The organism is Ulvibacterium marinum, assembly GCF_003626755.1.
GTDB lineage: Bacteria > Bacteroidota > Bacteroidia > Flavobacteriales > Flavobacteriaceae > Ulvibacterium > Ulvibacterium marinum.
In genome coordinates, this window is the sequence record NZ_RBCJ01000006.1 from 57,672 (window position 1) to 173,014 (window position 115,343).

Consider the following 115,343-nt stretch of genomic DNA (forward strand, 5'->3'; position numbering starts at 1 on the left):
AAGCGGAAGTGGAGACACCACACGCCATTTTAGGGATGCAATGGGCCGATAAATTTGGCGAAAAGCCAGATGTTTGCAACGCTATAGGCGCCCACCATGACGAGATTGAAATGAAAACCCTTATTTCTCCTATAGTTCAGGTCTGCGATGCCATTAGTGGAGCAAGGCCTGGTGCACGTAGGCAAGTATTGGATTCTTATATACAGCGACTCAAGGATTTGGAAGACATTGCCTTCGGTTTTGGAGGTGTCCAAAAAGCCTATGCCATACAAGCAGGTAGAGAGCTTCGTGTAATCGTGGAAAGTGAAAAGGTGAGTGATGACAAAGCGGCACAGTTGTCTTTTGAGATTTCGCAAAAAATTCAAACGGATATGACTTATCCAGGACAAGTGAAGATAACCGTAATTCGGGAAACCCGATCCGTAAACGTTGCCAAATAAGATTTACAGCCTATAATTAAGGAAAGCCCCGGGAAAAGTGTCTTTTCCTTCCTTACCGGACGCTAATTCGAAAAAGTAAGTACTGGTTGAATTTGCCAACAGAAACCTTTTGTAACTTTTCCAAGGGCATATTACTTCTAATTTCCTTTTTTATGGTGTTGGGATACGCTTGAAACTTTGCAAAAATATTGTTTCGCTCCTCGATGGTCAATGACTTTTATCATACTTTTTAGGGGTTTTGAATTCTATCTTTAAAATGATTTTTAAACCCGAAAAGATGAAAAAGCAAACACCCGTATCGGTAATAATGACCAGGAACGTTATTACACTGAACAATGCAGATAATTTGGAAACTGCGGAACTTCTTTTCAAAAAGCACCGTATTCGACATATTCCAGTAGTTTCTGGAGAAAAGATTATAGGAATGTTAAGCTATACCGACCTTTTACGGATTAGCTTCGCCGATGCCGTAGATGAGGATGAGGAATCCGTAGAAACCATGGTTTACAACATGTTTACAATTGGGCAGGTAATGGCCAAAACCTTGATCAGTGTTCCGTCTACGGCTTCCGTACAGGAGGTTGCGGAAATCCTATCGGATAGGGAATTTCATGCGATTCCCGTGGTGGATGATGGAAAATTGGTGGGAATAGTTACAACCACGGATTTGATCAATTATTTGCTTGAGCAATTTTAGGGGACCCTTGAAAATTTTTGGTGAACATTGGATGAATGAAGTATCCTTGCGAAACTATATTCTTTTGTGACATCACCACTATGGACTTCCAACATGTATTTTCGCATTTGATTATCCTAAACTAAAAGGAAATACTCGAAAAGTAATCGGATTTTACCTTTGGAATCCTTCCTGGATATTTTTCTATAACTTTATGGGGTACACTACATATTGCTTATTAGAATTCTATCCTAAGATATAATGGACATTAAAAAACTACTCTGGGTTCCGATTATAGTTTTTGTCTTCGGAACACATTCTTCATGTCAAAACAAAAAACCGAGTATCGATTTTGACAATCTTTCGGAAAGTGAAAAACGGAAATCGGAAAATGCCATGTCCTCAATGAAAGTGGCAGAGGGCCTCCAACTGGAATTATTTGCTTCGGAACCTATGGTAACGAACCCCACGAATTTAGCCATTGATGCCAGGGGTAGAATATGGCTTTGTGAGGGTAGAAACTATAGATTGTTCGCCAACCCGGATAACACCTATGATGATAAGGGTGATCGTATCTTAATTTTGGAGGATACGGATGGAGACGGGGCGGCCGATACGTCCAAGGTTTTTTACCAGGGGGAGGACGTTAATTCAGCCTTGGGTATAGCCGTACTGGGAAACAAGGTAATTGTTTCCAAAAGCCCCAACGTTCTTGTCTTTACGGATGAGGACGGTGATGATAAACCTGATTCCAAGGAGATACTTTTTACCGGGATGGAGGGAGAAGATCATGACCATGGCGTACATGCATTTGTTTTTGGACCTGATGGTAGATTGTATTTTAACTTTGGAAACAATGGTAAACAATTACTGGACAAAAACGGAAATCCCCTTAAGGACATTTATGGAAATACCATTGACAATTCCGGAAGTCCGTATCGGGAAGGTATGGCATTTCGATGTGAATTGGATGGTTCCAATATAGAAGTATTGGGGCATAACTTTAGAAATCCATATGAGGTTACCGTTGATTCCTATGGAGGTCTATGGCAGTCCGATAACGATGACGATGGCAATAGGGGTACCCGTATCAACTATCTTATGGAGTATGGAAATTACGGGTTTAAAGATCTTCTGACCGGTGAAAATTGGCGAGAACGCAGAACGGGTTGGCATGATGAGGTTCCGAAACGGCATTGGCATTTGAACGATCCGGGCTCTGTTCCTAATATGCTGCAAACAGGTTCGGGTTCTCCTTGTGGCATTCTGGTTTATGAGGATACGCTCCTACCCGAAAAATATCACCATCAATTAATACATGCCGAACCGGGTCATAATGTGGTCAGGTCTTACATCGTGGAGGAAAAGGGAGCTGGGTACAGCGCTAAGATTCATGAGTTAGTAAAGAGTGAGGATGATTGGTTTAGACCGGACGATGTTGCCGTTGCTCCGGATGGATCACTTTTTATTTCAGATTGGTATGATGGTGGTGTGGGAGGCCATAAGGCGGAAGATATTGCCCAAGGCAGGGTTTATCATCTTTCTGTTAAAGATGGATATGAACCTCCTAAATTCGATTTTAAAACGGCAAAAGGCGCAAAAGCCGCGTTGCTCTCGGATAACATGGACGTATTTTATCAAGGATGGCAAAAGTTGCATTCCATGCAAGAGGAGGCCGAACCCATTTTAGGGGAACTTATTGCCCAAGGAGGTATTGCAAAGGCAAGGGCATTATGGCTTGGTGCCCAAATCAATTCCAAGACCGGTGATTATGTAGAATTAGCACTGGCGGACACGGATTCCAAATACAGAGTACAGGGTATCCGTATGGCACGGTATCTCCTAAAAAATAAATTGGAGACCTATCTAAGCCAAATGGTGAACGATGCTTCCATGCAGGTTAGGAGGGAGGTCACCATTGCATTGCGGCATTTGGGAACTCCAAAAGCAGCTGAGCTTTGGGCGGAACTTGCGAAAAAATATCAAGGTGGGGACCGCTGGTATTTGGAAGCCTTGGGAATTGGTTCGGACGTCTATCCCAATCTGTACTTCAATGCTTGGAAATCTGCTATAAGAGCAGATTGGAAAAATCTTGCAGGCCATGAAATCGTATGGCGTACAAGAGCGGATGCCTCCGTTCCGATGCTTTCGGAGATGATTCAGGACAAGGAGGTCTCCAAGGAAATTCTACCTTCTTATTTCCGGGCATTCGCCTTTAAGGAACATCCCCAAAAGAACCATTTAATATTGGATCTCTTGAGAACCGAGCATCCGTTAAACAATCAAATTAGCGCATTGGCCATTGGACAGCTTGATGAAGACTTTGTCAATAGTTCTAGAAAAAACATAGGAATCGTCAAAAGTGTTTTGCCCAAAATTGAAGGTACGGCAGAGTGGTTAATGGCCGTTAAAAACCTAGGCCTAAAAGATCAAAATGAACCTTTGTTACGTTTGGTGTCCAATACGGAGGCGGATGGAGATTTGCGGAAGGAGGCGGCCGGAGTGTTGTTTGGATATGGGGGTAAGGAATTAGTAATGAGTCATTTGAAATCCGGTATAGAAGAATCAAAAAAGATGGAGCTTCTAGGTATAATTGGAAATATCAACGATTCTTCGGCAATTACAATGCTGGTGGAAAGTCTGGATGAGGAAGAATTTGACGGGCCTCTAAAAAAAAGAGTGGTAGAAGGTTTGGGAAATACATGGGACGGACGACATAGGTTATATGAAATGCTCCAGAACGATGACTTGGCCGAGGAATATAAAACAACCGCCGTGCTAAAACTGATGAACAGTTGGGACGCTGAAATTCGTGCCAATGCACCAAAGTATTTAACTGGGAGCGAAACGGCCGAATGGAATATCGAAACGTTGATCGAACAAAAAGGAGATGCATTGGCGGGCAAAGAAGTTTACGATACCTATTGTAGTTCATGTCATAGGGCCGGTACCACGGGAATAGAATTTGGACCTGCCTTGACGGACATAGGAAACAAACTTTCCAAGCAATCCTTATACTCCAGTATTATTTATCCAAGTGCTGGAATTAATTTTGGATATGAAGGGTATACGGTTAAAATGAAAGATGGTAAGACCTATGTTGGATATATCCTAAGCCAGACGGAAGACGAACTTGCCTTAAAAATGATGGGAGGGACCCAGACCACAATTCAATTGACTAATATCGAAAAATTGGAAGCCATGAATCAATCTCTAATGACACAGGGGCTACACAAAGTAATGTCCCAAGGGGATTTAATAAATCTTGTTGAATATTTAACAACGCTAAAAGTCGAGGAAGAAATTGTGGCATCTAATTAATACGATGCCCTGCCCTAAGCAAATGTAGAGAAGAAATCTTTCAGGAATGTGTTATGATTCCTTTGTTTCGCCCCGAAATCAATGAAGATTATACATGTATAGGATTCAGTTTTTCATTTTCTTTTTTAGCGTAATGGGGATATCCTTTGCTCCAGCATAAAAGACGATAATCTCGGCAGGTTCTGTGCCTTCGTTTTCCCCATAGTGAATGGTATTGACCAACTCCACAATAGGATCACCAGCTTTTAGATATAGTTTGTTGTTGTTTTCGTCCACCACGGTTAGTTCTCCGCTAAGCAATACGCCTGCGTTAATAACAAGATGTTCGTGAGGGGGAAGTTTGGTTTTTGGAGGAATGGTGAATTTCAATATTTTTACATTGGGTTGGCCTTCTGGGTATTTGGGAAGTTTATTTCCATCCCAACTCTTGGTGGTATCCACCAAAGTAAGCACTTCAATTTCCCCTAGGTTTTTTTCACGACAGGAAGTCATTACGATACCTGTAAAAAGTAAAAAAATTAAAGCTTTTTTCATATCGAATCAAAATTTATAAAGTGCTATACTCTGGTAAACCTGGATATGATTTCACTGTGTTGTGGAAATTGAGATAGTAGCGTTTGTCGATTCCCAAGGATAAAATCCTTAAAATCGAATCCTGGGGAAACGGTACACCCCACTAACGAGTATGCTCCTTTGCTTAAAGTCTCCGCTGCAAACCAATATCCTCCGGGCACAACGAACTGAGGTAGCTCTCCTTTGTTAAAACTATTGCCAATTCTTACTTTAGAGTAATCACCGTTTGGTGAAATCATATGCAATTCTATTGGAGAGCCCTTGTAAAAATGCCAAATTTCATCCTGCCGTATTTTGTGAAAAGCAGAAAACGCCTTGGAAGTAAGAAGAAAATAAATACAAGTAGCTTGATTCCGTAAACCCGAATAGGCATCACCTAAGCTCTTTTGGTCTATGGTACCAGCACTTCTATAGGTTTCTCTAAAATATCCACCCTCTGGATGAGGTTTCAACTCTAAATTTTGAATGATTTCTTCAATATCTTTCATTCTAGTGAACTATTGTTGCTATCCGATGGAGTAAAAATATGTGAATTTTTTAATACCCATTTTTATGGGCTTTATGTTTTATAATCAATTGCCTAACAAAGCAACAATTCGTAATGGAGCACCACTTCCCTGCTTTATTTTCATCGGCAATGCAATTACCTTAAACCCTGTTTCTGGAAGCTTATCCAAATTCGTCAGGTTCTCAAAAGCGGGAATGTTTTGGCCAAGAAGGATCACGTGAGTCTCGAAGTATTGGGACTGACCATAATCAATACTGGGCGTATCGATTCCGATCGATTTTATTTTACGATGATCTACCAACCATTGTGCCGCTTTGGGGGACAGTCCTGGAAAGTGAAGTAATTGAACGGCCTTCTCACCACGCTGATCCGTCCCGAGGTATTTTATTTTATCAGGATAAAATTTTGAGAAACCTGTTTCAAGCAAGATGATGCTACCATCCGGAATTTGGGTACCCTTTTCCTTTTCCCAATTCATGAAGTCTTCAGTGCTTATTTGATAATCGGGATTGCCCAAAGCCTTTGCGGAAATATTGATCTTAATGGCCTCACCCATTAAATTGTGAAGCGGGATTTCATCCACGGTCTGCCCTTTTTCCGAAAAATGAATGGGAGCATCAATATGGGTCCCGCCATGCTCTGCAGTTGCAAAGTTGTTCGCGGAGTAATAATACCCCTTATCCGTTTCTCCCTGGGCTACGATATCAAATTCAAATTCCTTGGCAGTCACCCAATATACGGTCTCTTCAGAAAAGACATGGGTCAAATCTACAATTTGATCAAACGAAACTTGTTGGTCATCCGCAATGGAAAGCACTTTTTCAGGATGGGGTTGATCCTTGCAACTTAAAAGTATACTTATACCAACCAAGAAATACACAAAGGTAGTTTTCATGACATGTTATGTATTTTGTTCTATTTTGTGGGTATCCCCTCTTTCTTCATAAGTTCAAGCCCATAATTCCGTATGGTTTCTATAATGGGAATGGCCGTTTTGCCCTTTGGCGTTATCGAATACTCCACCTTGGGAGGGACTACAGGATAAACTTCTCGATGTATAAAACCCTCGGCCTCCAATTGTCGTAATTGGGAGGTCAACATTTTGTCCGTTATATGGGGAATATCCTTGCGCAATTCACCAAATCGCATAACCCTATTCTTTAACCTCCATAAAATTGGCATCTTCCATGTACCTCCAATTCTATCCATGGCAAACTCCACAGGGTTGTAATACAGTTTGTTGTTATACAGAAATTCTGGCATAATCCAATTTTATTAATACTTTCCAAAAAGTTAGTACCTCTCTCTTTGGTAAGTATATTGCCAAAGGTAAGTATAACTTCTAAATTTGGATAATCAAAAAATAAAAAAATGGCAAGTTCAATCAAAGAGGCGCAAGCCTATGTACATTCACATGGCATGCAGATCAAAGGCAAAATTTTGATGGTGGTCAGTAGCCCTACCATTTCAAAACAGACGGGGTGGCCTATTGGTTTTTGGGCAGCCGAGTTGACACATCCACTTCATGTTTTTCAGGAAGCCGGATATGAGGTAGATTTGGCTTCTACGGAAGGTGGTAAAATAGAAATGGACGCTTACTCGGATCCGACTGATTCAAGTGGTTATTCCGCTCACGATATCATTTCCTTGGGGTACATGCAATTGGATTGGTTCAATACAATGTTGGGAAATACCAAAAAATTGTCCGAAGTCAATTCGGATGATTATATGGCTATTTTCCTTGTAGGTGGCCAGGGACCCATGTATACTTATAAAGGAAACAAGGCATTGGAAAACCTTTTTGTGAGATTTTATGAAACCGGAAAGCCGAGTGCGGTAGTTTGCCATGCCACCACGTTATTGTTGGAAGCCAAAACCAGTACCGGAAACCTTGTTGTAGATGATAAAACCTGGACTGGATTTTCCGATGCTGAGGAAGACTATGCCGATAATGCCGTGGGTCAAAAAATACAACCCTACCGCATAGAGGAGGAGGCCAGAAAAATGCCAAATACCCGCTTTAAGGTAGCAGTTCCCTTTTCTTCCTATGCCATAGCAGACGGGAATTTAATAACCGGGCAGCAGCAAAATTCTGGTGCAGCGGCGGCAAGACTCGTTGTAGAACAATTGGATGGATAGTAATACATAATTTTAGGGTAGCAGCGTCATCGTTCCAAGTAGGACAATTTTATAAATTTACTGCCTCACCCGAGTCATTATAAAACAAGAGCATATGAAACTGGCATTTATTGGAATCGGTAATGTGGGATTTGCATTAGCCAATAACCTGCAAAAAAAGGGACATGAAATTATCATTGCCCACAACGATGTAAAAAGCTCAAGTGTACAGGCGACGAAAGAGAAAAACCCAAATTTTTCAGTTTTACCTGTTCAAGCAGCTGTGGGCGAATCCGATATTGTTTTTTTAGCTACACCTTTTGGGATCAACCATTCTATCTTGGAACCTATTCGGTTTCATGGAAAAACATTGATAGACTGCACCAATCCTGTTGGAGCGGGAATTTCCCATGGATTGGAAAGCAAAATATCGGGTGCCGAGAAAGTACAGGAATGGGCTCCGGATGCCAAAGTTGTAAAGTCCTATACTATCTATGGCTACGAGAACCTGATGAATACTGATTTTCCGAATTACGATGTGAAACCCGTAATGCTTATAGCTGGCAACGATGTCGAGGCCAAAAATCAAGTTTCCTTGTTAAATACCGATATGGGGTTTGAAACATTGGATGTTGGCAATTTGCCACAAGCCTTACATTTGGAACATATGACCCTCCTTTGGGTCAAGATGGTCCGGGCCAACGGGCACCATCCGAACTTCACTTGGGCCTATTTGGAGCGATAGCCTGGAAAAAAAGAAAATATCGTATAAACAGGAAGCTGTATTAAAACTTTAAATGTAATATACCCCCACCATAAGTGGCATAGATAGGATATTTTCCTTTACTTACTCAACTACGGAATTACTGATAAAGGCTATGTATTTCCCATCTGGTGACCAACTTGGGACATTTATGGTTCCCTGTCCACCATAGAGATAGGCTATTACTTTGGCCTCTCCACCGCCAACCGGGATTCTTCTCAGATATACATGTTTGTAAAAGGGATGGTCAGCGGCATCCACTTCTGGCAGATATGATAAGAAAACAATCCATTTACCATTTGGCGAAATATGGGGAAACCAATTTTGAAGGTCATCATTGGTCAGTTGTTCTTGATGACTCCCATCAGGATGCATGCGCCATAATTCCATGGTACCCGTTCTAGCAGAATTAAAATAGATATATTTCCCATCCGGACTATATTCGGACCCATCATCCAGAGTCGGTTTGTCCGTCAATTTGATTTCTGGGCCGCTTCCGTCAGATGGGATTTTATAAATGTTGTAAATGTCGTTCCTTCCCGCGGTATAGGTAAGCCATTTTCCATCTGGCGACCAACCATGCAAATAGCTCGGACCTTTGGCCGTTATCCTTTTCGGAACCCCGCCCGAGACTGGAACCGTATAGATTAACGAACCATCTTCAAGCTCGCCACTGGAACTGCTCAATCCGAGCATTTTACCGTCAAAGGATAAAACATGATCATTATTGTTTTTCGCTACAAAATCAGTGTGGAGTACCGAAGATTTGTCGGTTGCCAAATCGTACCGATATAGTAAACCTTCACTATTGTAGATCAAGGCCTTATTGTCGGAGGTCCAATTGGGTGCTTGAATGGAGTTTTTTACGGAATATATAATTTTTCTCTTTCCGGTTTCTACTTCCATTAACTCCAAGTGACTGCCGATGTAATCTGTATAGGGAACAAAATCTGTAGGAGCAGGAAGAACAATTCGAACATTTTCAAATTCAGCTTTCTCCACAACATCAGCATTATGCGAGCAAATAAACAATCCTGCAAGCATTTCCTCGGGAAAATCAAAATCGGGAACTTCTACCGTCCAAAAAGGCTCACCATACTTGGCAACACTAAAGAAAAAACTCCGCCCGCGCCGTTCCAATTGAATAATATCCGGCATTTTAATGGGCGATTTCACCTCCTCCACATTCATCCCATCTTTTTTTCGATATTGAATGGCCGTTAAACCGTCTCCATGAACCGTCCCACAGACCATGGCAGAGCCAGTTTTTAATCCCGTTCGTACCATCCATCCCAATTTACGATGGGGGTCTACTCCTTCTCCCAATAATTTGCCCCGGGTCCGTAAAATAAAATCTCCATTCAACTTTTTGTGGGCAAAATGAAATTCATCTTTTTCAAACCAGATATTGGTACCCGAACCGGACAGCGTATACGTCTGGGTGTTCATATCGTAATCCGTGTTACCTTTATGTTTAACTGCCCCAACGTCCGTAGTGTTTTCAAAAATACCTTGTGTATTTTGAGCGGTCATTGGGAGGATGGTAGCGCAAAAAAAGAGTATGGAAAAAAAGAGGTTGTTTTTCATGTTTTATTTTCCTTAGGTTTTGGAAGACGGATTGCGATTCCTGTTTTTGATAATAAAGACCAAAACGAATGGCCTGTTAGGAGCTTATTATTTTTTCAATTTCGCTCAACTCACCTTCCGAAAACAACAAATTCTCTGTGGTCTTTACGTTATCCAACATTTGTTTAGAACTACTAACACCTACCAAGACGGAGGTTATCCGTTCATCCTTCAATAACCAGGCAATTGCCATTTGAGCCATACTTTGTCCTCTTTCTTTGGCAATTGCATTCAAGCGCTGTACTTTATCCACTAATTCCGCAGTTATTTTTTCTTTCTGAAGATATCTCCCATCCTTGACGGCCCGGGATTCTTCTGGAATTCCTTTTAGATATTTATTCGTTAGAATACCCTGTTCCAATGGGGAAAAAGCTATTGCTCCGGTTCCCTGTCTACCGAGTTCATCCATTAACCCATCTTCAACCCACCTATCCATCATACTATAGCGGGGCTGGTGAATACAAAGTTTTGTACCCATCTGTTGAAGAATTTCAGCGGCCTGACGCGTTAGTTCAGCTGGATATTGGGAAATGCCCACATAGAGCGCCTTGCCTTGTTGAACAATCTGGTGTAATGCCCCCATAGTTTCCTCCAAAGGGGTATCAGGGTCTGGCCGATGATGATAAAAAATGTCAACATAATCCAGTCCCATTCGTTGTAAACTTTGATCCAGGCTAGCGATGAGATATTTTTTGGAACCGAAGTTTCCATAAGGCCCCGGCCACATGTCCCAGCCCGCTTTGCTGGAAATAATCAATTCATCGCGATATGGCCGAAAATCCTTTTCAAAGATCCGTCCAAAATTTTCTTCTGCGGCACCATATGGAGGCCCATAGTTATTGGCCAAATCGAAATGCGTTACCCCGGTATCAAAAGCAGTCCTCAAAATTTCCCGAGCGTTGGTAAAGTCGTCCGAATGCCCAAAATTATGCCATAAACCTACGGAAATAGCCGGCAATAGTAGCCCACTTCTTCCGCAACGTCGATAGGGCATGGTGTCATAGCGATTCTCCTCAGCTTCATAATTTCCGATTGATTGATTATCAAAACCCATTAATTGATATGTTTAAAATGATTTCCATTAAAATTTAAAAGTAAAAAACGCTTCTTGGATAATGCATACTATCCCCAGAGCTCCCTTAGTATTTATTTTGTTTTCTCTGCTTCTTAACCTGTTTAACTAGCTTTCCAAAGCTTTTATCTTTCTTTTTCTTTTCCAAAACACTTGATTCAAAATGTAGCTTTTCCCGTTCTATTTTTTGAAAATTGGCATAGGAATTACTGTCGATGTTTCCATTTTCAACGGCTTCCAACACCGCACAACCTTTTTCCTGAGTATGTGTACAGTCCTTAAACTTACAATTCTGGGTGTATTCAAGGATGGTTTCAAAGGTAATTTCCAATCCGTCCGAAAGATCGGAAATTCCGACTTCCCTCATTCCCGGATTGTCGATCAATATACCGCCATTTTCCATTACGACCAGTTCCCGGTGACTGGTTACATGCCTCCCTTTATTTACACTGGTACTTATATGGCCGGTTTTCATCAAAGATTTTCCCGAAATACTATTTAGCAATGTTGATTTGCCGACTCCCGAAGAGCCGAGAAGGCAATATGTTTTCCCTTTTTTGATAATCTGATTCAGATTGTCGTATCCTTCAGCTATTTGGTTACTTACGGTAAGTATTGTGACGTCTTTGATTCGTTGTTTTATTTGATGTATAATATTCTCCAAATCGGATTCACCGAGCAAATCGATTTTGCTTAAAACAATAATCGGCTCAACTTTTGAAGCGTTACAGATCGTTAAATAACGTTCCAATCGGTTTATGTTGAAATCCCTATCAACGGCCTGTACAATCAATCCAAAATCAATATTTGTGGCAATTATCTGGATTTGTCCTTTTTTTCCAACGGCTTGTCTTTCCATAATAGAAATTCTTGGGTAGACCGCATGGATTATGGCCTTGTTATTGTCATATTCGGAAAAAGCGACCCAATCCCCGACAGCAGGTAGATCATATCTACTCTCCGCGGTAAATCTTAAATTACCCAAAAGTTCGGCATCGAATTCCGTTTTTGGAGTTTTTACAACATAGCGTTCTTTATGTTCGGAGATTACCCTACCAATTTCAAGCGAATCTAAATTTTGTTCGATTTTAAATTGTTCCAAAAGGTTACTATATCCTAAATCCTGAAGTGTCATTGTATTTTTATATTAAGCAAAACAGCCTACTCATGCTTTTCTACGAGAAATTCAACAGAGTTTAAGGTAACGAATAGAGCAGGTTCAAAGTTAAGATTTTTGAGGTAGGGGATTACGCCAAAACTTTTTGATGGAATTGGATTTTGTACATCGTTTTATTCGGTCAGCTCAATATGATTTCCTTCCGGGTCAGAAATAACACTTTCGTAATAGCCATCACCAGTGGTTCTCGGTTCCCCGATTATCTCAAATCCATCATTTCTTAACAATTCGGTGAGCTGATTGACTTTATCTTTACTTCCAACAGAAACCGCGAAATGTGCAATTCCGTTCATTTGTCCTTTATTACCTATCTCTTGTGAAATATCAGGTCGGTGCATTAATTCAATTCTTGCTTCACCATCAAAAGAAAGAAAATATGATGAAAACTTCTTTTTATCATTTACATATTTTGTATTGGGTTTCATGTTGAAATAGGTAACATAAAAATCCTTCATCAATTCCAAATTTTGGACCCATAGGGCTAAGTGCTCTATTTTCATTTCAATTTCTGTATACATCCAATGCCTGATTCATAATCAGATCAATATTGAGAATTGGTAAATCCTTCTTTGGGTCTACCCTGAAAATTTTCATCCGTGATCGACTACCGGTTTCCAGTTCAGGATGATGCAAGCGCTTTCCTTCTACCATAAGAAAATAAGGTTCATTACTTTTTTTATCCACCCATAGATAGCAGAAAGCCTTTCCTTTATAACAAAAACAGGGCATTCCATATTTCTGGGTCTCGGTAATTTGGCCATCCATGTGAAGGACAATATCTCGCATGGCCAACAAACAGCTCTTGTTGGGTTCGGGTTGGATTAGGTAGAAATTATCCTTTTCGTCAGTCACTTTTATCCATGTATAGGGAGAACGTAGTGAATAAATCGACACTTTGAATTAAGTGAAATCCTTGGATGGTTTCTTTGGTCCTTTTTATTCTGAAAATCGATTTAAAGGTACCTTGGCCGGATTGAAATTGATTCCCAATTCCTTTCTGGCAAGGTCGTTTCTATAAACTATAATCGGTTTGCCCTCTGGTTCCTTATTGTTTAGCATTAGGTTAATGTCGGATACTTTGTAGCTTTCACTTGAAATTAAATAGTTTTTGCCGTGAATACCATTTGTTGTTGCCGCCTTATATACGCAAACGGCAACATCTTCCACATCCACAATCGCAAAGTAAATGTCATTATCAAAAAACATTTGAATAAAAGGGTTTGGCGCTATTTTGTTCTTAAACAAAAATTGCAACCCCATAGACGTTGAATCCTCTCTTTTGGAAAGAGCCTTACCCATAACTCCTACTGGTGAAACGGTTGTAATTTCAAAATCTAAATTCGGATGGTCCATTATGAATTTTTCAACAGTTTGGTTGGCGATAAATTTTGCCTGGGCATAAGGATGACCTTCTTCACTCATAAATGGAGGATCTTCCTCAGAAATTTGGTCGCCTTCACTTTTGTGGGGAGGGAGGAGAGGAAAACTGGTATTACATGCGGCAACCGAGGCTATAAAAACAACTTTTTCAAGTCCAGATGTTTTTTGAACCAGCTCCAAAAAGTTTTCAGTACCCTTGATGGTCGGATCAAATAATTCGGTTTTTGGATCTTTTACGTCAAGTTGAAATGGAGTTCCACCATGTACTACGATAGAGCAACCTTCTAAAAAGTTTTCAAGCTGTGGTTTGTTTTCTACATCCAACTCAAAAATCACTAAATTTTCAGAGTTAGGCAATTGGTTTAAGTGATTATACTTGTCTTTTTTGGAAAGATCCGTGGTAGATACTTTTACTTTATAGCCTTCTTCCAAGAATTTCTTTACGTTGTAGCTTCCTATAAAACCGGAACCTCCAATAATACCTGCTATTTTCATAATGAAATGGTTTGGTAATGGTTAAAGGTCTATCCTAATTTAATTTAAGTATGACCTTGTTCGTAAAACTATCAGCTATGCTATCTCAATTATCGTATGGGCGATATAAGAGGGGAAGTGGAGGCACGGCCAATATTATGGAAATATAGCAAAATTATACCAATAGAACCAATAAGCCATAACTTTTCAATTATGGCTTATCGCAATTTTTTCAAAGGTGAGAATGTTTAAAATGCTTGGGTCGTTTATTGACAGTAAGTTAGGCCTTTAGCGAACTTGGTAGGAGGTCAATGCGGTACTTCCCGAGCGGTAATACACCTGACCTGTTATGTCATCTACGGCATAAATAGGCTCTCGATCCTTGCCCAGATTTATTTCGCCATCAATTTTGCCCGTCATTTTACTTACTTTCAAAAGGACAATATTTTTTTCTTTTTTAGACATGATAAACATAAAGTCCCGTCCTGTTTTGGTGGCCTTAAGCCTAGCGCTGGCCCTATTAAAAGCCGCTCCGGCATAACTGGACGCCGCATCGCCCAATTGTCCGTAGGCATTGCCCATTTGGCCGACGATTTCCCCGGCCAATGCGTCTTCCCTACGTACCTCATCTTCCGCTGCAGCCATAGCACCTGAAACATAGTAAGAAACAGCACCGATATATGCTGCTCTGACGGACTCCGCGTATAACAGGGCACGTTTCCATCCAGGTTCCCTAGGTGCGGCATAATATTCCTGAAAGCTGAGGGTTCCATCAAAATTGAATTTGGCCACATTCTGATCGGAATGAATAAAAATACCATCTTCCATTATTTCAAGTTGCCTTGGGGATTCCTTGCCCTCAAATTTGAGTTCAGTTTGTGACAAATCTCGGATTTGTTCAGTAGACTTATCTACGACCTTTATCAAGCCCGATTTGTAGTCAAATGCATAAATGGCACCATTGTGCTCGGCGGTTAGGCTAGGGCTGGTCTGTATACTTTTTTTCCATTTGAGTGTGCCCGTGTGTTGATCCAGGATATTCATCGAATTTGTGGTAATATATAGAATGGAATTGGCAAGTGGCACAATTCCCACCACGGTTCCGTCTACCTTTACAGGCTTCTCAAATGTTATGTTACCCGCAATCGGATCAAGAAAATTTAGAAAATCGTTATTGCTGGTCCGAGACACTAACAATATCCCGTCTCCGGAATCCAAGTAATCATAAACTCCTCCTTTAATGCCAATACCACGTCCTTTCTTTCCCCAAAGCCCTTCTTGAGTTTGGTAGTCGAATAGGTTAATTTTAGTGCGATTACCATTATCAGGTAGTACAAGTAGGCCTTGATCCAAGAAAGCAACTTGTCCCAGGGCTCCGTTTGTCTTTAAACCTTCTTCCCAAACCAGGCTTCCGTCCTTGATATTGTAAGCATTGTAGTGGTTTGTATAACTCACGGAATTGTTCCCTGAAGAGGTGGTCATTGCGGATTGCCGCTCTTGCTGTGATGCTAAATAGAAAACATCTCTGTCCTCGGGCTTATAGAAACGAAGTTCTATATCAGTATCTTTAACCATGTTTTCGGCAGCAGTTTTTAATAAAGCTCCAAATGCTCCCATTTTATCTATCTGGGTGGCCTCTTTGGAATTTACTTCTTTCCATATAATGTCTCCCGTGCCAGCATTGAGTTTATAATTATGGAATAATGTTACGATAAGAAGTTCTTTGTTTCCAAGTTCGTTCGCCGCGATAATACGCCCAAATTTTTCATTCATGGACCAAGATAGGCTACCATCCGACATTTTAACGGAAACCATCAATGGTTCTCCATCTCGGTCGGTTCCGGCGACAAGAATAGCATCTGAATTATATAACAAAAAATAGTTTGCAATTTCCTGCAACCCTACACTTGCAGAATTAAAAACCTCATTTCCGGTGAACTGGTCTATCAGATAGAAAGTGTTGTCAACGGTAACTGTAAAAAAAGGACTGTTGGGCAACTCTTCGTAGGAATTCCTGTTGAGATTGCCATGGGCACGACTGCTCCAAGAGATATCACCAGTTTCTGTATCCACACCGATGAGACCCTCTCGTGAGCTTACGATTAAGTTGCCCAAGGCGGTAACCTCTTGCCATAGAATGTCCGTTGGTAATTGTTTGTCCCATTTAACCTCCACTTGTGCGAAGTGCATTAGCGGACATAGTAGGGCGAATATCAAAAATGATTTAAAAGGGGTCATAGGTAGGTTTTTTATGTAGGTAGAACGCTGATTAAGCATTTTTAGTGTTGATGTATACAGAATTATAAGTATACAAATCCTTTGTTTTCAGTAGTATAGCTTAATAGGGGTGAGATACTTTAGATGTTGCTATTCACTCATTTAAAACACTTAACATTTCTCTTTTCATAATATTACGGGGCCTACGACACAATATTGAAATCTTTTAAATGGATTATCAGTACAACCTTGGGATTTCACTAAACAATCGTAATTGGCTACCTTTTTCAATCTTAAATAGGCGACTTGAGGGAGGACACCCAGCCCCAATCTATGTTATTTGGGTTAAACCGTAGAGTTGATAACAGACATTTTAGAATTGCCTTCTTCTACCATGATAGTGAAGTCGTTGCCATCGGTTAAATACCTGATTATAATTTGAGTGAAGGAAACCGCTATGGAAATATATTCAGTTTCGGTCAGTTAGTTCACCGTATACACTCATTTTAACAACTTCGTATTGCTTTTCCACAACGAATTGATTATGACCATGACCCGCGTTGGGTACTAAAAAGTAGACTTTGTCCGGAGCAACTATTTTATCAAAATAAGGTCTATTGACCTCCTTTGCTGTTAGTATATCATTTTCCCCTTGAATAAGGTACACTGGAGTTTTAAACTCCGTTCCAGTCATATTAAAATCAATATCAGACACCATAGATTTTATTCCCAGTTTGCCATGACCAACAAAATGAACAAATGAATAATCATCTCCATCATATCTGTGTTTGCTATCTTTTTCATTGTCATATTCAAGAGCTAGCTTAAACCATGTGGTTGGAGCAGGGGTTGAATTCTTTCGTTCATATTTTTTAACGACCCGCAACAGTTGTCCATAGCTTTTAGCATTGGCATACGGAGGTTTTCCGAGAGACTCAAGTATTTTTATTGCATTTACATCATTCGATTTTTTTACCATTTCCAACACCGTTTGGTACGCATAGTTGATATTCTCCGAGAAATTCACAAACTGCGCATTTCCCACATACGCATGAAAAAGTTCTGGATTGCTCAGAGCCATTTCGGTACCGAGAATGGATCCCCATGATGTGCCTACAAGTATTATTTTCTCCTGGTTTAAATATTGAATTAGGTATTGGGCAAGTTCAATGCCATCTTTGGTCATTTGTTTTACGGTCAAAGGGTTTTCTATCCAATACGCCTCATCTACCGTTGCCGGTACATTTCGTCCATATGTCCTTCCCGCGCCCCTTTGATCCCAATTTACCAAGACAAAATCATTTTTCCATTCCCCATACATGGTGTTATCATACTGGCTCATGGTGCTGCCAGGCCCACCATGGATAAAAAGGACCACAGGTTTGGATCGGTCTTTTCCCTGAATGGTAATCCACTGTTCTATTCCACCGATCGATATAAATTTTGATTCGTTTATGGGTATATTTTGAGCAATTGAAACCGTTGTGGATAGTAATAAAAGTAGAATGATATAGGCCTCATTTTTCATTTGGCAAAATAGGGTATAATTTAAGCATAGGACGGTTACTTACCTGAATTGTTACAAGCGTTTTAATACAGGTGGTTGTTCAAAGGTCAAAAAGATACCGACAGGAACTGAAGAGATTAACAAACTTGATTTTATCAAATTTAGTAAAACCTAATAAGTAACACTATTCCTCTTCCGTAGAATTGTCCTGTTCATCAACACCTCGGTTCAGGTTATTTTCCATGATGTTCAGTTTTTTTAGCTTGGCTTTCCAAGTGACCAGGGCCTCTTTTTGGTGCTCTACTTTTTTAATGACTTCTTGAACGACCGGACTGTCTCCCGACGCATTGGAAAAGAACAAAAGGTTATTTTCCAATTGGCGTATCTCGTTTTTGCTATCGTCAATTTTTTTACGGATAAAGGAACGTTCGTTGGAAATGGCACGCCCATCGTCCCTGTGGGCCAATTGCTGTATCTTGTTGCCATATTTCAGAAGTTCCGCTTCTTGGCGACTTACATCCATTTTCCTTAGAATAGCATCCAATATCTTATTGAATCGTTGGTTTATGTTCTTTTTATTGAAGGGTACCCGACCATAGGATTTCCATTCATTGATAAAGGACTTTAACGTACTAAGATTTTCTTCTTTATTCTTGGTAAGTTCAAAAGTTCTTAAGCGTTCGATACAGTCTTCCTTTTTGGACAGATTTTCAACTTCGTCTTTGTGGGCCTTGTTTTTTAGGGCGTGAAGACGATCAAAATAATGGTTACAGGCATTTTTAAAGTCTTTCCAGATTTTATCGGAATACTTTCGGGGTACATGCCCAATTTTTTTCCACTCGCTCTGTATACGCTTCATTTCCTGAGTGGTGGTATCCCAGTCCTCGCTGTCCTTTAACGACAGGGCCAATTCCAGTAGTTTTCGTTTTTTTTCCAGATTTTCGTGCTGGTCTTTTTTGAGATTCTTATAGAAGGCATTTTTATTTCTATTGAATTGCCGTACGGCATCCTTAAAGGAGGCCCAGGTTTCCTCATTGACCTGTTGTGGTACTTTGCCCGCCTTAAAAAAATCCTCCCGTAAATCCTCTATTTGCCGTATCTGCTGCTGTAAGGCTTTGTGGTTATTGGCTACATGCGCGCTTAGGGCCAATATGGAAGCGATTATCTCGTTTTTTTTCTCTAGGTTTTTTTCATACTGCTTGTCCAGTTCCTTGTAGTGTTCCTGTCTCCTTTGGTGCAGTACCTTTGTAGCATTACTAAATCGTTCCCAGATTTCTTCCCGGTGTTCCTTACCTACCGGACCGATATCTTCCTTCCATATTTTATGGAGTGTCTGTAGTTCCTGAAAAGCCTTCCCCAGATCTTCTTCCTGTGCCAAGGCCTCCGCACGTTCTGCAATTTTTTGCTTCTCCTCCAGATTATGCTTAAAATCAAGATCCCGTAATTCCCGATTCAAATGCAGAAAATCATAGAAAATTTCCAAGTGGTGGTGATAGGTACGCCAGACATCGTTATAATGAGTGCGGGGGATAGCCCCTGCATTACGCCATTGTTCCTGGATAAGCTTAAAGGTCTTATAGGTGGTATTCATATCTTCTTCCACGTTCATAAGGCCTTTAAGCTCTTCTATTATCCCCAAACGTGTTGCCAGATTATCCTTTAGATTCTTTTCAAGGTTCTTGTAATAAAGGTTTCTTTTCTCTCGGTAATCCGCATAGACCTCATTGAACTGCCTTTTGGTTACGGAATTGTACCTGAAATCTATTTCGTTTCCGCCGTTGGCGATAAACTCTTCTTTTTTGTGCTCAAGAAATTCTTGAAATTTTAGATCAAATTCATATTTAATACCATCAACATGTTTTTTTATGGCCTGTACCTTCTCATTACGAATTAGTCTTTGTAGTTCACCTACCAGGTTTTCCATGGACATGGAATGATAGTCCAATAGGGGAATGTGATGCCGATGATGATTGTCCTTGTCCTCTGCATCCTCCGCATTGGACTCTTCAATCTCTTCCAGAACATCTTCGTCCTTGGGTTTCTTTGATTCGGACGGTTCCGATGCTCCGGTTTCCGAATCGGTATCTTCCTTGGATTCGGCCTGGGTAATTGCATCCGCATTGGACTCTTCAATTTCTTCCAGAACGTCTTCGTCCTTGGGATTCTTTGATTCGGACGGTTCCGATGCTACGGTTTCCGAATCGGTATCTTCCTTGGATTCGGCCTGGGTAATTGCATCCGCATTGGACTCTTCAATTTCTTCCAGAACATCTTCATCGGACTTCTCCGATTCGGACGGTTCCGACTTTACGATTTTCGAATTCGTATCTTCTTCGGATTTGGTCTCAGTGCTTTTCTCCGGATCGGATGCTGTTCCGGTAGTTTCTGAGAAATCTTCCCCTACATTTTCCTGTAGTTCCTGGTCATTCCCTTCCAACATGGTCATTAGTTTTGGGTTCTGCAAACAGTTGCTAAGGTTAAGATACTAACAACCTGTATAACCGCAAAAATTATAGAGGGTTTCTTTAGCGTGACGAACCCGGAAATCGGCTTAACCCTGGGTGACAGGCCGATTTGACAGTTTTTCCATTATATTCCTGTTTTCTTCACGATCTTTATTATGGGCCATTATGTGATTGCAAGGAAACAAATTGGTAAAACGGGCTGTATTAAAGGAATGGCACCAACGTTAGCTATTCCAAATATCCCAGGCCTTTTCCGCCTGTAGTTCCAACATACGCAGACCGTTACATATTGTAGCACCATGTGATTCCCCTTCCAACAAAAATGCGGTCTTGGACGGATTATAGATAAGGTCGTATAATAAATGTTCTTTATTGAGAAAGGGGTAGGGTAGTGCCGGTTTTTTTGCTACATCGGGAAAAGTACCCAATGGAGTGCAGTTTATGATAATTTGATATTGCTGTACGGTTTCCGCATTTACATCCGTATACCTGATTTGGTCATGAGTGGGGTTTCGGGATACAAAGCGGTAGGTTATTCCCAATTGCCTCAATACAAAGGCAACTGCTTTCGAAGCTCCCCCTGTACCCAATATTAAGGCATCTGTATGGTGTTTTGCCAAAAAGGGCTCCAAGGATTTTTGGAATCCGAATGCATCCGTATTGTACCCGATCAATTCTTTTCCCCTCGGTTTAATGGTATTAACTGCACCGATTTGCTCTACGGTTTTATCCATTTCGGTCAAAAAGGGGAGTACCTCTTCCTTATAGGGAATGGTTACGTTCAAACCCTTTAGTCCTTGGGTATTGCGGACAAGTTCACGAAACTCATTAATATGTTGAAGATCAAAATTTTCATAGGAATGCTCGCTCAACCCCATGTCGGCGAACTTTTGGGTAAAGTATCCCTTGGAGAACGAGTAGGAAATGTTTTTTCCCACCAAACCATATCTATTTTTCTTGTTTCCTGTATTCACCATACCATTCTAGTCCCAATAAAACAAAAATTCCTACCATCACAAAAAAAAGGGCCCACCAAGTTTCCGGATTTTCAAAATCCGGAAAATACCGCTCATAGTTCACAATAATCGGCTTTCCGTTAGAATCCAAAAACATTTCTCCCATGGCATCCGTCTTAAAGATGGTTTTCTTCCAGGGCCATACTACTCCAAGGGAACCCGTGATAAAACCGATAATGACCGCGGTGGTTATATGCTTGTAGTGTTTAAGTACATAACTAAGGATATGGGAGAGGGTTACCAATCCTGCTGCGGAGCCTGTGGTAAAAACAGCCAAAATGGTAAGCGTTTTTAGCCGCTCATCGTTTTTCATAAAGCTAAAGTCACCCTTAAACACTTCGGCAAACGTATCATAAAGGGCATTTACCGAATCCACAAGCAACAGCACATAGTTTCCAAGTAATATCAGTATAAACGAACCCGAAAGTCCGGGCAAGGTCATTCCGGAAACACTGATCATTCCGCAGAGAAAAATGAAGATTAAGTTGTCATTTTCCCTGGCAGGGCTCAAAAAACTAATAGAAATACCTACCAGGAGTCCCAATACGCCGGCAGGGATGGTTCGTTTGTTCCAGTGGCCGAAATCCTTGGAAATATAGTAGATGGATCCCAAGATCATTCCAAAAAAAGCGGCCCAGACAAACAATTCCTTACGTTCCAAAAAATAATCCAGCAATTTAGAAACGCTAAAGTAGCTGACTAACATTCCAAATATGAGGAGGGATAGAAACTGCCCGTTTACATATTGATAAAAACTTTTAAATCTACCATTGAACAAGAGTTTAAAAGCCTTTCCGTTAATTTTCTGAAGTGAATAGATGAACTCTTCATAGAATCCCCCAACAAAGGCTACAATTCCCCCAGAAACCCCGGGCACTTTATTTGCAGCACCCATAAAAAGCCCTTTCAGCACCAGAAATACCTTATCCATAAATGTTCTTGGGTTGTACATAAGGAATGTGGCTTTATTTTTTCGAGGCCGTTTTTTCTAAGATAAAAATAAGGGAAAAACCAACGATCGCGGCAATTACGGCAGGTATAATTTGATTGTCCCCTTCAAACAAAAATGGAGAAATATTTTCATCAAGGGTTATGGTCTTACTACCTATCTGTTTTGTTTCCAAAACTTTTTTCCATGGCCATATTTTGTTTAAAGAGCCTAAGATAAAACCTGTTAAAATAGCCAAGGTTATGTTCTTGTAATGGTCGAACATCCATTTTAAAAGTCTGGCAAAGCTCAAAAGCCCGAAGATTACGCCCAAGGTGACCGTTATAAGGATTTTGAAATTCTTATCGTCCACTGCATCCAAAACGGTCTTATAGGAACCTAAAAGCACCAAAATAAAAGAACCCGAAATACCAGGTAATATCATGGCGCAAACCGCCAATGCTCCGGAAAAAAATAAATAGGGAAGGCTATCCGAGTTTTGCGAAGGTGGAAGGGTAGTTACAAAATAGGCCACAATGGCGCCAAATACCAATAATAAAACGGTAACTGCCCCCCATTTTTTTATAGCTTTTGCCACAAACAGAACACTTGCCAATACCAGTCCAAAGAAGAAGGACCACAAGGGAATAGGTTTGTTTTCCAATAACCAAGTAATCAATTTGGAGAATGAAAAAATGCTTATCAACATTCCCAAAAACAGCGCGATTAAAAAGTTACCGTTCAATTTTTGCCAAAAAGCCTTGAAACCTTCTTTTCGCCAAACGCCGATTAGGCTAGGGTGTACATTGTTGATAGAAGTGATAAGTTCCTCGTAAATACCGGCAACAAAAGCTATGGTTCCCCCTGAAACTCCAGGGACAAGTTCGGCCACACCCATGGCCATTCCTTTAAGTACGATGATCAGGTGTTGGAAGGGGTTTCTATTTTCCATAGGGATAAAAAAGGCAAAAATAGCTTTTTTATCTCGAAGCCTTTTTACAGTTGGAGATTATAGCATGTATCCATTCCAAATGTTGGAATTGTGTAAATTCCTTTTCGAACAGGTGCAATTTTTCAAAATCCGTATTTAATGCGTCCATTAGACAGATACGGGCATTTACAGTGTCCTTGGCAGACAAGTATAACCCCACCATTTTGTATTGGATTTCCGCACTTTCCGGATAAAACTCCTTTCCTTGTGACAAAATCTGTATTCCGGCCGGGATGTCATCGTTTTTCAACAATACATCCGCCCATTGCAACCAAGTCTCCAACTCATAATTACCCAGCTCTACGGTTTGCTTAAAGGCAAAATCCGCTTGTTCATAGTTTTTAAGACAAGCATTGATCAGGGCACATTTTTTCCAATAGTGTGGGTTTTCCCCATCAATATTCAAGGCTTTGTTAATGTAGTATAAGGCCTTTTTGTAATTGTGTTGTTTTCTATAGAAATCTGTAATGGCCAACCAACCCTTATCCAACAATGGGTCTTCATGGACAGTCTGGTAATAATAGTATTTTGCCATTTCGTCATTACCCAGTTTTTCATGACATTTGCCTATACGCAAATAAGCATGGGAGGTTGGATCTTCAATTTTTACGGTCGTCTCGTAATTTTCAATGGCCTCTTTATACTTACCCAATTTTTCCAATACCTTGCCCTTTTCAAAATAGGCTCCTATGAACGAATCGTCCGAAATTATGGCAAAATCGAATGCCGATAATGCTTCAGGATACATTTCCTTGGTAAAATACTGTTTTCCAAGCTGATGCCAAGCCACTTCGCAATAGGGATTGCGTTCTAGATAATCGTTAAGATAATATATAGCACCATCGTAATCTTCCAAAAACTCAAAACAATAGATAACGTTGTACAGGGAGGAATAGTCCTGTTCATCAAAATTAACGCATTTCATAAAGCTTTTCTGTGCCAATTTAAAATCATCCATAAAAAGATACTCCATGCCCAGAAGCGAATGGATATCAAAACTATTTTCGGCCAACTCCAAGGCCTTCTGCAGCAATAATACAGCTGCTTCGTGGTTGTCATTTTTGGAATGGATATTGGCCCTTTGGATATAGATTTCCTCGTTGTGGGCATCCAAGAGCTGAAGTTCGTCCAAAAGCTGTTCCGCCACTTCCAAATGGTTTTCAAACACAAGAACCTCTACTTCCAATAGTTTCAATTCAATGCTTCCCGGGTGCTGTCGCAGGCCTATTTTTATGGCCTTTTTGGCCAAGGCTATTTTGCCGTGGTTGAGATAGTGGTGTATAATTTCCTCAAAATCTTCCGCGTCAAAGAAGTAGATATCATCCGTTTTGAGCATGGACTCGAACTTGGCCACGGATTGGCCCGGTCTTTCGTTAGAATCTAACGCCATAGGAACGTTTTGGTTAAACTATGGAATTAAAAGTAATCTTTTGGAGATACTTTTCATTCTTCATTTGGGCTATATTATTAACAAATTAGTTAACAAATTATTGCTCGTATGCTGTCAAAACTTCGAGAATAACAGCACATCCTTTCTGTATTTCTTGCTCGGATATGGTCAGGGGAGGTGAGATTCTGACTGCTTTTGGCTCGAACAAAAGCCAAAAAAGAATCAACCCTTTTTTAGCACATTCCAGTACAACATAATTGGCCAATTCCCCACTTTCCATAATAAGGGCCAATAATAATCCTTTTCCTCTAACCTCTTGTATAAGACGATGTTTTAAGAGTTTTCTGAACAATTTTTCCTTTGCCAAAGTATCTTGCATCAATGTACTTCCGGTAATTTCTTGGAGTGTCGCCAAACAGGCCGAGGCAATTACGGCATTTCCTCCAAAGGTGGTGATATGCCCCAGTTTGGGACTGTTCTGTAATGTGGCCATCATTTCCCTTGACGCCGTAAAGCCCCCAACAGGTAATCCGGAGGCCATGGCCTTGCCCATTACTAAAATATCAGGGCTACAATTATAATGCTCAAAAGCAAACAACTTCCCCGTTCTTCCAAACCCGGGCTGTATCTCGTCCAATATCAATACGCTACCTGTTTGATTACAACGTTCCCTTACTTTTTGCAGATAACCATCCTTCGGAACAATGAATCCCGCTCCACCCTGTATCGTCTCCAAAACCACCGCAGCGGTCTTTTCGGTAATTTTTTGGACATCGGGCAAGGAGTTAAAATGTATAAAACGAATATCGCTCAACAAGGGTCTAAAGACACTTTTTCTATCCTCATAACCCATTATGCTTAAACTCCCCATGGTATTTCCGTGGTAGGCTCCATGAGCCGCCACAATTTGTGTTCTCCCCGTAAAACGTCTTGCCAGCTTCAAGGCTCCTTCCATGGCTTCAGTTCCGGAATTTACCATATAGGTGGTTTCTAATGGAGCTGGAAGTAACGAAGCGAGTAATTTGGTATAGGCCACCACCGGTTTTTGGATATACTCTCCATAGACCATAACATGCATATACTTTTCTACCTGTTCCCGTACGGCATCAACTATTTTAGGGTGACAGTGCCCCAGTCCACAAGCGGATACCCCTGCCACAAAATCCAAATGGGCATTGCCCTGGGAATCATAAATATAGCTTCCCTTGGCATGTGATACTTCTAAACCTAAAGGGTTTGGGGTGGTCTGCGCTTGATATTTTAGAAAATCTTCTTTCATGCTTCGCCATAGAACCTGTCCGGTTTTCAAAACCTTATTGGGGCTATATGATGTGTTAATTCACCTTTACTTTTTGGACTTTTGGCCGTGTGGTGGGTTCCGGGGCCTGATCATTTTGGCTGGGCGGAATCTCATTTATTGGGTCTCCGGCATTTTTGGTACGGTTTTCCTCCTCCGCATCAATATCAATTGGGTTGTTAACGCCTTGAATAGTTACCAATTGAATATTGTTATCATCCTCGTCAAAGATATCGTCCTTGGTCATGATACGTTCATCACCGCGCCAAATAAATCCTTTTAGCTTTCTACTTTCCTTGGGCAGATCTTTTTCCGGAAAAATATCCCCATCCGGGTTCACAAAAAAAGTAAGATCTTCCACATCGTTATTGACCATGGTCATCCGTATGGCGCTACATATGGTCTTGTCGATTCCCAAGAGCTCATCATCATCATTGTACATATAGTAAATTACCTCGGTATTTTTTATTAAGTCAATGATTTTGAGTTCATTATCCTCGAACTGTCCGAATAAATCCTTCCCCTTGGCCTGATTGTACCCTTCCATACTAATGCTGTCCAAGGAAATGATAAAGGCATTGTTAATTACTTTTAGGGAATCCAATTTTTCGGTCTCCAAATCCGATATGAGATGAATGCTATCCCCGGTCATCTGGTTTTCACCATTCCAGATAATGGGATTGCGGATAAGCTGGGTAAGTCCCGTTCTTTCCTCGGTATGAATGGAATCGCATTTTCCGCTCATATCGGTCTTATAGAATCTTGCATTTCGAAATGCCCTTGAAATACGATTTTCAGGTTTACCCGTTACCATTAAGGTATCACCATGAACATATAGGGAATCTTGTTCCAATAAAGAAATATATACCGCCCGCTTGGTGGCAAAAACGGAATCCTTGGCCTTGAATACCTCCGCATAATGCGCCCTAATGATACCATTGTTTACTGTGTCCGTTACTTTGATGTTGTTGGTAGCAGAAGCAAATTCCGTGGCTTTGTCAAAGAACACGCTATCTCCTTCAATGATGCGATTGTTGTAATCTATCCTCGTGTTTTTAATTCCGTAGCCGCTCTCGACCTTCGTATCATAGAATCCCCTTTCACAATAGATTTTGTATTCCTCGCCCGTGATGGTAGAGGGGCCGTACATGTAGGCATTTTTTGTGGTTTCGTAATAATCCAGCCGTTCAGAATCCATTATGTATTGGGGATTCTTAATATGTACGCTATCCAGGAACTGGTATTTTTTTAGTTCCATAAAATAGCGACCTATTTCACTGGTCAAGGTGTTGGCCGAATCCACCACGGTACCAAAACTATCATAATAGGATTCCTGTTTTTCCCGATCAAAATATAGGGTGTCCGTCCGTAGTGTGGTTTGCTGATTTTCCTGTTTGTTTTCTAGGATGACGTTTTCCCATGCCTTGGCCAATTTGTTTTCACCGTCATAGTCTATTTTTCCACTGGTCAATAATACCGAATCCCCTTGTTGTAAGCGGATATTGCCTATGGCCTTTAATCTGTTTTCTTTTTGGTAGTGGATGGCAATATCACACCATAGGTCGGCACCTTCATGTTCAAACTGGACTTGCCTGTCGTCCTTGCTAAAAATAAAGGCACCAGGAAACTGCTCTTCATCCTTAGTGAAGTTAGCTCCATAAATGATGTTGATTTGTTTACTTTCAACTGAATCGCCTTGTTGCTCCTTTATCGCGGTTTGTGATAAGCCGATCGCAGTCCAAATAGAGAATAGACCAAAAAAGAAGTATTTTTTCAATCGTAAGATTTTGCCCCAAAAATAGGATTTTTTCAACGAGGACACCTAGGGATTAGGATAGATTTAATACGATTCAATTTTAAGCAATAAGGCGTAGGTCCAACGATCAGAGTAGGACCCATACACGTTCTTACGGAGTAATACTTAAAAATCCCTATAGGCCGATTCCAAATACTGGTTCGCTTCCTCTTCCGAGAATCTTGCCGTCTTGGCATCCCAATGTAGGGTCTTGTTCGGAAAACGTCCGGCGATTACCCCTAGGAGTATAGTTTCAGTCAATCGGGAGGCGTATGAAAACGGTGCACTACAGTCTCCTGTTCCCAAACAGGCATCCACAAATTGGTGGTAGTGTTTTTTGCCTTCGGATTCGTAATCCCTTACAGGGGCTCCTAGATTAAAGGATTCAATGTCCATTTCTTTGTACTGGCCATCAACTATTAATTGGGGAAGCTTCTGAAAATGGGGAAGATACAATCTTCCTTTTTCTCCCATAAACATTGCCCCTTGGTCGTGAAGTTGCTCACCATTGGGCAATTCTAGGTCTTTATGTTTTTCAGGCGCTCCGGGGCCATCATACCAAACCCATTTTAGCGTCTTGTCCGTGTGTTTGGTTCCCGGAAATTCATAGGTAACCACGTTATTCTGAGGGTAGGCGAATCCATTGGGTTTTCTACATTTATTTTTTATGGTTTTGGGTACATCCAATTCCAAGGCATTGTACGGGGTATCAAAAATATGCACGCCCATATCACCCAATGTACCGCAACCATAATCCATTAGTTTTCTCCAATTGCCTGGATGATAAATATCTTTCTTATAGGGTCTTTCCGCAGAAGTTCCCAACCATAGATTCCAATCCAAGTTTTCCGGAATTGGGTCTTCACCTTGGGGCGCGGGGCCATCATATCCCCAGTTTTTAGGAGACCATGCCCTTACGGTATGCACTTTTCCAATAATTCCGGACTGAATTAACAAGGTCGCCAATTTGTAATCATAAAAAGAATGCACCTGAATGCCCATTTGGGTCACCAGATTCTTTTCTTTGGCCAACTTTTTCATAGCTCTGGCCTCGGAAACATGATGCGTTAACGGCTTTTGGCAATATACGGGCTTGTCCATACTCATGGCCAACATGGAAGCGGGTGCATGTGTATGGTCCGGAGTGGAAACGATTACGGCATCAATATCATTTGCCATTTCCCGGAGCATAAGCCTATAGTCAGAGTACGTCTTTGCATTGGGGTGCAGTTTAAGGGCAGCGGCCAATCGTGTAGCGTCCACATCACATAAAGCGGTAACATCCACCAGCTTATGGGAAGATATGGCCTTTAGGTCTTCCATACCCATACCACCAACCCCAATGTGCGCGGTTCGTAAACGTCCATTCCTTCCAATTTTTCCAAGAAGGGAGGGGGCCAATGCCACACCCAAAACCCCTAAGCCGCTCTTCTTTACAAATTCTCTTCTATTCGTTTTATTGCCCATAATGCCTTCAAGTTTGGTTCTCTTCCTTTATTTTTTGGTTAGATCTTTTATGCGGATGTTTCGGAAACGTACAACATCGCCATGTCCCAAAAAGCCGATATGCCCCTTGTTTCGCTCTAATCCAGGGTGCTCTTTTTTATCCATTGTTCCATCTTTACTTGCTTCAAGAAAATCGGAATCGACAATGGTGGTTCCGTTCAAATTGATTTTTATAGAAGAACCCCGGACGATTACCTCCTGTTCGTTCCACTCACCCACGGGCCTTAAAAAACCTTTTTTAGCTGGTATAATACCATACACCGATCCATGATATTGATAGGGTTGGAGTTCTGCATATTTTTTTGCCGTATTATCCAATATTTGCAGTTCCTTGCCCACATAGGCCGCATCCCCTTCCAATGGCGCATGGATACCCAATCCGTTATTAGCTCCCGGAGTCAGTTGAAATTCAAACCGAAAGTTAAAATCACTATACTCGTCTTTAGTAAACAAATTTCCGCCGCTACCACCGCCATTCGGATCTACAATGATCATACCGTCCTGGGCCCTATAGGATTCTTTGTTCCCGACCCAACCATCCAGGTTTTTGCCATTAAAAAGTTTAGTAAATCCCGCATCCATTGGTTTTTGACCACTACCGGGAAGAAAAACAAAAATGCAGATTACCAAGACAATTCCGGAAATATTGATTTTTTTCATAAAATGGGATTAAGCCTATTTATATTTATCTAGCGATGTATGGTTTGCGTCCTATCCGGCCCAACGGAAACAATTTTTATGGGTACTTGTAACTCTTCCTCCAAAAAGTCAATATACTTATGCAAGGTTTTAGGAAGTTGCTCGGCCTTTTCCATTTGGGTCAAATCTTTTTCCCAGCCTTCCATTTCCATATAGATCGGCGTTACGTTTTCGCTTTCAATATTATAGGGTAAATGTTCAATTTCCTTGCCCTTGTAGTTGTAGGCCGTACAGACTTTTATGTTCTTAAAACCACTTAGTACATCGGCTTTCATCATCATCAATTCGGTTACACCATTTATTCGGACTGCATATTTAAGGGCTACGAGATCTAGCCAGCCACATCTTCTCGGCCTTCCCGTTGTAGCACCAAACTCATTGCCTACGCGCCCCATGGTCTCACCGTCCCCATCAAATAGTTCAGTAGGGAAGGGACCACTTCCCACCCTTGTGGTATAAGCTTTAAAAATGCCCTTTACATCGCCTATCTTATTTGGGGAAACACCCAATCCCGTGCAGGCACCGGCCGCAGTGGTGTTGGAAGAGGTGACATAGGGATAGGTCCCAAAATCAATATCCAACAAGGACCCCTGGGCACCCTCGGCCAATATTTTTTTTCCTTGGGTTTGTGCCTGGAATAGATATTCCTCGCTATCTATAAATTGTAGTTGTTTTAATGTCTCAACGGCATTTAGGAATTCGGTTTCAAGTTCTTTTAGATCATACTGGATTTCTACGTTGTAAAAATCGATCATGGCCTCGTGCTTATCTGCCAAGGCTCTGTATTTTTCTTTCCAGCCATCCAGTTCCAAATCTCCAACACGCATACCGTTACGCCCGGTCTTGTCCATATAGGTAGGGCCGATTCCCTTCAAAGTTGAACCGATTTTGGCCTTTCCCTTGGCGGCTTCGGAAGCGGCGTCCAAAAGTCTATGGGTGGGTAAAATGAGGTGCGCTTTTCGGGAAATCAAAAGTTTTGATTGGAAATCTATATTAAATTTCCCGAGTGCGTCCAATTCCTTTTTGAAGATTACAGGGTCTATGACAACACCATTACCAACGATATTAATGGCGTTTTTGTGAAAAATCCCAGATGGAATGGTGTGAAGTACATGTTTTATCCCATCAAATTCCAGTGTATGTCCTGCGTTTGGCCCTCCTTGAAAGCGGGCTATGATATCATAATTTTTGGTCAGTACGTCTACAATTTTTCCTTTTCCTTCGTCACCCCACTGCAGGCCTAACAATAAATCTACCGCCATGTATACTTTTGGTTAGTTATTTGACTTTTCTTCTTGGTTTTTTGTGCCGTAAAAGTAAAGTGAATGCGTATTTATCTTGATATCGAAAACCTCTTCAATGGTTTTTTTGATAGATTGGATCCTGGGATCGCAGAATTCCATAACCTCACCCGTGTCCGTTAGGATAACATGGTCATGTTGTCGATCAAAATAGGATTTCTCATATTGGGCCTGATTTTTTCCAAATTGATGTTTCCGCACCAATTTGCATTCTAACAGAAGTTCAATAGTATTGTATAAAGTGGCCCGGCTTACCCTATATTTTTTGTTCTTCATGTTGATGTAGAGGGATTCTATATCAAAATGATCATCACTATCATAAATTTCTTGAAGTATGGCATATCTTTCGGGTGTCTTCCGATGTCCATTTTCCTCTAGAAAAGTGGTAAAAACGCTTTTTACTATTTCTTGGTTCTTATTGGCACTCATTACATTTTTCCAACAATGCTAAACCACAAAGGTACGGTTAAAATTTAAATTCGGGATACTTTGTCAATGCCTTCTATACGCTTTAAATTGGCAATCAATTTTTTAAGGATACCATTGTTTTTTACCACTACGGTAATCCTTCCTGTAAATGTACCGCCTTCTGTACTAAAGTTAAGATTACGCATATTTACATGCATATCGTCGGAGATTACATCTGTAATATCACTTACAAGCCCTAGGTTGTCGATGCCGGTAAGCTGAATTTCCGATTTGAACTCTTCTTGCGTAGAATCTATCCATTTGGCACTTATGATGCGATAGGCGTAATTGGATTGAAGTGATATGGCATTGGGACAGTTTTTCTTATGGACTTTTATGCCTTCGTTCACACTGATAAAACCAAAGACATCGTCCCCGGGTATGGGATTACAGCATTTGGATAATTTATAATCCAACTTCTCTTCGTCCTTGCCAAATACGAGCATATCGTATTTGGAGGTTATCTCATCCTTGTCAATATCCTCAGGGACGGAGTGCCTACGAATTTTGTTTTTAAAGAAACTGATAAAGGCATTACTATAGGAAGAAGCAAATTCCTTGATTTTTTGGTTATCTATGGCCCCGATTCCCACTCGATAAAACAAATCCAGACTGGTCTTGAGCTTAAAATAAATGACCATTTTGTTTACCACATCCTCGCTAAGAGTAACCTTTTGGGATTTCAACTTTCTTCGCAGTACTTCCTTACCTTCCTGGGCAATGGTTTTCTTTTCCTCCCGTAGGGATGATTTTATTTTGGCCCTTGCCCTCGCTGTAGTGGCATAGTCCAACCAATTCTGATTGGGTTTGGCTTGGTCCGAGGTAATTATTTCAACTTGATCTCCACTGTTTAAGGTGGTGTTTAGCGGAACTAATTTACCATTTACCTTGGCACCTCGGGTGCGCATCCCTACTTCGGTATGGATATTAAAGGCAAAATCTAGAGGTGTGGCTCCTTTGGGAAGCGATTTAAGTTCACCCTTTGGGGTAAAGACAAAAATTTCCTTAGAGTAAAGGTTCAATTTAAATTCCTCTACAAAATCTACGGCACTACCGTTGGAATTTTCCAACGCCTCCTGAAGACGGTTTAGCCAAACCTCTATACCCTGTTCCTTTTGCTCCCCATGCTTGTACTTAAAATGGGCAGCATATCCCTTTTCCGCAATTTCATGCATGCGTTCACTGCGTATCTGTACCTCTACCCAATTTCCCTTCGGCCCCATAACCGTTATATGAAGCGCCTCATAACCCGTAGATTTTGGTGAGGAGATCCAGTCGCGCAGTCGAACCGGATTGGGTGTAAAATGATCCGTTACAATAGAGTATATTTTCCAGGCCAGAAATTTTTCGTTCTGCTTATCGGATTTATAAATGATTCGGATGGCAAACTTGTCATAGATTTCGTCGAAGGAGACACTTTGCGTCTTCATCTTTTTCCGAATGGAAAAGATAGATTTCATCCTACCTTTTATGTAATAGTTGAGACCTTCCTTTTTAAGTGACTTGTCAATGATGCTGGAAAAGGCATCTATATAATCCTGTTGTTCAACTTTGGAATCCTCTATTTTCCCCGAAATATCTTTATAGACTTCCGGTTCCGTATATTTTAGGCTAAGGTCTTCCAGCTCGGTCTTGATGTTATAAAGTCCGATACGATGGGCCAAAGGTGCATAAATATAAAGAGTCTCGGACGCCATTTTCACCTGCTTATGCTCTGGCATGGCATCCAGGGTGAGCATATTATGATATCGGTCCGCAATTTTTATAATGATTACCCGTACATCATCATGCAGGGTCAATAGCATTTTTCTGAAGTTCTCCGCCTGTTGGGAGATGTTCATGTCTTTTTTAAGGTGTGCTATTTTTGTTAGGCCATCCACAATACGGGCCACGGTCTCCCCGAACATACGTTCTATATCGTCCAATGTATACTCGGTATCCTCAACAACGTCATGCAATAGGGCAGAGGCTATGGAAACCGCATCCAGACCTATTTCCGAGGCCACGATCTTCGCTACGGCAATGGGATGAAAGATATACGCTTCGCCAGATTTTCTTCGTTGATTTTTATGGGCGTCTACCGCTACCTCAAAAGCAGATCGTATCAGTTTCTTGTCATCACTGGACAAGGTCTGATAGCTTATGCGTAGCAACTCCTTGTATTGCTTGGCAATCTGTTTGTTCTCCTTTTCTATGGTAGCCTGAGTCATACTATATTAAAATTACCACAATCCTAACCAATACACAACAAAAACTATGCCTTTAAGTTGCGGATTCGGGCTATTAAAGGCGGATGGGAATAGTGAACAAAAACATACGCGGAGTGCGGAGTAAGGTTACTCAAGCTTTTCTTGGACAACTTTTTAAGGGAGCTGATCAGCGGCATAGCGGCGAAGGTGTTTTTGGCATAATCATCCGCCTGAAACTCGAACTTTCTGGATAGATAGTTCATGACCAGGCCCGTAATTTCAGAAATGGGACTGTACAGAATCCCAAATCCTATCAAGGCAGCATGAAAACTAGGTTTGGAAACACCGATGGCCAGAGACATATTGGGATTATTAATAAAAAGCGAAAGGATGAACAAAGTAAGGCCGGTCAAAAGTACCGAGGCTATAAGATTGAAGATAATATGCTTACGTTTATAGTGTCCTACCTCATGGGCCAGGACTGCCACAATTTCATCTTCCTCCAGGTCATTGATCAAAGTGTCGTATAGGGTGACCCTTTTTTCCCTTCCAAATCCTGAAAAGTATGCATTTGCTTTGGTGGAACGCTTGGAGCCATCGATTACAAAAATGTTTTTAAGCTCAAAACCCACTTTCTGTGCATAGGATTCTATCTTTTCCTTAAGGCTTCCTTGCGCCAAAAGCGTCTGTTTGTTGAACAAGGGAACGATCAATTTACTGTAAAAGAGGTTCATGAAAACTGTAAAAACCGCAATCACTACCCATGCATAAACCCAAAAATCCGTACCTGCCCATTGAAAGAACCAAATTACCATAGCTAGAATCCCCCCGCCTAAAAGGGCCAAGATCAACCACCCTTTTAGTTTATCCAGGATGAATGTTTTTTTGGTGGTCTTATTGAATCCAAATTTTTCCTCTATAACAAAAGTTTGGTAAAAGGAAAAAGGGGTAGTAATCAAATCACTGCCTATAAGAATTATACCAAAAAATAAAAGGGCCTGGAACATGCTATTATCGGTCAAGGACCGCGTAATGGAATCGATCCATTCAAATCCCCCGAACAGTAAAAAGCCCAACGTAAGTACAAGGGAAAAAGTGGAAGTCAGCAATCCAAAGGAATAATTGGTCTTTTTATAATCTTGGGATTTTTGATATTCTTCCGCATCAAACAGATTGTCCAGTTCTTTTGGAACCGGATCGCCATATTTTTTGGCATTTAGGTAATCCAAGATCGTCTCAACGGAATATTGAACAATTAAGATGCCAATGATAATGTAGAAAAGTATATTCATATTGGTTTGGTATTCTTTGTATTCAGGCTTTGGTGTTTATTTAAGCTACAGGACGTAAACCTCAAAGACCTCTTTGCCTCAAACCTTCAAAGATAAGTATTGCTGCGGACACCGAAACATTAAGGGAATCGATTTGCCCGGCCATGGGGATCACGATATTTTGTTGGGAGTGCTCCAACCATTTCTCGGAAAGTCCCGTAGCCTCGGTTCCTACAACCAGTGCCGAGGGTTTGTTGAAATCTATGTGGGTATATATTTTAGAGGCGGTAAGGGCTGCGCAAAGGATAGATATATTCTTTTTCCTTAAGAAAGCAATGGTATCCGAAGTGCTGGCCATGGCAATTTGGTTGGTAAAAATAGTCCCGACGCTAGAACGGATGATATTGGGATTATAGAGATCGGTCTTTGGATCGGCTATAATCAAGGCATCCAAGTTGGCCGCATCCGCGGTACGCAGCATGGCACCGATATTACCCGGTTTCTCTGGAGCTTCGGCTATGAGGATAAATGGGTTTTCGGTACGTAAAACAATGTCCTCCAACCTATGGGATTTAGCTTTGGCAATAGCCAAAATGCCTTCTGTGGTCTCTCGATAGGCCAGCTTTTTATAGATTTCATTGGAAACGTGGATAAATTCCGGTCGAGGTCTTAGATTCTCCAAGGATTTCAAGAAGTCCTTATCGTCACATACCTCAGGATAGATCAATAAGGTCTCCAGTTCAAATTTTCCTTTTATTGCGAGTTGAACCTCTTGCTGGCCCTCCAATACAAAAAGTCCTGTTTTCCTTCGTTCACGGGATTTGTCCTTAAGGGCCAAAACCTTTTTAACAAGTGGGTTCTGAAGACTATGTATTTGTTTAACCTGGTCCATCGACATAAATGTAATGCAATCCAGGTTACCAATTCATAGGCTAATCATAAATGTCATTAATCAGGTCCTAAAAGGGAGCGGAAAGAGTAGGACCTTTAACATAAAAAAAGGTTAAAAATCCTTGTGGTAAAATTGACCTCGCCATATTTTGTTTAATTTAGGCCATAATGTATTTTAAAGGGATTCCTCCTCATCCCGGATACCATAACGGATTTTCAACCCAATACGAACAACATGCCAACGTACACCCTAAAAATTAACGGTGAAGACAGGTCCGTGGATGTTTCCTCGGACACTCCATTATTATGGGCTTTACGAGATCATATAGGTCTTGTGGGCACCAAATATGGTTGTGGAATAGGCCAATGTGGAGCCTGTAATGTCCATGTGGACGGAAACGCTATTCAAAGCTGCTTGGTACCTGTAGCACAAATGGAAGGAAAGGAAATTACTACCATTGAGGGTCTTTCAGAGGATGGAACCCATCCTGTCCAAGAAGCCTGGAAAGAAGTAGATGTGCCACAATGTGGTTATTGCCAAGCCGGGCAAATAATGACGGCTTCCTCTTTTTTGGATAAGAATCCAAACCCTACCGAGGATGAAATAAAAAGTGCCATGCATGGCAATATTTGTCGCTGCGCGGCTTACAACCGTATACAAAAAGCGGTTGCCCTGGCTGCGGAAAAAATAGCCAAGTAACCTTAAATCAAAACAATATGTCAACCACAATATCCAACTCATTTAGTAGAAGGGCCTTTTTACGAACCTCTTCCCTGGCGGGAGGTGGAATGCTTATAGGGTTCAATCTCTTTACCGCTTGTAAGAACGAAGCGAAAATGCCCGTGGACATTGCCAGTCTAAATTTCAACGATTTTAATGCCTTTATCAAAATTGCGGATAATGGAATGGTTACGATTTACTCGCCTAATCCAGAAATTGGACAGGGGGTAAAGACCTCCATGCCCATGATTATTGCCGAAGAGCTCGATGTCCCATGGGACGAGGTTCATGTAGAACAGGGTATATTGAGTACGAAGGATTATACACGCCAAGTGGCCGGTGGAAGCCAGTCCATTCGTCATGGATGGGACGCCCTACGGCAAACCGGTGCTACTGCCAAGCAGATGCTGATTAATGCCGCTGCCGCAAAATGGGGTGTGGATGCCTCGGAATGTACGGCCAGTGGCGGAGTAATAACAAATGCCAAGGGGGAAACCCTGGGCTACGGGGATGTAGTAAAGGAAGCCGCCATTTTGGAAATTCCAGATGAGGTTGCGCTTAAAGACCCCAAAGACTACACAATAATAGGTACTGACGCCGGTAACGTGGATATTGAAAAGATAGTGACGGGAAAACCGTTATTTGGGCTGGATTATAAAACCGAAGGCATGGTAATTGCCTCCGTCTTGCGACCTCCGTCTTTTGGGAAAAAACTGGAATCTTTCGATGATAGCTCGGTCAGAAAAATGGAGGGCGTAATCGACGTAATACGATTTGGAGATTTCAAAGGTGGAGGCGATAAAATAGCCGTTTTAGCGAACACTACTTGGCAAGCTATGAAGGCCAAGGAAGCTTTAAGCGCTGAATGGAGTGATGGTACCCCGATGGAAAGTACATCAAATCACGATAAATTATTGACCGACTTACTCGATGGGACTTCATTTAATACACTTCGAAAAGACGGGGATGTGGAAAAAGCCTTTAGAAATGCGGACCAAGTAGTGGAGCGTACCTATGGGTCTCCCTTCTTGCCCCATAATTGTATGGAGCCCATGAATTTTTATGCCGATGTCTCCGCTAACAAGATTCATTTAGTAGGTCCGATACAGACTCCTGAGCGAACAGCAGCACGCGTGGCGGAGCTTCTAGAAAGAAATAGTGAGGAGGTTCATCTGGAGATGACACGTATGGGCGGTGGTTTTGGAAGAAGGTTATATGGGGACTTTGTGATGGAGGCCGCTGAAATATCTCACTTGGCAAAAAAGCCGGTTAAAGTCGTCTATTCTAGAGAGGATGATATGTCCGCAGGAATTTATCGTCCGGCCATAAAGTATCGTATCAAAGCGGCCTTAAAGGATGGCAAGATTTCAGGTTACCATTTAAAGGAAGCCTCCATAAATAGTAATATGTACGGTCTGATCCCGAACTTTTTCCCGGCAGGGGCCTTGGAGAATTATCAAGTGGACGTGGCCAAATACGATAGCAACATAACCACTGGTGCCTGGCGTGCGCCTTACACCAATTTCCTTTCCTTTGCCGAGCAAAGTTTTTTTGACGAGATTGCCGAAACATTGGAAATAGACCCGGTACAGATGCGTTTGGATATGCTACAAAAGGTGAAGGGTACCACGGATGAGCGCATCCAATATTCTGCTGAGCGCATGGAGGATGTAATTAACTTGGCCGTAGAGAAATCCGGATATGGTAACCCAAAGGATGGTGTCTATCAGGGCTTCTGCGCGTATTATTGTCACAATACGCACGTAGCCGAGGTTGCGGACGTATTAATTGAAAACAATGAGCCAGTCGTTAAGAAAGTGATTGTTGCCGTAGATTGTGGTATAGTGGTCAATCCGCTAGGTGCGTTGAACCAAATTGAAGGCGGTGTCGTTGACGGAGTAGGGCATGCCATGTATGGTAATTTTACTTTTAAGGACGGTGCTCCGGAGATGAATAACTATGACAGGTATCGCCTCATTCGCATGAAGGAAGCTCCCAAGGTGGAGACACATTTTGTAAAAAACACCTTGAGCCCTACAGGGCTTGGGGAACCAACATTGCCCCCGGCTGGGGCCGCGGTTTCCATTGCTATGAAAAAGGCAACGGGCAACCGTATGTATAGGCAACCTTTTGTGGAAAATATGGTGGAAAAGGAAATTATAGGATAGTATTGGATGGAAGTATTGCTTTTTGGAATTGCCAAGGACATTGTGGGAAGCACACAAATGGATCTATCCGAATGGAAACACCCACCTTCATCGGTAGGTGAGCTTAAGGACTTTTTGTGTAGCTCTTTTCCTGAATTCGGTAAATTGTCCTCGTTGGCGGTAGCCGTAAATAGCGAATATGCCCAAGATGCTGTTATTTTGGAAGCCGGCGACGAAATAGCTATAATTCCGCCGGTAAGTGGAGGTTGATGGAGAAGCCGATTATTGAAATCGTTGATATAATAGATACCTCGCAGGTGTATGGGGAACTTGCCCATGCCGGTAGCGGAGGTATCTGTGTTTTTGTAGGTTCTGTTCGGGAATTTACCAATAACGAGGAAGTGGTTTCCCTGGAATTTGAAACCTATGCGAAGATGGCGATTAAAGAGATGGAAAAAATTGCTATTGAAGCCTCAAATAAATGGGTATTGAATAAAATTGTAGTTCGGCATGCCGTGGGTGTCAAAAATGTTCAGGAGCCCGTGGTGGTAGTCGGAGCATCGTCGGCCCATAGGAACGATTGTTTTGAGGCCTGTCGTTTTTTAATCGACACTTTAAAAGAAAGAGTACCCATCTGGAAAAAGGAAATATTCAAAAATAAATCCGTTTGGGTTTCCGCACATCCATAATAGGGGTTGTGTCCAAACCATAAGTTGTATAGGAACTTGGTAGGTTAGGGGTATTGGAAATCTGGTTTTGCTATGGATATCAAACTAAATATGGAGCCATAAACTTTCAAAACTTTTAAACGGGTAAACATATCAATTTTTTATAGCTTAAATTTGGATTTGAACTTGAATGGATAATGCTCGTAGACAATCACAATAGACGAATAAACTATTTGCGACTGGCGGTTACCGATCGGTGCAATCTGCGCTGCAATTATTGCATGCCGTCAGAAGGCATCAACTTTGCAAAAAACGACAAACTGTTTACGCTGGAGGAATTGGCGCGCCTAGCCTCTATTTTGGTCTCGCAGGGTATCGATAAGATTCGCATTACCGGCGGGGAACCCTTTGTACGTAAAGATCTTATGGTGCTTTTACGCCACTTGGCGGTCTTAGAGGGATTGAATGAAATTTCGGTGACCACTAACGCTACACTTATAGGACCATACATAGATGAACTCAAGCAATTGGGGATTACCAATATAAACGTGAGTTTGGATGCCATTAATAGAGATACCTTTGAGCGGATCACCCGTAGAAATCAATATGATGTGGTACATGATAATATGCTTAGACTGATTACCGAAGGTTTTAATGTTCGCATCAATTTCATTGCTTTGGACGGTCAGAATACCCAGGATATCCTGCCTATTTTAGAACTTACCAAACATTTTAATGTTGCCGTACGGTTTTTGGAAGAAATGCCATTTAACGGAGGAAGTCGCTCTTTTGACACGATTTCCTGGGATTACAAGCGTATCCTGGCCTACATAAAGGAGGCCTATCCAGAGTATTATCAATTGGAATCGCCAAGCACATCAACCTCAATTAACTATAAAATCCCAGGTTTTAAAGGAACCTTTGGGGTGATACCGTCATTTAGCCGTACGTTCTGTGGAACCTGTAATCGGCTTCGGATTTCGGCTACTGGTGATGTTATCACTTGCCTTTATGGTAAACCTAAAATGAACCTTAGGGATATTCTCCGTGGAGAGAATTCCGGGGAAAGGGTAAAGGAACATATCCGGTCTGCTATAGGGAGCAGGGCAAAAACCGGTTTTGAAGCACAGCAGGAAAATAGAGGAGTCTTTAAAAGTTCAATGACTTCAATAGGTGGATAATGAAAGGGAAACTCTCACATGTGGACGATACCGGAAAGGCCAAGATGGTAGATGTATCCAAGAAGGATGCTTCGGTACGATCAGCGACGGCTTCTGGAAAAGTAGAATTTCCTCCTGAGGTTTTTGAGATTTTATCAGGGAAGGATTTTTTAAGTAAGAAGGGTAGCATTATACAAACTGCGGTGATAGCAGGAATCCAGGCGGTAAAGAAGACCTGGGAACTTATTCCGTTATGTCATCAGTTGAACCTTTCCACGATAGACATTACCATTGTGCCTATTGAAAATGCCTTACAAATCAATTGTAAAGTGAAATGTACCGAACGTACCGGAGTGGAAATGGAGGCTTTGACCGGAGTTTCGGTTAGCGCGTTGACCATTTATGATATGTGCAAGGCGTTGTCCCATGACATCAGAATTACGGATGTGCGGTTGAATGAAAAAACAGGTGGAAAACATGATTTTAAAAGATAAACTCTATGGATTGGTCCTTTCCGGTGGAAAAAGTACGCGGATGGGAAAGGACAAAGGGCAAATTACCTATCATGGAATTCCCCAACGTGAATACCTGTATCATTTATTGGATGGGGTCTGTGAGAGGACTTACATAAGTATCCGAAAGGAACAGGAAGGAGAAATTAAGGCGGAATTTAAAAGTATTCCAGATCAAGATAAATATAGAGGCCCTTTTAACGGTTTGTTATCGGCCCATAGCCAATTTCCTGACGTGGCCTGGCTCGTTTTGGCCTGTGATCTGCCCTTGATGGATGAGGTTTCATTACGACAATTAGTTTTGGCAAGAGATCCGGACAAAATGGGGACAGCCTTTGCACAAGAAGAAGACCCCTTGCCCGAACCACTTTGTGCTATTTGGGAGCCAGAGGCGCTTCGTTCTTCCATCGCATACTTAGCACAAGGTAATGGAACCTGTCCCCGTAAATTTTTGATAAACAACGAAGTTAAGTTGGTATTTCCAACGAATCCCGATGTACTACTTAATGCAAATTCCGAAGAGGAGTATAAGGAGGCCCTTGGGAAATTGGAGACTACATGAACGGAGAACGCTACATACGGCAGACCATTTTAAAGGATTTTGGTCCAAAGGCACAAGAACGCTTGTACAAATCCAAAGTTCTTGTAGTTGGGGCCGGAGGCCTGGGCATCCCGGTATTGACTTACCTTAACGCCATGGGCATTGGCACTTTGGGTATTGTGGATGGTGATAGCGTTTCGGGTTCCAATCTACATCGGCAGGTGTTGTATGATGAAACGGATATTGGCCAATCCAAGGTTCAGGTCGCTATCCGAAAATTGAGAGCTCAAAATTCGAGCACTCAATTGATTTCCTTTGAACAGTTTTTGACCGTGGAAAATGCGCTGAGAGTCATTGCCGATTATGATCTTGTTGTGGATGCCTCGGATAATTTTCCCACCCGGTATTTGGTAAACGATGCCTGTGTTCTTTTGGGAAAGCCTTTTATTTATGGCGCACTACATGGGTTTGAAGGTCAGGTGAGCGTTTTTAACCATAATAATGGACCTACGTATCGATGTCTGTTTCCGAATATGCCTGGACCGGATGAGGTTCCGGATTGTAATGCAAATGGCGTTTTGGGGGTAATCCCAGGGATAGTTGGAAACCTTCAGGCCTTAGAGGCGGTAAAAGTATTGACCGGAGTAGGAGAGGTGCTTTCCGGAAAGCTATTGCTTTTTGATGGACTTTCCCAAAACTTTCAAAATATCAAGTTTTCGTTAGTTCCCGATAATCAGAAAATCAATGAACTTAAACCAGCATACGATTTTGAATGTACCACGGAGATAAAATCCATTCAAACTTCGGAATTGGAACAACTTCTTGAGATGAATTCTGTTCAGTTAATCGATGTACGTACGCCAAAAGAGTTTCAAGGATACCACTTGGAAAAGGCGCATCATATTCCGTTATCCGAGTTGGAAGAACGTAAATCGGAAATTGATTTTGGGAGACCGGCCTACTTCATTTGTCAATCCGGTATAAGAAGTCGGAAAGCCATTGAGAAACTTCAGGAATTGAATACAGAGGCGGAATTGATCAATGTCAAAGGGGGGATGAACAATCTAAAGGCGTATGTTGCTAAGTATTGAGAGCTTGGTGCTACTTTGCTTGGGTTTTTTTGTAATCGCCACCTTGTATTCCTCCGTTGGATTTGGAGGCGGATCTAGCTATTTGGCGCTGTTGACCCTTTTTTTTGTTAGTTTCTTTGCCATTCGTTCCATAGCCCTTATCTGTAACCTGGTCGTAGTTTCGGGAAGTACCTATCTCTATTTTAAAAATGACCATATTCGTTTAAGGAAGTTTATTCCATTTGTCATCACCAGTATTCCAATGGCCTTTTTGGGGGCCTCCTTCCGGTTAAAGGAGCAGGTGTTCTTCATAATTTTGGGATGTTCATTAATTGTTTCCGCTATATTTTTGGCCTGGCAGACGTATACCATTGTAAACGATACGGATAGAGTAAAAAACTATCCCGGCTATTTGGACTATATTATTGGTGGTGCCATCGGGTTTTTATCCGGTCTGGTGGGTATTGGAGGAGGTATTTTCTTGGCACCTGTACTCAACCACATGCGATGGGACGTTCCTATAAAAATTGCTGCTTTGGCCAGTTTTTTTATTTTGGTGAATTCAATTTCTGGGATAGGGGGGCTCGCATTGGCCCACACCTTGGAACTTCCTTTAAGGGAGACCTTGATCCTCACGGGAACTGTACTTTTAGGGGGACAATTGGGCATTCGAATAAGCTTAAAAAAGATGTCGCCTAAAGGCATAAAGCGCGTTACCGCGATTTTGGTTTTTGTTGTTGGGGTTCGGGTATTGTTAAAAAATGGATTGGAACTGATATGATTTCATTTGATGAAGCCTTTGAGAAAGTAATGCAGCATACCCAAAATTGGGCTGTGCAGACTGTGGACTTACTGGAAAGTACCGGCCGTGTTTTGGCCGAACCTGTTCTGGCGGATCGGGATTTTCCTCCTTTTGACCGTTCGACCAAGGATGGAATAGCCATACATTTTTCGGCTATTGAAAAAGGGAGGTCCACTTTTCAAATTGAAGGGGTATTGAGTGCGGGGATGCCGCAACAATCACTGAGTTCAGCAGATCATTGTTTTGAAATCATGACAGGAGCCGTTGTTCCTCAAAATACGGATACCGTTATCATGTACGAACAAGTAACCCTTGAAAATGGAAGCGCTACTATACAATCCATTCCCAAAAAAGGACAGAATGTCCATAAAAAGGGCAGTGATGCGATTACCGGAAAGGTTTTACTGCAGCCGGACTGTCGTATCACAGGAGCAGAAATTGGTATTTTGGCCACAGTAGGAAAATCCCACGTATCCGTGAAAAAGTTGCCTAAGGTTTGTGTTATTTCCACAGGCAACGAATTGGTGGACGTTTCAGAAATTCCGCTTCCCCATCAGATTCGAAAATCGAATACCTTATCCCTGTATGCCGCCCTGTCCAAGGAAAATATAATACCTGAACTTTTGCATTTGACCGATGACAAAAAAGTAATACAAGAAAATATTGCCAGGGTATTACAAGAAAATGATGTAATCCTATTGAGTGGCGGAGTCTCCAAGGGAAAGTTCGATTTTATCCCGGAGGTTATGGAATCCTTGGGTGTTGAAAAGGTCTTTCACCGCGTAGCTCAGCGCCCGGGCAAACCATTTTGGTTCGGGACGCAAAAAGAATGCAGCACGGTAGTGTTTTCTTTTCCTGGAAATCCGGTTTCTACCTTTGCCAACTACCATATCTACTTTGCGCCCTGGTTTTATGGTTGTATGGGATTGCCTTATCCAAAAAAAGAAGTGGTTTTGGATCAACCTATCCGTAATGATTTGCCATTGACCCGTTTCGTTCAGGTCAAGACCTATGCTGAAAAGGGAAGACTATTTGCCTCGCCTATAAAAGATGGGGGTTCCGGGGATTTGGCCAGTCTCTCCAAATCCGATGGATTTATCTGCTTAAGGCCTAGGGAACATACATATGAAAAAGGGGAGTTGGTTCCTGTATATGATACCTAATCTGTACTAGTATTGGACCTTAAATTCAAGAAATTCCTCAATGGAGCGGCCAGTGAGGCATTAATAGTGGGTATCAAGAAATTTTTATGCTCAAAAATCCACCACGGTAAAAAACCAATCGCCCTCCATTGCTATACCGTCGTTATCGTAGATTTGAACCGTAAAGCCCCCGACCGTTTGAGAAATGACTTCAATGGAAGCGGCACCGGTGTTCAGCAAGCTTAGTTGTACCACATAGTCTTCGGAACTGGCATTGGCCGTAAAAAAGATTCGATATTCACCAATACCCATGGAATTTGTTGTCAGCACATTGGCCCCGTTGACAATAACACTTTCGTTCATTTTTCCGAGTGCATGAAATGGGCCGGTAGATACAATAGGCGAAACCCAATCTGTACCTGTATTTGTGGCACTAAGGAGCTGGCCCGGAGTACCACCGTCCCCATCTGAATCCAAAAGTTGGCCATCTATGCGCAGATTGCCACCAATATGTAGTTTTGCCTGTGGTAAGGCCACGTTTACCCCTAGGTTTCCCGCTCCGGAAAACACCAAATTTTGATTGTTCAGGTCATAGGTGCGGTTACCTCCGGTTTGGGTCAAATCGGTATTGGACAGGTTGTTAAAGTCGGTCAGGGGTACGCTTAAAGTTCCTGCATCGTCCGTGATGTTGAGGTTGCCGCCATTGACCTCAAAAGTGGAGTTATCTCCGTTCGCCAAATTGCTAACATCTATGATTACTTGGTTCCCCGTCCCCTCATTGATGATCAAATCGTTACCTATGACGGTACCGTCAACAATTAATTCGTCGCTTGGGTCTCCACTTCCCAAAATAGGAGCCAGGTCTATGGTATTGCCTCCCGTCAAAGGATTGGTCAGCATTAACCGGGTTCCCGATAATTCCAAATCGGTAAGTTCGTTTTGGGCATTGGTATCGCCGTCATCATAAAAGGCACCGCCATTATCGGTAATAACATTTCCGGGGGCCGTACTTACGCCACCCGCCCCGCCCTGGGTACAAAGGTTGATCCATACCGCACCGTCATAAGCATACACACAACCTACCTCGGCATTATAGACCAAAGCCCCGGCCATAGGTGACAAACGGTTCATTTGTTGGGTAGTTACACGGGTGATGACCAGTGCCAGTTCGTTGCTTTCCAGTTCTAAGAGCGAGCCGCTATCAATGTTTTGTGGATTGTCCCCTATTTTTATCTGTGAAAACAGTTCCGTACCTGACCAAAAGGTCAAGCATATTAAAAGGGGTAAAACCCTTAAAATAGGTATGTTGGAATGCCGGGGGAACATATAGACAAAAATAGAATTATCTCCATATAATCCTAAGGAATTTGGGATGAAAATCAGTGGCATTCTGTAGAAATCGCTAGTCTTTTGTTCCTATGGTAACATTCTATTGAAATCAGGAGCAAAAGCATGCTTTTTTTCTTAAAACCTAAAAAGAACAGCACCCTACCTGAATTGTTTGGACGGGGTGTGTCCGTGACACTTATGGTCTACACCAATCTGATGCAGCAGAGACCTCGATTATTGTGGCAATCCACAGGGTGGCGGCTTTATTTACCATAAAACTTTGCATAGTGGGCAGCGAGGACTAAAACGGCCATAAAGTACCACTACCTATTTTGGATACTAAAACATTTTCTTTTGCGTTAAGGAAGTAGTAAAAGATCCCCCTCTTATGAACATTCTTATTCCCCCGATCAAGCCTGTCTTGTCTATTTTTATTATATGCTGTTTGTGTTCCTGTGGCGCCTTGGTAAAGGCAAAGGTCAACAGATATGCCACTGTTGAAAAAGGGGCAATTCCCAAAGATTTTGGTAAGGATAGTACCACCCTACTTTGTGTTGTCCATAAAAATAGCTACAACAAATACCTGAAAAAGAATATTAAAAAATTCTACCAAGGTCCATATGCTTTGGTGGACATAAGCGAACTTAAGTCCAGCAAATACCAGGACACCCTGCAATACCGTTATGTCCATGATTTTACGTACAAGAGCTATCGGTACTGGAGCAGCAATGAAACTATTTATGGCCCGGGAGGAGGCTATGGTACTGGCCATAAAAAATGCTTCTTTGTGTATGACAGGGTTGAAGGTAAGGAATACCCGCTACAAGTAGCATCCAGCTTTTGGAGTAAACTCCAAAAAGTATACCTTAAAAATTTAGAAGCACAACGGGTTAAAAACCAAGGTAGTGTTACCATACACTAAAGCTTTTTATTCTTAGCTAGGTCCCGGATCTCCGCCAAAAACTCGCTGCCGGGTTTGATATGGAAGTTGGGTCTAAGTGTCAAGTCAAGCATAATCTTACGCCCGAAGCCTTGTTCTTTTCCGGTTTTACATCATTATAAAAAACGCACGTAGCTACGGCTATGCTTGTTTTTTTTAATTTCCTAAAACACGAAAAATTACATCGGCTTAACCGAAATCTTATGCTTGAATCGACACTAGGGTAATCTCATTTCCTGCGGTAAGGCGGAGGTTGCCGTTGGGTTCCACCACGTTCTCGTTTACGGTATTGGCCACGCTGATATAGTCATAGGCCTCAAAGGCGATCTCCCGATCGATCAGCATGGTACCGAAGTCCCAGAAGTCCTGTAGGTTCCTATCGCGGTCCACGGGATCCACGGTGCCGTCGGAGCTGTTCTCGTATACGGCCAGGACATTGCCCTGGGCATCGCGTACACAACATCAATAAAATTTTTAATGCACTTATACATGATACTAAGACCAAAAAAGAGTATGTGCCTTAAAAAAAGAGGGCGACCGATCGGCGGCCGTGGCTTTTCCCTTCATTTTTTCTTAATCTATGTCATGAATTGTACAACTTGCGTTAGCGAAGCAACTCTCCGCAAATCTATCGTACATCCTTGATACTAAGCCCGATTTTTTGACAGTAGCTTATCAATTCAGTTAAATCCGAACCAACTAGCTCGTCAAGTTCTTCATCTTTCTTAGTAATCAAACTCAGTTCATATGTAAAGCTCATCAACAATTCTGTTCCTGTAAATGAACTCTTTTTAATCTCAATCAACTCATTAGCCTTTTCCGAACTAACTGAATTAACCTTAATAATAATCTTATCTATTTTATCTAAATAATTCAAAGTCACTTCTTTTTTATAACATGAAAACTTTGTAATTCAACTGCTCCAGAAGGTGTAACAACTTCGATTCCACCTCCAGAATTTGTAGCACTGCCAGGGGCTGCTGGTGCAGGTCTCGTAATAAAATTATTACCTTTATTCAAAGTTCCTATTTCTATGAAATCCGCATTTTCAATATTCTCAATTGGTATGCCATATTTCTTCGAAAATGCCTGTGGATTTTCCAATGGATTTTCTAATGCCCAAAATTGTGCCTCAGCAGCGTGACTTTTACCCAAGGTGCCTATTCTATAAAGACTTCCTCCATTTTCAACTATTACCCGAGCTTCTTGAGCCGATTTCGTTGAAGATTGAATAGCTGCACCATAGGGAGTATCAATGGAATTTACCTTTGTTAAATTCTTTAGCCGATTTACTTTTGCTACCTGAGCTGCACCATATGCCTCTAAAAGTGGTCCTCCAACTTCTAAGGCATCTTTAGAGATTCTATTAAATGCTGTAGAGTTATCCTCGGCATGAGTGTCTCTTCTATGAATTGCCCATAGTAATCCGAGCTTATGCAAAGGATCAAATCCTCTTTCTTCCATTTTTGCTGCCAGCCATGCCTCATCATCTGATTTTCTCTGCTTAATCGATTCAGGATCTACATAACTAACTATAATTTGCTGCTGTTTTGAGACCACTTAAATGACCGTCATTATATGCTCTAGCCTGCGAGTATTTTTGTTTATTGATAAAGGTATTGTCCTTTACTTTATAATTGTAAACTTCAACAACAAAATCGCCTTCTCCATCATCAGATACTGCAGATATACTCCTCGAAACATACCAATCCCCATTCTGATGTTGATCCCAATAGTTTATAACTGTCTTAGCTTCTAATCCTTCTAGCTCGGCACCATCAATGACCCTATTTGAACTAAACACATATGGCGAGTTCCAGGCATAACTATCTTCTAACGGATCTCTTGCAAAGAACCTTCCCACCCTTGGGTCATGCATGCGGTACTTATAATTTATAGAGTTACCCTCGCCCTTGACCTCGTTGTCCATTTCCTGTCCCTGAAAGCCATAACGGTAGTCCCCACTGTTGCCGTGCCTATTCGGCAGCAGCATACCAAAGGGATAATAGTCATTGTAAGCAACAACATCGGGGCCAAAGCTCCCATCCGCGTTGCTCACCTTCCTATCGGTAATGACTGAGAGTACGTTCCCCAGATGGTTGCTGAGTTCATAGCGTTTGTCGCTTACCTTGTTTTCAAAGAACGTCCTTTCCAAGATAGGCTCTTCCTCCAGGATTTCCAAATTTTTCCGTTCCATTCCCAGGCGGGAACTACCATAGATATGGTGCTCGGTGAGGAAGAGGCCCTCCCGGCCGCCATTGCTCTCGCCCAGGTCCCGGATCTCTGCCAAAAACTCCGAGCCGGGCTTTATATGGAAATTGGGTCTAAGTGTCAAGTCAAGCATAATCTTGCGCCCGAAGCCTTGTTCCTTTCCGGTTTTACATCATTATAAAAAACGCACGTAGCTACGGCTATGCTTGTTTTTTTCAATTTCCTAAAACACGAAAAATGACATCGGCTTAACCGAAATCTTATACTTGAATCGACACTAGGGTAATCTCGTTTCCGGCGGTAAGGCGGAGGTTGCCATTGGGCTCCACCACGTTCCCGTTTACGGTATTGGCCACGCTAATATAGTCATAGGCCTCAAAGGCGATCTCCCGATCGATCAGCATGGTACCGAAGTCCCAGAAGTCCTGTAGGTTCCTATCGGGGTCCACGGGGTCCACGGTGCCGTCGGAGCTGTTCTCGTATACGCGCCAGTCCAGGGATAGGCCCTCGGCATGGTCCGACCAGTATAGTGCTAGTCACAAACGAGCACTGGCGCTCACTCGGGCGCCAGCGGGGAGACATATACAAGAAAACTATTCTCCAGTATCTTTAGCTAGCCGACCAACCAAAGTAACTATACCTATTATGCCGATGACAAGTGGAATATATCTGACAAGATAAAATACAATTATAAAAGCACCTAAATATTCCTTGTTAGAACCATGCCCAAGTATATAAAGTGGTAAAAATTCCAAATAGCTATCAACAAAAAAAAGAAAAGACACCAAGGTTATCGACAACAATAATTCATTTCCGACTATTATGCCTGTCCCATTGAGATGGGTTGTCTTTTTTAGTATAAAAGTGATAGCAAAGGCATATATAAAAAAGTTCAATATGTAGCTAAAAAAGAACGCCATGTTATTCGTTTTCCAACATTTTTTCATAATAGCCTTTCTCATCTTCGTCCTCTCCTCCAAAAATATAGTTCAGTAACCGTTTGCCTCTACCATTATACTGTTCTATAGTGACTTGCTTCATATGCTCGGCATTATTAACATCCAATTTTTGGTCTGTCATTTCTGCTCTTTTCCATTTTTTGTACTCTACGATCATCCCAAAAAGTTTTTGTGCGTGACGTGAGGTCATTTTGGCTTCTTCACTAATCTGTCTGGTTGTTATTGGGTCTATCAGGTTGGGGTTCTTGGTCAAGGCATTCTGCAAGGAAACATTCCTGAGAAGAAGTATGATATCACCTTCATAGATTTGATCCCTCACGTCCTCAAGCGGATTCAGGTAATCATCAAAACCATCTTGGGAAATATCATGCTCCTTCGCAAAAGCATCTTGAATGTCATTTGGCCTTTCCTCAAAATTGTAGCCAGCATCGACTAAAGGTCCACCAACAGTAATACTGCCTCTTCCAGAATATATTCCGTTTCGACCAATTCTAGCTACAAAATCATTCGCTGGCTGTGCAACCTCCCATAATTGTACCCCTGTGGAATTAAATGACCCATCATCCTGTCTTACAAAGTATTCATATTTGACCCCTCTTCCTTCCGGGCCAAAAGATTGGGAATACTCTTTATAAAATTCGTCTGCTGAAACATGATGATATTTTTTGATGAAGTAATCATCAAGATTCCTAAAATCTTGTGCTATGACCTGTTGAATGAAATTCCCATCCCTATCCAAATAAACATTGACTTTGAAGTATTCAAGACCTTCCAGTTCTATCCCGTCAATGACCCTGTTCTCCGAAAACGCATAGGGACTGTTCCAAGGATAGCTTGGGCTTAGAGGATCCACGGCAAAAAACCTACCCACCCTTGGATCATGCATCCTGAACTTGTAGTTTATGGAGTTACCCTCCCCCTTGATCTCATTGTCGAGTTCCTGTCCCTGGAAACCGTACCTGTAATCACTGGTATTGGCATGCCTGTTCGGTAGAAGTTGCCCGAAGGGATAATAGTCATTGTAAGCGACAACATCGGGGCTAAAACTACCCTCGTTATTGGCGACCTTGCGGTCCGTAACGACGGAGAGTACGTTTCCCAGATGGTTGCTTAGTTCATAGCGTTTGTCGCCTACCTTGTTTTCAAAGAACGTCCTCTCCAAGATAGGGCCTTCTTCCAGGATTTCCAAATTTTTTCGTTCCATCCCTAGGCGGGAACTACCATAAATATTGTGCTCAAAAAGGATTGAATAAAAATTAAAGTGGTCCGCCGTCAAAATATTCAACTATTAGATTATTAGAGGAATCAAGAGAAAGATAATAGGAACCCTCAATTCCCTTTAATCCAAATAAATGATAAACTTTATCTCTTTCAAATTTAAAAGGCATTCTATCGAAATCTTCAGATTGATTATTTTGGTCTATAATTTCAAGTTTTTCCTTAACTGTCAAATTCTTCAATGAATCCTTTTCCACATAATCGAAAATCACATGGCACTTTTCCCAACTATAGCCATCATTGATGTTATTAAATACTACTTGTTTTGAAGGTTTTCCAGTCCCTGTAAATGAGCAACAATACCTATCCAGTTCAAAATAGTTATTTGGTTTTATACTATCCCGTGAGTGTATAGCAATTGAAAAAGAATCAATTCTCTCACCTTTTTCACTTATAATTTTTGTCTTAGTAATTTGATATTGATTTTGGGGATTTATAAAATCAAACGCCTTGTATGTAAAAAGAAAAATACATGAAATTGTTGTCAAAATGACTATTATTAAAATTCCAACTCTTTTAGATTCTCTTTCGATTTCCATTTAATCCTATTTGTCTTTGAATTTGGCATTATCAGAAGGTTCCGGCAAAGGAGCATCTTTCACAATTTTATTGTTTTTGAAAAGGTACATCTGTTTATTATATTCCTGTTCGGATATTTTTCCAGACTCAAGCATATTTCCTAACTCTCCTACTTTTATAGTGATAATACTGGAAAATAAATACATTGCATCACCTACAAAATCCTTGGTTTCTTGGCTTACCGGTCTATTCGTAAACGGAGAATTTACTACCAGCCTTTAATCTGTTCAACTGATAGGTAGCCATAGTTGTCCATCTGTATTACAACGGACTTTTCATCAGTATCCAACAGGCTCGTCATCATCAGTCGATAAACGTGGTTGTACTATCCGGCTTAGGGTAAAACTCTACAAAATGGTAGATTTCATTGATTTTCTTAAAGCCCTCCTTGGGCCGATGTGAACGTTTGGAACCTGTGATTACAAAAGTGGTATCATTCAAAATTACTCCTAAACTTGTATAAGCATAATTCTTTCCTCCATGATACCACTGCTCAAAAATTATGCTATCACCTAAAATTTGGTATAGCCCCCAGTTAAACTTGATTTTGTGAACTTTGTTAAAGTATGACTGATTCAATTTTTTGTTGATATTAGAAGTGCCATTTTCATCAAATGTTCCACTCCAAAGTGTTATTCCACTTTCGAAAAGAAATAACGTTTGATAATTGCAAAGGGCTTTTGAATCGTTACATATTGAACGGATATAATACCCATCCAATCTTAGTTTCTTGGAGCTATTTATCTTTCTATCCATGGTCAATTCCTCATCCTTGCCCGTAACCAGAAAACAAGATACAAGACTCAATAAAAACAATAAACAGAATGAAGTAGTAAGCCGATGTATCATAAAATTACTCATTGGAGATTTCAATAAATGATTTTGATTCTTTGTCAATTACCTTGAAGCGCGGGCTTTTGCTTATCCTATCATGAACAATTTTGTTCTGTATCAAATCCCTGAGCTTTTCAGAGTCAGTGCCCACTTTGAAGGGGCCTATACCGAAATATCCGATTCCTAAGCGTATATTGTCAGGGTTATCGCCAGTGTCTGGATTTAACCTATAGGTGCCAAAAGGACCACTATCTGGAGACTCGAAATCTATATTTTTCCTTCTTTCAAATTTGTCTAACCCAGGATCTCCCGTGCCCAATTTAAACCCTGTGGAGAAGGGCCCCAGGTTTATATCTACTCTTGCCGTACGAAAGCGGTCGCCGCCATCGCCAAGCTCGGCCGGTAGAATATCAAATGGATCCAATTTGTCCACCAGGCCTGGGTCGAACCAGTCGTTCTCATATTTGGCATTTATTATAGGGCTCCCAATAGTTACTGTCCCTGTAGTCTGTGAGGTCTCGCCGCTGTTATAGACCTTGGATTCGACGGACAACAGCCCAGATAGATAGGATACTTCCTTCGAGTTGGTTGTCTCTACCACGGGTCCGTCCTGCAACGCGTCATCGGCAAAGAAGGTCGCACTGTAGTTCTTCCTTATGCTGAAGGGCAATATCTTCGGCAGGCCAATGGACGTCTCTACCCCGATGCCGGTTTCATGTGTTCCCACCTTATGGGTGAACCTTACCGTAAATGGTGATACAAGCTTTGCGAGATCATAAAGTATCTTTGGCTCTTGACCTTCCTGTTCCGTTGCATCGATCACTCGATTTCCACTGAAGGCATAAGTCGAGTAGTACGGATACTCATCTGCCAACGGATCCACCGCAAAGAACCTTCCCACCCTGGGGTCGTGCATACGGTACTTGTAATTAAGAGAATTGCCTTCACCTTTGAGCTCGTTGTCCATTTCTTGTCCCTGGAAGCCGTAGCGGTAGTCTGAGAAGCTCCCGTGCTTCCTTGATAGCAGCGATTTATAATGAGACACCGTAATCTTTGCAGAATAAGTATACATTTAACCAGATAGATTTAACATGGAAATTATCATTAAATACCCGCCTCCAATCAATGCTGCTATTCCAACACTTAATCCCCTGACATCTATATAGTCTTTAATTCCTTTTCTTACCATTTTTTTTGTTAAGTAAGAACCGAAAATGACTAAACCTATTCCCAAAATCAATTCTCCAAACACTGCCATAATCATAATTTGCTAGATTTGTTCTTTGGTGTTACTTTTCATCTTCATTAGCTTTTTCTATACCAATGCCAATGGATTGTTTCATAAGCTCATTCATAAAATCGGCAACAGCTTTACCAACCTTTTCATTTATCTCACCTTGGCTGGCTTTGGGAAAGGCTTTTTTGATTTGTTGGCCAAACCCTGCTGATGCTCCTTCCAATACTAACCTACCTATAGCTTGATGGTTTTTTCCCTCGGAAAAATCCAAAACAACATTACCAATAAGTCCTATACCACCTATTACTTCACCTCCCAAAACTACCAAACCGGATAGTCCCAATGTTTCGGGGACGGCTACAATACCTAGAATTACTGCGGCATCTCCAATGTTCTCAAGGGAATTTGAAGTTTCCCTACCGGCCCTGACCAAGCTCTCTTTTCCTAACTGGTCGATGCTTTTCCTTTTGCCGTCATCATTGTAGAGCTTGTCCACTGTCTCAGAATCCAGCTTTTCATCGAAGCTCAGGAACGTCTTATTCTCGGTCTGTATGATTGATAGCGTTCCGCTATCGGGAAATGTTCCGGTACTAAGTTCAGTGAATCTTTCTTCGCCCCTGAACCAAGTGAACTTTTGGGGATCGAGGCCTTTCCTGAAAGCCTCATAAAAATTGCTTATCTCGCTATATCCCCTTTTTGATTTTAGAGGCAGTTCTCTGGTCCCTGTATCATCCGTAATTCGAATCAATTGTTCAGCTCCTTCCAACTCAACGGCATCTATGACACGGTTGCCACTGAATGAATATGGTGAATAATATGGATACTTTGCTGTTAAAGGATCAATGGCAAAGAACCTACCCACCCTTGGATCATGCATCCTGAACTTGTAGTTTATGGAGTTACCCTCCCCCTTGATCTCATTGTCGAGTTCCTGTCCCTGGAAGCCGTACCTGTAATCACTGGTATTGGCATGCCTGTTCGGTAGAAGTTGCCCGAAGGGATAATAGTCATTGTAAGCGACAACATCGGGGGCAAAGCTACCATCGCCGTTGGTGATCTTGCGGTCGGTAACTACGGAAAGTACGTTCCCCAGATGGTTGCTGAGTTCATAGCGTTTGTCGCCTACCTTGTTTTCAAAGAACGTCCTTTCCAAGATAGGCCCTTCCTCCAGGATTTCCAAATTTTTCCGTTCCATCCCCAGGCGGGAATTCCCATAGATATGGTGCTCGGTAGGGAAGAGGCCCTCCCGGCCGCCATTGCCCTCGCCCAGGTCCTGGATCTCCGCCAAAAACTCGCTACCGGGCTTGATATATGTAAACTTCTATCAGTTTAAAGACAGGCGCTAGCAAGGGGCTGGCTATCAGGGAACAATAGGAATACTAGCACCACTAGGGGGCAGAAAAGTAACAATAACAGTTAAAATCAAAAAAATTATACTAATAAGTGTAATCTTTCTTTTTTTTTTGAAATAATACATAACCATTGGGATTAAGATGACAATTGAAATAATTCTAAGCGACATATGTAGTAAAATATCAACCCCATAGGATATACTTGTAAATTCTGAATTAAAACTGGGATTGACATTTCTAATAAACAAGTACTCGAACTTTAAATACACCTCAAAACTCAAGATAATTAAACAAATTACGAGCAATAATTTCCTAATAATATTCACTATTTTTTATATTTATTTTTCATTTTCTATTAACTTTTTAAGTTCTTCATCTGCTTTTTTAGCTGCCTCTTCTAGTTTAAGCCTACTTTTTTCTAGACTATGTAGAAAACCTATTTTTGCTGATTGTTGAGCTAAACCAGCTTCGGTTCCATTGGAAGTGTCATGAATAAATCTCGTTCGGACACCTTCATCCAAAATACTAACACCAGCACCATTATTTGGTTGATTAATTTTCCATGTTTTATACTCTGCAAGTAGGCCTATCATACGCTTTTGCCCAAACATTGCAGCTTGTGCTTCCCCTGAAATGTCCCATCTTAATGGTTTCTCTAACCCCAAATCATTCCAATCATTCAATGTTTTAACATCTTTTACCTGTTCAAGTCTATTAAGCATTAGTAAATCCGCGTCAAGAGTTCTTACGTCTTCAATATAACCTTGGGATTTTAACCCAGATTGGGTGGCTAGAGAATAACCTATGTCGTGTTCCTTTGCTATTGCATCTGGAATGTCAACAGGCTGCCATCCAAAATCATAATTTTTCGTAAAACCATCTTTAGTTATAGACCCTCCACCAGAATATAAACCATGTGACCCGATTGCCTCCTTGAGAGTATTTCTCGGCATATCCCATCTTTCCGCGATTATTTCAGCAGTTGCATCAGAAATATAAAGGTGTTGGATGCCCTCACCTTCTGGCCCATGGCTTGCAGCGTTGTATGCTCCATAAGTCGTACCGCCCATGATTTCTATTGTTTGGTTATCCCATTTATACATTACTTCAGTTTGAGTACGAGTTTTTACTATTCTGCCATTGGCAACAATGTGAATTTTTCTTATGTACTCTAATCCTTCTAACTCGACTCCATCTATAACCCTGTTCTCACTAAATGCGTAAGGACTATTCCATGAGTAAAGCCTCGCAAGTGGATCCACCGCAAAGAATCTACCAACACGAGGATCGTGCATCCTAAAGGTATAATTAAGTGAGTTCCCTTCCCCCTTGATTTCGTTGTCCATTTCCTGCCCCTGGAAGCCATACCTATAGTCCGTGGAGTTTCCATGTCTACCTGGCAGCAACTGTCCAAAGGGATAATAATCATTGTAAGCGACAACATCGGGGCCAAAGCCACCGTCGTTGTTGGTGGCCTTACGGTCCGTAACGACGGAGAGTACGTTCCCTAGATGGCTTGTAAGCTCATAGCGTTTGTCGCCCACTTTATTTTCAAACCGTATTTTTTCCAAGATAGGGCGTTCTTCCAAAATCTCCAAGTTCTTTTGCTCTATGCCCAATCGGGAACTCCCATAGATATGGTGCTCCGTAAGAAAAAGGCCCTCCCGGCCGCCATTGCTCTCGCCCAGGTCCCGGATCTCCGCCAAAAACTCCGAGCCGGGCTTTATATGGAAATTCGGCTTTAGGGTGATCTCGTTTCCGGCGGTAAGGCGGAGGTTGCCGTTGGGCTCCACTACGTTCCCGTTTACGGTATTGGCCACGCTGATATAGTCATAGGCCTCGAAGGCGATCTCCCGGTCAATCAGCATGGTACCGAAGTCCCAGAAGTCCTGCAGGTTCCTATCGGGATCCGCGGGATCCACGGTTCCGTCCGAGCTGTTCTCGTATACGGCCAGGACATTGCCCTGGGCATCGCGTACGTAGAGGGTAGTGGTCTCCGTATCCACCTCGGTCTTGGCGATCCTGTTCCCCAGCCCGTCATATTGGAAGGTGATTACGCTCCCATTGTCCTTGGTCACCGAACGTACCTTGCCGTCCACCCGCCAGTCCAAGGAAGAAAGAAAAGTATCTAGTATTCTACTACTCCCATAAACTTTCCTTTTTTACTATCAAGAACTAAAGAATAGTTTTTTGTTTGGACATAATACATTTCATTACTTTTTTCATAAATTTTGTTAGGTTCAAAAAATTCTCCAACGTAACTCATAACATCTATATTCTTAATTAAATCATAATTAGCCTGTGATGAGTACTGTACAAGGTTGTTACTTCTAATAAATGTATCAACTTCAGATAAATCATTCATTTGATACTCAAAAACAAATTGATATTCTAGGTTGTCATCGCATTCTATGATTTCAATTTTCTTCGGTAATATTATATTTGTTAACTTATTAATTTCCTTTGTGCAATATTCTTTCTCTTGTTTACAAGATGAAAAAATAACGATGAAAATGATTAATCTTAATATCTGACTCCTCATATTATTATTTTCCTTTTTCTTCATCAAAATATGGTACTAATTCTGCTGCTTTTGATTTTACCTCTTTGATTTCTTTATCTTTCCACCAATCAACTTTTTGGTCTTTACTAGTCTGTTTTACATGTATTTTTGGTGATAAAATATCAAAACCTTTTCCTGGTAAAAACATTCTTCCAACATCAGTAGCGGTTTCACTACCTTGTGTTCTTCCTCCATTTTTCTTTTTATCAAAATCCCACTTATCAAAAAATTGCATTGTTCCTTCGAATGACCATTCCCCATCATCTTCTGAACTTCTAGTAAGAACACCTTCAAAGTTTATCGTAAACTGACCTAATGTTCCTTGCGTTCCTGCTTTACCACTAACAGAAAGTTTTACTTCTTTAGATTCGCCTTTTTCAAGAGAATTTAATTCTGCTTCAAATGCAGCACTTTCACGTTCCCAATTTTGAGAACGTTTTCCTCTATAAATAGATACGGAATATGGGTTTACATCAATAGCCTCTTGCTCTGTGATATTTAAAGTTCCTCCTTCAAAAGAGCTATATCTGTCTATAAATTTCTTAGGTAAGTAGTGGTCAAAAGTAGATTTGAATAATTCTGTTACTATTTGATTTGTGCCTGCATAATGTATTTGATTATACTTCTCAACTATTTGCTCTGTTGTAGCATCTTCTCCAGCCATTTTTATCGCAGTATTCCAATCTATCTGCATATTAAACCTAGCTTCTTCTAAACCTTCTAATTCAATTCTGCTTATTAGTTTGTTCCCGCTAAATTGATAAGGACTATACCAAGGGTATTTACCAATTAACGGGTCTACTGCGAAGAAACGACCAATTCTCGGGTCACTCATTCTATGCTTAAAATTATAACTATTTCCCTCGCCCTTGATCTCATTGTCTAGTTCCTGTCCCTGGAAGCCGTACCTGTAATCAGAAGAATTCCCATGCCTGTTCGGTAGAAGTTGCCCGAAGGGATAATAATCATTATAGGCTACCACGTCCGGAACATGATCCCCAACCTCTCCCAATTTTCGGTCCGTAACGACGGAGAGTACGTTCCCCAGATGGTTGCTGAGTTCATAGCGTTTGTCGCCTACCTTGTTTTCAAAGAACGTCCTTTCCAAGATAGGACCTTCCTCCAGGATTTCCAAATTTTTTCGTTCCATCCCCAGGCGGGAACTCCCATAGATATGGTGCTCGGTAAGGAAGAGGCCTTCTTGGCCGCCGCTGCCCTCTCCCAGGTCCCGAATCTCTGCCAAAAACTCGCTACCGGGCTTTATATGGAAATTGGGTCTTAGGGTGATTTCGTTTCCGGCGGTAAGGCGGAGGTTGCCGTTGGGCTCCACCACGTTCCCGTTTACGGTATTGGCCACGCTGATATAGTCATAGGCCTCGAAGGCGATCTCCCGGTCGATCAGCATGGTACCGAAGTCCCAGAAGTCCTGCAGGTTCCTATCGGGGTCCACAGGGGCCACGGTTCCGTCGGAGCTGTTCTCGTATACGGCCAGGACATTGCCCTGGGCATCGCGTACGTAGAGGGTAGTGGTCTCCGTATCCACCTCAGTCTTGGCGATCCTGTTCCCCAGGCCGTCATATTGGAAGGTGATCACGCTCCCATCGTCCTTGGTCACCGAACGTACCTTGCCGTCAACACGCCAATCTATGGATAGGCCCTCGGCGCGGTCCCGGGTAAGCTGACCTATGGCATCGTATTCATAGTTGCCCTCCGTTTGGATCCCCAGATCTCCAAGGCCCTGGTCCCCAATCGCATCGTTTACAAAGTCCAACCGATTGGTCCGCTTGGCCTGCCCCGTTGTCGGATCAGTGTCCACATAGGTATACGCCAATTGATCCATTGCCCCGCTAGGCGTACTGCGATCCAAGGTCTTTAGGTTCCCGTTCTTGTCATAGGCATAGCTGGCCGAGTAAGGATCCGAAGTCCCTCCCGTTCTAAAGGCCTTGATGCGGTTCAACTGGTCGTAACCGTATTTGTTCATCTGGACGGTAAGGGCATTTTCATCGGTATCCAATAGACCGGTCACCATCTGCTTAATGTTCCCATTGTAGAGTTCCTCGCCCACGTTTACCCCTTCCTGGGTCTCCGTACCGTTGTTGGCGGTACTAATTCCAAAAGTGTTGGTGCCCAGGGTACCGATCGGGGCATAATCGCCACTGTAGTAGCCCAAGGTATATCCCATGGCGTCCCGGGCCACTTGGTCACCGTCCCCGCCCATATCGTCGGCGGGGTCCAGATTCTCGGAGTTTACCCCCTTGAGCCAGCCCTGTAGCGTATAGGCATAGTCCATACCCTGTACCTCCTTGTCCCCGATAACGGTACGGGCCAAGGGTCCGTGTGCATAGTACGCATAAGTGGCGTCCTTCTCCCAGAGCATACCATCGCTACTGGTCTCCACCTGGGTAATCCGATTATCCGCATCATAGGTATAGCGATGGGCGAACATATCCGCACGGCCTTTTTGATAGGTCACCTGGTTTACATTGCCACTGATCAAGTCGTAGTCGTACTCCACATGTTTAAGGCCCGATGAGGGATCTTCGGGATTGATGATCATCAATTTGTTGTGCTGTACCAGTTCCTTGACGTTTCCGTGGATATCATAATGATAGAACAACGCATTTTCATAACTGAGGTTGTCATCGAGACCGTCCCATGCGTCATAGTATCGGATGGCGGTGACCCGGTTTCGGGCATTGCTGATGAATTCTGAGATATCGTCCACGGTATCGAACAATTGTACCTCATTGTTGGTGGCCGTGGTATAGTTGGTCCGGGTCACTTCATAACGTGTGTCGGATACATTGGCGGGGTAGACATTTTCCTGCGGGTTATCCGGATCGATGACGGGTACATAGGTCCCGTCCCCGCTATACCTAAGTTTCCCCGTGGTATCCTCGATCGTGATGGCCACATTTGGTGCTAGTTCCCCGGCCTCTATGATTCGGCCCAAGAAATCGTAGCTGGTATAGCTAAAACGACCTGTTCCGGCCTGTTTGGCATTCTGGGAAGCGATAATACGGCCCAGGCGATCGTAGGCAAAACGGGTTACACCCCCGTCCGGAGTTTCCTGCCAGACCAATTGGTTTAGGGAGTTATAGCGGTATCGCGTAATCATATCATGGTCCGGTAACAGGCTTTCCCCTTCCCCCGATCCATTGGCCAGGCGATAGGCATTGATGGCTTCGTTCTTACCTTCCGCTTCCAGTTCCTGTTCGGTAAAGCGGTCCACCCCTTCCGGGGGAACCGTTTGTAACAAGTTCCCGGCCTGATCGTAATAGTAGAGTGTATATTGGTATTCCTTGTCCGCGTATTCCATGGTAAAGTTTTCCACAGGATCGGTCAGGGCATGTTCCAGATAGGCATTGACGAATTCCTGACGTTTGCGCTCCAAGATGGCCTCGTAAGTATCACTTTGATATGCTAGGGTCACGGCGGCCTTGAACTGCTCGCAATCGGTCTGTTCGGGTAGGTCAAAGATGAAATCGTTAAAATTCGTAGGGAAGGCCCGGGGTACGCAGATGCTTTCGTTTCCAGGTTGATTGAGGTAGTCGGACGTAAATTGGCCCCAGTCCATACGGTCAAATTCGTTGGCGGCATCTACATGTGCCTTATATAACCCGATGATGGAGGCCATATCCGGATACCCATAGTTGAACTCCGTGGCCCCAAAACGGGCAATGGACATATACTCGATATCCTCGATACCGGTGATACCAAAGGTGGTGAGGTAGTTTTGGTAATCGGTTACCAGATACTGGTAGGACTGATTGCAGAAATCGGCCTCGGACACGATATACTGCTCGCGTAGATCCGTATCGAGGCCGTTCATTAGCCCGATCATGATCCCTTCATAGGTACCGTACATGTCAGTACAGCTTAATGGGGCCGGTACCGGGGGGATACAAATATCGGGGCCGCAGGTGGTTCGGGGCTCTTGGGGGATGGATTTACTAGAAACACTGATATTATTGGATAGCATTTTAATACTATCATTTAAGGAAATTCTTGCATTTGAAATAATTTCCCTTTGCAGATTTATATCTAAGTTTTTCCCTTTATGTTCAATGAGAAATAATTCATTTTCAAAAAGAAATACTCTGTTGGCACTAACTGAAACAACCTTTTCAGATTCCCCCAATAAACTTTTCAAATTGAGGGATTTGGTATTTGAGCTATTTATTGAGCCTTTATTGACATTCACATAATATCTAGAATAAGGCTGTCTATAAAAACCTTTTAGACCTTTACAAAGATTTCCATCTATATAAAAAGTATAATCCTCGGATAAACGCTGAGTAGAATAAAATTTAAGAAAGGTATAGCCAGTTTGTAATATTGAGTTAGCATCCAAATATTCCAGCCTTAGCAAATCATGCCCGTAATACTCACCTCCTTCAAAACTTACATCAACTATTTCAGCTACATCATATAAGTTGAAGCCAGGCAAATTTAATGATGAAGTGAGTATTCCAAATATGCCATTTGAAGCATTGTCACTAATAAAAAATGACTGGTTCAGGTCATTTACCATCCGCTGACCAAATGGGTTTCTGCTGTGTACAAAAATTTCGGTAGTATTTGAAAAAGAATTGAATCTTGTGTCGATAGTGTGGGTTAATTGAGAAATGGGATAATTATATATTTTGGTTTCAAGACCGATAATTTCATTTGAAAACAAACTTGCAAGTTCTGGTGAATCATAGTCTTCTATTATGAAATTTTCATTATTGCCAATTAAGCTATCCTTATGGACCACAATGTTATTCAGTAAATCTTTAAAAAGATTTTCAAAAGTGGTTGATTCAGCTTGAAAGTCATCACAAGAATTTTGATAATCTAATGGATTCGATGAACAACTCTTGGGTTCTACTTTTATTCCATCTATTAGCATATAGGTATTTAAAAACCCTTCGTCTAAAACAGAGGCATCGGTTAAAATCTCATTATCCGCTATGAATGGAGAAAATATAAGTATAACAGTTTCTTCTTCCGCAATAAAAGAAACCTCATCTTCTATCCACTGTGGCTTATTTCCAGTACTCTCTATGAAAGATGAATATCTGAATTGATTTCCCATATCCACTCGCCACCCTCCATAATAACTTTTCTCATCGTCATTAAAATGAGGGACATCTCTATTTCCAATACCGTACCTGTTAGTAGCATTGGCCATGAAAAACTTCACTACATATTCCTCGCCAATTTTTAAACCCGTTAATTGAGTTCCAAATGACTCTACATAAAAATTGTTTCCACGATCATTGGTCAATGCTCCCGCAAGTACTCCGCCATCTGGAGAATCGTCAAAATTTGTTAATATGAAAGGGTCTCCTGAGGGAGGTTGATTAGAAGTTGCGGAAGGCCAAAAAGTATCAGCATTTGTTTGATAATCATACCAAGATCCACAGGTGACGTTACTGTTTCTCTGGTTGTGAGTGTTCATGATGACTAAACTTTCACAGGATTGAAATGAACCATCTGCATCATTATAGTTCAATAAATCGCAAGTACTACCCACCAACTCATTAATATCCTCTCCGGGGCAGCATAAAAAGTTGATCAGGGGCCGGTCCGGATCGTCCAGGGCTTGGGTCAAGGTACCCTTGACATGCCTTTCCACCGTAGGGGTCTGGTAGGCCACACGGGCGACCTGCGATGTAATCTGCCCGGAGTTATTATAGGTATAGGTCAACCCCAAGCCCGTAAAGTTCGTGACGCCCGCAGTGGGGAGGTCGTCCTCCAGTTCCAGAACGGCCACATCAAGGCCGCCCACATTAAGGTAATAGGTGTTAATCGGTAGGTCTGCGGTCCAGGTAGCCGTACCCGGATCAAAGAACTTGGACAGATAGCTATCGCGGTATTCGGGAAGTCCGTTGAGTGCTATTCCGGAACCGTTAATCGTTCCCTGTGCATATAATGCATTGAGCAAACGTACAAAGGCTTCTGAAAAGCGGCGTTCCTTATGACATTCGCCCAAGGGCCCAATGGAACCGCCATCGCTCAAATATTGGCCTACACTGTTGGCATCAGGATATACGGTACATTCCGCGATACGGGCCTGGGTAGTCCCCGTAATGACCTCTTCCTTAAAGCCCACTTCCGTATTGATATCGGGAATCCGTACGACCGCACTAAAGGTAAATTGTTCGTTGGGTCCGTCATAAGTGCCGACCAGCTGTTTTACCTGGGTAATGGTAAAGGAAGAGGAGCCATAGCCGCTCCAGCTATATCCAGGGGGGAGGGTAACCGTAATGGGGGTGGTTTCTTCCCCGATTTTTAGGGTAAGCACATTTCCGCTGATTTCATTGTCCCATTGCAATGGATCGGGAGACTCCAGGGGCAGGATGCCCCCAAGATCGGCGTATAGCCCCCGGGACAGGTAATTGGCATCAAAAATACTTTGACGAGGAATTCCCTGGCCCACAAAGTCGGCAAAGGCAAACTCCAGGAAGACCCGTAGGTCCCTGGCCAACGGACAGACCCCGGTCTGTATAAAATACTCATAGGCAGTATACTCGTTCAGTTCGGCTATGACGTCTTCGGCACTTTTGCCGGAATCGTACAAAGCATCCGAAGGGGGAAAGCGTTTTTCCTTGGTCAGGTATTCGTTACGTTCGGCAAGCTCGCAAACTTTATCGGTAGCCTCATTTATGGCTCCCTCAAAGCTGCTTTTTCCTGAAAAGTCATATTCCCCGATGACGGATAACAGATCTACGGGCGGATTTTCCTCCCCAATACACCCGTTGTAGGCATTCCGTGTCTTGGCGTAGACATTGGCCAATAGTTTTTGCAACGTCTGCTTAAGATTGATATAGTTTGTCTTTAAGGTAGCCCAGTAGGCCTCTCGTTGCGAAGCGGAAAGACTACCCACACCCGTATCCGGGCAGTCGTCTGAAATACTGTTGCAGGTTACAATGGCCGCTGCATACTCTTCCAGGCTTTTTTCTGTGGCGTTGTAGTTCTCCATCATGGCCGACATCAAAGCCTCCCTTTGGTTAAAAGCAGTTATGAACCGGTTATCACTGTCTGCAGTCAAAGGGTTGGGGAAGGGAAGGCTACCCTTAAAAAAAGGGTCGTTGGCCATGAGCCCACTGGCTGAACGCAAGCCAGATGGAACCTTGTCATAGGTATCCAGATTACGGAGGTGCTGGTCATACCCATCCGGATTCATTAGCCCGACACTATTGTTGAAGGTCATGCCACAAATGGCCTCGGCATATTCCAGGTATCGATATTCCGGATGGTATACGATCAAGGATTCGGCCCATTCCTCTTGCCATATTCCAGATGCTACAAAATCAACGGCATTGGCCAGGTATTGGGGTTCTATATAGTACTCCTCATTGTTCGGGCTGTTGGTCGCCTTGATCAACACTTCGTTGAGATTGGCCGTTGGGTCTATGGGTGGCTGATAGGTGATGGTCGTTGTCTCGTCCGTCTCGTCCACAGTTAGTATTTCGTTTACCCGGATGTAACTTATGGCGCCATCGGCATTGTAATAATGGCCTTCCGTGTAACGGCCAGTGCCAGTTTCCTCTCCATCGTATACAGGATGTCTGGGATTTCGCCAGGTGTTGTATTCGCCTCCCTCGGTGGTTTCGGCACCGGTAATACGGTTGGTCTCTGCAAAGATGGAAAGACTGCCCTGCGGGTCCAATACTATTTCCCCATTGCTCAAGGTCCTAGGGAAAGCCCCGTATTGCCCGGTAGGTTTCATATCGTTGAGTAGGGCAGTATGACCTACCCGGCAACTAACGGAATTGGCGATGATCATTTCATTGGACTGGCCGGCAAGGTCGGTGCCATCCGTGCAGGGCGCATGGCAGGCGGCAATAAGTTCCGGCCATTGTAGGAGAAAGGCCTGCTCCAATTTCCTGGTTTCCTCCTTGAGCTCATCAGGGGTTAAAATGGCTTCCAGTTCACTAAAATCGTATTGTGCTATCTGTATCTTGGCATAGGTAGTTTCGTTGGAATTTCCGATGCTATCACGGAATTGGGCGCGTAATGCATTTTCACAGTCCGCGCAGGTGGTAAAGCATCCATCATCCTCTATATTGGGAAAGGGAAGGGCCAGATCGGGATCAATATAGCATTCCTTGGTAGGGTCCTGTAGGTCCAGGACGTACTTATCGGCATACTCCTGGAGCATATCCGGGTTTACGATCAGGTTTTTAACGATACTGAAGTTCCCCCGTTCCAAGGATACTTCAAAATTGGCGGCATCGAAGGTATTGCGATCCGAAATTCTACTTTGGCCGTTGGCATCGATGATATCTACGAAAAGATCGTAGGCGATGGCCTCGTTGAAACATTCATAGACAAAATCGGTCGTTTCCAGATTATAGGAAAAAATCCTGTTCTCATTAAAGGGAACCACTTTGGTACTCGTATATACCAGGGCGTCGTCAACGGCACCAAAGGTCTGTGTGGCGCTTCGTCGGTTGTTGTCGTTGGGCGTGTCCGGGTCGTTAGGTGCTACCTTACCCAATAAGTCGGTGGTTATGCGAAGATGGTCTCCATTTTTTTCTTCGTCCAGGCCATCGAGGCCGGCAGGCGCATCACCCAGCAAGGCCGTGGCTATGGTACGTCCCTGGGGATCTATATAGCTAACGCTGCGCTGGCCGTTGGGATCAATGACCGTATTCTTTTTATAGTGCTGGTTATACCCTACGCTATAGCCGAACAAACGGTTGAGTTCTTTTTGTTCCGGCGTAGCATAATAATATTCCATCTGGTGTCCATTGCCCAATTGGTGGGTTACCCCAACACCACCTTTCCTTCGAATGCGGCCCGTATTGTCCGAGGTATATTCAATTTGGGAAAAAGGGTGCCGTTCCGCATTCGGTATCCGTGCCTTAAAGGAATCATCAACATCATTGTCCGCGGAATAGTACCTACTGGCGCCACTTTCCGTGGCCATGGCCTTTTCAAGGCTATAACTGTCCAATTGGTTTACGTTATCAGGGTCAAAATCCTGATAGCTATAGGCTAGGCCGGCCGAATTTCGGGTGAAGGCACTGTTTTGGGGATCAGTATAATCCCCTACAAAGTCGATTGCCGGTGCAAGTGTACGGTTTATGGGTACAGGCAACACCTCGATGGCCGGTCTCCCCTGGGCGTCATAAATGACCTCCCCAACGATAATGTTTTCATCCGAATTGATCTTGGTCACGGTTTGGCGGTTTCTGAGCGTCCCGTCAAAATAGCTCACCACTTCCTTCTTTTTACCATCCTCGGCGTAGGAAGCCTGAAACTGCCAATTTTTGTGTACCTGATGGTCTTCATCGATGATGTACACCCTGTTCCAATCGCTTAAAAATCGGGCCTGATCGTCCTCGGCATCGCTCCAAGGCCCAAATAGGTACCTATCCGGGTAAGCCTCGTTTTTGCCGACCGCCCGCACCCGGTACACAAAGTAGCCCTTGGCATAGATCAGAGGGACGGTATAGGAAAGCCCACTGGCCTGTACCCGGGTACTGTTCAATTCAAAATCCCGTTTGGTAAAGGGAATGGTATTTTGTGCCCGCATTGGATCGTCATAGCTTTCCGAATTGCCATCGTATCCATCGATCCAAGTCCATTCCACATCATAGGAAAGCGCCCCGTTTACAGCAGACCAATTAATTTCCAGCTCTTTTCCCGAAACATTGGGTTCGGCTACCGCAACGTTTGGCGGAAAGGAAGTGTCCAAGGTCTCGAACCGATCAGAGGTAAAACCTATGTCCAAATACACATTTGGGGGAACCGTAGTGGTAGAGGTAGATCCATTGGATAATAGGGTATATGAAATCCCTACAATCTGTACTTGAGCCCCGAAGGATCCGTTCAACACCTGTTTGCTGATGTCCACAGAAGTGCTACCTGCCCCCTGGGTGGTATTGTTCTCTACGGTCAAGGTAATATCCAACGCGGCTTCGTCAAAGTTTCCCGAAGACGAGGCGGGAACAATGCTCAATTGTACTTCAAAGGAATACCGGTCGCTTACCGGAACGGTCTTGTCCAACCCAAGGCTTACGTAGGCCATGGGGGAGTGGTTTACCCGTTCGGGGGAATCCAGGTTCGGGGTCACATATTGGAGCGTGGCATCGGTGGTAATCTGTTCGGCGTCAAAGGTGGCCTTTTCCTGGGCCCAGGCATGGGTGAGGCAGAGCAGAAGGGCGCTTAGGCATCCCAGGATCGTTTTTTTGTTGGTTCTCGTAAACATTCGTCTTTGCGTATTTACTTGGTTATGTTTATTGTGTTGTTCGATCAATCAATCGATAGTTGGCATAGTCTCCCTGTAGCTGTAGCTTTTTAGAATTGGATACCGTTATAAAATCGCTGAGATTACGGGTCTCCACTGCTACGTTCCTGTGGTGCACCAGATCTATGACCAGTCTTCCAAAATCCTGTTCCGTACCGCTACCGTTTTTGCTCTTAAAGGGAACCCTTTGGGAAAAAAAGAGTTCTTGCCGTATAATATGGTAGTCCTCTTTGCTAATATGCAACACCACTTTTCCATAGGGAATGGTACCGATGGTGGTCCGCTCCGCGACCATTTCACATACCCATTTGTTTCCTTGGTCCAATACCTGGGATTGTTGGTAGTATTCCAGAAAAACCCCTAGATCAATCGGTGTCTTCAAAGCTTGTCCCGTATCTATCGGGGTATAGGTAAGGGTCTTCCCATCCTCATCGACAATTATCTTGGCTTTTGGAAATTGGTATACCTGGGTATTCAGCATGGTGTTTTTTATGAAATCCCCTTTTTTTTGCATGATCCCTTGGTAACGTTCCGTAACATTTTTACCGTAGAACCCACGATACATTGTAAAGGTCATGTCTACCTTGAACTGGGCCTGTTCCATATAGAATTTACCGGCCCTATCCAAAATATCCTTGATATCTTTTTCTTGGGCACACACGGAAGTAGCTTTCAAAAATCCCAAAAGAAACACGATGATGATATGGCTGTTTTGAATCTTCATTATTGGCTACTGCTTAACTTTGTATTTCCCGAACGTGTTTCCTGAATGGTATAGATTCCCCTTTCGGTCTCCTTCTTTACACGTACCAGGCCCCCTTCCGTATCGTACTCATAGAAAGTGGCATAGTTGTTTTCATCCAACTCGGCCTGAAGGCGTTGGGTAATGGGGTCGTACACAAAGGATTTCATGTTACCGTTGATGGGTAGCATCCGCACGTCGTCGAAATACGCGTTTACCCCATCCAAATTCGTCTTTAGATTTATCCGCATATAGGCTGCATCAGCAGGTATGGGAAATACGCTGGAGATTCGTTGCCAACCATCGATGACGGCACCTTTGGGTGTAAAGACACGGGAATTTTCCGGTACTGTAATAGGGGTTTCGGCTATATCCTTGAATTCCAGTTCAATAAACGTATCCTCGTAGTTTATAGCCTCAAGGTCAGGGTTTTCCAGGTAATCGAAAATCTCCGTTGTCCCTTCTATGCCAGAATTGGGAGGGCCATCGGTATCGTAACCGTTGTACTCCGATTTTAGATGGGAACCTTCAGTAGGGGTAAGTATAAAATCCGAATTTACCCGAAGTCTGTCCCCCGAAATAATAGAGACGCTGTTATGCGTTATTTCCAAGTTATCATAATTCCGCAATGGGAAATGTCTGCCTAGATTAAATTCCAGAGTGATACCAACAAATTCGGGAAAGGCCAAAACAACTTCCGGCGTCCGATATTCCAATCTGTTGTTGCTTCCTGGATCTAGGGAAAAGGAATAGCCGATGTTCTGTTCCAAGCCATCCACATTCTCTATTTCGAATTTAAAGTCATGGACGGTCACCTTGTTACCAGAGAAATCCTTTAGATATGGGAGCACCGCACTCATGTCCAAATCCGGGAAGAGAGATTTTACAACGAATTTTTGGGGCACTTCTAGTTTATCTTGTACAATGGTCTTGCTCAGTGCATTAAATAGACCCAACACGGCTTCCTTTGCTGCCTCGTCCTGATTAAAATCAATGGTTCCTGCGGATTGGGGTGTTAAGGCTTCTTCCCGGACCCAACCGCTGATTACATACTGTTGTCCGGGTTGTGGAATGAATTTGATACAACTGACCAATTCCGGTGCAGTATTCTCATCTAAATTCACCGTTATGGCCAATACCTTAAGACCCGCGCAAAGACCTTCCCCGATTCTGGCATAATAGGTATTGCCGTCTTCCAAGTTGTTCGTATCAAAATACGCGGTTCCCCCAAAGGCCTCATTATACCATTGGGTGTCACTATCCAAACGATAGAAACTAGTGATATCCGCCACTGTGCTGTTGAGGGGGAACAATACATCCTGTTCGTAGTTCCGAGCCTGCCCTGCGACATCGATGACCGAGACCCGTACTGGAAAGCGATCTTCGCCCGTAAGGGTCCCATTGGTCTGCACGGCATAATATACCGTATCGTCCACCAATGGATCATCCGGGCCATATTCCGCCCCCCCCGTGCTTGCGGAATACCAGGCAATGGTATAATCCGGGTTGGTAGGTTCCATAATCAAATCGCTGACTTTTGGGGCATTGGAACTGCAAAACTCCTGGAATCCGTTACCGTTCAATTCGGGAATACCCAGGTTTATACTCACGGCCAGGCGACAAGTGTTTCCATCCTGAGCGGCATAATATACTCCTTCATCCACAAGCACAGTGCTCAAAGGCAATTCCGTGGCATTGGAAAATGAATCGTGCCAGGTAATATTGATACCTTCCACTACTACATTGGCAAGCGTTGGATTTTCTTCCAGATCGAACGACTGGTATTCAAGGCCTTCAGGAGCTCCCAAATCAAAAATAACCTCCAGGGCCGTTCGGGTCCCCGAACCATCATCGGCCCAAAGCAATGATGGAAGTTGTATCAGTTCATCGGCTTCAAAATATCGTGTTCCCCCAACCGGATCGCTATGCCAAGTGACATTTACTGCCTGTGGGGCCACTAATTCGGCGATTGTGGGCGAATTGACGTCATCTGTATTACAGAATACCTGTGTGGCAATATCGTAGCAGGTAGTGGTATAGGGATCGATAGGTTTCCGATACACCCGAATACCATCGATCAATACATATACCGGATATGAATTCGATGCATCGGTAGCTGTCGATGCTGCCCTAAATTGCAAGATCTCCTGGACATTGGCCGCTACGAATTCCAAACGCTCCCTTTGCCATCTTGTAGCACCGACCTCGGAAACCATACGAGTTGAATTCTTAACCTCAGAACCTATGGCCAATTCCCAATACCCATAGGCCTCATCTACCATACGCGTATCCAATAGACGCGTCGCATTGGCTTGGTAAAATTCCACGATATAGGTGGCACCTTGTGTTAGGCCCGTTACGCTTGTGGAGAAGGACTCCGTAGTACTGCCAGCACGTAAGGCGCCCACACAGGCACCACCATCGGGGGAATTATTAAAGTTGGTCTTTAAATAAGGGTCGCCGTTATTGGTAAAAGGAGGTGAGAAGGTATCCGGGGTACCCTCTTCGACCGTCCACCCAAAAGCATCCAGATTTCCGTTTCTGGATTGTGGATCGGCACCGGTAGCCGTTTCGAAGCTTCCATCCGCTAGACCATCCAATATATTTGTACATACGGTTTGAGGGTCACAAAGATCACCGTTCGACGTCGCCTCGGCACTTTGCTCCAAACCGTCCGAGTCCAACCAAATGATCTGTGCCGTATTGTCCCCGACCTCTGTATTTGTTGAAAACATCGTGATTCCCGGCAAAGCGACTACCGTTCCCGATTGCGAAGTGCCCAATACTTGCCAGTTGACCGATACATTTTCGGCATTTGAATTTTGAATCCTCCACTCCCTGTTAATACTGGGTTCCTCCGAACAGAGAGCCGTTAGCACCAAAGGCTGTAAGGGAGGAATTATGAGCTCCACCAGAGTGATTCTTCTTCGGGTAAGTTCCAATATGGGAATGACGCTATTGGAAGCTACAAACCAGTAATCGCCACTATCCTGAAGAGGATCAAAATCGGGAATGGTGTAGCTATTTCCGGTAACATTCGGTATCACCTCCCCATCCTTGTACCAGATATAGCTATTATTGAGGCTTGACAAAGCTTTGGTACTCAGGGTCACCGAATCATTTTCCAATACGGAAATGGTTTCCCTGCGGTCTACATCGGCTTGCGGGTTATAGGTGAAATTATCCGCCAATGTGCTGTATTCCGGATATTCATCCTCAAAATCACTGAATACAAAGCCATTGTTTTCCAGGGTTATCTCGACCCCGGGAACGGTCAAATCCGGGATTAAAACGGGAATATCCCCACGGAAAGCATTATCGTTTAACCTAACACTTCTTAGAACCGGGAGGTTGGTTATGGTAGTGGGTACGGTTCCGGAAAAGTTGTTGTTGGACAGCCAGAACTCCTCCAGTACCGTTAGATTGCCCAGGTCGGGCGAAATACTTCCGGAGAGTTCATTGTTGGAAACCTGTATTCTGGTTAGGGTACTTATGGTCCAAAGGCTGGGTGGGATACTTTCCCTTAATTTATTATCATTAAGCTCCAAGGTCTGTAGTTGTTGTAGATTGCCTATGGATGAAGGGATTGGGCCCGAAAATCTGTTGAATCCTAGGTTTAATGTTTCCAATGCGGAAGCACTTCCTAAGGACTCGGGAATTTGACCCACCAGGATATTGTTGTTCAAGACCAATGATTGTAACACTGAAAGATCGCCTATGGCAACTGGGATTTCACCAATAACGTTGTTACTACTTAGATTCAAGTTGATCAAATGCATCAATTGCGCGATGGTTGCGGGAATTTCTCCGCGTAATCCATTATCGGGCAGATCAACACCTATAACATGGGCCTCGTCATCCGTGGTTATTCCAAACCAATCGCAGACCGGGGCATCGGTATTCCATCCCGTGTTAGTTGTCCAATTAGTGCCGCCCATGGCCTCAAATAGGTCGATCAAAGCCTGTCTTTCCAGGTCGGAGACCCCACAGGCGTCATCGGCATTGTTTAGCTTTACTGTAATCATTTCCCTTTCCAGGGTGAGGCCGGTCACGATACTGTTGGTTACGGAAAAATGATATACCGCTTCATCTTCGGTAGTAAGATCGGACAAAACCAGTTCCTTGGAAGTAGCCTCAGGAATGATCAATCCATCCTTATACCATTGGTAGCTATTATTGGCGCTTGTTGGTACATCACTGGTCAAGGTTATGGAAGATCCCGGTTCTGAATTCAAGGTTTCCGACGAATCGATCTTGGCTTGAGGTTGAAAGGAAAATCCAGTATCGAGTTGTGAGGTCAAAGCGGTAAAATCCGCTTCCATATCCTCAAAAAGATAGGTGTTATTCTCCAATGCCAAGGACCGCAGTTGAGTATTGGCCGTAAAAATATTGGAGATATCTCCGCTCAGGGCGTTTTCTGAAACAATGACCGTTTCCAGGGAAGGAAAGGCCGAAAAAACATTGGGCAGGGCACCCTGCAATCCATTATTGGGCAATATGATTTCCGTTACTGTATTATCGGTTACGGTAACACCGAACCAATCGCACACCAGGGAATTTGCATCATTGATTGCCCAGGGTTGTAGAGATTGTGTCGTATTGCTCCAGTTAGGTCCGTTGGTGGCCGTATATAAGGCAATCAATGCCTGACGCTCAGCGGGAGATACATCGCAGGAGGCAATCACATTTAGGGTTATGGGATGGCGCTCCAATTCCAAACCGGGAATGTCCGTGTTCGTTACGGTAAAATGATAGGTTCCGGCATCATCTTCCGTGGCATTTTCAATGAGAAGTTCATGCGTTATAACACTGTCAATCGGTACATCGTCCTTAAACCATGTGAAGCTATTTTCGGGAGCCGAGGACAATTCGGTAGTCAGGGTAATGCTATTGCCCAGGGTAACTGATTTTGAAGCTATTTCGTCCGTCTTTGCCTGTGGTGTATAGGTATAGCCCAAATCAAGAAATTGGGAATACCCATTGTGTTTTATTTGGAAATCCGAGAAGATATACTGGTTGTTTTCAAAATTAAACCGTTCCAGGGTACCGTTCAGGGTTGCGGTGAGAAACATAGTGCCCTCCAGTTGATTATCGTTTATGATCACTTCCTGTAAGTTGCGCAGACCAACTATGGTCGAGGGCAATTGACCGCTAAGGGTATTGTGGCTCAAGTTTAAACGTACCAAGTTGCCCATCAATTCTATTTCCCGGGGAACCTCACCGAACAGTCCATTGAAGGAGAGGTTTAAATCGGTCAAGTTGGTTAAATTACAGAACGAAATGGGAATCTGGCTTTGCAGGTTATTATTGCTCAAATCCATGGTCATCAGATTGGACAAGCTTCCTAAGGAGGTTGGGAGGACTCCGGTAAGATTGTTATTGGGTAGTAATAGGTTTTCCAGTTCTAACACGGAGCCTAAGGAAGCCGGTATTTGGCCCAAAAGACCATTATCACTTAGGTCCAATAGTTTCATATTGGGCAGATTGCCCATAGTTTCGGGCAATGTCCCGTTTACACCATTGGACTGTAACTGCAAGGTGATTACCGTACCATTTTGCACGATCACCCCAAACCAATCGCAAACAGGAGTATTGCTATCCCAGGGTCGGTCGCCGGCCAAGGTATTGGCCCAGTTATCACCATCGGTTGCGGCATATAAATCCAAAAGTGCCTGTTTTTCGGTTTCGGATACACCGCAGGTATCGACGGGAGGGTCGATGGTCAGGGCAATATCGTTACGGGTCAGGGTCAGGCCCGTGACAATGCTGTTGGTCGCTTCAAAATAATAGGTCCCCGCATCGTCCGGAGTGGCGTTTTCAATTTCGTAATCCTTTGCCGTGGCTCCGGGGATGGCCACTCCATCCTTAAACCATTGGTAGCTGTTGTTAGGGCTGGAAAGGGAGGTTGTGGTTAATGTAATGCTCTCGTTTTCGGGGACTGAAAGGGTCTCTTCCAGATCTACTTTGGCTTGTTCGGTATAAATGAATTCACTTAAATTTGCTTGGTATGATACAAATTCATTTTCAAAATTTGAGAAAACAAACTCATTTTTCGAAATGAAAAACCTATCCAGCCCTGTAAGTAAGGATATACTTTCCGGTACTATTCCAGAAAGGTTATTTTCTTGTAAAAAAAGTGATGTTAAACTCGAAATATTGCCTAAGCTGGATGGAACGCTACCATTTAATTGATTCCCCTGTAGATAAAGCAGGGTTAAATTACTTAGCAGCCCTAGTTCTGATGGAATATTGCCTGTTAATTGATTATCATTTAGTCTTAAATCACGTAGAACACTTAAATTTTCAAATTCTACGGGTATAGAACCAGAAATATTTGTATTATAGACTAACAATGATTCAAGGTTTGTTAACTGTCCAAATTCCACGGGTATAGAACCTGTAAATCCATTATTGTGTAGGTATAAGGTTTTTAAAATTGATAATTGTCCTAGTTGAAAGGGCAACTCCCCGGACAATTGATTATCATTTAATCTAAAATCTTGTAAATTTGTTAACTGCCCGAATTCTACGGGTATAGAACCTGTAAATCCATTCTTGTGTAGGTATAAGGTTTTCAAAATTGATAATTGTCCTAGTTGAACGGGCAACTCCCCGGACAATTGATTATCATTTAGTCTAAAATCTTGTAAATTTGTTAACTGCCCAAATTCTTGATGGATAGGGCCTGATAAATTGTTGTTATTTAGATTTAAAATCCTCAAACCTGATAACTGTGTAATTGACAATGGCAAACCTCCCGTTAATTGGTTATTACCTATTCTTATATCTTCCATAAGACTTAAGGAACCTATAGAAGTTGGAATAGTCCCTGACAATTGATTGTTTGAAAGATTTAATGTTCGTAAATTTTCCAATGGCCCCAAATCGGAAGGTATGGACCCCGATATTTGATTATTACTTAATCGTAAATGGATTAAGTTAGAGAATATGGCAAATCCTGAAGGAATTGTACCATCTAAGTTATTATTGGTCAAATCTATTCTCGTAACTAGGTTATTGGTCACAGTCACCCCAAACCAATCACAAACGGGAGTATTGCTATTCCAGGGCCGGTCGCCCGCCAAGGTATTGGTCCAGTTATCACCATCAGTTGCGGCATATAGATCCAAGAGGGCCTGTTTTTCGGTTTCGGATACACCGCAGGTATCGATGGGAGGGTCGATGGTCAGGGCAATATCGTTACGGGTCAGGGTCAGGCCGGTGACAACGCTGTTGGTCGCCTCAAAATAATAGGTGCCCGCATCGTCCGGGGTGGCATTTTCAATTTCGTAATCCTTTGCCGTGGCTCCGGGGATGGCCACTCCATCCTTAAACCATTGGTAGCTGTTGTTAGGGCTGGAAAGGGAGGTTGTGGTTAATGTAATGCTCTCGTTTTCGGGTACTGAAAGGGTTTCTTCGGAATCTACCTTGGCTTGGGGGGAGAACGAATAATTTGTGATATTCGTCCTGTATGCCCCGTGTTCTGTTTCAAAATCGGAGAAAATAAAATTATTATTACTATGGGAAAACGTATCAAGCGAAGTAATTGTAGAGAAGTTGGGAATAACAGCAGAAAATTGATTATTATTCAAAATCAATCTGGTCAAACTATTCAATTCAACAAGTACAGTGGGAATGGGTCCGGTTAATTGGTTTGATGATAAACTTAAGATGGTAAGATTACTTAAATTTCCAAGTGCTTCGGGAATTGCACCTGAGAGTTGATTACCTCCCAAAAAGAGAAAACTTAATGATGCCAAATTACCCAGATCGGAAGGAATAGTTCCAGATAAATTATTGGTTTGCAAGTTTAAAAAAGTGAGCTCGCTTAAGTTTCCCAAATCTGGAGGGATAATGCCGGTCAGTTGATTTTGACTTAACTCAAGACTCTTAAGGCTTAATAAATTCCCAAACTCTGATGGAATGTTTCCTACAAATTGGTTTCTATTTCCTCTGAACTCTTCAAGACTGATTAAGTTGCCAATTTCAGATGGGATAGTTCCAGACAAATTATTGGTTCCCACATTAAAATTAGTAAGGCTGCTCAAATTCCATATTTCTGATGGAATGCTCCCAGTCAAATTGTTAGCATACAGATATAGTGTTTTAAGGTTTGTTAAATTTCCCAACGTACTTGGTATGACCCCGGATAACTGATTTGTATACAGGCTCAGTGTTGTCAAATTTGTCAAACCTCCGATTTCATTGGGAATATTGCCGGAAAGGCTGTTCGTAAAAAATAAGAGTGTTTTAATAAACGAGAGATTACCTATTGATGTCGGGATTGATCCGGTTAGATTATTGTTAAATAACCGTAATGCTGTTACTTTTCTGTCTTCCACGGTGACCCCAAACCAATCACAAACGGGAGTATTGCTATCCCAGGGCCGGTCGCCGGCCAAGGTATTTGTCCAGTTATCACCATCAGTTGCGGCATATAGATCCAAGAGGGCCTGTTTTTCGGTTTCGGAGACCCCACAGGTATCGATGGGAGGGTCGATGGTCAGGGCAATATCGTTACGGGTCAGGGTCAGGCCCGTGACAACGTTGTTGGTCGCCTCAAAATAATAGGTGCCCGCATCGCCCGGGGTGGCATTTTCAATTTCGTAATCCTTTGCCGTGGCTCCGGGGATGGCCACTCCATCCTTAAACCATTGGTAGCTATTGTTAGGGCTGGAAAGGGAGGTTGTGGTTAATGTAATGCTCTCGTTTTCGGGTACTGAAAGGGTTTCTTCGGAATCTACCTTGGCTTGGGGAGAGAATGAATAATTTGTGACATTAGTCCTGTATGCCCCGTGTTCTGTTTCAAAATCGGAGAATACAAATCTGTTGTTTTGGAAAGATAGTAATGAGAGATTAGAATAACTGGCCCATTCCGAAGGTATATTCCCTAAGAAATCATTGTTATCTATAGCAATGGCATTAAGATTTGTTAGGTTACCCAAAGATGGTGGAACACTTCCTGTTAACTCATTAGAGTTTAAATACAGGGAAGTAAGATTTAAAAGATTACCAAAAGAGGATGGGATACTTCCGGATAAGTTGTTAAAATTTAAGTTTAAGTTGGAGAGGTTTTGAAGATTTCCTATTTCGGGAGGTATAGGTCCGGATAAATTATTACGGTTCAACAAAAAGTCCGAAAGATTTGAAAGATTCCCAATTTCAGGAGGTATTTCACCATTCAAATCATTGACATGAATGAACATTTTTGTCAGACTGGAAAGGTTTCCCAAAGTGGAGGGTATGTTCCCTATAAGATTATTGTTATTCAAGGCCAAAAGAGTTAGATTGGTAAGATTTCCCAATGTCGCAGGGATACTTCCAGCTAGACCATTGTTATTTAAATGAAGTTCTGTAAGGTTTAAGAGATTTCCAAGGCTCGAAGGTATACTTCCCGTTAACCCGTTACTATTGCTTAGATATAATTTAGTTAGGTCAGAAAGGTTTTCGAGAGTAGATGTTAATGTACCTGTTAAGTTATTACTTCGCAAATCCAATTCGGTCACATTACCATTTATAACAATCACCCCAAACCACTCGCAAACAGGGATATTGGTATCCCAAGGTTGGTCGCTCGCCAAGGTGTTGGTCCAGTTATCTCCGTTGGTGCTGTTGTATAGATCTAAGAGGGCCTGTTTTTCTGTTTCGGATACACCGCAGGGCGCCAGTTCCGAGGTAAGGGTCCAGTTTCCCGAAGGCTCATTACATTGCTGGAGGGTTTCCGCTCCGGCATCTGCAAAACCATCATTATTATCGTCCTGGTACCAAACCGTATCCGGATTATAGAGAGCGCCGTCAGTGCCAGGATCATCATTGCAATCGTCTAAGGGCAATACGGTATTGACGTATCCCGCACCTGGGGAACCGCAATTGGAAATTATTGAAATGGCGTACCCATCCCCATCCGCATCCAGATACCAATCTTCCGGGGTGTCAATTTCCGCCACTACTGCAGTCCTACTACTGGCATTACATTGGGTATTGGTATTATAACTTTCTGCATAATAGGTAGTCGTGGTGGATATATTCGGTGTTGTATAGTCTGCGCCGGTCGCCAAAAGAGTTCCTCCCGTTGCCGAAGTATACCATCTTACAGTATTACCGTTGGTACCTGGCGAGGCTGATAGCGTAAGCGTACCATTGCCGCAACGGGCGGAGCCGTTGCCGGAGGCGGTGCCCACAGTAGGGGATATGGTAGCGGTAATCGCCCTACGAGTGGATGCACCGCATCCCGTACCGTTATTGTAGCTCTGAGCATAGTAGGTGGTCGTTCCCGAAAGGGTAGGCGTGGTATAGCTGTTGCCCGTATGGAGCAGGGTGCCTCCACTGGCCGCCGAGTACCAGCGAATGGTATTGCCATTGGAACCTGGCGAGGCTGTCAATGTAAGCCTCCCGTTACCGCAACGGGCGGAACCGGAACCGGAGGCGGTGCCCACAGTAGGGGATATGGTAGCAGCAATCGCCCTACGGGTCGATGCGCTACATCCGGTACCACTGTTATAGCTCTGCGCATAGTAGGTGGTCGTTGACGAAAGGGTAGGGGTGGTATAGCTGTTGCCCGTATGGAGCAGGGTGCCTCCACTGGCCGCCGAGTACCATCGTATGGTATTTCCGTTGGAACCTGGAGAGGCTGTCAGAGTAAGCCTCCCGTTACCGCATCGGGTGGAACCGGAACCGGAGGCGGTGCCCACAGTAGGGGATATGGTAGCAGTAATCGTCCTACGGGTCGATGCGCTACATCCAGTACTACTGTTATAGCTCTGTGCATAGTAGGTGGTCGTTGACGAAAGGGTAGGGGTGGTATAGCTGTTGCCCGTATGGAGCAGGGTGCCTCCGCTCGCCGCCGAGTACCATCGTATGGTATTTCCGTTGGAACCTGGCGAGGCTGTCAGAGTAAGCCTCCCGTTACCACAACGGCTTTTGTTGGATCCGGATGCGGTACCCGGCCTCGGATTTACCGTAATGGCAATCTTATTACTGAACAATTGTTGCGAACCACAAGAGATTACCCTACGCCGATACCATCTGGTAGCGGTCAGGACCGGAGGGTTGTACGTGAGTCCCGTGGCTCCGGATATATTGGAATAGGAACCATTTTGAGAGGTGGCAATCTGCCATTGATAACTATAGGTTGTACCGCCACTGGCCGAGGCCGTACTTCCAATGGTGCTAGGGTTGCCACCGGCACAGATGGTCTGGGCCCCTGAAATAGAACCCGGTTTAAATGAGGATATTGAAGATACGGTTCTTGAGGAAGAGGACGAACTCCACACTCCTGTATCATTGTTTCGGGCACGGAGGTAATACCTACCTGGGGAGGTAACCAAATAATCCGAGTCTCGATTGTTTATGCTGGTACCGTTGGAATTGGTACCTTGCCAATACCAAGATATGCCATTTGGAGAATTCGCCCTTAGGGTTACGGTGCCACAGTTGTTGGAACTGATCGTTGGTGTAGAAGGGGTTGGTGGAGGGGTCGGACCTTCCTGAGTTATCCTAAAACCACTTACCGTACCCCCATTTACCCGAATTTGAAAACTTGCGGTTCTGGAGACCGTAGTCCTTCCTACGGTAATCCTAAAGGATGTTGAGCCAGCCTTGGTGGTAGTTACCCAACTTTGCGCTGTAACTATACTAAGGGTACCACTACAATTTGAAGGTTTGTTGATGAATATTACCTGAGAACCTCCATTCCTAGGAAATGAAGTGTCCCCTGAAACGGTCAATCCAAAACACGTTGAGCCCTGTGCCCTTATAAAATCAACTTTGCCAAAGGCTATACCCAGGGCAAGTATTATAAAAAAGAAGTGTTTTTTTCTCATAGTATTCTCCTTTTGGGGAACGTCTTGTTTCTTTGCCATAACCATAGGAAATGACCTGCTGTTCAATTTTTGAGCCGTATTTTGGACTGCATTCCATGTTGAATATCCACCCATCTTCATTACTTCCTGGGCGTTTGGGGTACGTAATTGTTATAATCTATAAAAACGCCCTCGTTTTTGGTGTTTTGACATTTGTGTGAATCTACCTTTACATCGATATAGATATCCGGATAAGGCCCATTTTCAAGTGGGTTGCCCGTTACCCGATTAATCAGTTTAAACTCGGCGGCGATCGTATAGGCGGACTGGCCGTTCTTTCTGGTCTTGTTTCTTCCGCCGACATCAAAGGCAATCAGTTTGGTGCCACTGGCATCCAGGGTAATCTCCCCGACATATTCCCGGGGGGAGTTGATGTCCATAACAATTTCCCTATCGACCAGAACGGCCCAGTTAATGATTCTTTCCCCTGCTTGGTAGTCCCTTTTGATTTCGATACGATAGGGGACTACCGCATGGGGTTTTCCACGCACTATGAAGCGTGATTGGACCCCCTGACAGTATTCCAATCGATTCCCGGGTTCACCGGCAGGTTGGTAGTCGAATCCCGTATGGTCGTTTTGGGTGATTACGGCATCGGTAAGAACCGGATAAAAATCATCGTCACAGGCATCGCCTACACCATCCCCGTCGTAGTCCAATTGAGGCAATGGATTCCAGGTAAAGCGACAATTGTCAAAGGTATCCAAAACCCCGTCAATATCGGCATCATTGTCCATAGGAGGTTCCCCGAGCAACTGTCGTTCCAGATAGACCTCATCGCCCTTTCGCAGTACCAGGCTATTGCGTCCGGTATGGGAACGCGCATCCGAAATGAACGCATTATCCCCTTGATTGCCGTCCAGGGTTTCCTGAAAATTGAAGTGGCCGTTCAGGGTGTTTATCATGCTGTAATCATAATCCTCAAAGTTGTCCACACCCATATCCTGGTACTTGCTGTTGGAGGCCACGGCGGTCGGTAAGGTATAGGCATAGCCATACTGGGCGGAGGAATGCCGATTTAATGCATCGCGATTCTCTAACTCAACTCCAAAAGGACTATACTGCGTCACCTCACTGGCAAATGTCCATTTTTGTTCCTCTTCAATATGTTGTTCGGTTACCGTACGTTCCCAGATACCCTCGTTTAAACTGTAAAACGGTTCGAATTCCTTGAAATAGCCTTCCTTTCTGGTATTGATCTTGTCCGAAATAGCGTTGGAAGCTTCCGTACGTTCGGTTAAATAGGCAAAGGACCTTTTGGCCCTCCATTCTCCTTTTACGTTATACAAAAATGGGTTAAAGCCTAGGCTCTCCAGCGGAATAGCGGCCAATTCCTCGGATGATGTAACGCTTTTGGGTAATACGCTAAAAGGTCCCTCACATTGGCAATTCCACAAATCGTCATACTCCACGGCACTGGCATTGACAATTCTTAGATTGTCCTCCTCGTTGGTCGTGGCTTGTTGAATTAGACTGGTATTTAGAAAATCGGTATAGGAATCCCCGTTCTTTATTGGATTTTTCATTAAAGTGACGGACGCCATATTGGCCATGTGTTGATTGCGATAGCCTGAACGAACCACTTTAAACTCAACAGTTTCCTGAATGTTGAGGTTATCTCCGGAGGCACTTTCCCTATCCATAAGACGTACGTTGTTTCCACTAAACCCAATGACCCATAACCGCATTGGTTCGGATTCGTCATTGCCGACCAAAAGCTCATCCCCAGGATGGAGATAGTCTCGTGCGTTACCCTCAACAAGTGTAAAAACCTCCCCATTTTTTTGTAAGGTGCCGGTGAAACCACTGTTTTTGGATGCTTGCCCCATACCAGGATATGCCCAATAGGCCGGGAAATTAAAATTGTAGTAGGCGTCGTTAAATTCGTTAACGGTACGCGTCAACAGGACCTGCCCCGTTTCCGCGTCCCAGGCCTCGTTGATCGTGGAAACTTGGGAACCCAAGTCGGTCGCAATTTTTTTCCGTAACTGTGCCGTAGTGTGAATTACCTTGGTGGTTATGACGGAATGGGCCACATTTTCAATTTTTGAAAGTGATGGCGGGGCGCTAGGTACAATAACGGGGAACGGTCCAATAAACAAGGTAACCACATTTAGCTTTACCCCATTGGTTTCGGCTCTGGAATAGCTTTCCCTAAAATCGGTGACCACATCATAATCAACACCGATATGTAGATTTGTTGTTACCTCACCTTTTCGATCAATTGTGGGCAATTTGTTATCCAAGCGGCTTTTGTCGTTCTCATCAACGCTATATTCATATTCCACTGAGGAGACGAGTAGTTTTTCATTTTCGCTATCCGTCTCCGGTTCGTTTTCATCCGGTTCCCCGAAAACTTTTTGCATACGCACCTTCCCGTTCATATCATTGGTATGCACAACAAAGCCTTGGGATAGGGCATATTCACTTTTAATATTCACAGGAGCACCCAATAAACCCTTTACCAAGTTCCTCAAGAATTCACCTTGATTGGTCGCATAGTTATTGGGACTATCCAAGACCGTATGGTCTACTCGGGTAGGGAAATCCTTTGAGGTATAATGTTCGGTAACCACCTTGCCAGTGGCATGTCTATGGATATCTTCCTGATCGCGTTCTAGATTCTGAACGGTTACACGGCTATAGGTAACCGTAGCGGATGGGAAAAATTGTTCGCCAAAAGGTTTTTCAATATAACTTACTTCCTTTGGTGCGACCAGACGATCCCCTTTATCATCATTGTAAAAAGGTTCCACGAATGGATTTTCTTTGCTCATGTTGGGCTCGTAGGTGGCCACTCCGCTGGAAGAGCCATCTTTAAGCGTGTACTCATAGGTTTGGCCGTATTCCTTATCATAGCGTTCGTCCCCCTCGGGTGCTCCCACCATGCGATGCCATTGATCTTTCATTACCAATTTTTTCACTCGACTTCCGCCGCCCATTTTGTACTCCTTGGGGGTGGACAAACGAATCCATGATTTTTCGGGAATGAATTTTTGCCCGTTCAGATAATTCAACTGTCTAAGCTTGGCATTTGGTCCCTTGAAGATATCCGAGATGGCTCCAAAAGAACTTATGATCTCTTTCGCTATATCGGCAATGTTCTGGGTGCCCGCATCACGGTTAAGCCCATATACGTAGCCGTTTAAATGTCTTCTTCCAAAATACCAACTGGCCAACGATATTGGATTTACCTTTGGTTTGGCCAAACCAAAGAGCACGCCCTCCATATCCCAAAACTTCATGGGGATGGCCGCATACACAGGTTGGTTATTGCCTCCGCCGAAAATGGTTATCTCCCTATCATTGCCGCTCTCATCAATTTCAAAGTAGCCGGTGACATAATCATAGTCCTTACTAGATTTGGAGACGGCACCCCTTTTGGTCATGTTCATCAAAAACCTAAAATAGATGGGCTTGTCCAATTGATTTTTTAAGTACTTCGCTTTAAACTCCTCCGGTGTAATCAGGGCTTGTTCATCGGGCAATTTTATGTAGAGGTACCTGGCTTCATCGGAAAAAGAACCATCGTCATTTCTTTGCAAGGATAGCCCAGTATATAATTTGTTATTTTGTTCCCCTTCTGGATCTGATGATGAACTATCCTTTCCCGCACCAACAACTTTGAACATTTGCATGGCATTTCGGTTTTGAACGTACTGATAGTCATCAGTTTCATAGGTCAATTCAATTTTACCCCCGGAAGGCAAATCGATCGAAGAAAGAGACCAGGCGGAGGCATACCTATCTTGCTGTGCACGGTCTTCCTGTTGAACAAAGGGAAACTCGGGCGCCGTAATGGGATCTTGGGTTCCACAGCCCCCGTCCGTATTGGGTTTGTAGTTTCCCCAAATATCATAGGACTTCAAATTGTATGGGGGATTAAACGTATCGTAGTTGAACGTATATGGGGTAAATTTTCCCATATCCGAACCCCTATAGGTAAAGTATACTTTTTTCAAGGTCAATTTACCTAGGTTGTTAGAGGCATCGACTTCAAAATCCCTATGATTGGGAACTCCTGGGCAAAGGGAATAGTCGTATATGAAATGGGCCGTTTTGATAGGTGTAATGAATTTATCATTCCCTGGGTCATCATCGAGTATTAGGGCAGCCTCCGCTTCTGGTTTCGAATAGAGCCGTATCCGTTCAATTTTGTATTGTTCCTGCCCCAATTGCTCATTTTCGGGGAGTCCTCCATTACTATCTCTGGTACCCAATCCATCGTCGCGCGAGGTTAGATCAAAAAGAGCGACATGAGTCTTGGTGGTAATTCTATCGATGTACTTGATTTCTTTTCTTCCATAGATATAATTTGCCTTCTGATCGTTCGGGTGGGTATTGAGACCGGCATCATACGCTGCCTCCATGGGTCTCTCACCATAGGGAATTCGCCAATTGTAAAGTAGCTCCTCCTGAATCTCTTCCTCACCATTCTCCTTTCTAAGTTTGTTGAAGAGTTCCGTCTGGGTGTTGTATTCAAACAAGGTATACCCTCCCAAATCATCATCGGTAGGACCATTTCCGGTAATATCCTCATAGTCCGATGAAAGCACAGACGAAAGGAGATACGTATGTGCATATTCCGGTGTTTTGACACTACTAAAAAACTCATCGATGCCCGAACCGTTTGATTTGGAATTTTCATCCGCATCATATCGGACAATTCCCGTAGCACAGTCCCCAAAATTTCTGGTGGCGAAAGTAACCTCTTGTTTTTCCAGGTTATAGGCAGTTTCCCCGAACACATATGTGGCCCCGTCTCCTTTTAAAATTTGTATTTCCGCAGTGTGGTGATCTTTGGCCTTTTCATTTACCCGATTATGGCCTGGGTATAGGTTTCTTATTTCGGCGGTCGTGAATTTTTGAACGTTTTGGTTGCGAACTTCCCTAAATTGTCTTTTAAACTTTTTAGAAATAGGAGGAAGTGCACTTTGATCGGGGTTGTCCGAGTCTACTTCAGTGGGATAAAAAGGTACCCCGTTATCTTGGTATCTCTTTACTCGAAACTGATTTTCCGCCTGTTTATTGAAACTCTTTTTTAGAAATTCGTTCAAGGCATTTTTAGGTCCGGGAATTTCCAAGGCTATGGGGCTGTAGCCCCCTAAATCATTGAATAGTTGATAATCCTTATCCACCCGGGGTTCTCCAATATATTTAAAGTATACAGGCTCATAGTCCGGGCTTTCACCATTGGGTCCGGTACTAGTGTTTCGTATATCTTCCCTGGTTTGTTTAAAGTTGACCAGTGCTGTCGTATTCCAGATACCGGTTCTGCTATAGGTTGGGGCGGCAGTTAAATTTACACCGACGTGAACAGACGAGGTGGTCTCGACCTCCACCCCCAACTGGAAACTATCGCTTTCATCTTCCACCAATTCATCGTTGATTTGCCCTACTTGGCTTCGAAAAGGACGAAACATTCCTGCTATGCCTTGTCCATTGACTGAATATAGGTCATACGTATAATTGGCCGTGGGCAATACCAGTGTACTTTTACTGATTACCGCATCTTTTTCCCGATTGTAATCCAGGATATCATCGGTAGTTGCGTGGCCGGTGAATTCATAGCCATATGCTTTTTCGTTTCTTTCGGGACTCTTGATTTGTTGTACCGTGCCCATTGCCGAAATCTCCGCTTCTGCGTCAAAACCCCAAACAGAGGGCCCAACAGAAAGGGATGCCGTACCACTAATAGTTCTCAGGGCAGTTCTTTTTCTTGGGGTTATCGTCGTATTTTCAAAGGACACCAAACCTGTTCCACCAAGGTCAAATCTTGAATTCACATCTTCTAAGCCAGAATTACTACCTCCTCCGGCAACGGGACGTTCCCCAACCTTAAATTCTTTGGCAAGGGAGGCATTTAGACTAAAATTGGTCAACCCGCGATTGGAATTATAGGAAATACCGGCATTTAAATTCCCGTCTATTCCTTTATAAATATTATCAAGTGTTTTGCTCCCACCGATACTGGGGGAAACGGATACGCCTTCCGTAGCGGAAGTTTGTACGTTTATGCCTACGGAGACATTATCCGAAAGACCAAAGGAAAGCCCCAAGGAGGGTGAAAAGGAAAGTCCTGTATAGTTGTTATACTGAAGATTGACCCCTATGGAGGCAGGGATTAGGCTTTTGATATTATCCGGCGTCTCGAATCCAAATATTTGGGGATCAACGGCAGCTTCAACCCCTACGGTTACATTGTCCTTTAGATTCTCTTCGTATTTCATTTCGTCTCCCTTGAAATCGTCAGGGATTCCACGTACCTGGCGGTTGATCTGGCCTACGTTTAAATTCCAACCAAGCCCTACCCATGAGGCCTCCTGATCCATGGTCACCCCGGAGTCATAGGCCAAATTCAAAGGATATCCGCCTACGTCCATAATTGGAATGTTATAATTGAAATTCCCAGAGGCCAGATTCACCATATCCGAGGTACCGATCGGGGTAAACGAATTGAATTCGGGCTGTGAAGGACCACTCGTCAATGCCCATAGGTTTGAAGCTTGGGTCATTTGAAGGATCAACTGTATGGCCAGATAACTGGCAATGACCTTGGAAAACTTACTGGTTCTGATTTTTTGTATCATTCTATAACAGGGTTATAACTTCAATGGAGTTTCTTTAAACTTAAATTTTATGATTCCGTTCCCGAAAAGTCCGTCTTGATAGACCAGTTGCAATTGCTCGTTCTCAGGAATATTTCCAAAATGAAGTAGCAATCTTTTAAAGGGCGCTAGTTTAAAATTTCGCTCAAATGTGACCCCGGAACAATTGATCGAGTCTCCTGACTGTGTAATGGCCATGAAATCCTTTTCTATGAAAAAGGCCATATACTTTACCGCGGATTCATAATCCAAATTGGAATACTGGGATTTTAAAAGATCGTCCCTTGATTCATGACGAAATTCCATTTCTATTATCCGTTCGGTTTTATGGGCCTGGTACATGGAATCGATTCTGGAAGGATTCTCCAGACCTTCATTTTTAACCATGTAATATTGAATAGGAACCAAAGTGGCCGTATAGGAGATATTGGAAAAATTTTGTGAAATGGACATGGATTTCCATCCGGTACGTTCCAAATTGAAGAATTTGTACGATTCATAGGTCTTGCCCAAGTCCGTATTCGTCTTACAACCGTTGGAAATAAGCACTACTAGGATAATCAGAAGTATAGTCGGGGAACTCTTCATCAAAGTGTTTTTAACTTTATTTAGTATGCTAAAAACTATTCTTGGTATAGAATCGATTCAATCTTTTTCAACCGTTTATGCAGTTCCAGGTTCGTCTTTCCCTGCAATTCCAAAGTCTGGTTTAGCTCAATAACGTAGAGGGTGAGTTCTTCAATCTTCTCAAGAAGTTTCATTTCCATATTTCCGAGTTCCACGCCATGCCTTTCCATATCTTTCGCCGAAGGTATATTGGGCAGGTGTCCATTTTCCCTAATGTAATTCTGGACTTCTTGTAGGGTGTTCAGTCTATATTCTTTATGAAAGACATAGTCCGGTGCGGGAACGGAGAGATCTACTTTCACTTCTTCGGCATGTATTCTTCCTTTAATGGTAAGGGGAGCATCCGGAGTACTGGTCCCAACACCTACATTTCCTGAATTGAAGTGGATATCATTGCCGTTTACAATCCATGAGGTAGATTGTGAAGGTGGCTCCGTTCCATTTTCAAATAACCTTATATTGCGAAAAAAGCTTTGTTGCGTATCGGGATCGTCATCCTTGTTTGCTACAAAAACCAAATAAGTAAAATTACCGATAAAAAAATCCCCAACAGGAACCCGATAGGAGACCCAATCCGAACCTGTATAATTCTGAAAATCAAGTAACCCCCAATTTTGGCTACCGGCCACTTGAAACATACGAAATCGATCAAAATTGCCCACGGCATTGTCATTTTCAAACAAAATGCCATGTATTTCGCCGAGACCTAGGATCCTAACATCAAATTCCAGAATGGTATTCTCCGTTACATTGTAGTTTATCTCCGTCCTTTTCCAGGCGTTCCCATCGATTTTGATCGTGTTGCCATTATCCTGAATCTCAAAAACCCCGGCATCCTGTGAGCCTGGTGCATGGGGAGTAACCGTTACCGGTGTTCCATTGATCAACAAATCAGTTTGCCCGAATGAAATGCAGGTGACAAGAAAAAATAGTACAATTAGTGTTCTCATAATTAGGTGTTCTGGTTTATAGGTTTTATAGTATCGGTCGCATACTACTTTTTATGTTTTTTTGTTGTAAAATATAGTGGGTGGGCTCTTCCATTTTTTCAAGCAACCCTGAGACCTATTGAGATTATATTCCGAATTTTTTCGAATCGCATCGAAGTCGACCGGAAAGTCGGTATTATTTAAAATTCTGGAAATTGCCCCTAAATTGGAGGTGCTGATCCGGGTATTTTCAATACAATAGGAGATTGTACGGAAAAGTACGTGTGAAGTCTGTTTTTTTGGCATAGTCGGGGGAACTAAAAATTAAGGGTATTACAATTATGTTATGCGTATAAAAGTTTAATTAAATTGTTATCATTGTTTTGTGCTTGCTACCGCTCTCCTTCATAGCGGCTATTGGAATAGTTCATTACCTCATCCGTGATATCTTTTCCTTTTTGGGCATACATCACATTACCGTTGCCTTGCGTACCCAATACTATTTTATAGTCGTTTGCCATGCCGTATTCGTTCACATAGGTGTTTAAGCGGTTCCATACAGTCTGACTTATCTCATTGGAAAAGCGTTTGTTCATAGTATTCAATACCTGATCTTCGTTTCTCAATTGTGTTCCTAATGCTTCCAGTTTATCCGTTTGATCGTTATCCCTGAAAATATCATAGATTATACACAGACTATCCAATTTTTTTTTCTGTTTCTTTATTTTATCGCCATTGATTTTGTTCAAGTCCTTTGTCATATTAAAACCGTTGAACAGTCTTATATTATCTATATATACAATTTCTCTTTTTTCGTGGGAAAACTTGACCCATACAAAGGCCATTAGAGCAAGAAGGATTACCGTATTGCAAATAGTAATACTAAAAATAAATCTATAGTTCACTACTATGGGAAGTTGGGGAAACGTTCAAATATATCCGATTTTATTTTCATATAAAAGAAAAATATCGATTATTTACTAATAGTTTAATTCTTCTTAAAATGTCGTTCTTCTTTTCCGTTCAAAATGATCATTACATCGTTGGCAATTTTCTTTATCCTGAGGCCGTTTACCTCGATGTTTGTATTTACACGATACAATTTCCCGTCTATCCGTACCAACCCCAACCGACCTTTGCTATTACTGGACTTTACAAATCCCAAATACTCTATTTTAGGCCATAGAACAGGTTTTGAAATTGTTCTGGGCCTTTTTTTTGGCTTTTTTTTCGTAGGCGTTTTTGTTTTGGCAACCGTTTTTCCCAGAAAGGGATCCCGTTCGGGAAAACTTAGTGCTACCGTATCTTTTTTTCTAATCTTTGCAACTAGTGGTTTTGTGGGAACTTCCTGAATAAATGGAGTTCCGGTCTTTGTAAAATACGGGGCGATAAACTTGTATAGGACAATCCCCCAGATGCAGGAAACCGCAATAATCAATAGCGTATTTAGTTTCTTTTTGTCCATCTAATTCACAATAAAAGAGCCTGTTGCACTATTTTCCCCAGTATTACCTGCCGCATCGGTGCCCCTAACTCTCCAGTAATAGGTGTCCGCAGAGGAAAAGGTACTTGAAAATTCCCCATCGCCATTGGTATCGGTCAATGAGATGGTACTAAAATTCTCGTCTGATGAGATTTCTATGGTTCCCGTGATTATGGATTGCACTTCCCCGGTATCCGTAAAACTCCAGGCAAAGTCTACTTCGTCCGTGGTCGTAAACATTTGGTCTGTGGTAGGCGTACTTAAAGTAGGAACCGGAGGATCTTGGGTATCGAGAAAAAAGGTTCTACGAAAAAAACGGGTTGCGCTGCTACCATTTGTGGCCTTTACTCGCCAAACGTATTCGGCGTCCCCGGTGACTATCCCTTCTCCTATGGTGATGGAGGATTCAACTAGACCTGAATCTTTAAAAACCGATGTTTCGCTGGAACCGCTTACTTGAAGTATTTCAAATTCATAGGTGTCCGCGGTACTGATGCGTTGCCAGGAAAAGTTCATTGCCGCATTGTTCACATACCTATTATTTTCTGGAGACTCTAAAGTGATTATCTGATTGGTAAGATCCAAGGAGGCCACCACCGAAAAGGCCGATTCGAAAGTATAAGGGGTAAAGTAGGCAAAGTTTTCTCCACGAACCCGCCACCTATACATTCCCGGTTCTATTTGATAGTTGAACAATGTTCTATTGATCAAGGAATCCAGTATAATAAACTGGCCATTACCGGCCATTACCTGCAGGCGGTAGTCGTCGGCACCTTCCAAAGCTCCCCACCGCAGTTGTACAACATTCCCCTCAATTGCTGCTCCATCCATCGGGGCAATGATGGAAATGGCGTCGTCGGAAATGTCTTCTTCCAAAATATCATCACACTGAAAGCAAAATAAAGCAAGGACAAGGTAAAGCCCTTTATTTGATTTTTTCATAATTCTGAAATATTAGCTGTTCGAACAATTTTTTTCTTCTGCTCCTGGGTTCTTTTTCCACAAAGAACTTTAGGCTTACTACGCGGGAATAATCGAATTCCTTTTCGTACTGGTATGTGGCCTCCAATAAATCCTTGTATCCTCCAGAGAGGATTAGCTGATTGGTATAGATGTTAAAATAATCGTTGTTGGCCATGTGGATTTCCTCCAATTTTACCAGATCTGATCCATTTTCAATCTGATTGAACGTATTCAGGATTTCCTGTTGTACCACATCGGCGTTTGCTGCCTCTTTTCCGATGACTAGATCCAAATAGGCTACTTCGTTCTTTAAAGCGACAATTTTTTGTCGGGAATTGCTTACCTCGGACAGTTTTAATCGGGAAGACCGTAGGTTGTCATAGGCGTCAATAGTCAATGAGAAAGATCTTTTGTAGCCGGTAATCGCTAAAACGATCAATAACACGATTAACACGAGAAACTTTTTCTTATACGTGATGTTTTCAAACATTGAACTTCAGTTTTAGTCGTATTTCGAAACTACTGCTCGCACCATCTTTCCGAAAGTCTACTATCTCCAGGTTCTCGATCCAGTGATATTTTTTAATGGCTTTGATCCAGTCTGCAAAGGCGTCATTGGAAGAGGTTCCCCCCTTGATCTCTACCCGATCGTTGATGAAATTGATTCGTTGGCCCGGTTTAATTTTGGACATAGGGGCAAAGATGTCCAGTTCGTTCAAGTGTATTTCGGGAGGGATGTCTTTGGTGATTTCCGATAGATAAAAACTTAAGAAGTTACTATCGTTCAAACCCGATTCGTTTAACATCGCCTCTTTATTGGCCCTATCATTTTCGAGCAATACCAATTTTTTGTAGGCAATGTTTTTTTCCTCCAGTTCCACTTGGAGGTTGATATAAGCTTGTTGGTAGTGGCCCAATAGTAAGTAACTAGCCAAAAGGGCCAGCAGAAAACCGGGCAGGGCCACAACACCGAGGCCGTTGAATGCTTTTCTAAACCTGAATTCCTCTGTATTGGCCTTAAGAAAGCCCTTCTCAAATTCGATGTCCGAATGCGGGAAAAGATGGTTCAAAAGCGTGGCAAACGAAACAATGTCCTTGGATCGGATTTTCTCCCCATCTATTTCATAAAAGGTCTGATCATCGGTATTCCCATGTTTGGCAAAATCGGATATCCTATCATTTTGAAAGTCGAGTACAAAATACCGGGTGCGCAAGGAATTCACAATCGGCAACAAAGGCTTCATTACGGAAACCACCAAGGGTCCTATACTGATATCCACAATAAAAATCCCAAGTTTCCTAAATGTTTCCATTTTATCATCGATCACCGATTTGCGCACTACGGAGACATAGATGTACGTTGGTTGACGAAGTTCGTACCAATAAAAATCACCATCACTGGCATTAAACAATAATTTGGAGCGGTAATTTCCGGTATTCTCTACTTTTTTGGAAATAATTCCCTGTCCCGTAAAGGATAACAAAGTTGGTCTGTTTTTAGGGATATTTTTCAAAAGTTCGTCAAAATCGGCATAGGTTACAGAAGAATCTATGGCAAGTGCACTGCCTTTTCGCGAGACCTCAATGGCATGGTATTGTGGTTTACCTTCCTGTAGTAGGATTTCGATACAAAGAAATCGGTTGCCTGTAATTATCCTATGTAACACCTTTTCAACCATTAATACACTAGGGTTGGTTTAATGAATACATGTAGTTTTGATTTTTCCTTCGCTCTTCGTTTACTGCTGAAAAACCATTTGATTACAGGGATTCTTGATAAGAAAGGGGTTCCCGTTCCCGAATTTTCTTTTTCCAGTTCATCCAGCCCCCCCAACAAAATCATTTCATTGTTCTTTACCCGGATGAGGGATTCGAACTTTTGGGTCGATTTCCCGGGAGGAGCATTTTCCCCGGCCCTCCCCAAAAAGGCACTTTTTTCTACGACAATGTTTAAGGTAATATGTTCGTCCTTGGAGACATAAGGTAGAATATCTACACTAAGGTTGGCCTCGGTAGGTTTCCATTGACCGGATTGCAGGATGTTATCATTAATGCCAGAGTTGATCAGTCGATTGGTCTGTTCAAAATAATAATTGGTCTCTCCAATGGATACGTTGGCTTTATGACCGCTTAGCGTTGCGATCTTAGGGGTGGATTTAAGCTGAATGATCGAGTTATTTTCCAGCGCACTAAGATTGGCATAAAAATTTTCGGCTACCTTCCCGATATTGATGATACCCAGACCGTTAAAGGCATCGATGAGTTTGTTGAGCGATGTGGAATTTACCGTTGCATCGACCGTGGGAAACAGTACGCCCTCGGTCTTTACATCCTTCCCTTGTTCGTTCAATATACCCTGTATGCCTGTTTGAATATCGTATCCTTTTTGATATTGAACAATGAGTACTTCAATTTGTACCAGGGGTACTACCTTGTCCAATTGTCGGATTACCAGTTTCAATTCCTCCAAAATAGGTTTTGACCCCGATACCAAAATTCCGTTAAGCTCTACAAATTCTTGCATCTCCACATCTTGCACGTACGCTTTGGGAAGGGTATTCAACACCGTTTCAATAGTCCGGTTCTCCAACTGTATCAATTCCGTTTCTCTAAGCCCCTCGGTCGTTTGAAGCCCGATGAGGTACAGATCTTCCAATTTTTTAGAGGTATATCTTGATCCTTTAAAAACATGGTCTAATAGGCTATCAAAATCGATACTGTCCGAATAAAAGGTGGCAATCACCTCATCGGGTTTGTCATATAGAAAGTAATTGATATGAAGTAAATCCGAGGCCCTGGAGATTATAGTGGTTACATCAATTTCATGGGCCCTTATGGTTAAAAAGCCTTGTTCATTCAAGTCTATTTGTAGTTCACCGGCAGAAAAATTGGTAGTTTGGCTAGTTCTGGAAGATCCTCGACGGCTTGATAAGGTTCTTTGTCCCTGATCGGATACGGAATTCGCTTCCAAATCCTTTGATAAGAAGTAAAAGCCATTTTCATCTACCGAAGCAACCAATTGATTGGATCGGGCAATCATCTCCATTACTTGGTCAAATGGTCTATTGATGATATAGGCCGATACTTTCATGGTTTTCACTTCCGGTGCCAAAACGATATTTCTATTGGACAGTTCAGTAATGCGTTCCGCGACCAAAGGCAAGGAATCATTTTTTAGCTTTACCGATAAAAAGTCATTGGCTTGATTAAAAGCTATGTCGATTGGCTTTTTTGGTTTTTCCTTGGGAACCTCTTTTACTACTTCCTGCTTTTTGAAAGTGATGATCTCGTTCATGTACCCAACATCGAGATTGTGTTTTTTGGCAAGAAAAACATAGACGTCCTTTACCTTTACATCGAAGAAATTGCTCACTACCATTTCCGAAAGGCCTGGATCGGCACTTACGTTCAATCGATGTTCCTCGGCCAAGGAAGTGATGATTTCAAATAGGGTCAGTCCCGAGACATCCAATTCCGTTAGCTCTTCGAGCCCTGGTCGTTCTTTGGCTATTTCATCGAATAATTCTTCCAATGTTTGGGTCTGGTTCTGGGGGAACGCAAAGCCCACAAACAACATGCAGATTATGCCTAGCTTTTTTTTCATTATTGGGTTTCAATTATAATGGAATACACCTCTTCTATTGAAGTTGTTCCGTTTTCTACCAACTGTAGGGCCTTATCGGCAAGTCTTGAAATATTATTTTTGGATACGAACGACTCCAGGGAAGAGGAGTTTTTCTTGATTTCCAGCGAAAGTGCCAAATCTATTGGGATTACCTCATAAATGGCGGTACGGCCACTATATCCGGTATAGTAGCACTTTTCACAACCCTTAGGACTCCAATGTCTTGAAATATGTTTGAAAGCGTCGTTATAATATTCCTCTTCTATCGTTTCGTGAGATAGCTTGCAAGTATTGCAAAGTTGGCGTACCAGCCGTTGGGCCACGGATATCTTTAAGGTTTCGGCAATTAAAAATGAAGGAATCCCCATATCTACAAGCCTTGATATAGTTCCCAAGGCGGAATTGGTATGGATCGTGGACAGTACCAAATGGCCAGTTAGACTGGCTCGGATTGCCATTTCCGCAGTAGTGCCGTCCCTAATTTCACCAAGCATTATAATATCCGGGTCTTGTCTTAGAAAAGTTCTAAGGGCACTGGTAAACGTTAATCCGATATCCTCCCGAAGCTGAACCTGATTGATACCCTTTAAGGTGTATTCGATGGGATCCTCAACGGTAACAATATTCGTTTTGATATCGTTCAATAGTTTTAGACTGGAATACAGGGTGGTTGTTTTGCCGGAACCGGTGGGCCCACTGATTAAAATGATTCCCTTGGACGCTTTAAGTGCTTGCAGATATAACTTTTTCTCCATAGCGGTCATTCCAAGCTTATCAATACTTAAGTGGTCCGTGTCCCTTCCCAAGATGCGCATTACGATTTTTTCACCATGTAGTATGGGCAGAATGGATACTCGTATATCAAAATCATCATAGTTGATTCTACCGTCCTGGGGCAATCTTTTTTCCGTGATATCAAGATTTGATTTTATTTTCACCTTATTTACCAGCTCCAAATAATTCTCCTTCTCAATCTTGTATTTTTCAATAAGCTTTCCATCTATTCTATAGCGTATGCGGGCATCGGACTTAAAGACTTCAAAATGAATATCACTACTTCCTATGGCTTTTGCTTCAAAAATGAGGTCCTGTAAAAAGTCTTGGGAAGAAATCTCAAAATTTTGATTGGCTTCAGTATCAGCAGAGGAATCCCTTGCCCTTCTGTAGAATTGTGATAAGGCCTTGGCAATGGTTTCTGGCGGTGTAGGGTATAGTTTCACCTTTTTGCCAAGAATCAATTCCAATTCATCGGATAGCGTATCGAATAACTTTGACCGGTCTACAAAAAAATCAATAGCGGATTCATCCATTTCTTTAGGGATAATCCCATAATTATGGGCAAGATCTGAATTGATCACTTGCTGTTCTTCAACGGTCAATGCTATTTCTGATATCATCAATGGGTTTGTCAAACAAGGTTGGTTTCAAAAAAATCGAGATCGGTGATATGGGCAATACACTTTAACAATACCATATATAAGGCCAAAAGCCCTGCCAAAGGCACCAGATTTGTTTTGGTAATTGCCCTGATTACCAAGAATGCGAATATTGAAAAAAGCATTCCCGTGATAAAAAACAGGATATAATTGGAAGTGGAAAAACAGGGTATCACCGCAAAAAAAAGAAGAAAATCCCCTTCTCCAATGGATATGAAAGGATTTACAAGTTTTTTTGCTTTGAACGAGAGGTATATGTAGAGCCCCGAGCAGGTTAGTACCAGGAACAAAAACGTATGCCATAGAACCAATGCGGGATAGTTTTTTATGAAAAAGAGAACCATCCCTATTAGAGCTATAGCCAAGGGCAAGGCCATATGTATGGCCCTGTACTTCATGTCTTGAAAAAAAACAAGAAGTAGCAAGACAAAAAGAACCCCTTCTAGAAAAACCTCCATCCATCTAGTCTTTTACGGTTTCCCTCAATGACTTTTTATTGTCAATTTCCCAGGTATTAAAACTGCCATCGTCATCGAAATCGGATAACGAGGTGGCCGTGGCCCTGAACGAATTTGTAGAGGCCTCAATAATCTCAATTTTGTAGACTGCTTGCCCTCCTTCATTTATGGTAGGTGCGGGCTCGAAACCTATTTCCTCAAAATCGGCCGAATATCGAGAATAGCGGTAAAAATGATTTTTTTGTAATCCATAAAGATGGTTGAGCATGCTTTGGGCCTCAATGGATTTGGCCTGTGAAATAACAGAGGTCTGACTCGGCAGTACCATCAGCAATAAAATTCCGATGATGCATAATACAATCAAGATTTCTGTCATGGAATAGGCTTTGGCATAATACCTGCCTTTCCTATTTATAGGTCGAAAATTCCTCATCTTTTGACTCATGATGATTATTTTTGGTTTAATAACTATACTATTTCCTGTGAGGTTTATCCTCCGTTGATAATTTTACTTAAATCGAACATGGGGGCGTACATGGCTACCATGATTACCCCGACAATCAGTCCGATAAAAATGATTATTATGGGTTCCAAAACCACTCCGATCATTTTAGTCCTATGCTCTACTTCCTCGTCATATTCGTTGGCCAACCTTGAAAACATGGTATCCAACTCGTTGATATTTTCGGCCACCTCTACCATAGAGATCAATTTGTACCCGTAAATAGGATGTTTGGACATAGCCTGTGAAAAAGAAGACCCTTTGACAATATCTTTTCTAATAGGCTCGATAGAACTTTCGATTGGATAAAAGCCTATGATTTTTTTTACCATGTCCAGGGAATCGGTGAGCGGGGTTTTGGAGGTGAGCAATAAATCCAAAAATTGGCAGAATCTGGCCAGGAAAATTAGTTTTGCCAGTTTCCCGAAGTAGGGTATTCTTAAAAGGACCTTGGATTTGTAAGAGCGAAACGTTTTATTTTTTCCATAAACTTTAAAAATGGCGGCAAATAGCAAGACCATTCCAATGAACGCCAAAAAGATGGTAGGGAATTTTTCGGATAGAGCGATGATATATTCGGTCAATTTGGGTAATTCGGCATCAAACTGATTAAAAACCGATTTGAACATGGGTACTACATAGGTAAGCATAAAATAGAGGACACCCACCGTTAGTGTCAGGACAAAAACGGGATATGTAATGGCCGAAATAATCTGCTTACGAAGCTTTAATTGCCTATTGAAATATTTGTGCAGTTCGATTAGGACCAAAGGAAGCTTTTTGGTCTCTTCGCCAATTTTTATACTGAAATACTCATAGGCGGAAAAATGTCCCGTCTCCTGCAATGCTTCGTGGAAACTTCGCCCGTTGATAATTTGGGCCTTGATTTCTAGAATCAATGCCTTAATGGTTTTCTTTTTTTGCTGATTGGCCAAAATGTCCAATGCACTGCTAAAGTCCACTCCCGCATTAAGCAAGGTATAGAAGTCTTTGTACAATGCCTGCCGTTGTTTGGCCCCAATTTTTTTGGACCAACTAAATTCCTTGTTGAGAACATCAAATGAAAAAGTATTTGAAGGTTTTTCTACCTCTACCTTGGCATTTATTTTGCTGATATCAATTCCCATAATCCATCTTATATTCTATTACGTTTGGATATCCCTTGGCGAACGTTAACTCTAGGGGCGTATCAAAAAGTATAGTCGTGAGCCGCACTTTTTCTATTAATTTTTCTTGGATCCCGGGATGTGGTTTGGAGGAAACATCCAATTTTTTGATTTTTAGGCTATCCCGATTACCATTCTGTATTCGATATAGGTAGCCCTTTTCAACTTTATAAAAGATTTTGGTGTTATCATACATTATGGCTTCAAAAGACTTGGTGGAACCTATGATTTTATCGGTCTGGAAAAAATCGGTTTTTAAGCGCAGGTAAAAACTGTTTAGTGCGTTTTCTTCCTCAACATCCATTCGATAGAAAGAAATCTGTTTGGAAAATGAGGAATAGACAAAGTACACCATACCAATGATGATCGACATAATCACGATGTTCATCAATACTTCCAAGATGGTGAATGCTTTAAGGTCGGTTTTCATCCTCTTTTAATATTAAATAGTGATAAGTAATCGTGTCCGATTGCCCTTGTATGGAATAGCTTACCCTTTTTAAGGATCCCCGGTCATCATGGGCGGTTACGGATTTTCGTATGGTGTAGGTTTGAAAATCATGGATTTCCGAATCAAAACTGGGATCTAACTTCATTTCCGAAACCAATTGGTCTACTTGGAATTTAAGTCGATGATCGTTTGTGGTCGGGCGGCCCTCTAAAACTGTGATATACAGCTGTAGTGCAACCAACAGGCAAGTGGTAATTATAGCAATGGCTATGACCGATTCAATCAATGAACTAGCCACTAGGTATCCTTTCTTATAGCGTCTTAATGATTCCATAGGTATTTTTTTCCTGTTGTTTGAAAAGAGGTAGATGTATAAATCCCTTAGGTACATTTAAGGCATCGATCTTAACATTGAGCAAGACATCGTCATACGTGCCGCTTTTGGTTTCCAGTTGAAGTTTATGGGCATAAACGGTTCCCATTACATTGCCTTCCAACTGCAATTTACCGTTGCAGTAAAGTGTTCCCATGACCAACGCATTTTCGTAGACAATCATCTTGTTGTTTTCCTTTTCATCGAGCGTAGCGCCATGTATTACAATTCCTCCGTAGACCTTGCTATCCTTTGACAAGGTGATTTTTTTTTCAGATAAGCTATTGCCCGATGTTACGACTAGACCGGATGGATATGCCAACAGCACATCCTCTTCTACAAAAATTTCGTTTGCCGCAAAGAACTGGGCACGACCCTCAAAACCGTTTCCTATGACTATTTTAGGAGCTTGAACGATAACATCTTCTATCTTCGTTGAACTATTGATGTACAGTGTATCGACAGATTTAATGACAATGTTTCCTTTGAACGACAAACTATTCAGTTGTTCGCCTTTTTCAAGTTCAATGATTAAAGGTCTTTTGCCAAAACCCTTATAAACGGGAGACCCTTTGTCAATTTTGGAAAGGCTTGTCTTTGTACCTGCCGTCTCCATAGCTTCTAGAATCGGTATTGAAATTTCGGGAAGCGATTGGGAAGACTTGGTAATATTCCCTATAAGAATGGGTTTGTTCAATTGGTTGTTTCCGAGGATATTTACGGTTTTGTATCCCGTTGCGGGGATTTTCATATTTCCTTTAATAGTGGTGAAACCAGATACCTTGAGCGGTTTGTCCCAGTCGCATACAACAAGTGCCTGCATATCCTTGTCTCCCCGGGGTCCAACAAATGCACTTTTTTGAATGGTATCTTTCTTAAAGAAAGCCTTTACCGTTAATTTGATATAGGAACCCCATTTTTTTTTGGAAAATTTACAAACAAGACCATTATCAAAAGGACTTAGTTTTTCGGAGTTGAAATCGACAAAGTTTTCGGAATCCGAAAGATAGAGGTCAATGCAGGAATCACAGAGATCGATAAGATCGGATTGAACTGCTTGTCGCGTAGAAATCTCTAGATTACAATTGAAAATGAAAATGAGCGCAGTGCTCAAGACAGAAATTAACAAGCACACGTATACCGCATATAACAAAGACCCAGCCTGTACCATATCTATGAATTACAGTTGTTCCTTTACCTTTCCTTGCTCTTGTGTCTTGTCCTTTTTACCCTTTAGGGCTTTCTTTTTTTTCGGTTTTGGGGGCTTGGATTTTTTCTGTGTTGGTACTTGATTGTTTTGTAGGCTATCTTTTTCTTTTTTACTGAATACGTCCTTAAAAAATCCCCCAACCCTTTTTACCAAGGTCTTTTTTGGACTCTCTAGTTTTGTGCCCTTTTTATAGTGTAAGGTGTCCCGCGTTGGTACATTGATCCAAATACCATGTTTCCTGTTATTCTTATAGCGGCCTTCTATGGAAACTTGGCCATTTTCTGAAAATTGCACGTAATCTCCTGAACGCAAACCATTCTTCCAATAGGCTATTTCATAAAGTTGCCCATTTTTAAACCATCTTTTCCAGATACTGTTTTTAAGCCCGTTTTTGAAGCTTCCTTTTTCAGCAAGATTATTGTTCTTATAGCTCTTGGTAAATTCGCCATGCAACAAATTTCCCGAACTGCCCCCTTGGGAAGAATGAATTTCACCCGACTTGTACCAATAGTAGTGTCTTGAATTTTTAACATTGGTTTCCTTGGGGGAAACATAAAATGTGTAACTGAATTCGCTGTCGGAGATTATTTTGCGTTGTGGGTTTTTATTCGGATATAGCAAAAAAAACGCCACAACAAGTGTGTGAAAATAAAATTTCATAAGAGTGGTTTCGAGGGATTGAATGCTAATGTAGCAAAAAATAAAAGTAATACCAGAATCTTTTTTGCAATTCTCTTTTTAGATGCCTAATATTCAATTTACTTCAAAAGTTGAAAATCCAAATTTTAAAGAGATCTAGACAAAAAAGGGTATGAGAGATCCTTAGGCTTTTTCCCCTAACCCCGATACTTTATCTTTCTTTTGGAATTACGGTATTAAACGGAGTGATAGGGTAGCAGTTTTCCTATTTTTGAATAGACCTTGAAATGCCGATTTCTTTTAACTAGGGTCGTTGGAAAATACTTGAAATTTTAGTGTCTAAAGTGGATTTTCCTTATGATAATTGACCAGCAACGCAACCACGGCATTATAACTTTTAATACCTTCTACTTGACTATTCGCCTTTAGGAAGGAATCGAAAATGGATTTAAAAATGGGTTCCAATGGATTCTCAAATTGTTGCCAAAATTCAGCCATTTCTCGAAAATTTCTTTGAACACCCGGATGCAATTGTGCATAAAACTTTTCAAAAATGGCTTCGTCCCTTCTTTTTAGTTCGGATAGACAATAACCTAGGGCATAGGCCGAAGCGGAATATTGAAAATACGGGTCATCATTGGATGCCGTAACCAAATACCCAATAAAATTGGTCTCGTTCTCGGCAGAGTACCCGATCTGATGGCCTATTTCATGTCCGGCCACCACGGGAAACCTAAAATTAGGCAATCTACCATTTACCTGACCTTCGTTCGTAAATGGATTAAGGTAGCCACCGTAGCCCATATAGGTCAATCCCGTACTGAATAAAGAGGCTTTGATGCTTGGCCTGCCATAGATCAAAAAAGGTAGGGATTTTCCCAATTTTTGGTATCCATGAATCGTTTTATCAAAAATCTCTCGCTTAGTATACGGAATATCTACCCGTTGTGTTGAGTCCTTGGTGATCGCCAATTGTAATGCATTGGTCTGGACAGTAAGCTTTTCTACTAGAGAAACAAGCTCTTTTTGAGTATGGGATTCCGGTAGACCAAGCTTCTCGGATATGGGTTGCCGGTAATAGTTGAATCCCCATAGTAGATGAAAGGTAAAATAGGCCGTGGAAAGCACCATAATCACGTCACGGAAAAAAAGCTTTAAATGTTTTTTAATATGTTTTCGGTAGACGATGAGATAACGAATAGCAAAAAAAATCAATAAAAAATAGAGAAGATCCCCGACCGAGAAAGGAACCCAACCAAACATCCATCGAAAGAATTTGGAAATCCGGGGATAGAGGCCTTCGCTGTAATAGGTTTCTATGAACTCAGGATAAGCGCCCAATGCCTTTACCAAAATGATTTGGGGAATCAAAGCAATGGCAATACCATTTTTTAACCTATTCTTCATCATTCCAAAAGTAGCGAATTCCTTTTTCTATCCGTACTTTTGAGGGCTAAACAGTTTTACCCCATGAGCGAAGCGATACAAGAATTGGAGCCCCTTTCCATTTGGAACAATTTTGCCGATTTGAATGCGGTGCCCCGACCTTCCAAAAAAGAAGAAAGAGTCATACAGTTTATGATGAATTTTGGAAATTCCCTGGGACTGGAAACCTTTAAGGATGCGGTAGGCAATGTAATCATTCGGAAACCGGCTACAAAGGGAATGGAGAACCGAAAAACTGTGACCTTACAGTCCCATTTGGATATGGTCCATCAAAAAAATGCAGACGTCGATTTTGATTTTGATAGGCAAGGCATTCAAATGTTTGTAGATAAGGATTGGGTTCGGGCAAAAGGTACTACCCTAGGCGCAGATAACGGTATTGGAGTAGCCACCATAATGGCTTTAATGGAAAGTACGAATATTCCCCACCCGCGCCTGGAAGCCCTTTTTACCATTGATGAGGAAACCGGGATGACAGGAGCCATGGCCTTGGAAGGCGATGTTCTCCAAGGTGAAATATTATTGAATTTGGATACGGAGGACGACGATGAAATTGATATTGGTTGTGCAGGAGGTATCGATGTAACCGCAACAAGGGAGTACAACGAAAAACCGATTCCAAGGGGAGTCGTAGCCTACAGAATTGAGGTAAATGGCCTACTGGGAGGCCACAGTGGAATGGACATACATAAGGGTCTTGGAAACGCCAACAAGATCATGAATCGATTGCTCTACCATTGTTCGGAGCAATATCATATACGTATTTCGGAGATAGATGGTGGAGGGCTTCGGAATGCGATTCCAAGGGAAAGTTTTGCAAAAGTGGTCGTGGGCAAGTCACAGGCCAAAGATTTGGAAATCACATTTAAGGAACTAAAACGGGATATTATACAGGAGTTCCAAATTACAGAACCAAATTTACAAATAGAGCTAAAAAAACTAAAGACCCCACCTAAAAAGGTCCTGGGACTGGGGGCGCAGGAAAAGCTTTTGAAGGGAATGTATGCCGCTCTTAACGGGGTATACGCTATGAACCCAACATTTGAAGGATTAACGGAGACCTCCAACAACATTGCCAAGGTGGAAGTGAAAAAAGGACGTATTCTTATCGGGTGTCTTACCCGGTCCTCGATAGATTCTGCCAAAATGGATCTGGCCCATATGCTTAAGGCTACTTTTGAACTTGCGGGATGCAAGGTTGATTTTAAAGGTAATTATCCTGGTTGGCAGCCCAATCCGAATTCTGAAATTTTAAAGGTATTGGTTAAAAACTACAAAAACCTCTTCAATGAAGAGCCTAGGGTAGTGGCCTGCCATGCCGGATTGGAATGTGGTATCCTTGGACGGAACTATCCGGAGATGGATATGATAAGTTATGGACCTACAATAAAGGGAGCTCATTCACCAGATGAACGTGTAAGCGTTTTGTCCGTTGAAAAATTTTGGAACTTCACAAAGGAAATATTGAAGGATATTCCCAAAAAATAACATCAACGTCCTTTTTCTGAGAATTTAGGTCTAGAACCACCTTGATCATTTGTTGATTAATTCATTGAAATTCAGTAACTTTAGGTAAATCCTAAAAACGAATATCATGGGAATCAAGAGCTTTCAGGGTGCCAGAAAACATCAGAAATCGGAGGAGAACGTTCCATTAAAGGTCAGTGATTACATGACACGAAAGTTGATAACCTTTAGACCGGAACAGTCGGTCGAGGAAGTTATTGATGCCCTGATAAAGAACCGAATATCTGGAGGTCCCGTTATTAATGAAAAGGACGAACTGGTCGGCATTATCTCCGAAGGCGATTGTATAAAGCACATTAGCGAAAGCCGATATTACAATATGCCTTTGGAAAAGAACAAAGTAGAGCACAGTATGGTCAAAGGAGTGAAGACCATAGATGGAAATATGAATATTTTTGACGCGACCCAGAAGTTCTTGAATGAGAAAAGGAGACGGTTTCCCATTGTCCAAGATGGTAAATTGGTAGGCCAGATTTCCCAAAAGGATATTTTGAAGGCTACCGTAAGGTTGAAATCACAAAACTGGGGTAAGCAATAAGTCTTTAGCAGTTAGCTGAAAGTACCTGCGCATTGAGGCACTTTCAACTGTTCAATATTGCTATTGGAAATTACTGTACTATTCCCGTAATCTCCAGATCAAAAACCAAATAGGCGTTAGGGGGAATTACACTTCCAGCTCCAGCGGCTCCATAGCCTAAATGTGGAGGTATGAACACACGTATCTTGTCCCCAACCTTCATGGTCATTAAACCTTCTTTAAACCCTGGAATCAATCTTGCTTCAGGGCTATAGTCCATAGGTATGGCATCATATCCCCTACCTAGTTTTCTTTGTTGATCGAACTTATTGAACTTTACGGCAACGTCTTCATAATTGCTATCGAAAAGGTCGCCATTTTGCAGAAAGCCTGCGTAGAAAACATTTACTTTCTGTCCTATCTTGGGTTTTTCGCCCTGACCTTCTTTTAGAATCATAATCTTAAGACCGGAAGGTAATTCCTTGGCTTGTTCCCTTTGCGTAGCCAATTCCGTTGCAAAATCGGTTTTCATCTTTTCAAATGCCGCAATTTTTGCTTCCTCCTCCTCAAAATAATCTGTCATTACCTGTACGGCATCAAAACCTTTGGCATCCCTACCGTTTCGGATAATCTCTATGGTTTTCATAACTACGTCCTCAACGGGTTTGTCTTTTTGTGGGGCCGTAGCGGTCTTAACATTGGCAATGGAATCTACCACGTCCATTCCAACAGCTACCTCGCCGAACACGGTATGCCTCCCATCCAAAAAAGGAGTTTCCTTATGGGTGATGAAAAACTGGCTACCATTGGTACCGGGCCCCGCATTGGCCATGGAAAGAATTCCGGCTTTATAATGGCTCAGGGAATCATGGATTTCGTTCTTGAATTTATATCCGGGACTACCGCTGCCTAGACCTGTAGGATCTCCACCTTGAATCATAAAATCCTTAATGACCCTGTGAAAGATAACCCCGTCATAGTATTTTTTTCCTTTGAACGAATCACTTACAAAAGGACTGGTGCCTTCGGCCAAGGAGACAAAATTAGCAACGGTCACCGGTGTTTTCTCATACTCCAGTTCCACAATGATATCACCCTTGTTGGTCTTGATATCGGCAAAAATACCATCGCCCAAATCGGCGTATTGACTTTTGCAACTTGCGAGAAGTAAGGCCAAGGTTAATAAAAAATTGACTTTTTTCATTTTTCAGATTTTGGTTGTTTTCAGTAATCAGTAATCAGTAATCAGTAATCAGTAATCAGTAATCAGTAATCAGTAATCAGTAATCAGTAATCAGTAATCAGTAATCAGTTGTTTGTTGTCAGTGTTCCGTAATCGGTACTTGTAATTATATACTTAAAACTTTGCACTTCTTCTTTCATATTTCTAATTTTTGCTTCATTTTTTATTCCAAGCTATCTTTCTGTCTTTCAATTTTTAGTATGGATAGGGTGGATTTTAAGGGCACGTTGACCCCTATCTTGTTATTGTCGCCGTGATAACCATAGGCCAGGGAGGAGGGAAATAGAAAAGTCGCTGTTTCTTTTTCCTTTAGTAATTTTACACTGTTTCGGAGTCCTGGAAAAAGCTCCTGTTTATCCACTTTGTATTCTACCACGCCAATTTCCTCTGCCGAATAAATGGTATCATTGGTTAAACTTAGAACATTATAGGTTATGGTCACCAAATCGTCCGGTTGTGGTTTGTACGGGGTATTTTCATTTAATGCTTCATAAAAATACCATGAACCACTGGCACTCTGATTATAATCATGAAAGCTATCCTTGGCGATAATGTCGGCTATTAATTTTTCTTCGGCCGCCAAAAGTTCCTTACTGCGTTCAATGGACTCCTTAAAGAAACTGCCCGTTTTGGCTTGAACAGGTCTTCGGGGTTCGGGACCTCCACAACCCAAGATAGAGAACGCCATTAATATAAACCACAAGTACTTCATGGATTGAGTTTGTTCTTATAGTTTTTGAGCAGGGATTTGAAACGAGAAACCGTATCCTGCATGGAAAGATTACTTCTTCCTCCAGCCGCATTGTTGTGCCCTCCACCGCTAAAATGACTGCTGGCAAATTCGTTCACTAAAAAGTCGCCCTCGGAACGAAATGAAATCTTAATGATACCTTCTTCCTTATTCTCAATGAAAATAACGGCGAATACAATTTCATTCAATGTCAATCCATAATTGACAAAACCTTCCGTATCCCCTTTTTTAAAGTCGTTACTATCCAATTCCTCTTGGCTCAATGTTATATATACGGTATTGAATTCCTCAAGGATGACCAAATTTTTAAGTGCACAACCCAACAAATGAAGCCTACTCGGTGTATTTGTATTAAAGACTTCATTGTGTATTTTACTATTCTCGGCGCCCTTATCAATGAGGTTGGCAACAATTCTATGGGTCCGGCTTGTGGTAGGTGGGAATGCAAAAGATCCGGTGTCCGTCATGATGCCTGTATATAAACAGTTGGCGATTTCAGTTGTAATATCAGAGGTGTCCCCTAAGGACTCTATAAAATTATACACCATTTCACAGGTAGAGCTCATAGTAACATCAGAATAGGTAATATTTGCATAATCCGATGGTTCTTGATGATGATCTATCATGATGAACTCCGCATTGGAGTTTTCCAGAGGCTCTTCCAATTGACCTACCCTTCCCAAATGGTTAAAATCCAAGGTAAAGATTATGGAGGCTTCGTTTAATTTCCTTTTGGCCTGGCGATTTTCTTTTTCATAGTTAAGGATATATTCGTTGCCCGGCATCCATTTTAAAAATTTCGGATAATCGTTGGGGGAGATTACGGTGGCCTGTTGCCCTTTGTTTTGTAGATAATGCCATAGGGCCAAGGTAGATCCTATAGCATCGCCATCTGGGTTTTTGTGGGGAACGATAACGATTTTTTGAGGTACGGACAGCAATTTCTTGATGGCATTTATATCCTCTGAATTCATGCGCGCAAAGATATGATAATATTGATGAAACCCCACTTGTATGGTAATGAAAACCTAAAAAGTTGTAGGTTGGTGGGAAAAACGTATTTTTGCGCAAAATTTTACAAATGATTTCGAATAGAACCTTTACAATGCTAAAACCGGATGCGGTGGAAAATGGCCATATCGGCGCAATACTTGAAAAGATTACCTCCGCTGGTTTTAAGATTGTGGCCATGAAATATACACAACTGAGCAGACGGGACGCCCAAGAATTTTATGCCATTCATAAGGAACGGCCTTTTTTTGGGGAGTTGGTAAACTTCATGACCCGTGGTCCTATTGTTTCGGCCATATTGGAGAAGGAAAATGCGGTCGAGGATTTTAGGGCACTTATAGGGGCAACAAACCCGGCTGAGGCTGCAGAGGGCACTATTCGTAAATTATATGCTACGGACATTGCAGAGAATGCGGTCCACGGTTCGGATAGCGATGAAAATGCGGCAATGGAAAGTGCATTTCATTTCTCGGGAAGGGAAATATACTAAGTTAGAATCCCACTACTGGCCGAACTATAGAAACCGGGCCTCTACCTTAATACTAATTTTTTTATAATTTCTTTTCCCAGTTCTTCATTCAGCATTACTATAATCTTTGATTTTCCAAGACTCAATTCCTCTCGGAGTACGGAAGACGATAGCGATACAAAAAGTGTTTCATTTCGCAGTTCAATAGCGTTCGTATAATTGTTTACGCCCTTGCCCATTACATTCTTCCAGGCCTCCCTGGCATTTACCCGGTCCATCCCCTTTTCAAGACGATTTTCCTTAATGAACTCTTTCAACGCTTCGCCTATTGGGAGACCTGTGTTTTTTCTTTTCGCCATTACTTTTTCACATTAATCGGATTAAACCGCTTATACTCATACGTTATGCCCGCTTCGTTGGATACCGAAAAGTTGTCCCTCGAAATTTTAAGAATTGCTTCCTTCCATTCACTCAGATTATTTTTGTAATGAAAGATAAATTCCCCGTTTTGTTCTTTGATTAGAAAAAATTCGGCATCGTTGGAGGTATCAAAAGTACCGTCAAATTTGGGCTGTACCTTTTTGCGATAGCCTTTTAAACTATCAATTTTAATGAAATCGATACTGGTACTTACTTTATACTCCTTTGTGTTTCCATCGTGAAAGGAAACTTTCGCAATTTCCCAGTAGCCATTTAGTTGGTTTAAATCTTCTTTGGACAACGTATCGGAACATCCAATGATCAAATAAACAAATGTTAGAACACTAACTATCCTCATCCTTCAATTTAAAGATTTTATAGGTCTGATGTATATTTTTAACAACTTCTTCCGTACGTTCGGCATGGGTATCACTAATGAAAATCTGCCCAAAATTTTCATTATCTACCAAAGCTACGATATGGGCTACCCGAGTTTCATCCAATTTGTCAAAAATATCGTCCAATAGCAAAATCGGTGTTGTTTTAGCCTGCTCCTTTATAAAATGAAACTGGGCGAACTTTAAGGCGATCAAAAATGACTTTTGCTGCCCCTGGCTCCCAAATTTCTTGACCGGGTATTCAGCAATTTTAAAACCGAGGTCATCTTTATGAACGCCCATGCTTGTATACTGCAACATCCTATCTCGTTCCAAATTATGCTCCAGAAGTTCTAATAGGCTATTTCCATGTAATTTGCTTTCATATGTGAGGTTCACCGTTTCCATCCCTCCTGAAATCTCTTTGTACTGCTCTTGGAATATAGGGATGAACACCTCCATAAAAGCCTGTCTTTTTTCAAAAATCCCGGTTCCCAGGGCATGCAATTGCTCATTGTAAACCTGAAGCGTACCGAGATCAAAGGTCTGATTCACGGTAAAATATTTTAACAACGAATTGCGCTGGAGCAAAACCTTATTGTATTTTATAAGTTGCTGAAGGTATTCCTTATCGGATTGGGAGATGACCCCATCCATAAATTTCCTGCGCGTATCACTGCCCTCGAGTATGAGGTCCCTGTCCGCTGGAGATATAATCACCAAGGGCAATAAACCAATATGATCGGATAGACGGTCATAGATTTTGCCGTTGCGCTTTATGATTTTTTTGGTCCCTCTCTTAAAACTACAGACAATTTTTTCCGCTCTTTGATTTTTTTCAAATTCACCATCAATGACAAAAAAATCCTCATTATGCCTTATGTTCTGTGTGGTTATGGGATTGAAATAGCTTTTCCCAAAAGAAAGATGGTAAATTGCATCCAGAATATTGGTCTTTCCAACTCCATTGCTACCAACAAAACAGTTGATTTTGGTATCGAACTCGAAATTCCGGGATTCAAAGTTTTTATAGTTGATAAGTGATAACTTTTTCAAAAACATAGGGAAAACTCGTGGATATTTTTGGCCCCGAACATTAGGGAACCTGCAAAATATCGAAAATTAACGAATAAATACCCCCTAGGATTTCAATAAAAACTTTATTTTTGCGCGACCAATTAAAATGAGGGATGGCTACATATAAGAGGCGGGGTTTCAAACCCAAAAACAAGGAGGAAGAGAAACAACTCGATACCCAGGAAAGTACTACGGCCGAGGTTTTTAGTACCTTGGATCAAGGTGCTTCCAGAACCGAGGCGTGGGTCTCCAAGAACCAGAATTATATTTTGGGTATTATTGGGGTCATTGCAGTAGGGGTTTTGGGCTATCTGGCATATACCCAGTTTGTACAAAAGCCTAAGGAGGCCAATGCCGCAAATGAAATGTATTATCCACAACAATACTTTGATCAAGCCTTAAATAGTGAAACCGCAAAGGATTCCTTGTATAATTTGGCATTGAACGGTGCGGAGGGGAAATATGGTTTTTTGGATATTGTAGATGAATATCCGGGAACCAAGGCGGCCAATTTAGCCAATTATTCGGCTGGCATGGCCTATTTGAACACTCAAAAATACCAAGAGGCTATTGATCATTTGGAAGAATTTAAGTCGGATGATGATATTTTGGGTGCACTGGCCAAAGGTGGTCTAGGGGATGCGTTTATGCAATTGGGACAGCCTGCAGAAGCATTGGGATATTATGAAAAGGCACTGACCCATAGTACGAATGGTTACACTACACCAAAATTTTTGTTCAAGTCCGGTGTTACGGCCATGGAGTTGGGCCGGAATGAAAAGGCGCTCCAGTATTTTGAGCGCATAAAAAACGAATTTCCGGATTCCGATGAGGCAAAATCCATTGATGCATTTATTGGAATGGCCAAAAGTGGAAAGTAATGGCCACGGCAAATAAGAACTTATCCGTTTATAAAAAGGAAACCATCCCGAATGCCAAGAAACTCAGGTTTGGCATGGTTGTTTCCGAATGGAATTCCGAGATTACCGAAGGACTTTTTAACGGGTCAAAAGAGGCTTTGTTGGACTGTGGTGCACTGCCAGAAAAGATAGTAAGATGGAACGTTCCTGGTAGTTTTGAATTGATTTTTGGCTGTAAAAAAATGGCCAATGAAATGCAGGTGGATGCCATTATTGCCATTGGCAGCGTAATTAGGGGCGAGACCATGCATTTTGATTTTGTTTGTAGTGCCGCTGCCCAGGGCATAAAGGATCTTAACTTACAATTATCGGTACCCGTTATTTTCTGCGTACTTACGGATGATACCATGCAACAGGCCAGGGCACGTAGTGGCGGTAAGCATGGCAATAAAGGTGTTGAAGCCGCCATAGCTGCAATAAAAATGGCGACCTTGGGAAATAGCTAAATCTCCTTGGGAAACCCATAACTTTCTGATTTTAAATTCCTTTTTCAACTTCCTGCCTTTAAATAAGGCTGTTAACAAATTTTGGGAATCCCTTTACGGCATATTTTTTGATTTTAAGTAACTTTGAAAATCATGGGTTTTATAGGCAAATTCACGAAATTACGTAAGAACAAGGAGTTCGGTTACCAACCCCGTTACTATAATGATAAGGGGGAGGGGAGTCCATTTAAATTAGAAAATCGTTTTGACAAATACCGCACTACAGTTAATACACCCAGAGGCTTAAAAGGTAAATTTCGCAGCGTGAAGGAGGATATGCAAAGATCTGGTGATCGCCATATCAAAACCCGAATGGCCGTTATCATTGCCGTTTTAGTCCTTATTTTTCTTTACATCATAGATTTTGATCTTTCTATATTCTTTGGGCGATAATGGCGGATATCATTAAACTATTGCCCGACCATGTGGCCAACCAGATTGCCGCAGGTGAAGTTGTACAGCGTCCTGCTTCCGTGGTAAAGGAACTTTTGGAGAATGCCATAGATGCCCAATCCAATAGCATAAAGCTTATTGTGAAAGATGGGGGCAAAAGCCTTGTCCAGGTCGTAGACGATGGTATGGGCATGAGCACTACCGATGCACGTTTGAGTTTTGAACGGCATGCCACATCTAAAATTAAAAAGGCGGAGGACCTTTTCAATTTACATACCAAGGGCTTCCGCGGGGAGGCCTTGGCCTCGATAGCTGCAATAGCCCATGTGGAAATGCAGACCCGTTCCGCAGGGGAAGAAGTGGGTACCCGGTTGAGGATTGAAGGAAGCGAAGTGGTATCCCAAGAAGTCTGCGTAACGCCAAAAGGCACTTCATTGTCCGTAAAAAACTTATTTTTTAATATTCCCGCACGCCGTAATTTTTTGAAGTCAAATCAAGTGGAGCTTCGGCATATTATGGACGAGTTTCACAGAGTTGCCCTAGCGCATCCGGCTATAACGTTTCATTTTTACAATAATGGAAGCGAACTCTTCAATTTGCCAAAGAGTACGTATCGCCGGCGAATCGTTCATATTTTTGGGACCAGGGCCAATGCAAAATTGGTACCTGTTGAGGAGGAAACCAACGTTATAAAAATTCAGGGATTTATACATAAGCCGGAGTTTGCAAAAAAGAGTAGGGGCGAGCAGTTTTTTTTCGTAAACCATAGATTTATCAAGAGCCCTTACCTACATCATGCCGTTGTCTCGGCTTTTGAAGGACTCATTAAAACGGACACCTATCCTGGATACTTTTTGTATTTGGAAGTAGATCCTTCTTCTATTGATATAAACATCCATCCTACCAAGACCGAGGTTAAGTTTGACGATGAACACACTTTGTATGCGATTTTAAGATCTACCATAAAGCATAGCCTTGGGCAATTCAACATTATTCCTGCATTGGATTTTGACCACGATCAAAATTTGGATACTCCTTATACGTACAAAAACAAGGAGGCGAAACAACCACAAGTTACCGTAGATGCGGGATTTAATCCATTTTTGGACACTCCAAGAAAACCAGCCTCAGCAACTCGTGGAAATATTTCAGCACGAAAAACGCAAGGTGAATGGGAGAGTATGTATATAGGATTGGATCAACCCATGAGAGACAATTCAAGTTTTAGTAGCGTACATTTGGAATCGGATACCATTACGGGTTCGGTTTTTGAAGGTAAAGTAGAGGTAGGGCATTCCGTTGCCACTACGTTTCAACTTCGACGAAAATATATAGTTACTTCCATTAAATCCGGAATGGTGGTTATTGATCAGAATAGGGCGCATCAACGTGTGCTATATGAAAAACTGCTTAAAAGCACTACGGTAAAGCAATCCGTAAGTCAGCAACTTTTGTTTCCATTGACCCTTTCTTTCACAAAATCGGATAGGGCAATTCTGGATGAAATAAGAACTGATCTCACTCATATTGGTTTTATCTTTGAAACTTTGGATGACGAATCCTTAAAAATAACGGGAGTACCGACTTTAATTCCTGAGAATGAGGTAGGGATGGTCTTAGATCAATTGATTTCGGATTACAGACAGGAGATTATTGGTGAGAGCTTTTCACAGGCCGATATATTATCAAAAACCTTGGCCAGGTCATTGGCGGTTAAAACCGGTGAGATTTTGGACTGCGACTCCCAATTGGCTTTGGTCAATGATTTGTTCGCCTGTAAGGAATCTAGGGTAAGTCCGTTTAATAGACCAATATATATTATGCTTACCGAACAGGATATCGAAAAAAAATTCATATAGATGGGAAGATTGACCGAGGCTATTAAGCATTTGCTTATAATAAATATTTTATTTTTTGTTGCGACAACTATTTACGGGGACCAGATGTATCAATGGTTTTCTTTATGGTTCCCTAAAAATGAAAATTTTGGGTTTTGGCAAGTTGTCTCACATATGTTCATGCATGGCGGTTTTATGCATATTGCTTTTAATATGTATGCTTTGTGGGCCTTTGGGACGCCTTTGGAACGGATGTGGGGCCGTAATAAATTTTTATTTTTTTATTTTTCGGCCGGGTTGGGTGCCGCATTGATACATACGGGAGTTAACTATTATTACTTCAATGAAGGAATTGACGCCATCGTTAATTCAGGTATTTCAAAAAGCCAGATTATCGATATTGTTTCTGAAGGGAAATATAGCCCGGATTGGTATAATTTGGCTTCAAAAAGTACCATAGACAACTTCCTTTCAGCCTATAATACTCCAGCTGTCGGTGCCTCCGGTGCTATTTATGGTGTTTTGGTGGCCTTTGGTATGTCCTATCCCAATAGTGAACTTTTTATCATATTCTTGCCCATTCCTATCAAGGCAAAATTCTTTATTCCGGTGTTGATTGCAATGGATCTTTTTTCAGGAGTTACAGGGGTTTCTATTTTTGGCCAGGGAATAGCGCATTTTGCCCATATCGGTGGGGCTTTATTCGGATTTATTATGATGTGGTACTGGAAAAAAAACCAGTTTAACAAAAATCGCTGGGATTAAATATGAATGGGGGAAATCTAAAATATCAATATGCAAGGCTCAATATTGCCGAGAAGCTTATTGCCTTCAATGTTGTTGTATTTATTATAAACGGGTTGTTTCCATTTTTGCTTGGTCTACAAAAGAATAGCATTGTACAATGGTTTCAACTTCCCAAAGACTTTTTTGATTTTCTTTCCCAACCTTGGTCCATAATAACCTATTCCTTTTTTCATGGAGGATTAGGACATATCTTTTGGAATATGTTGGTGCTATACTTTGCTGGCCGTATATTCCTGAATCTTTTTGATGGAAAGCGCTTCTTGAATGTCTATTTGCTCGGTGTAATTTTGGGCGGTTTATTTTTTCTGTTGAGCTATAACCTTTTTCCGGCTTTCTTTGGCGTAAATGCAGTACTCATAGGTGCTTCGGCCGGGGTGCGTGCGGTGTTGATCTTTATTTGTGCCTACATACCAAATCAAGAAGTTCGGCTTATTTTTTTCAATATCAAGCTTTGGTACATCGGCGTTTTTGTAGTGGTGATGGATCTAGTACAAATGCCCTACACCGGTAATGCGGGAGGACATTTGGCACACTTGGGAGGAGCATTGCTGGGTTATGTATATGCAAGGCAATTGCTAAACGGTAGGGATATTGGAGAAGGTTTTTCAAAATTCATGGACGGTATGGCCAATCTTTTTA

92 protein-coding genes (2 of these 92 cut by a window edge) are annotated in these 115,343 nt (G+C 42.3%); 25 read left to right on the forward strand and 67 right to left on the reverse strand.

Going from position 1 to position 115,343, the window contains the following annotated elements; genetic code table 11:
• From rny to D7Z94_RS23620, 3 genes are all read left to right on the forward strand, one after another.
• Positions 1 to 440 carry the 3' end of a ribonuclease Y gene (rny, locus tag D7Z94_RS23610; RefSeq protein ID WP_120714121.1) on the forward strand. The gene continues 1,129 nt to the left of window position 1, outside the view, so the window shows 440 of its 1,569 coding nt (coding positions 1,130-1,569); its start codon lies beyond the left edge, outside the window; it ends in the stop codon at positions 438 to 440.
• A 277-nt stretch (positions 441 to 717) separates the two neighbouring features.
• The gene (locus D7Z94_RS23615) at positions 718 to 1,137 is read left to right on the forward strand and encodes a CBS domain-containing protein (protein WP_120714376.1); all 420 of its coding nucleotides are present in this window, start codon (positions 718 to 720) and stop codon (positions 1,135 to 1,137) included.
• Positions 1,138 to 1,377: 240 nt separating this feature from the next.
• On the forward strand, positions 1,378 to 4,437 hold the full coding sequence (locus tag D7Z94_RS23620) for a PVC-type heme-binding CxxCH protein (RefSeq protein WP_120714122.1): 3,060 nt from the start codon (positions 1,378 to 1,380) through the stop codon (positions 4,435 to 4,437).
• Between the two features lie 105 nt (positions 4,438 to 4,542).
• On the opposite strand, the gene D7Z94_RS23625 is transcribed toward D7Z94_RS23620, so the two are convergent.
• The 4 genes from D7Z94_RS23625 to D7Z94_RS23640 all read right to left on the reverse strand — a co-directional run bounded on the left by D7Z94_RS23625 (position 4,543) and on the right by D7Z94_RS23640 (position 6,781).
• Complete coding sequence (locus tag D7Z94_RS23625; RefSeq protein WP_120714123.1) at positions 4,543 to 4,971, reverse strand: cupin domain-containing protein; 429 nt, start codon at positions 4,969 to 4,971, stop codon at positions 4,543 to 4,545.
• Between the two features lie 23 nt (positions 4,972 to 4,994).
• Positions 4,995 to 5,498, reverse strand: coding sequence for a cupin domain-containing protein (locus D7Z94_RS23630; RefSeq protein ID WP_120714124.1), 504 nt, complete (start codon positions 5,496 to 5,498; stop codon positions 4,995 to 4,997).
• An 84-nt stretch (positions 5,499 to 5,582) separates the two neighbouring features.
• Positions 5,583 to 6,413 (reverse strand): cyclase family protein, encoded by an 831-nt coding sequence (locus D7Z94_RS23635; protein WP_120714125.1) that lies wholly within the window; start codon positions 6,411 to 6,413, stop codon positions 5,583 to 5,585.
• Positions 6,414 to 6,433: 20 nt separating this feature from the next.
• Positions 6,434 to 6,781, reverse strand: a complete 348-nt coding sequence (locus D7Z94_RS23640; RefSeq protein WP_120714126.1) for a winged helix-turn-helix transcriptional regulator — start codon at positions 6,779 to 6,781, stop codon at positions 6,434 to 6,436.
• A gap of 108 nt (positions 6,782 to 6,889) precedes the next feature.
• Between D7Z94_RS23640 and D7Z94_RS23645 the strand changes: the two genes are divergently transcribed.
• Together D7Z94_RS23645 and D7Z94_RS23650 are read left to right on the forward strand one after the other, a co-directional pair.
• On the forward strand, positions 6,890 to 7,657 hold the full coding sequence (locus D7Z94_RS23645; protein ID WP_120714127.1) for a type 1 glutamine amidotransferase domain-containing protein: 768 nt from the start codon (positions 6,890 to 6,892) through the stop codon (positions 7,655 to 7,657).
• Positions 7,658 to 7,736: 79 nt separating this feature from the next.
• On the forward strand, positions 7,737 to 8,381 hold the full coding sequence (locus tag D7Z94_RS23650) for an NADPH-dependent F420 reductase (protein ID WP_394347466.1): 645 nt from the start codon (positions 7,737 to 7,739) through the stop codon (positions 8,379 to 8,381).
• Between the two features lie 102 nt (positions 8,382 to 8,483).
• Here the strand turns inward: D7Z94_RS23650 and D7Z94_RS23655 are convergent, their stop codons facing one another.
• From D7Z94_RS23655 to D7Z94_RS23760, 22 genes are all read right to left on the reverse strand, one after another.
• Complete coding sequence (locus D7Z94_RS23655) at positions 8,484 to 9,986, reverse strand: TolB family protein (protein ID WP_120714129.1); 1,503 nt, start codon at positions 9,984 to 9,986, stop codon at positions 8,484 to 8,486.
• A gap of 76 nt (positions 9,987 to 10,062) precedes the next feature.
• Entirely contained in the window at positions 10,063 to 11,079 is a 1,017-nt protein-coding gene (gene mgrA, locus D7Z94_RS23660) for an L-glyceraldehyde 3-phosphate reductase (protein WP_120714130.1), read from the reverse strand.
• Between the two features lie 85 nt (positions 11,080 to 11,164).
• Positions 11,165 to 12,232 (reverse strand): ribosome small subunit-dependent GTPase A, encoded by a 1,068-nt coding sequence (gene rsgA / locus D7Z94_RS23665; protein WP_120714131.1) that lies wholly within the window; start codon positions 12,230 to 12,232, stop codon positions 11,165 to 11,167.
• A gap of 155 nt (positions 12,233 to 12,387) precedes the next feature.
• Complete coding sequence (locus D7Z94_RS23670) at positions 12,388 to 12,774, reverse strand: VOC family protein (RefSeq protein ID WP_120714377.1); 387 nt, start codon at positions 12,772 to 12,774, stop codon at positions 12,388 to 12,390.
• Between the two features lies 1 nt (position 12,775).
• Positions 12,776 to 13,126 carry a DUF1801 domain-containing protein gene (locus D7Z94_RS23675; RefSeq protein WP_120714132.1) on the reverse strand — a complete coding sequence of 117 codons (351 nt, stop codon included), beginning with the start codon at positions 13,124 to 13,126 and terminating at the stop codon, positions 12,776 to 12,778.
• 84 nt (positions 13,127 to 13,210) lie between these two features.
• The gene (locus D7Z94_RS23680; RefSeq protein ID WP_120714133.1) at positions 13,211 to 14,149 is read right to left on the reverse strand and encodes an NAD-dependent epimerase/dehydratase family protein; all 939 of its coding nucleotides are present in this window, start codon (positions 14,147 to 14,149) and stop codon (positions 13,211 to 13,213) included.
• A 267-nt stretch (positions 14,150 to 14,416) separates the two neighbouring features.
• Positions 14,417 to 16,366 carry a PQQ-binding-like beta-propeller repeat protein gene (locus D7Z94_RS23685; protein ID WP_158594716.1) on the reverse strand — a complete coding sequence of 650 codons (1,950 nt, stop codon included), beginning with the start codon at positions 16,364 to 16,366 and terminating at the stop codon, positions 14,417 to 14,419.
• Positions 16,367 to 16,814: 448 nt separating this feature from the next.
• Entirely contained in the window at positions 16,815 to 17,873 is a 1,059-nt protein-coding gene (locus tag D7Z94_RS23690) for an alpha/beta hydrolase (RefSeq protein WP_120714135.1), read from the reverse strand.
• Between the two features lie 163 nt (positions 17,874 to 18,036).
• A complete protein-coding gene (locus D7Z94_RS23695) occupies positions 18,037 to 20,292 on the reverse strand; it encodes a DUF349 domain-containing protein (RefSeq protein ID WP_120714378.1) in 2,256 nt (751 codons plus the stop codon).
• Positions 20,293 to 20,541: 249 nt separating this feature from the next.
• Positions 20,542 to 21,294 (reverse strand): shikimate dehydrogenase family protein, encoded by a 753-nt coding sequence (locus tag D7Z94_RS23700; protein ID WP_120714136.1) that lies wholly within the window; start codon positions 21,292 to 21,294, stop codon positions 20,542 to 20,544.
• Positions 21,266 to 22,285 (reverse strand): DUF368 domain-containing protein, encoded by a 1,020-nt coding sequence (locus D7Z94_RS23705; protein WP_120714137.1) that lies wholly within the window; start codon positions 22,283 to 22,285, stop codon positions 21,266 to 21,268. The genes D7Z94_RS23700 and D7Z94_RS23705 overlap by 29 nt, the downstream gene beginning before the upstream one ends.
• A gap of 13 nt (positions 22,286 to 22,298) precedes the next feature.
• On the reverse strand, positions 22,299 to 23,213 hold the full coding sequence (locus tag D7Z94_RS23710) for a DUF368 domain-containing protein (RefSeq protein ID WP_120714138.1): 915 nt from the start codon (positions 23,211 to 23,213) through the stop codon (positions 22,299 to 22,301).
• Positions 23,214 to 23,241: 28 nt separating this feature from the next.
• Positions 23,242 to 24,642 carry a tetratricopeptide repeat protein gene (locus tag D7Z94_RS23715; RefSeq protein WP_120714139.1) on the reverse strand — a complete coding sequence of 467 codons (1,401 nt, stop codon included), beginning with the start codon at positions 24,640 to 24,642 and terminating at the stop codon, positions 23,242 to 23,244.
• Between the two features lie 97 nt (positions 24,643 to 24,739).
• The gene (locus D7Z94_RS23720; protein WP_120714140.1) at positions 24,740 to 25,921 is read right to left on the reverse strand and encodes an aspartate aminotransferase family protein; all 1,182 of its coding nucleotides are present in this window, start codon (positions 25,919 to 25,921) and stop codon (positions 24,740 to 24,742) included.
• Between the two features lie 55 nt (positions 25,922 to 25,976).
• A complete protein-coding gene (locus D7Z94_RS23725; RefSeq protein WP_245967304.1) occupies positions 25,977 to 27,671 on the reverse strand; it encodes an OstA-like protein in 1,695 nt (564 codons plus the stop codon).
• 189 nt (positions 27,672 to 27,860) lie between these two features.
• Positions 27,861 to 29,201 (reverse strand): Gfo/Idh/MocA family protein, encoded by a 1,341-nt coding sequence (locus D7Z94_RS23730; RefSeq protein ID WP_120714141.1) that lies wholly within the window; start codon positions 29,199 to 29,201, stop codon positions 27,861 to 27,863.
• A gap of 27 nt (positions 29,202 to 29,228) precedes the next feature.
• Entirely contained in the window at positions 29,229 to 29,900 is a 672-nt protein-coding gene (locus tag D7Z94_RS23735; protein WP_120714142.1) for a 3-keto-disaccharide hydrolase, read from the reverse strand.
• A 29-nt stretch (positions 29,901 to 29,929) separates the two neighbouring features.
• The gene (locus tag D7Z94_RS23740) at positions 29,930 to 31,201 is read right to left on the reverse strand and encodes an adenylosuccinate synthase (protein ID WP_120714143.1); all 1,272 of its coding nucleotides are present in this window, start codon (positions 31,199 to 31,201) and stop codon (positions 29,930 to 29,932) included.
• A 12-nt stretch (positions 31,202 to 31,213) separates the two neighbouring features.
• The gene (locus tag D7Z94_RS23745) at positions 31,214 to 31,669 is read right to left on the reverse strand and encodes a Fur family transcriptional regulator (protein ID WP_120714144.1); all 456 of its coding nucleotides are present in this window, start codon (positions 31,667 to 31,669) and stop codon (positions 31,214 to 31,216) included.
• A gap of 44 nt (positions 31,670 to 31,713) precedes the next feature.
• Positions 31,714 to 33,918 carry a RelA/SpoT family protein gene (locus D7Z94_RS23750; protein WP_120714145.1) on the reverse strand — a complete coding sequence of 735 codons (2,205 nt, stop codon included), beginning with the start codon at positions 33,916 to 33,918 and terminating at the stop codon, positions 31,714 to 31,716.
• Positions 33,919 to 33,962: 44 nt separating this feature from the next.
• Positions 33,963 to 35,189: a M48 family metallopeptidase gene (locus D7Z94_RS23755; protein WP_120714146.1), complete on the reverse strand. Its 1,227-nt coding sequence runs from the start codon at positions 35,187 to 35,189 to the stop codon at positions 33,963 to 33,965.
• Positions 35,190 to 35,250: 61 nt separating this feature from the next.
• Positions 35,251 to 36,060: a TrmH family RNA methyltransferase gene (locus D7Z94_RS23760; RefSeq protein ID WP_120714147.1), complete on the reverse strand. Its 810-nt coding sequence runs from the start codon at positions 36,058 to 36,060 to the stop codon at positions 35,251 to 35,253.
• A 234-nt stretch (positions 36,061 to 36,294) separates the two neighbouring features.
• Between D7Z94_RS23760 and D7Z94_RS23765 the strand changes: the two genes are divergently transcribed.
• The 10 genes from D7Z94_RS23765 (at position 36,295) to D7Z94_RS23810 (ending at position 44,843) form a co-directional block, all read left to right on the forward strand.
• Positions 36,295 to 36,759, forward strand: a complete 465-nt coding sequence (locus D7Z94_RS23765; RefSeq protein WP_120714148.1) for a (2Fe-2S)-binding protein — start codon at positions 36,295 to 36,297, stop codon at positions 36,757 to 36,759.
• Positions 36,760 to 36,776: 17 nt separating this feature from the next.
• Positions 36,777 to 38,948: a xanthine dehydrogenase family protein molybdopterin-binding subunit gene (locus D7Z94_RS23770; protein ID WP_120714149.1), complete on the forward strand. Its 2,172-nt coding sequence runs from the start codon at positions 36,777 to 36,779 to the stop codon at positions 38,946 to 38,948.
• Positions 38,949 to 38,954: 6 nt separating this feature from the next.
• Positions 38,955 to 39,197: a MoaD/ThiS family protein gene (locus tag D7Z94_RS23775; RefSeq protein ID WP_120714150.1), complete on the forward strand. Its 243-nt coding sequence runs from the start codon at positions 38,955 to 38,957 to the stop codon at positions 39,195 to 39,197.
• Positions 39,197 to 39,616, forward strand: a complete 420-nt coding sequence (locus tag D7Z94_RS23780; RefSeq protein ID WP_120714151.1) for a molybdenum cofactor biosynthesis protein MoaE — start codon at positions 39,197 to 39,199, stop codon at positions 39,614 to 39,616. Before D7Z94_RS23775 ends, D7Z94_RS23780 begins: the two co-directional genes overlap by 1 nt.
• A 176-nt stretch (positions 39,617 to 39,792) precedes the next feature.
• Positions 39,793 to 40,776 carry a GTP 3',8-cyclase MoaA gene (gene moaA / locus D7Z94_RS23785; protein ID WP_120714152.1) on the forward strand — a complete coding sequence of 328 codons (984 nt, stop codon included), beginning with the start codon at positions 39,793 to 39,795 and terminating at the stop codon, positions 40,774 to 40,776.
• Positions 40,776 to 41,249 (forward strand): cyclic pyranopterin monophosphate synthase MoaC, encoded by a 474-nt coding sequence (moaC, locus tag D7Z94_RS23790; protein WP_120714153.1) that lies wholly within the window; start codon positions 40,776 to 40,778, stop codon positions 41,247 to 41,249. Before moaA ends, moaC begins: the two co-directional genes overlap by 1 nt.
• Complete coding sequence (locus D7Z94_RS23795; protein WP_120714380.1) at positions 41,233 to 41,829, forward strand: NTP transferase domain-containing protein; 597 nt, start codon at positions 41,233 to 41,235, stop codon at positions 41,827 to 41,829. The genes moaC and D7Z94_RS23795 overlap by 17 nt, the downstream gene beginning before the upstream one ends.
• A complete protein-coding gene (locus D7Z94_RS23800; RefSeq protein ID WP_120714154.1) occupies positions 41,826 to 42,899 on the forward strand; it encodes a HesA/MoeB/ThiF family protein in 1,074 nt (357 codons plus the stop codon). Before D7Z94_RS23795 ends, D7Z94_RS23800 begins: the two co-directional genes overlap by 4 nt.
• Complete coding sequence (locus tag D7Z94_RS23805; protein WP_120714155.1) at positions 42,883 to 43,659, forward strand: sulfite exporter TauE/SafE family protein; 777 nt, start codon at positions 42,883 to 42,885, stop codon at positions 43,657 to 43,659. Before D7Z94_RS23800 ends, D7Z94_RS23805 begins: the two co-directional genes overlap by 17 nt.
• Entirely contained in the window at positions 43,656 to 44,843 is a 1,188-nt protein-coding gene (locus tag D7Z94_RS23810) for a molybdopterin molybdotransferase MoeA (protein ID WP_120714156.1), read from the forward strand. The genes D7Z94_RS23805 and D7Z94_RS23810 overlap by 4 nt, the downstream gene beginning before the upstream one ends.
• A gap of 90 nt (positions 44,844 to 44,933) precedes the next feature.
• Here the strand turns inward: D7Z94_RS23810 and D7Z94_RS23815 are convergent, their stop codons facing one another.
• Positions 44,934 to 46,211 carry a hypothetical protein gene (locus D7Z94_RS23815; protein ID WP_158594717.1) on the reverse strand — a complete coding sequence of 426 codons (1,278 nt, stop codon included), beginning with the start codon at positions 46,209 to 46,211 and terminating at the stop codon, positions 44,934 to 44,936.
• Positions 46,212 to 46,539: 328 nt separating this feature from the next.
• Here D7Z94_RS23815 and D7Z94_RS23820 point away from each other — a divergent pair, with 328 nt between their 5' ends.
• Positions 46,540 to 47,073 carry a hypothetical protein gene (locus tag D7Z94_RS23820; protein WP_120714158.1) on the forward strand — a complete coding sequence of 178 codons (534 nt, stop codon included), beginning with the start codon at positions 46,540 to 46,542 and terminating at the stop codon, positions 47,071 to 47,073.
• Positions 47,074 to 47,292: 219 nt separating this feature from the next.
• Here the strand turns inward: D7Z94_RS23820 and D7Z94_RS23825 are convergent, their stop codons facing one another.
• The 34 genes from D7Z94_RS23825 to D7Z94_RS24010 form a co-directional block, all read right to left on the reverse strand.
• Positions 47,293 to 47,490, reverse strand: coding sequence for a hypothetical protein (locus D7Z94_RS23825; protein ID WP_120714159.1), 198 nt, complete (start codon positions 47,488 to 47,490; stop codon positions 47,293 to 47,295).
• Between the two features lie 229 nt (positions 47,491 to 47,719).
• Positions 47,720 to 47,968, reverse strand: coding sequence for a hypothetical protein (locus D7Z94_RS23830; RefSeq protein ID WP_120714160.1), 249 nt, complete (start codon positions 47,966 to 47,968; stop codon positions 47,720 to 47,722).
• A 2-nt stretch (positions 47,969 to 47,970) separates the two neighbouring features.
• Positions 47,971 to 48,651, reverse strand: a complete 681-nt coding sequence (locus tag D7Z94_RS23835) for a hypothetical protein (RefSeq protein WP_120714161.1) — start codon at positions 48,649 to 48,651, stop codon at positions 47,971 to 47,973.
• Positions 48,620 to 49,435, reverse strand: a complete 816-nt coding sequence (locus D7Z94_RS23840) for an RHS repeat domain-containing protein (protein WP_120714162.1) — start codon at positions 49,433 to 49,435, stop codon at positions 48,620 to 48,622. The genes D7Z94_RS23835 and D7Z94_RS23840 overlap by 32 nt, the downstream gene beginning before the upstream one ends.
• A 127-nt stretch (positions 49,436 to 49,562) precedes the next feature.
• Complete coding sequence (locus D7Z94_RS23845) at positions 49,563 to 49,760, reverse strand: hypothetical protein (RefSeq protein ID WP_120714163.1); 198 nt, start codon at positions 49,758 to 49,760, stop codon at positions 49,563 to 49,565.
• A gap of 463 nt (positions 49,761 to 50,223) precedes the next feature.
• Entirely contained in the window at positions 50,224 to 51,465 is a 1,242-nt protein-coding gene (locus tag D7Z94_RS23855; protein WP_147415980.1) for an RHS repeat domain-containing protein, read from the reverse strand.
• Positions 51,466 to 51,517: 52 nt separating this feature from the next.
• Entirely contained in the window at positions 51,518 to 52,078 is a 561-nt protein-coding gene (locus D7Z94_RS23860; RefSeq protein ID WP_120714166.1) for a hypothetical protein, read from the reverse strand.
• A 343-nt stretch (positions 52,079 to 52,421) separates the two neighbouring features.
• On the reverse strand, positions 52,422 to 52,979 hold the full coding sequence (locus D7Z94_RS23870; protein WP_120714168.1) for a hypothetical protein: 558 nt from the start codon (positions 52,977 to 52,979) through the stop codon (positions 52,422 to 52,424).
• Positions 52,972 to 54,024: a polymorphic toxin type 23 domain-containing protein gene (locus D7Z94_RS23875; RefSeq protein ID WP_120714169.1), complete on the reverse strand. Its 1,053-nt coding sequence runs from the start codon at positions 54,022 to 54,024 to the stop codon at positions 52,972 to 52,974. The genes D7Z94_RS23870 and D7Z94_RS23875 overlap by 8 nt, the downstream gene beginning before the upstream one ends.
• Positions 54,025 to 54,210, reverse strand: coding sequence for a hypothetical protein (locus tag D7Z94_RS23880; protein ID WP_120714170.1), 186 nt, complete (start codon positions 54,208 to 54,210; stop codon positions 54,025 to 54,027).
• A gap of 31 nt (positions 54,211 to 54,241) precedes the next feature.
• Positions 54,242 to 55,477 carry an RHS repeat domain-containing protein gene (locus D7Z94_RS23885; RefSeq protein ID WP_120714171.1) on the reverse strand — a complete coding sequence of 412 codons (1,236 nt, stop codon included), beginning with the start codon at positions 55,475 to 55,477 and terminating at the stop codon, positions 54,242 to 54,244.
• Between the two features lie 402 nt (positions 55,478 to 55,879).
• Positions 55,880 to 57,652: an RHS repeat domain-containing protein gene (locus D7Z94_RS23895; RefSeq protein WP_120714173.1), complete on the reverse strand. Its 1,773-nt coding sequence runs from the start codon at positions 57,650 to 57,652 to the stop codon at positions 55,880 to 55,882.
• Positions 57,653 to 57,669: 17 nt separating this feature from the next.
• On the reverse strand, positions 57,670 to 58,107 hold the full coding sequence (locus D7Z94_RS23900; protein WP_120714174.1) for a hypothetical protein: 438 nt from the start codon (positions 58,105 to 58,107) through the stop codon (positions 57,670 to 57,672).
• Complete coding sequence (locus tag D7Z94_RS23905) at positions 58,088 to 68,311, reverse strand: RHS repeat-associated core domain-containing protein (RefSeq protein WP_147415982.1); 10,224 nt, start codon at positions 68,309 to 68,311, stop codon at positions 58,088 to 58,090. The genes D7Z94_RS23900 and D7Z94_RS23905 overlap by 20 nt, the downstream gene beginning before the upstream one ends.
• A 28-nt stretch (positions 68,312 to 68,339) precedes the next feature.
• Complete coding sequence (locus tag D7Z94_RS23910) at positions 68,340 to 69,074, reverse strand: hypothetical protein (RefSeq protein WP_120714176.1); 735 nt, start codon at positions 69,072 to 69,074, stop codon at positions 68,340 to 68,342.
• The gene (locus D7Z94_RS23915) at positions 69,074 to 80,914 is read right to left on the reverse strand and encodes an Ig-like domain-containing protein (protein ID WP_158594718.1); all 11,841 of its coding nucleotides are present in this window, start codon (positions 80,912 to 80,914) and stop codon (positions 69,074 to 69,076) included. The genes D7Z94_RS23910 and D7Z94_RS23915 overlap by 1 nt, the downstream gene beginning before the upstream one ends.
• A gap of 119 nt (positions 80,915 to 81,033) precedes the next feature.
• The gene (locus D7Z94_RS23920) at positions 81,034 to 87,543 is read right to left on the reverse strand and encodes a hypothetical protein (RefSeq protein WP_120714178.1); all 6,510 of its coding nucleotides are present in this window, start codon (positions 87,541 to 87,543) and stop codon (positions 81,034 to 81,036) included.
• A gap of 12 nt (positions 87,544 to 87,555) precedes the next feature.
• Positions 87,556 to 88,149 (reverse strand): hypothetical protein, encoded by a 594-nt coding sequence (locus tag D7Z94_RS23925; protein ID WP_120714179.1) that lies wholly within the window; start codon positions 88,147 to 88,149, stop codon positions 87,556 to 87,558.
• A gap of 35 nt (positions 88,150 to 88,184) precedes the next feature.
• Positions 88,185 to 89,138 (reverse strand): tail fiber protein, encoded by a 954-nt coding sequence (locus tag D7Z94_RS23930; protein ID WP_147415984.1) that lies wholly within the window; start codon positions 89,136 to 89,138, stop codon positions 88,185 to 88,187.
• A gap of 371 nt (positions 89,139 to 89,509) precedes the next feature.
• Complete coding sequence (locus D7Z94_RS23940; RefSeq protein WP_147415986.1) at positions 89,510 to 90,022, reverse strand: OmpH family outer membrane protein; 513 nt, start codon at positions 90,020 to 90,022, stop codon at positions 89,510 to 89,512.
• A gap of 83 nt (positions 90,023 to 90,105) precedes the next feature.
• Positions 90,106 to 90,582 carry a hypothetical protein gene (locus tag D7Z94_RS23945; RefSeq protein ID WP_120714183.1) on the reverse strand — a complete coding sequence of 159 codons (477 nt, stop codon included), beginning with the start codon at positions 90,580 to 90,582 and terminating at the stop codon, positions 90,106 to 90,108.
• Entirely contained in the window at positions 90,583 to 91,542 is a 960-nt protein-coding gene (locus D7Z94_RS23950; protein ID WP_120714184.1) for a phage tail protein, read from the reverse strand. It lies immediately after the preceding gene.
• Positions 91,526 to 92,053 carry a hypothetical protein gene (locus tag D7Z94_RS23955; protein ID WP_120714185.1) on the reverse strand — a complete coding sequence of 176 codons (528 nt, stop codon included), beginning with the start codon at positions 92,051 to 92,053 and terminating at the stop codon, positions 91,526 to 91,528. The genes D7Z94_RS23950 and D7Z94_RS23955 overlap by 17 nt, the downstream gene beginning before the upstream one ends.
• Entirely contained in the window at positions 92,046 to 93,230 is a 1,185-nt protein-coding gene (locus D7Z94_RS23960) for a hypothetical protein (protein WP_147415988.1), read from the reverse strand. The genes D7Z94_RS23955 and D7Z94_RS23960 overlap by 8 nt, the downstream gene beginning before the upstream one ends.
• 11 nt (positions 93,231 to 93,241) lie before the next feature.
• Entirely contained in the window at positions 93,242 to 95,167 is a 1,926-nt protein-coding gene (locus D7Z94_RS23965) for a type II secretion system protein GspD (protein WP_120714187.1), read from the reverse strand.
• On the reverse strand, positions 95,167 to 96,585 hold the full coding sequence (locus D7Z94_RS23970) for a GspE/PulE family protein (RefSeq protein ID WP_120714188.1): 1,419 nt from the start codon (positions 96,583 to 96,585) through the stop codon (positions 95,167 to 95,169). The genes D7Z94_RS23965 and D7Z94_RS23970 overlap by 1 nt, the downstream gene beginning before the upstream one ends.
• 11 nt (positions 96,586 to 96,596) lie before the next feature.
• Complete coding sequence (locus D7Z94_RS23975) at positions 96,597 to 97,082, reverse strand: hypothetical protein (RefSeq protein WP_120714189.1); 486 nt, start codon at positions 97,080 to 97,082, stop codon at positions 96,597 to 96,599.
• A 4-nt stretch (positions 97,083 to 97,086) separates the two neighbouring features.
• A complete protein-coding gene (locus tag D7Z94_RS23980) occupies positions 97,087 to 97,527 on the reverse strand; it encodes a type IV pilin protein (protein ID WP_245967296.1) in 441 nt (146 codons plus the stop codon).
• A 44-nt stretch (positions 97,528 to 97,571) separates the two neighbouring features.
• Positions 97,572 to 98,711 carry a type II secretion system F family protein gene (locus D7Z94_RS23985; protein ID WP_120714191.1) on the reverse strand — a complete coding sequence of 380 codons (1,140 nt, stop codon included), beginning with the start codon at positions 98,709 to 98,711 and terminating at the stop codon, positions 97,572 to 97,574.
• The gene (locus D7Z94_RS23990) at positions 98,701 to 99,180 is read right to left on the reverse strand and encodes a PulJ/GspJ family protein (protein WP_120714192.1); all 480 of its coding nucleotides are present in this window, start codon (positions 99,178 to 99,180) and stop codon (positions 98,701 to 98,703) included. The genes D7Z94_RS23985 and D7Z94_RS23990 overlap by 11 nt, the downstream gene beginning before the upstream one ends.
• The gene (locus D7Z94_RS23995) at positions 99,164 to 99,535 is read right to left on the reverse strand and encodes a hypothetical protein (RefSeq protein WP_120714193.1); all 372 of its coding nucleotides are present in this window, start codon (positions 99,533 to 99,535) and stop codon (positions 99,164 to 99,166) included. Before D7Z94_RS23995 ends, D7Z94_RS23990 begins: the two co-directional genes overlap by 17 nt.
• Positions 99,513 to 100,745: a hypothetical protein gene (locus D7Z94_RS24000; protein WP_147415990.1), complete on the reverse strand. Its 1,233-nt coding sequence runs from the start codon at positions 100,743 to 100,745 to the stop codon at positions 99,513 to 99,515. The genes D7Z94_RS23995 and D7Z94_RS24000 overlap by 23 nt, the downstream gene beginning before the upstream one ends.
• Before the next feature lie 9 nt (positions 100,746 to 100,754).
• On the reverse strand, positions 100,755 to 101,444 hold the full coding sequence (locus tag D7Z94_RS24005; RefSeq protein WP_120714195.1) for a toxin-antitoxin system YwqK family antitoxin: 690 nt from the start codon (positions 101,442 to 101,444) through the stop codon (positions 100,755 to 100,757).
• A 318-nt stretch (positions 101,445 to 101,762) separates the two neighbouring features.
• The gene (locus D7Z94_RS24010; protein WP_120714196.1) at positions 101,763 to 102,830 is read right to left on the reverse strand and encodes a DUF3810 domain-containing protein; all 1,068 of its coding nucleotides are present in this window, start codon (positions 102,828 to 102,830) and stop codon (positions 101,763 to 101,765) included.
• 63 nt (positions 102,831 to 102,893) lie between these two features.
• Between D7Z94_RS24010 and D7Z94_RS24015 the strand changes: the two genes are divergently transcribed.
• Complete coding sequence (locus D7Z94_RS24015; RefSeq protein ID WP_120714197.1) at positions 102,894 to 104,357, forward strand: aminoacyl-histidine dipeptidase; 1,464 nt, start codon at positions 102,894 to 102,896, stop codon at positions 104,355 to 104,357.
• Positions 104,358 to 104,463: 106 nt separating this feature from the next.
• Positions 104,464 to 104,934: a CBS domain-containing protein gene (locus D7Z94_RS24020; RefSeq protein ID WP_120714198.1), complete on the forward strand. Its 471-nt coding sequence runs from the start codon at positions 104,464 to 104,466 to the stop codon at positions 104,932 to 104,934.
• Positions 104,935 to 105,004: 70 nt separating this feature from the next.
• Here D7Z94_RS24020 and D7Z94_RS24025 read toward each other — a convergent pair whose 3' ends face one another.
• From D7Z94_RS24025 to D7Z94_RS24035, 3 genes are all read right to left on the reverse strand, one after another.
• Positions 105,005 to 106,117 (reverse strand): peptidylprolyl isomerase, encoded by a 1,113-nt coding sequence (locus tag D7Z94_RS24025; protein WP_120714199.1) that lies wholly within the window; start codon positions 106,115 to 106,117, stop codon positions 105,005 to 105,007.
• 202 nt (positions 106,118 to 106,319) lie between these two features.
• A complete protein-coding gene (gene gldI / locus D7Z94_RS24030) occupies positions 106,320 to 106,868 on the reverse strand; it encodes a gliding motility-associated peptidyl-prolyl isomerase GldI (RefSeq protein ID WP_120714200.1) in 549 nt (182 codons plus the stop codon).
• Positions 106,865 to 107,881: a DHH family phosphoesterase gene (locus tag D7Z94_RS24035; RefSeq protein ID WP_120714201.1), complete on the reverse strand. Its 1,017-nt coding sequence runs from the start codon at positions 107,879 to 107,881 to the stop codon at positions 106,865 to 106,867. The genes gldI and D7Z94_RS24035 overlap by 4 nt, the downstream gene beginning before the upstream one ends.
• A gap of 107 nt (positions 107,882 to 107,988) precedes the next feature.
• Between D7Z94_RS24035 and D7Z94_RS24040 the strand changes: the two genes are divergently transcribed.
• Positions 107,989 to 108,408 carry a nucleoside-diphosphate kinase gene (locus D7Z94_RS24040; protein ID WP_120714202.1) on the forward strand — a complete coding sequence of 140 codons (420 nt, stop codon included), beginning with the start codon at positions 107,989 to 107,991 and terminating at the stop codon, positions 108,406 to 108,408.
• 41 nt (positions 108,409 to 108,449) lie between these two features.
• Here D7Z94_RS24040 and D7Z94_RS24045 read toward each other — a convergent pair whose 3' ends face one another.
• Genes D7Z94_RS24045 through recF form a run of 3 tightly spaced genes read right to left on the reverse strand, consistent with a single transcriptional unit; the run spans position 108,450 to position 110,246 of the window.
• Entirely contained in the window at positions 108,450 to 108,746 is a 297-nt protein-coding gene (locus D7Z94_RS24045; protein ID WP_120714203.1) for a DUF721 domain-containing protein, read from the reverse strand.
• Positions 108,746 to 109,165 carry a hypothetical protein gene (locus tag D7Z94_RS24050; protein ID WP_120714204.1) on the reverse strand — a complete coding sequence of 140 codons (420 nt, stop codon included), beginning with the start codon at positions 109,163 to 109,165 and terminating at the stop codon, positions 108,746 to 108,748. The genes D7Z94_RS24045 and D7Z94_RS24050 overlap by 1 nt, the downstream gene beginning before the upstream one ends.
• Positions 109,152 to 110,246, reverse strand: a complete 1,095-nt coding sequence (gene recF / locus D7Z94_RS24055; protein ID WP_120714205.1) for a DNA replication/repair protein RecF — start codon at positions 110,244 to 110,246, stop codon at positions 109,152 to 109,154. The genes D7Z94_RS24050 and recF overlap by 14 nt, the downstream gene beginning before the upstream one ends.
• Before the next feature lie 128 nt (positions 110,247 to 110,374).
• Between recF and D7Z94_RS24060 the strand changes: the two genes are divergently transcribed.
• From D7Z94_RS24060 to D7Z94_RS24085, 6 genes are all read left to right on the forward strand, one after another.
• The gene (locus tag D7Z94_RS24060) at positions 110,375 to 111,142 is read left to right on the forward strand and encodes a tetratricopeptide repeat protein (RefSeq protein WP_120714206.1); all 768 of its coding nucleotides are present in this window, start codon (positions 110,375 to 110,377) and stop codon (positions 111,140 to 111,142) included.
• Positions 111,142 to 111,627 (forward strand): 6,7-dimethyl-8-ribityllumazine synthase, encoded by a 486-nt coding sequence (gene ribH / locus D7Z94_RS24065; RefSeq protein WP_120714207.1) that lies wholly within the window; start codon positions 111,142 to 111,144, stop codon positions 111,625 to 111,627. Before D7Z94_RS24060 ends, ribH begins: the two co-directional genes overlap by 1 nt.
• A gap of 132 nt (positions 111,628 to 111,759) precedes the next feature.
• Positions 111,760 to 112,059, forward strand: a complete 300-nt coding sequence (locus tag D7Z94_RS24070) for a riboflavin synthase subunit beta (protein ID WP_211341853.1) — start codon at positions 111,760 to 111,762, stop codon at positions 112,057 to 112,059.
• Positions 112,059 to 113,918 (forward strand): DNA mismatch repair endonuclease MutL, encoded by a 1,860-nt coding sequence (mutL, locus tag D7Z94_RS24075; protein WP_120714208.1) that lies wholly within the window; start codon positions 112,059 to 112,061, stop codon positions 113,916 to 113,918. Before D7Z94_RS24070 ends, mutL begins: the two co-directional genes overlap by 1 nt.
• On the forward strand, positions 113,919 to 114,662 hold the full coding sequence (locus D7Z94_RS24080; protein WP_120714209.1) for a rhomboid family intramembrane serine protease: 744 nt from the start codon (positions 113,919 to 113,921) through the stop codon (positions 114,660 to 114,662).
• Positions 114,663 to 114,664: 2 nt separating this feature from the next.
• A protein-coding gene (locus D7Z94_RS24085; RefSeq protein ID WP_120714210.1) for a rhomboid family intramembrane serine protease crosses the window boundary here: on the forward strand, positions 114,665 to 115,343 show its 5' portion. The gene runs 197 nt beyond the window's last position; the window shows 679 of its 876 coding nt (coding positions 1-679); it begins with the start codon at positions 114,665 to 114,667; its stop codon lies beyond the right edge, outside the window.

Excerpts from the sequence above, each read along its gene's own strand:
- D7Z94_RS23615 (WP_120714376.1), top strand. The coding sequence starts at position 718 with ATGAAAAAGCAAACACCCGTATCGGTAATAATGACCAGGAACGTTATT.
- D7Z94_RS23620 (WP_120714122.1), top strand. The coding sequence starts at position 1,378 with ATGGACATTAAAAAACTACTCTGGGTTCCGATTATAGTTTTTGTCTTC.
- D7Z94_RS23625 (WP_120714123.1), bottom strand. The coding sequence starts at position 4,971 with ATGAAAAAAGCTTTAATTTTTTTACTTTTTACAGGTATCGTAATGACT.
- D7Z94_RS23630 (WP_120714124.1), bottom strand. The coding sequence starts at position 5,498 with ATGAAAGATATTGAAGAAATCATTCAAAATTTAGAGTTGAAACCTCAT.
- D7Z94_RS23635 (WP_120714125.1), bottom strand. The coding sequence starts at position 6,413 with ATGAAAACTACCTTTGTGTATTTCTTGGTTGGTATAAGTATACTTTTA.
- D7Z94_RS23640 (WP_120714126.1), bottom strand. The coding sequence starts at position 6,781 with ATGCCAGAATTTCTGTATAACAACAAACTGTATTACAACCCTGTGGAG.
- D7Z94_RS23645 (WP_120714127.1), top strand. The coding sequence starts at position 6,890 with ATGGCAAGTTCAATCAAAGAGGCGCAAGCCTATGTACATTCACATGGC.
- D7Z94_RS23655 (WP_120714129.1), bottom strand. The coding sequence starts at position 9,986 with ATGAAAAACAACCTCTTTTTTTCCATACTCTTTTTTTGCGCTACCATC.
- mgrA (WP_120714130.1), bottom strand. The coding sequence starts at position 11,079 with ATGGGTTTTGATAATCAATCAATCGGAAATTATGAAGCTGAGGAGAAT.
- rsgA (WP_120714131.1), bottom strand. The coding sequence starts at position 12,232 with ATGACACTTCAGGATTTAGGATATAGTAACCTTTTGGAACAATTTAAA.
- D7Z94_RS23670 (WP_120714377.1), bottom strand. The coding sequence starts at position 12,774 with ATGAAAATAGAGCACTTAGCCCTATGGGTCCAAAATTTGGAATTGATG.
- D7Z94_RS23680 (WP_120714133.1), bottom strand. The coding sequence starts at position 14,149 with ATGAAAATAGCAGGTATTATTGGAGGTTCCGGTTTTATAGGAAGCTAC.
- D7Z94_RS23685 (WP_158594716.1), bottom strand. The coding sequence starts at position 16,366 with ATGACCCCTTTTAAATCATTTTTGATATTCGCCCTACTATGTCCGCTA.
- D7Z94_RS23690 (WP_120714135.1), bottom strand. The coding sequence starts at position 17,873 with ATGAAAAATGAGGCCTATATCATTCTACTTTTATTACTATCCACAACG.
- D7Z94_RS23695 (WP_120714378.1), bottom strand. The coding sequence starts at position 20,292 with ATGTTGGAAGGGAATGACCAGGAACTACAGGAAAATGTAGGGGAAGAT.
- D7Z94_RS23700 (WP_120714136.1), bottom strand. The coding sequence starts at position 21,294 with ATGGTGAATACAGGAAACAAGAAAAATAGATATGGTTTGGTGGGAAAA.
- D7Z94_RS23705 (WP_120714137.1), bottom strand. The coding sequence starts at position 22,285 with ATGTACAACCCAAGAACATTTATGGATAAGGTATTTCTGGTGCTGAAA.
- D7Z94_RS23710 (WP_120714138.1), bottom strand. The coding sequence starts at position 23,213 with ATGGAAAATAGAAACCCCTTCCAACACCTGATCATCGTACTTAAAGGA.
- D7Z94_RS23715 (WP_120714139.1), bottom strand. The coding sequence starts at position 24,642 with ATGGCGTTAGATTCTAACGAAAGACCGGGCCAATCCGTGGCCAAGTTC.
- D7Z94_RS23720 (WP_120714140.1), bottom strand. The coding sequence starts at position 25,921 with ATGAAAGAAGATTTTCTAAAATATCAAGCGCAGACCACCCCAAACCCT.
- D7Z94_RS23730 (WP_120714141.1), bottom strand. The coding sequence starts at position 29,201 with ATGGGCAATAAAACGAATAGAAGAGAATTTGTAAAGAAGAGCGGCTTA.
- D7Z94_RS23735 (WP_120714142.1), bottom strand. The coding sequence starts at position 29,900 with ATGAAAAAAATCAATATTTCCGGAATTGTCTTGGTAATCTGCATTTTT.
- D7Z94_RS23740 (WP_120714143.1), bottom strand. The coding sequence starts at position 31,201 with ATGGCGGTAGATTTATTGTTAGGCCTGCAGTGGGGTGACGAAGGAAAA.
- D7Z94_RS23745 (WP_120714144.1), bottom strand. The coding sequence starts at position 31,669 with ATGAGTGCCAATAAGAACCAAGAAATAGTAAAAAGCGTTTTTACCACT.
- D7Z94_RS23750 (WP_120714145.1), bottom strand. The coding sequence starts at position 33,918 with ATGACTCAGGCTACCATAGAAAAGGAGAACAAACAGATTGCCAAGCAA.
- D7Z94_RS23755 (WP_120714146.1), bottom strand. The coding sequence starts at position 35,189 with ATGAATATACTTTTCTACATTATCATTGGCATCTTAATTGTTCAATAT.
- D7Z94_RS23760 (WP_120714147.1), bottom strand. The coding sequence starts at position 36,060 with ATGGACCAGGTTAAACAAATACATAGTCTTCAGAACCCACTTGTTAAA.
- D7Z94_RS23765 (WP_120714148.1), top strand. The coding sequence starts at position 36,295 with ATGCCAACGTACACCCTAAAAATTAACGGTGAAGACAGGTCCGTGGAT.
- D7Z94_RS23770 (WP_120714149.1), top strand. The coding sequence starts at position 36,777 with ATGTCAACCACAATATCCAACTCATTTAGTAGAAGGGCCTTTTTACGA.
- D7Z94_RS23775 (WP_120714150.1), top strand. The coding sequence starts at position 38,955 with ATGGAAGTATTGCTTTTTGGAATTGCCAAGGACATTGTGGGAAGCACA.
- D7Z94_RS23780 (WP_120714151.1), top strand. The coding sequence starts at position 39,197 with ATGGAGAAGCCGATTATTGAAATCGTTGATATAATAGATACCTCGCAG.
- moaA (WP_120714152.1), top strand. The coding sequence starts at position 39,793 with ATGCTCGTAGACAATCACAATAGACGAATAAACTATTTGCGACTGGCG.
- moaC (WP_120714153.1), top strand. The coding sequence starts at position 40,776 with ATGAAAGGGAAACTCTCACATGTGGACGATACCGGAAAGGCCAAGATG.
- D7Z94_RS23795 (WP_120714380.1), top strand. The coding sequence starts at position 41,233 with ATGATTTTAAAAGATAAACTCTATGGATTGGTCCTTTCCGGTGGAAAA.
- D7Z94_RS23800 (WP_120714154.1), top strand. The coding sequence starts at position 41,826 with ATGAACGGAGAACGCTACATACGGCAGACCATTTTAAAGGATTTTGGT.
- D7Z94_RS23805 (WP_120714155.1), top strand. The coding sequence starts at position 42,883 with ATGTTGCTAAGTATTGAGAGCTTGGTGCTACTTTGCTTGGGTTTTTTT.
- D7Z94_RS23810 (WP_120714156.1), top strand. The coding sequence starts at position 43,656 with ATGATTTCATTTGATGAAGCCTTTGAGAAAGTAATGCAGCATACCCAA.
- D7Z94_RS23815 (WP_158594717.1), bottom strand. The coding sequence starts at position 46,211 with ATGCCACTGATTTTCATCCCAAATTCCTTAGGATTATATGGAGATAAT.
- D7Z94_RS23820 (WP_120714158.1), top strand. The coding sequence starts at position 46,540 with ATGAACATTCTTATTCCCCCGATCAAGCCTGTCTTGTCTATTTTTATT.
- D7Z94_RS23840 (WP_120714162.1), bottom strand. The coding sequence starts at position 49,435 with ATGCTTGACTTGACACTTAGACCCAATTTCCATATAAAGCCCGGCTCG.
- D7Z94_RS23855 (WP_147415980.1), bottom strand. The coding sequence starts at position 51,465 with ATGGAACGAAAAAATTTGGAAATCCTGGAAGAAGGCCCTATCTTGGAG.
- D7Z94_RS23860 (WP_120714166.1), bottom strand. The coding sequence starts at position 52,078 with ATGGAAATCGAAAGAGAATCTAAAAGAGTTGGAATTTTAATAATAGTC.
- D7Z94_RS23870 (WP_120714168.1), bottom strand. The coding sequence starts at position 52,979 with ATGAGTAATTTTATGATACATCGGCTTACTACTTCATTCTGTTTATTG.
- D7Z94_RS23875 (WP_120714169.1), bottom strand. The coding sequence starts at position 54,024 with ATGTATACTTATTCTGCAAAGATTACGGTGTCTCATTATAAATCGCTG.
- D7Z94_RS23880 (WP_120714170.1), bottom strand. The coding sequence starts at position 54,210 with ATGGCAGTGTTTGGAGAATTGATTTTGGGAATAGGTTTAGTCATTTTC.
- D7Z94_RS23900 (WP_120714174.1), bottom strand. The coding sequence starts at position 58,107 with ATGAAGAAAAAGGAAAATAATAATATGAGGAGTCAGATATTAAGATTA.
- D7Z94_RS23905 (WP_147415982.1), bottom strand. The coding sequence starts at position 68,311 with ATGTTTACGAGAACCAACAAAAAAACGATCCTGGGATGCCTAAGCGCC.
- D7Z94_RS23910 (WP_120714176.1), bottom strand. The coding sequence starts at position 69,074 with ATGAAGATTCAAAACAGCCATATCATCATCGTGTTTCTTTTGGGATTT.
- D7Z94_RS23915 (WP_158594718.1), bottom strand. The coding sequence starts at position 80,914 with ATGAGAAAAAAACACTTCTTTTTTATAATACTTGCCCTGGGTATAGCC.
- D7Z94_RS23920 (WP_120714178.1), bottom strand. The coding sequence starts at position 87,543 with ATGATACAAAAAATCAGAACCAGTAAGTTTTCCAAGGTCATTGCCAGT.
- D7Z94_RS23925 (WP_120714179.1), bottom strand. The coding sequence starts at position 88,149 with ATGAAGAGTTCCCCGACTATACTTCTGATTATCCTAGTAGTGCTTATT.
- D7Z94_RS23930 (WP_147415984.1), bottom strand. The coding sequence starts at position 89,138 with ATGAGAACACTAATTGTACTATTTTTTCTTGTCACCTGCATTTCATTC.
- D7Z94_RS23945 (WP_120714183.1), bottom strand. The coding sequence starts at position 90,582 with ATGGACAAAAAGAAACTAAATACGCTATTGATTATTGCGGTTTCCTGC.
- D7Z94_RS23950 (WP_120714184.1), bottom strand. The coding sequence starts at position 91,542 with ATGAAAAAATCAAATAAAGGGCTTTACCTTGTCCTTGCTTTATTTTGC.
- D7Z94_RS23955 (WP_120714185.1), bottom strand. The coding sequence starts at position 92,053 with ATGTTTGAAAACATCACGTATAAGAAAAAGTTTCTCGTGTTAATCGTG.
- D7Z94_RS23965 (WP_120714187.1), bottom strand. The coding sequence starts at position 95,167 with ATGAAAAAAAAGCTAGGCATAATCTGCATGTTGTTTGTGGGCTTTGCG.
- D7Z94_RS23970 (WP_120714188.1), bottom strand. The coding sequence starts at position 96,585 with ATGATATCAGAAATAGCATTGACCGTTGAAGAACAGCAAGTGATCAAT.
- D7Z94_RS23975 (WP_120714189.1), bottom strand. The coding sequence starts at position 97,082 with ATGGAGGTTTTTCTAGAAGGGGTTCTTTTTGTCTTGCTACTTCTTGTT.
- D7Z94_RS23980 (WP_245967296.1), bottom strand. The coding sequence starts at position 97,527 with ATGAGTCAAAAGATGAGGAATTTTCGACCTATAAATAGGAAAGGCAGG.
- D7Z94_RS23985 (WP_120714191.1), bottom strand. The coding sequence starts at position 98,711 with ATGGGAATTGATATCAGCAAAATAAATGCCAAGGTAGAGGTAGAAAAA.
- D7Z94_RS23990 (WP_120714192.1), bottom strand. The coding sequence starts at position 99,180 with ATGAAAACCGACCTTAAAGCATTCACCATCTTGGAAGTATTGATGAAC.
- D7Z94_RS23995 (WP_120714193.1), bottom strand. The coding sequence starts at position 99,535 with ATGGAATCATTAAGACGCTATAAGAAAGGATACCTAGTGGCTAGTTCA.
- D7Z94_RS24000 (WP_147415990.1), bottom strand. The coding sequence starts at position 100,745 with ATGGTACAGGCTGGGTCTTTGTTATATGCGGTATACGTGTGCTTGTTA.
- D7Z94_RS24005 (WP_120714195.1), bottom strand. The coding sequence starts at position 101,444 with ATGAAATTTTATTTTCACACACTTGTTGTGGCGTTTTTTTTGCTATAT.
- D7Z94_RS24010 (WP_120714196.1), bottom strand. The coding sequence starts at position 102,830 with ATGAAGAATAGGTTAAAAAATGGTATTGCCATTGCTTTGATTCCCCAA.
- D7Z94_RS24015 (WP_120714197.1), top strand. The coding sequence starts at position 102,894 with ATGAGCGAAGCGATACAAGAATTGGAGCCCCTTTCCATTTGGAACAAT.
- D7Z94_RS24020 (WP_120714198.1), top strand. The coding sequence starts at position 104,464 with ATGGGAATCAAGAGCTTTCAGGGTGCCAGAAAACATCAGAAATCGGAG.
- D7Z94_RS24025 (WP_120714199.1), bottom strand. The coding sequence starts at position 106,117 with ATGAAAAAAGTCAATTTTTTATTAACCTTGGCCTTACTTCTCGCAAGT.
- gldI (WP_120714200.1), bottom strand. The coding sequence starts at position 106,868 with ATGAAGTACTTGTGGTTTATATTAATGGCGTTCTCTATCTTGGGTTGT.
- D7Z94_RS24035 (WP_120714201.1), bottom strand. The coding sequence starts at position 107,881 with ATGAATTCAGAGGATATAAATGCCATCAAGAAATTGCTGTCCGTACCT.
- D7Z94_RS24040 (WP_120714202.1), top strand. The coding sequence starts at position 107,989 with ATGATTTCGAATAGAACCTTTACAATGCTAAAACCGGATGCGGTGGAA.
- D7Z94_RS24045 (WP_120714203.1), bottom strand. The coding sequence starts at position 108,746 with ATGGCGAAAAGAAAAAACACAGGTCTCCCAATAGGCGAAGCGTTGAAA.
- D7Z94_RS24050 (WP_120714204.1), bottom strand. The coding sequence starts at position 109,165 with ATGAGGATAGTTAGTGTTCTAACATTTGTTTATTTGATCATTGGATGT.
- recF (WP_120714205.1), bottom strand. The coding sequence starts at position 110,246 with ATGTTTTTGAAAAAGTTATCACTTATCAACTATAAAAACTTTGAATCC.
- D7Z94_RS24060 (WP_120714206.1), top strand. The coding sequence starts at position 110,375 with ATGGCTACATATAAGAGGCGGGGTTTCAAACCCAAAAACAAGGAGGAA.
- ribH (WP_120714207.1), top strand. The coding sequence starts at position 111,142 with ATGGCCACGGCAAATAAGAACTTATCCGTTTATAAAAAGGAAACCATC.
- D7Z94_RS24070 (WP_211341853.1), top strand. The coding sequence starts at position 111,760 with ATGGGTTTTATAGGCAAATTCACGAAATTACGTAAGAACAAGGAGTTC.
- mutL (WP_120714208.1), top strand. The coding sequence starts at position 112,059 with ATGGCGGATATCATTAAACTATTGCCCGACCATGTGGCCAACCAGATT.
- D7Z94_RS24080 (WP_120714209.1), top strand. The coding sequence starts at position 113,919 with ATGGGAAGATTGACCGAGGCTATTAAGCATTTGCTTATAATAAATATT.